We start from the raw sequence: 114,534 nt of genomic DNA on the forward strand, positions 1-114,534 counted from the left end.
GCTTCGGTATCTAGGGAAATTAGCAAGTCTAAGGATCTTTCTTTCCAGTATACATATCGATGGAATGCTATAGCTATAGTAACTGACGGCACTAGGGTATTAGGATTAGGAGATATAGGACCAGAGGCATCAATGCCAGTTATGGAAGGAAAAGCGCTTCTCTTTAAATTTCTAGGTGGTGTAGACGCGATACCAATACCGTTAGGGATTAAAGATGCAGATAAGATAGTCGATACTGTAAAATATATTCAACCGGCGTTCGGCGGAATTAACTTAGAAGATATAGAAAGTCCAAAGTGTTTCTACATTCTAGAAAGATTAAGACAAGAGTTAGAGATTCCAGTTTGGCATGACGATCAGTTAGGTACAGCTGGGGCTACATTAGCAGGACTAATAACGTCTCTTGAATTAACAGGGAAAAATACAAAAAACGTTAAAGTTGTATTATACGGTGCAGGAGCTGCGAATATTGCTACTGCTAATCTTCTCAATAAATATGGAATACCATATAAGAATATGATAATGATTGATTCTAGAGGACCTCTATATATTGGTAGACAAGATGAAGATACTATAAAGAATGAGAATCCGTGGAAGTATCAGATCTTAAAACAAACTAATGGAGACCATATAACCGAATTAGAAAAAGCATTCAATGGCTCTGATGTTTTGATTGCAGCCTCTAAGCCTGGACCAAATGTAATAAAACCAGAATGGATAAAAACTATGAATAAAGATGCCATAGTTTTCGCTTTAGCTAATCCAATTCCAGAAATTTGGCCAGAAGAGGCAAAAAAGGCGGGCGCAAGAGTTGTTGGAACTGGAAGAAGCGATTTCCCAAACCAAATTAATAACTCCCTAATATTCCCTGCTGTGTTTAGAGGTGCCTTAGATATTAGAGCTAAAACTATAACAGACGATATGGTAATAGCTGCGGCTAGAGAACTATCTGCTTTCGTTAGGGAAAAAGGGATATCTGAGAACTATATAATTCCAAATATGACTGAATGGGAGGTTTATCCAAGGGTTGCAGCATCTGTAGGCTCAAAAGCAATACAACAGGGAGTTTCGAGAATAAACCTGAGTTATGATGAAATTTATCATAACGCAAAATCCATGCTAGATAGTACAAGAAAACTCCTTTCAATGTTAAGCTAATCTTTTATATTCGTAAGTAATAAGCCAGTTTATCTACCAGGTGTAGCTTATGCGTTCATCTTCTAAGAAAATAGATCCTAGGGTACACTCTCTAGTTCCTAAGCATGAGGTTTTGTCTATTGAGGAGGCATACAGTGTTTTGAAGACGCTAGGAATAGGGCCAGAACAGCTTCCTTGGATTAAAGCTTCAGATCCAGTAATTAAAGCAATAGGAGGAAAACCGGGAGATATAGTAAGAATAATTAGGAAAAGTCCAGTAATAGGAGAGACAGTTATTTATAGATATGTTGTGAGTGGGTGAATTGAATGCTCTCAATAGATGATAGATGGTCAATAGTCGAATCGTTCTTTAAATCCAGAGGTTTAGTTAGGCAGCACTTAGATTCCTTCAATGACTTCCTTAGAAACAAATTACAAGAGATAATAGATGAGCAAGGAGAGATCGCTACTGAAATACCTGGGCTAAAGATTAAGCTAGGGAAGATTACAGTAGGCAAACCTAGAGTTAGAGAGGCAGATCGTGGAGATAGAGAAATAACTCCAATGGAGGCAAGGCTAAGAAATCTCACATACGCAGCACCAGTTTTTCTTACTATGACACCAATAGAGAACAATATTGAAGGCGAACCAGTAGATGTATACATAGGAGATATACCTATCATGCTTAAATCTATAGCTGATCCGGCTACAGATTATCCTCCAGAAAAGCTAATAGAAATAGGAGAAGATCCGAGAGATCCAGGAGGCTACTTTATAATTAACGGTAGCGAAAAAGTTATCGTAACACAAGAAGATTTAGCAAGTAATAGAGTCTTGGTAGATGAGGGAAAGTCTGGATCCAATATAACTCATACAGCAAAAATAATATCTAGTACATCTGGATATAGAGTTCCAGTTACGATAGAAAGAATGAAAGATTCTACAGTACACATATCTTTTCCTGCAGTTCCAGGTAGAATTCCTTTTGCTATTTTAATGAAGGCACTAGGTTTGGAAAGCGATATGGAAATAACATATGCGGTATCCTTTGACCCATCTATTCAGAACGAGTTATTTCCTTCTCTTGAACAAGCTAGCTCTATCGCTAATCAGGAAGATGCCCTAGACTTTATAGGGAATAGAGTAGCTATAGGTCAGAAAAAGGAAAATAGAGTACAAAAAGCGGAACAAATCATAGATAGATACTTTTTACCTCATTTGGGAACTTCTCCCTTGGACAGAAAAAGAAAGGCTTACTATTTAGGATTTGCCATTGCTAAGATAATTGAACTACAGATGGGAAGAAGAACTCCCGATGATAAAGATCATTATGCTAACAAAAGATTAAAGCTTGCTGGCGATCTTTTCTCTAGCTTATTTAGGGTGGCATTTAAGGCTTTCGTTAAGGATTTAGTCTATCAACTTGAAAAGTCGAAGGTAAGAGGACGTAGACTCACTTTAACAGCATTAGTTAGACCAGACATAATTTCAGAGAGAATAAGGCATGCCATGGCTACTGGAAATTGGGTAGGAGGAAGAACTGGAGTAAGTCAGTTATTGGATAGGACAAATTGGCTCTCAATGTTAAGTCATTTAAGAAGGAATATATCATCTCTAGCTAGAGGACAACCCAACTTTGAGGCTAGAGATCTTCATGGAACTCAATGGGGAAGAATGTGTCCCTTTGAGACACCAGAGGGTCCAAACAGTGGTCTAGTTAAGAACATCGCTCTTTTGGCTCAGATCTCCGTAGGAGTTAATGAGAAAGTCATTGAGAAAGCTCTATATGAGTTAGGGGTCTTAGCTTTAGATGATATAATAAGTAAGGGAAAAGAAGGTGAGGATCTTTCAGATTATAACTCATGGAGTAAAGTTATATTAAACGGCAGGTTGATAGGATATTATCCTAATGGAGACGAACTAGCTGACAAGATAAGGGAAAAGAGAAGATCCGGTGATATCAGCGACGAGGTTAATATAGCTCATATAGCTACTGACTCTTTTGATGAAGTTTACGTTAATACTGATAGTGGAAGAGTTAGAAGACCTCTAATTGTCGTAAGAGACGGTAAGTCTAGCCTAACTGAGGATGATATAATAAAACTCAAGAGAGGAGAATACACATTTGATCAACTTGTAAAGCAGGGTAAGATAGAATTTTTGGATGCAGAAGAAGAGGAAAACGCCTATATCGCTTTAGAGCCATCACAATTAACGATTGAACATACCCATCTAGAGATATGGGCTCCTGCTATGCTTGGGATTACTGCTTCAATTACTCCATATCCCGAGCATAATCAGTCACCTAGGAACACATATCAATCCGCAATGGCCAAGCAAGCACTTGGCTTATATGCAGCTAACTATCAACTAAGAACAGATAGCAGATCACATCTATTACATTATCCACAAAAACCATTAGTTCAGACAAAAGCTTTGGAAGTCATTGGATATAACAGAAGGCCTGCTGGCAATAATGTGATATTTGCATTAATGTCTTTTACTGGGTATAATATGGAAGATGCTATAATAATGAATAAATCGTCAGTAGATAGAGGAATGTTTAGATCAACGTTCTTTAGGCTATATTCTGCTGAGGAAATTAAGTATCCAGGAGGACAAGAAGATACGATACTCTTGCCTGAACCAGGAGTAAGAGGGTATAAAGGCAAGGAATACTATAGATTACTTGACGAAAATGGTATTGTTCCACCTGAGGTTGATGTGAAAGGAGGCGATGTACTAATAGGTAAGGTAAGTCCTCCAAGATTTCTGCAGGAATTTAAGGAACTCTCTCCAGAACAGGCTAAGAGAGATACATCTATAGTTACTAGACATGGAGAAAAAGGTACTGTAGATCTAGTTCTGATAACTGAGACTTCCGAAGGAAATAAACTTGTAAAAATAAGGGTGAGAGATTTAAGAATTCCAGAACTAGGAGATAAGTTTGCCACTAGACATGGGCAAAAGGGAGTTATTGGTATGTTAATTCAGCAAGCCGATATGCCATACACCACAAAGGGTATAGTACCTGATATTATACTTAACCCACATGCATTACCTTCAAGAATGACATTAGGCCAGATAATGGAAGCATTAGCTGGAAAATATGCAGCAATTACTGGACATGAGGTTGACGCTACTCCCTTTTATGGTATATCAATAGACGAGCTAATAAAAGAGTTTCCAAAAAATGGTTACCTGCAAGATGGCTCAGAAGTAGTGTATGATGGTAGAACGGCTCAGAAAATAAAGGGTAGGACTCTATTTGGCATAGTGTATTATCAAAAACTTCATCATATGGTAGCTGATAAAATGCATGGTAGGGCAAGAGGTCCAATACAGATATTGACTAGACAACCAACAGAGGGTAGATCAAGAGAAGGTGGGCTCAGATTTGGAGAAATGGAGAGGGATTGTCTAATAGGGTATGGAGCAGCAATGGTTATAAAAGATAGACTTCTTGATAACTCTGATAAAGCAACAGTATATGTTTGTGATCAATGTGGGTACATTGGTTGGTACGATAGAAATAAGAATAGGCTAATCTGTCCAATACATGGTGATAAGGCTAATTTGTACCCTGTTACAATTTCATACGCATTTAAACTCTTACTACAGGAGCTTATGAGTATGGTTATAGCTCCTAGGCTTGTACTTGGGGATAAAGTCTCATTAAAAGGTGAAAATAATGGATGAGAAAATAATTAAGGGAGTAAAATTTGGCGTTCTTTCACCAGAAGAAATAAGAAAGATGTCAGTAACTGCGATAATAACATCTGATGTCTACGATGAAGATGGAACACCAATAGAAGGCAGTGTTATGGATCCAAGGCTTGGCGTAATAGAACCTGGGCAAAGATGTCCAACTTGTGGAAATGTTATGGGCAGTTGCCCTGGTCATTTTGGGCATATAGAGTTAGTAAGACCAGTTATTCATATCGGTTTTGTTAAGCAGATATATGATCTTCTTAGAGCTACTTGCAGAAGGTGTGGAAGACTAAAACTGACAGATGATGAAATAGATAGATACGTAAGGATTTATTCCGCTATTAAAGGAAGATGGCCTTCAGCGGCAAAAAGGCTTATAGAATATGTCAAAAAAATGTCAATAAAGGCTCAAGAATGTCCTCATTGTGGCGAGAAGCAATTTAAGATAAAGCTTGAGAAGCCATATAATTTCTACGAGGAAAGAAAAGAGGGGCTAGTAAGATTAACTCCAACAGATATTAGAGATAGATTAGAGAAAATACCTGATTCTGATGTAGAATTACTAGGTTATGATCCGAAGAACAGTAGACCTGAATGGGCAATTTTAACAGCTCTACCAGTTCCTCCGATCACGATTAGACCTTCAATTATGATCGAGAGTGGAATAAGAGCTGAAGACGATTTAACTCACAAACTTGTAGATATAGTAAGAATAAATGAGAGATTAAAGGAGAGTATTGATGCTGGAGCACCACAACTAATCGTTGAAGACCTCTGGGATTTGTTACAATATCATGTCGCGACATACTTTGATAACGAAATACCAGGTTTACCCACTTCTAAGCATAGATCTGGGAGGCCGCTTAGAACCTTAGCTCAGAGATTGAAGGGAAAAGAGGGAAGATTTAGAGGAAATCTATCAGGAAAGAGAGTTGACTTTTCTGCAAGAACGGTAATTTCTCCTGATCCTAATATCAGTATAGACGAGGTTGGCGTACCAGAGGATGTTGCTAAAGTTTTGACAGTTCCAGAGAGAGTAACCAAGTGGAATATAGAAAGGCTGAGAGAATATGTAATAAATGGTCCAGAGAAATGGCCTGGAGCAAATTACGTAATTAAAGCTGATGGAAAGAGAATAGATTTACGTTACGTTAAAGATAGAAAGGAATTTGCATCAACCCTAACTCCTGGTTTTGTAGTAGAGAGACACTTAATAGATCAAGATGTTGTAATTTTCAATAGGCAACCATCATTACATAGGATATCTATGATGGCTCATAGAGTAAAGGTTCTTCCTGGAAGGACATTTAGACTTAACCTGTTAGTATGTCCTCCGTACAATGCCGACTTTGATGGAGATGAGATGAACCTTCACATTCCACAGACCGAAGAGGCAATAGCAGAGGCAAAACAGCTTATGATAGTTCATAGAAATATGCTTACTCCAAGATATGGAGGCCCGATTATTGGTTCAGCACAGGACTATATAAGCGGTGCGTATTTACTCACAGTGAAAACGACTCTGGTAACCGAGCAAGAATTACAGACAATGTTGGGCGTATCTGACATACCAGAGGAATCTTTAGCTAAGGTCTTAGAAGAACCTGCAATACTAGCTCCTAAAAGATTATACACTGGTAAGCAGGTAGTTAGCCTATTCTTACCATCTGATTTTAACTTCCATGGTCAAGCAAATATATCAAGTGGAGCTAGAGCATGTAAAGATGAGGACTGCCCTCATGATTCATATATAGTTATAAAGAATGGGAAATTACTTGAGGGAGTATTCGATAAGAAAGCTCTAGGGAACCAGCAGCCAGAAAGTATCTTACACTGGTTAATAAGGGAATATTCTGAGGACTATGGTTTATGGCTTATGGACAATATATTCAAAGCATTTATAAGATATATAGAGATGCATGGGCTAACAATGACGTTGAACGATGTTACAATAAGTTCTGAGGCTTCAGCAAAGATAGCAGAAAGAGTGGAGCAAGCTAGATCACAAGTTTCAGAACTTATTGAAAGATTCAATAAGGGAGAGTTAGAGCAAATACCTGGAAGAACGTTAGAGGAAAGTTTGGAGAATTATATTCTAGATACCCTAGATAAACTAAGAAATGATTCAGGTGAGATAGCTACATCTTCATTAGATCCATTTAATAACGTATATGTAATGGCTAGAACTGGAGCTAGAGGTAGCGTTCTTAACATTACTCAAATGGCTGCTATGTTAGGTCAGCAGTCTGTAAGAGGTGAAAGAATATCCCGTGGTTACTATGAGAGAACATTACCGCACTTTAAGCGCGGAGATATAAGTGCAGAAGCCAGAGGATTTATATACTCTTCGTTCAGAAGTGGGCTCAATCCTATAGAGACTTTCTTCCATGCAGCTGCCGGTAGAGAGGGACTAGTCGATACTGCAGTTAGAACGTCTCAAAGCGGTTATATGCAAAGGCGTCTTATTAATGCGTTATCAGATCTCCGTATAGAATATGACGGTACTGTTAGAACTCTTTATGGTGAGGTTATTCAAACCTTTTATGGGGGAGATGGTGTGAATCCAATGTTAAGTGCACATGGTAAGACAGTTGATGTAGATAGGATTGTTGAAAGAATTGTTGGTAGTAAGAGGTGATAAAAGTGATATTAGATACTGATAAGGAATATTTAGAAAAGAAATTAGAGGAGATATCTAGTATTTTACCAGAAGGTATAATTAATAAATTGAAAAACTCAATATCTAATTATCCCGCTCAGATTTCTAAGGAAGAAATTGATAAGATAATAGAGTTAACATTAAGAGATTATAGTTCCTCTCTTATCCATCCAGGAGAAGCTGCTGGCGTAGTTGCCGCTCAATCAATTGGCGAACCAGGTACTCAAATGACTTTAAGGACATTCCATTATGCGGGTGTTAGAGAGTTAAATGTGACGTTAGGACTTCCTAGGTTGATTGAGATTGTTGATGCTAGGAAGATTCCGTCAACTCCTATGATGACGATTTATTTAACTGATGAGTTTAAAAGTGATAAAGAGAAGGCACTTAGCGTAGCAAGAAAGATAGAATATACAAGAGTTGAAAGCGTTGTAGACTCAACGTCTATAGATATTAATTCAATGGCAGTAGTTATCCATTTAGATCCTAAGATGCTTCAAGATAAGGGAGTCGAGGTAGAAGATGTCACTAAAGCTATCAAGAAATTAAAATTAGGCGAATTTGAGATTCAGCAAGGAGAGGACGAGTTTACTCTTAATATCATATTTCAAAATATGGATAGTGTTACTGGCCTATTTAAGGCTAGAGAGAAAATACTTTCAACTAAAATAAAGGGGTTAAAAGGCATAAGAAGGGCTATAGTTAAGAAAAATGGCGAGGAATATGTAATTATAACCGATGGTTCTAACCTAGACGGTGTATTGGGTATAAAAGGAGTGGACGTTTCAAGAGTTGAAACTAATAACCTCCATGAGGTAGAGGTTACGCTAGGGTTAGAAGCCGGTCGTGAGCTCATAGCTAAAGAAATTAAGAAAGTCCTAGACGAACAAGGTTTAGACGTTGACGCAAGACATATAGAGCTTGTATCAGATATAATGACCAGGACTGGAGACATAAGGCAGATCGGAAGACATGGAGTAACAGGAGAGAAAACTAGTGTCTTTGCCAGAGCAGCATTTGAGGTTACTGTAAAGCATTTACTAGATGCTGCAGCAAGAGGAGACGTGGAAGAGTTTAAGGGAGTAGTAGAAAATATTATTATTGGCCAACCTATTAAACTTGGAACCGGGATGGTTGAGCTTTCAATGAAACCGGCTACAAGGTGATATATGTGTCTCAACAGATAACATTTGAAACAGAATTAAGAACTCTTCTAAAAACTGGAAAGGTAATTTTAGGAAGTAGAAAAACAATAAAAGCGCTTAAGTCAGGAAAACTAAAAGCTATAGTAATTGCATCAACGCTTCGTACAGATATAAGGTCAGATATAATACATTACGCTAAACTTTCTGGAATTCCAGTCTATGAATATCAAGGTAGCGGATGGAATTTAGGTACACTTACGGCAAAACCTTTTATGGTATCGACTATTGGAGTAGAGGAATTAGGGGACTCTAAAATAATGGAAGTAGGTAAATCAATAACGTAGATGAGGTGTATATATTGCCAGAGATCAAATTAACGCAGGAAGAGATAAGGTATATGTCTCTTTTTCAGGAAGTAACTAGAGTAACAGCAAAGGACTGTATTCTTGATGAAGAAAATGGGAGGATTATATTTCTTGTTCCAGCACAAGAGATGGGTTTAGCTATAGGTAAAGCAGGTGCAAATGTTAAGAGACTTAGGAAAGCTATAGGGAAAGATATAGAAATAGTAGCATATAGTGATAATTTAGAGGATATGGCAAAGAACCTCATGGCACCGGCTAGAGTTAGAAGTGTAAAAGTAGTAGACAGTGATACGAAGAAAACAATCTATATTACTGTAGATCCGCAAGATAAAGGATTAGCCATAGGAAAGAGTGGTAAGAACGTGACTAGAGCTAAATTAATTTTAAAAAGATACATGGATATAGACTCAGTAGTCGTTGTGTAAGAGGGTTAGACTTGGCAGGAAAATCACCTAAAGGTTTATATGCGTCAAGAAAGTTAAAAATAAGAAGATTAAAGTTTAGATGGAGTCAGAGATCTTTTAGGACTAGAGTACTTCAGATAAAGAAGAAATTTGATCCACTAGAAGGAGCTCCGATGGCTAGAGGTATTGTTCTTGAAAAGGTTGGCATAGAATCTAGGCAACCTAATTCTGCAGTAAGAAAATGCGTAAGAGTACAGCTAGTGAAAAATGGTAGAGTGGTCACTGCATTTGTCCCTGGTGATGGTGGAGTAAATTTCATCGATGAGCATGACGAGGTAGTTATAGCAGGTATAGGAGGTACTTTAGGTAGATCAATGGGAGATCTTCCAGGTGTTAGATATAAAGTTGTCCTTGTTAACGGAGTTTCTTTGGACGCCTTATATAAAGGTAAGAAACAGAAACCAGTGAGATAACTACTTTTTCTCTTCCTCTCCACCCTTTCTTCTTTCTTTTTCTTGGTCATCAACTAAGTCTCTCTTTACGAAAACAGGTTTATTACTTATTGTAGCAAGGAATATTGCATGGCTAGGTATCATTCGTTTCTGTATTATAACGCCATCAAATTTTAGCTCTATAGTCGCTATATATATAGAACCACTAATATCGTCTATAGTAACTTTATTTATATGACGAGAAATTTCATCAGCTACTTCTGGTATGAATGATAAAATATCATAAATAGTTTCTCTATTATTCGTAAAAATATTCTCTTCTTCTGATGATACTTGTTTTTTTAGTTTATTTATCGCCATTACAATTTCTACTGGAACATAAAACAAGTTAAACTCCCTTCCATCTTCTAAATAACATACCATAACTGGTAGACCATCTATAGGATAGATGAAAGCGTCAACTCTATCTACTTTTACGTATTCGTCTTCTGCCATTATCATGTTATCTATTGGTCATAAAAATATTAAATCCTTCATGAACAGTTAGTTATATTACAGCCTTTTCAATGAGTAAAGGTGAACATAATGAGTGACAATGAACTAAGTAAAATAGATATAAAAATATTTGGAAAATGGGATTCAAAAGTAGAAATAAGAGATCCAAGTCTAAAGAAATATATTTCCCTATCTCCAATCTATTTACCTCATTCAGGGGGGCGTCATGAGCATAGGAGATTCGGAAGATCAAGAGTTTCTATAGTTGAGAGATTGATAAATCAGCTAATGAAGCCTGGAAGAAATCAAGGTAAAAAGTTTCTAGCATATAATATAGTTAAGGCCGCATTCGAGATTATTTATAGTAGAACTGGCCAAAACCCTATTCAAGTTCTAGTTAAAGCTATAGAGAACTCCTCACCTAGAGAGGAGGTTACTAGAATAATGTATGGAGGAATAGTGTACTACGTTGCTGTGGATATTTCTCCTCAGAGGAGAGTAGATTTAGCTATAAGATATCTTGTAGAAGGCGCTAGATCTTCATCATTCAATAATCCTAAGCCAATAGATGAGGCTCTTGCCGACGAGATTCTCGCTGCATCATCGAATGATCCAAAGAGCTTTGCAGTTAAGAAAAGAGAAGAGACAGAAAGAATAGCTCTAAGCTCAAGATAATAGCTAATTTTTTATAATGACGCTCATAGATCAGATTGCGTGAAGAGTGGGTAAGCTATGTCACAGAAGCCACACTTGAACTTAATCGTAATAGGTCATGTAGATCATGGAAAGAGTACTTTAGTGGGAAGGCTGTTAATGGAAAAGGGATTCCTAGATGAGAAGACTGTAAAAGAAGCTGAGGAAGCTGCTAAGAAGTTAGGTAAGGAATCAGAAAAGTACGCGTTTTTGCTAGATAAGCTAAAAGAAGAAAGAGAAAGAGGAGTTACAATAAGCTTAACTTTCATGAAATTCGAGACCAGCAAATACTTCTTTACAATAATTGACTCACCTGGACACAGAGACTTCGTTAAGAATATGATTACAGGAGCTAGTCAAGCCGATGCAGCAATTCTTGCAGTTTCAGCTAAGAAAGGTGAATTTGAGGCTGGGATGAGTGCAGAGGGACAGACAAGAGAACATATTATTCTCGCTAAAACCATGGGTATAAATCAAGTAATAGTAGCAGTAACTAAAATGGACTTGACGGATCCACCGTATGACGAAAAGAGATTCAAGGAAGTATCTGATATCGTAGGTAAATTTATGAAGAGCTTTGGTTTTGATATGAGTAAAGTAGTTTTTGTGCCTGTAGTGTCGCCTACTGGCGAGAATATAACTAAGCGTTCAGAGAATATGAAATGGTATAATGGTCCAACATTAGACGACGCATTAAATAACTTTGAAATTCCGCCTAAACCAGTCGATAAACCCCTTAGAATCCCAATTCAAGAAGTTTATACCAAGTCTGGTGTAGGTACAGTACCCGTAGGCAGAGTAGAAAGCGGTGTCCTAAAGGTTAATGATAGGTTAGTGTTTATGCCAGCGGGCAAGGTGGGAGATGTGAGATCTATAGAGACTCACTATACAAGACTAGAAAAGGCAGAACCTGGTGATAACATAGGATTTAACGTCAGAGGTGTAGATAAGAAAGATATAAAAAGAGGAGATGTTGCTGGTCATCTAGATGTCCCGCCTACGGTTGCAGACGAATTTACAGCTAGAATAATTGTAATATGGCATCCTACAGCTATTGCGGTTGGTTACACTCCGGTTCTACATATACATACAGCTAGCGTTGCATGTAGAGTAACTGAAATAATGTCTAAGCTAGATCCAAAGACTGGAAAAGAATTAGAAAAGAATCCACAGTTCTTAAAGCAAGGGGATATTGCGATAGTCAAGTTTAAGCCAATAAAGAGCCTAAGTGTAGAGAAGTATAATGAGTTTCCACCATTAGGACGTTTCGCTATGAGAGATATGGGTAAAACTGTAGGTGTAGGTATAATAACAGATGTAAAACCTGTGAAAGTTGAGATAAAATAGTTAATTCTTTTTTAGGTGTTATTTATGCCAAGTAAAGCACGAATTAGACTTTGGAGTAATAGTGTTGATGATTTGAATTACGTCGTGAATCAGATAAAGACAATTGTTGATAAGACAGGAATAAGCATGAAAGGACCAATACCTCTTCCCACAAAGAGGATGGAAGTCCCAATAACCAAGTTGCCACATGGCGAAGGAAGAAAGAAGTGGGAAAAATGGGAAATGAATATCCATAAGAGAGTTATAGATATATCGGCTGACGAAAGAGTAATGAGACAGTTAATGAGAGTAAGAGTGCCAGAAAACGTTTATATCGAGATCGAATTAGTGTAAAAAAAAATAGGAGTTTTTTCTATTATTGTGCCGGGGTGCCCGAGCGGACCAAGGGGCCAGCCTGGAGAGCTGGTGTGGGCAACCACACACGGGTTCAAATCCCGTCCCCGGCGTAGAAGTTTAACTTAAGTTGAAGGGATGAAGATGAGTATTATGATAGAGTTTATTCTACTTAAATGATTCTATATTACTAAGGCTCCTCATATGATATCTTTCCTCAAATCTATAAATATTAGCAGCATTCTCGAGATTATATGATACAACGTTTCTACATCGATAACCCTTCTGCTGACATATCTTGCATACTAGAATATATTAGATACTCTCTATCTAAGGTTTATAGTCTGTTTATTGAGCTGATTAATTAAATCCTGGAAAATCCTTGAGTTCTCTTCTTAGAGGATGGAGATTCTTAGCTTATTCTTCTAAATCAAAGACAATATAACAATATACACTAGGAGGTAGTCAAAAGGGATTTTGCTTGAGCTACAATCTTCTGTATATTATAGCTAATTGTTTAAATTATATTTTAATATGATAGGGTTAGTTTTGATTCTTCTTTTATAATAATAGCAAAACAACATATGCGGCCGCCGGGATTTGAACCCGGGATCATCAGCTTGGGAGGCTGACGTCCTATTCCATGCTAGACGACGACCGCAATTAATTAAATCTTAATCTGCCTAAAATTTTTTTCCAAGTTATTTTACGGTCAAATATATAGATCGACACTTAAAACTTGAAGCTAAAAACTGTTAGATGTCTATCTTTCAAAATTCGCTTTATGGAAGCGAACTGTTCGACCTTTCAGATAGCTTTCTATTTTCATAGCTAACTCTTGCTCGAATAACTATAGAATAGACAATCCCACACAATTTGAGAGTTTTGCTCTCAATCAATATATAATTGGATGTTAAACAGGCCTAGAGATCATAGTTAACAATATTATCGTAAGTTTAGCGGATGAAGTCTTCTGAGGAAAATGGTAATTCTCCTTCACGTAGCTAGTCCTAAACGGAAATATTGGAACTACTAATCTAATCTCTTTCCAATGTTTTCCATAAGGGAGAACATGAATTATGATGAAATTAGACTTACATCGGTTCCTTAGCTAACTATGTGGAGATATATCGAGAAGTGAAAGGTAGTATTAGAATTGTGGAGATAACCCTATGCGCCGGGGGCGGGATTTGAACCCGCGCAGGGTTTTCCCTACTAGCTCTCAAGGCTAGCCCCTTGGTCCGCTCGGGCACCCCGGCACAATAATATTACATGTATTTGCTTTAATTATTATCTATACCGCTATTTGTCTGATCTTATAATAGAATACCCCTTTACTCTTTTTTTCACGTAAACGTGGCTAAACCATTTAGAAAGATAATAAATAGCATTTTCCTCTCCTTTATACACAACTATTTCTACATAACCGTTGGATTTGACCTTTTTACTTGCTTGCTCTGCCATTTTCTCTAAGAATAACGTTCCCCCTTTAAGAGGGGGATTAGAGAAAATTGCTTCTACATCTACGTCTAAAGCTGACAAAATATCGCTTCTATATACATGAACTCTTTGTGATAATCCGTATCTTTCGACATTACTCGTAGATGTTCTTATAGCTAAAGGATTGCTGTCTAACATAAATACTTCAAGTCTCGGATTAGCTAGGGCAAGGTAAATACCTATTGGTCCATATCCGCACCCTAAATCCACAACTTTTCCCTCATCTGGGATATCTATATTTTCTAGAAATACTCTTGTTCCTAGATCCAATTTTCTTTTTGAGAATAGACCCGGATGACTTAGAAGTGATAGAGGAACTCCGTTTACCACTTCCGCTACTATAAAGCTCATTTTTTCCACGCTTTAGGATATATATCCTTTGAAATAATCACTCTCTTAGGTCTTATTACCTCTCCTTTTTCCATATTATTAAGGGTTGCTGAATTAATAACCGATTCACCTATTGCTACAGCTTCTCCTTTGAGAGTTATGATCGCTACAGTATCTCCTTTTTTAAACTCTTGATATGCAACTATGCCGGGGACGTTAATTGACGCACCATATGCTACGGAATTAACAGCAAAATCATCGACAATAACTTTTGGCATTCCACATAATGCATACTCCATTGGTATAAGTATATTCCTTAGTTCGCTTTCATCCCTACAGTTTCTCCACATGTATATAGCCTCAGCTAATTCTTGCATCGTAACAATATTTTTCTCACTGAATGCGCCAGATCTTGTCCTTCTAAGCTCTATCATATGGGCTCCACATCCTAATATTATTCCGGCATCATGACATAATTTCCTCATATAAGTGCCTGGAGAGGATGAGATCTTAAGCAGATATAATTTTTCAGAATAATCTAAAATATCTATACTATTCACCTTTCTTGTTCTTAATCTCCTCTTTACTGATGATCTTACTGGAGGTCTCTGATAAATTTCTCCTTCTAATTCCTTTAGTATGGATTTTAATGTGTCCATAGATGTATTGCAATGGACACGCATGAGGCATACGTATTCCTTTCCTGACTTTGTTACGTAAGTGATAAGTTTAGTAGCATTTTCTATACCAATTGGTAGAACACCTGTTACTTTGGGATAACCCCACCCCAAAGGGTTCTAGGGTCCCACCATGACCAACTTTGTTTACTTTTAACATCCTTTTTATCCAATAAGCCACTTCGTGGCTTGTAGGTCCAGGAGGTTTGTCGATATTTATTATTGAGTTCGTAATAAGTGTATTTAAATCTCTTTTATCTGGATATATACCAAAATTTTCAGATGTACTCTCCTCTTTTTTAATTATCCAAGGATTTTGATAATAACAAAAATTATCTATCTTATATATAAAATCATAAAATTTCATTCAAATCACTGGAATCTTTATTTTAACTTTTTCCTTTACAAAATCTAAGAGTCCAGCTTCCTGTAGTTTTTTCTCTACTTCTTCATCTGAGGCTCCCTTACTAATATCTATTTTCTTATCTGTCGGTTCTAAATGAAGCAAATTAGTTCTTCTTCTTTTTATACCTGATACCTTTTTAGGACCTGTTACTAGAACAAAGTTATTATCTATTATGTCGAGAATAACACACTTTTGCCCAGCTTCTCTTCCTTTAGTCTTTACACATATTCTTCCTACTTCTATAATAGCCATAGATAATCAAGAAGACTCTCTGTTTTCTTAATTAAACTTAGTGTTCCCAGTATTTCCTGGTTCTTAAGAATTTTTTCTCTTCCTCCAATATTGCTTCATAAAACTTATCTTCTCCTTGCGTTAGGGATCTAAGTATTCTTCCTAGATTGCCAGGACCCACTCCTCTAGCTGATATACCAATTGCTGCGAATTTTTTGTAATATGAAAAAAGAGATGAAACAGTTTTTAGCTCATTAAGTCTCTTAATTTCATTTCTTTTAAGTTTTTGTCCTTTAATGTTTTTTCTTATAATTTCAACTGCATCTTTATCGTCACTAAAAGTTACTGTAAGAAAAACTGACGAACATGAAGGACAAGCTTCAGGACACGATTTCACTCTAGTTACTTCAGTCCATCCACAAACAGTGCATATCAGTCTAACATCCTTTGACAAAAGTCTAGCCTTAAAGACCTCTAGAACGGCTGATGTATCATCATGTTCCATTATCAGTATTCTATTAAGAAACTCCTTAGCAAGGGGAGAAGGGGAAGGGACTTCCACAATTTTCCATGAATATTTTTTCAGTTCATCGAAGATATATTTATCGTAATTTTTTATCATCATTTCCTTAACCGCCTCTTCGCCAATAATTGTATTGGTATACGCTTTGAGAATTGTACTATTTATTGCGATATCGGCATTTGGATCAATTGCTCCAAATCTCTCTGCTTCTACCAAAAGCTTCCATTTGAACTGTGGGCTTTCTTTTATCGCATCTTTTAATATTTCCTCTGTTTTTGTTGACTTTAATGAAAGAATTGTTTGTATTGCCCTTTCAATATCCTCTTTTGTTATAGGAAGCATAGACGCAATAACTATATTATAAGGATCGTTTCGATAGGAAGTTCTAATACCTTTTTGTGATGATAGTACAAGTGAGAGTACTGCTCCCAATGAATTATTTCCTCTAGTTCCAAATGGAGAGTGAATTACAATCAGGTTAGTATTTACGATCTCAACCAATATAATTTCATTTGATATCTCAGGATATCCTCTTTTTATGTGTTCTTCTAATAGATTTCTCACTTCATTATATTCTTTCATATTAGAGGATAGAGCATTATGTAAATATTTGAAAACTCTTTTAGAAATTTCCTTTTCAACCGGAATAGATTCTCCAAACCAACTAGGTAACGTTCCATTCTTAAGCTCCGTAGAACTTACAAATATTTTATCATTGTCTATAGAAATCACTTTCCATAATTTACCACCTAATATGAATACACTTTCTTCATCAATTAAAGTGACAAACTCTTCGTCAAGTCTTCCTATCTTTGTATCGTTCGCTACATTTATTACGTCGTAACTTCTTACAGAATCAGGAATCATATTTACGTTATAGTAATATTTCCATGATCTATATCCAGGTAGGATTTTGTTCTCTCTAACCTTGATAATTCGTTCCGCTTCTAACAACGATATAACTTGATCAATTTCGTCACTAGAAATTTCAGAGAAGAATATTGACCTACTTATAATTTCTTTTATCTCGTCAAGATTGGAATATCCCTCTAGAACCATTCCAACAATTTCATGAGCTAATACGTCCAGCGGGTTTGACTCATATTCGGATTTTTCTAGATATCCCTCTTCTATTAATTCGCTTATAGCTTTGCATTCAAGAATATCATAGATGTAATTTCCTGGCAAGATAATTCCATTAGATTTTCTTCCTACCGTGTGCCCACTTCTACCTATCCTTTGAATAAGCCTTATCGCTTGTCTCGGTGACATATATTGAATAACTAGTGATATTTTACCTATATCTATTCCTAATTCTAGGCTAGAAGTAGCTACTATAGCATCGATCTTTCCTTCCTTAAATTGTTTCTCGATCTGTACTCTTATTTCACGCGATAATGAGCCATGATGGGTCGCAATATTAACTTTGTACATTGTTCTAAGCTCGCTGGCGAGAAATTCTGCAGTCTCCCTAGTATTTGTAAAAATCAGGACAGGTTTATACTTGGATATTATTTCATTAATATATTCTAACCTCGCTAAGACTCCTGGGTCAAGACCAATATCTAAGGTTTTTTGTAGATTTATCGAATTAATTTGAGGTATAGATAAAGAAATCTCCATTTCCTTCCTACCATCTATTCTTGCGACTTCAACATCTCCAGTACGATTAAGGTACATTTTAGCCAACTCAATATCTCCTATAGTCGCAGAAATTCCTATTAATTGTATTTTTTTCTTTGCAAGATTTTTTATTCTTTCTAAAACAACAGAAAGCTCATATCCTCTCTTTTCGTCTATCATTTCCTGAATTTCATCAACTATAATCCAGTTTAAATTTGAAAATAATTCCCTAAATTTCTCATTCAATATAAGATATTGAAGAGATTCAGGAGTTGTAATAAGCATATCCGGAGGACTATCCCTTATATTTCTTCTTTCTTTTCTTGTAGTATCTCCATGTCTAGTTCCTACTTTTATTCCCAGTCTATCGCCAACTTTAGTAAGCCTAGTTTCAATATCTCTATTTAATGCCCTTAAAGGCGTGATATATAATGAAGAAATCTTGGATGGCTTACTTATGAAAGTCTGATAAAAAACAGGTATTGTAGCAGCCTCGGTTTTTCCATAACCTGTTGGAGCTATTATTAATGTATCCTTACCAGAAAGAACTTTAGGAATAGCGATTTTCTGAATTGGTGTGAGCTCAGTATAACCTAGGTCTTTCAAGGTTCTTAAGAATTCCAGTTGGTATTCCTTCATGAGCGTATATAACTAATAAGGTAATAAAGATTAAATTAAAATATGCAAGAATTAAGACATCTGATCGCATCTTCTATACTTATTAGTGAAGTACTATTCCTTCACTTTTACTTCCCACTTCTTGTTGGACCTCTTTATGGAGTTTATAAGGATTTTTATATTTCAGCTTCGCTTTTTCTTAATTCTTTAGTCTTTGTAGCATTATTCTCTTCCTATGTGATTGCCATTTCGTATTATTTTGAGTATTATATGTTATATTTATTTTTAAATATAAATATAATGAATATTGATAATATATTTTCCTATTTTTCTGGAATTATTATGTTCATGTTAATTTCTATTTTTAGTAGAAGAGGAATAAACGATTCGTTTATATCATCGCTTAGCAAATTTAGGCTTAAATTGTCTTGGAAAATTATAATATTCTCAAGTATTATGACTTTCATCTCTATTTATCTCTATAAAAATTTTATTTTGATATTAGGTATTTTAATTAGCTATATCATAGTTATATTACTCAATTATACATATTTAATCCCATTACAATTACTGAGTTGGATCTCATTACCATATATTTTGTCTCAAGTTGAACTACCTTCATTAGATCTAGAAGGAATATGCTTTGGTAAAATCGAAGCAGTACTGAAGAAGACCCATTTAAGTTTCCATAGAATAAGAACAAATAGTATGTATAAATGGTCTCCATTAAATGGAAAATACTGTATCAACATAAATGATAATAAAAATTTTAACATGATAATCTTGGGAACGAGCGGATCTGGGAAATCTTTCCTAGCAAAGAAAATCCTTGAAGTAGGAAAGTTAAATTATACAATTTTTGATGTTCATGGCGAATATGATATAGAAGGAATCAAAAGATTAGATGCTTCAAAAATATCTATAAATCCCTTATCATTATTGGGTCAGTCTCCTCGTGAAAGATCGCTTGAAGTAGCTTATGTTTTAAAATCTCTCTTTAATCTTGGAAATATTCAAACTATTGATTTGTCTAATTTAATTTTTGAAGCATATCAGGAGAAGGGTATATATGAGGAAGATGATACAACATGGATTCTAGATCCTCCAAATTTCAGAGATATTCTTGTTCTTCTTAATAGAAAGAAAACTCTCGCAACAAATGCTCAGGAGATTAACAAGTATCAGTCTATAGAGCCATATTTAAGTTTTATTACAAATAAAATATTTATGTATAATTCTATTAATATAAGCGAAATAATAAATAATCCGGTAATAATAGATTTCTCAAAAATTCCTACATTAGAGATAAGATACATATTGATAGACACAATACTCCGGTCTATTCTATCATATATGTATGTTTCAGGTCAATCTAAACTAAGGAAAATGATAGTTATAGATGAGGCTCATTTTGTTCTTTCAAAAGAAAGCGGTCTACAGTTGATGGAAAAATTATTTGCAGAAGGGCGTAAGTTTGGATTTGGTTTTATTTTAATTTCTCAAACATCTGAATATGTTAAAAAACTAATTCCAAACTCGGCTTACATCTTTGTGCTTAATATGATAGAGCCTGGAGAGTTAGAATATATAAGTAAACTTTTAGGTGGTAGCGATATGGATATTTATAAGGCAATATACAATAGTTTACTGAGATTACCGAAAGGATTAATTATAACAAGAGATATATTGCAAGACGAAATAGTTTTAGTTCGTTCTAGTTAGGTGGAATTATGTCGGATGAGAGTAGTTATGAAGGAAAAGAAGAGGAAGAGAAAACCGATTCTGAAGTAGAAGAAAGAAGTAGAGGTGGAGATGATGATCTTCCTGCAATGTCTTTGCAAGATATTGAACTTCTAATGAAAAATACGGATGTATGGTATAACCTTATTTCAGGAAAGATTTCAATTGAAGAAGCAAAGAAATTATTTGAGGAAAATTATGAGACTATATTAGCCTCACAAAGGAAAAAAGCTGAGAAAAAGAAGAGCGTAAGGAAATCTAGAAAACCAAAAAAGAAGGAAGGTGACGAGAATGCCATTTAAGGCCATATATAATAGTGTTAATGATTTTTATGCTCTTCTCTCTTCTATTTCTAAGTTAACGGACACTATAACAATTAATTTTACAGAAAATGGTATAAATTCCAAATATCTTACTGAAGACAAAGTAATAATGTGTATAATTAACATACCTAAGGGCGTAATGGATGAATATGAAATAGAAAAAGAAGTGGGAATAAAGCTTAATCTTAAGGACATAAAAAAACTATTGTCTAAGGCTAAATCCAAGAATTCAAGAATAGAAATTGAGGAAACGGATTCTGGTATTAAAGTAGTCATAAGAGATGAGAGAACTAAGACACGAAGCAATATGTATATAAAGGCAGAAAAGACAGATGTAGAAGGAATTAAGGAACCTAATGTTCCACTATCTACTTTAGCCGTCATGCCTGAAAGAATTCTAAAAACTGTTATAGATGATGCATTAGAGATCAGTAGTGAGGAGACTACGTTCTCATCTGAAGAAAACGGATTGTCAATTATTGCGGAGGAATCTGGAAAGTCCTATATCGCTAAACTAGTAAAGGATAGTCCATTATTGGAATTAAATGTTGAAAAACCGGCTAAGGCAGTATATGGTCTTGAGGTATTAAAAACAGTCGCATCAGTTTCGGGAATAACTAAGAATATAAAGATAAGCTTTGGGGAAAACTTACCTATGAGAGTAGAAAATGGAACAGAAGGAGGTCCCTCACTTGTATTTTGGGTCGCTCCTAGGGCTCCTAAATAATACTACCCCTCCTCTCTTTGCGATGGCCTGATAAATATTTCTAGAATTAAGAATGTTATTTCTCTCTCCTTCAATTACAATGAAATTAGCTTTTTTACCTTCAATTAAAGGATTAGCTCCAAATATCTTACCATTTATAGTTGCTCCTTTTATAATTTCTTTTGAATAGTCGGACTGAGGATCTAATAGTCTACTAATCAAGAGGGCAGTTTCCATTTCTCTCCATAAATCAGGATGTATCCAAGCACCATTATCTGTACCTAGGAGAAGATTTACATGATGTCTTAACATTAGATTTAGTCTAGGAATACCAGTAGAGAACCACATATTGCTTCTTGGACATGTAACTATAGAAATTCCCTTTTCCTTTACTATCATAATTTCATCCTCTGTTAGATGAGTCCCATGTATTATTATATCAGGCTTAATATGTTTTATAATATACTCGAAGTCACCAGCTAAATTTTGTTTCATTGTCTCTGATACGTGAACAGCTACTATTTTATTGCCAAATATATCTCTTATACTCTTAAGTTCAACACTGTTATATGTAGTTGCAGTTGGTAACCCGTAACCATCGGATAAATTATATAATTTTCTTAAATTATAATCATTAAACTCATCTTTTTCTAATCTCCCTAAAACTTTATAAGTGATCCAGTTTAATTTCCTTAAATCGTTTACTATTGTAGAACCGTAAATTCCTTCTTCTCTGAAATCAACTACTATTGATATGCCTAACTCATTTTCTAGGTTTAGGAATTTTTCTATAGATTTTACTATCTCTATTTTCCTCTTACTTTTTAGAATTCTATATTTTTCGCTACTTGGATCTCCTACAAGTTCCTTTATACTCTTATCTATTCCAAATTCTGGTTCAATAAAGTCTGCTGAGTGTGTATGAGAGTTTACTAGAGCCGGTAAAGCTATCCCAGTCCTAAAATCTTCGCCTGTTTGATATCCATTCCCTATATGAGTTACTATTCCGTCAGTAATTTCTATATTGACTTCTTTTAGTGGTTCCAATTCTTCGCCTACTAAAGCCATTCCTACATTAATGACTTTACTATCCATCTAAGTTCCCTATTAGAACGTATAGTTTCCAAAGCTGACGTTGCTCCTTTCATTGCCAATCTTGGATTTTTACCTCTTCCTATTCCTAATTTTACATCGGTTATTCTTTTTGTAATGTCTATTAGATCACTTATATTATCAATAGTTGATAGTACTATTATATTATCTCCTCCTAAATATTGCGTTATACCTCCTATTTCTTTTGCCATTTCTGTTATGCTAGTGTATATTCTGTTAACTTTTAGAAAGGCTTCATAGACGGACTGTCTAGATAGATTCGAGAAACCGTTTAAATCAAAATGTCCTACTATTACATCCTCATCTCTAGAAGTAGAGATCTCTATTCTACCTTCTCCTAATTTATCTAGACATTGTGTAGCCTTAGTCTGAGCTTCTAGCGGTGTTTTCCCATATTCCTCGCACGCTCTTATCGGGAGAGGTGATATTGATGATATTCCTTTAAATATTTCCAATTTTTGATATTCTGAAATTCCATCAACTGGAATTAAATAATAATCATACCTTAAAGGTAAAAGAAAACTTCCCTCTTTTGATACAATCTCGTTAGACGATGCAGCTAACCTATGCTGTGTTGTCTGTATTATCCATTCTCTATCAGTTCCAAGAGTTTCTGTCCATTCTCTATAATTTATAAACTCTATAACGAGAATCTTCATTTTATTACCTTTTCTTTATTATATTCCATTTTTCTTAGTCTTCTTATCATCTTTATTGCAGATTCTGCTGCTCTTGTCGAGTACTCTTCTATTCTTTCCATAGCTTGCTCATGCGTTGCTCCAGGACCTATTATCCCTAATGCAACAGGCTTTTCATATTCCAGACTTATATCCGAAATTAGTCTCGCAACCTGGTTACCTATTAGGTCATCATGTTTGGTTTCGCCCTTTATTATTGCACCTAATACTACTATTCCGTCTATATCATCTCTTTTAGCTAATTTCTTGACAGCTAACGGTATTTCAAAAGAACCCGGAACGCTAAATATAATTTGTACTACACCACCTAGAAATTCTATATGAGAAATAGCTCGATCTAGCATGAGCTTAGTTATATCGTAATTAAACTCAGCAACAACTATTCCTAATTTAATCGAGGCTTCCTGCATTTTTGTACCCCTGCCTTAAACCCTTACCAGCAAAAGATGTTAACGCTTCTTTTCCATCTCTTACAAGGTAAACTAGATTTTTAGCATGTTTTTCCGTCCTATCTATAGCTATATCTTTCAATTTGTCTTCATCTTCAGCTTCGTCTTCGTGGACTGTTACATCAATTACATGTTTCATTGTAAGTATCTGTACTGTTATTAAACCAATGCTTGACGCCAGATAGCTATACTTGTCAAGCATTGTCTTTCCTACCCACCCTAAAGTTATAACACCATCACACCCCAATTCTATTAGTTTTCTTGCAGCTACTGGTAAGTCTTTTATTCCAGGGACGGTATATCGCTCTATCTTAGAGCCTGGATCAGTCTCCTTAATAGTCTCTATTGCTACTGATGCCATATTAACTCTAGAAAATGTGGTATCAGCTATACCATATTTTCTCAAGGATAGACTACCTCCAAAATGTCTTTCCCTGTAACTAGTGGAATCCCTTCGTTTCTGCTAAATCTATAAGCCTTTTCTTTGTTCAAGCTTTTACCTTCATCTAGCATTTCAGCAAATACAACGCTTTTTTTAAGCCCTACATATTCAGCTAATGCTACAGACAATTCTGTGTGTCCCCTTCTATTCTTTAGTCCTCTAGAAGCAAGAACTGGAACGTGACCCGGTGCATAAAATTCATTGTAAAATCTATTTATTGCATCCTTATCTTCAAGGTCAATTTCCTCAATTATCGAGTGAAGTTTACTTATTGTTGTTGCCCTATCATAATCTGATATACCCGTAGTTGTACTTATGTGATTTACATAAATCATAAATGCTGGTTCATCCCCATATTTTGGTCTTTTTATAAGTTTAGAATACCCTGCTTTTTCTAGAATTTTTGTTAGAAAGGATAAGCCTAATTTTTCTGTCTCATTATGACCTGTAGCGTAACAAATTAGACCACCAGCTTTATTTCTAAGAGTTAAAATTTTTTTCCAATCTATTACCCCAGCGTAGAATATCATATCCGTTTCTTCCTCTCTTCCATCAAAATCATATACAAGTACTGGAAGCCCAGATTCCCATGTCTTTCTTATCTCTTCTTTTAGGTTCATATATCTATCTTACAGCAATGATATTTAAGTATTTACTTATTGCGTTTTACTAACTTTAGTGTTATAGATACAATAATAACAACAACCATTATAATTATCATAAAGTAATTGAGGTCTAATGGATTATTTCTTACTTGTGGATTCGTAGTGATAGGAGCTGAAATATTACTAAAGAATTCAGTTATATTAGATATGTGTCCTATATAAATGGATTTTATTGATACATTGCCTAAAACTAGTTGTCCCTTATTTATGTAGAGAACATATGTTATGTTTTGGCCATCAAGATAGTTTAAATTCATAGTATATTTATTACTAAAATGATATATATGTGTAAAGTTACCTGTTATGTTAAAATTGGTTGTAATGATAAGAATATCAGTTTCATTATTTATTGTTATATTTACTATGTATTTTGGATAACATTGTATTTCTACTTCAGTCAGGTAAGTAGGAAATCCCTCCATAATAGTTAGTGAGGCAACGCAGGGAACAGCAATCATAATAGTAGTTAATATTATTATGCTAGCTCTCTTTAACATCTGATAATAAATATAAGCATGTAATATATAAAACGGTATAGGAAATGTCTGCTACTCCCTATAATCCTTATAATTGGAAGTTTCTTCTGTTAACGCAAGTATGGCTAGTTGCAATTTCTATTATTTTATCATACTTTCCACAATATTATATAGAAGCTCTTGCTATATATTTTGTTGTATTTCTAGGTATAAGTTTTTCTATACAATATAAGACAAATCCGATGTTTAGAGATAGGAAATTACTTGCCGAAGTAGCTAATTCTAGGGTAATTTATGAAGAGAAAGATGTTACTAAGATTGTTCAAGCCGATGCAGAACTTCAGAGAGAGTATATGGAGGCCGCAAAAAAGAACTTGAGTATGATGGGTATATATGTAGTTTACATAATAGCACTATTCATTGCGTATGGATACTTAGTGAGATTTGCTGATAGTTTTCCTGGTACATATGGAAGACTTTTGGTATACCTTGTATATTTTGAGGCACTATATTTGGTAGGTTACTTCATGTTTAGAAAAATCTTAAGACCTACAATGATGAGCGTTATGGCACCTACATCATATAGCGTTACCGAAAAAGGGATATACAGCAAGAAAGGCTACTCTACATTTCTTCACGCTAAGCATCTAGTTGACTCAAAAATAGATGTAAACAAAGAAAAACATTACGTGGAAATAGACTCCACTAGTACTAAATTACCCTATAAAATTAGACTTTATGCCCCAGACGTTGATAGGTTGATGGAATATATAGAAAGAGTAAAGAGATTAGAGCTTAAAAGACAGAGTTCTTCTCAACAGCAGAAAAGTGAAGGTGCGAATACATAGCTAAGGTTTTATCGTTTTTTACACCGTCATAACCTTCTGATAAACCTTTTCCCATTAAGTTTTTGAATACAAACTTTTTCTCATTAACCTGGAGAGGATAAGAATAATGAAATTCATGGGCTCTTAATACTTTACCTTTATCCGCTACAAATGTTTTTTCTAAAGCTTCTAACTCTGTATAACTTAAAGTAAGCTTACCCTTAGATGCTATTTCAATATCGAAGAGACCAACCATCGAGTATTTACCCTGTTCATTTACTAGTTTTTTCGAGAGATACATTAATCCTCCGCATTCAGCAAGGATGGGTATACCAGAGTATGACGAATTTTTAATCCATTTTATCGTAGTAGTAGATGCTTCAAGTTCCTTCATAAATAGCTCCGGATATCCTCCACCTATATAGATAAATTCTGCCTCATCAATTTTTTCATTATTTATAGGACTAAAGAATTCTATTTTATATTTCTCTGATATTCTGTCCAGATTTTCGGTATAGTAAAAGCTAAATGCCTGATCATAAGCTATTGCAGCTACTTTTTTATTTTCGTTTGCTGTTTCATTTAAATCTTTATGGTTATTATTAAGTTCAATTTGTTCTGTAGAATTAGCTATTTCAATTAATTTATCTAAATCTACATTCTCCTCAATTAGCTTAGCAGCATTATTTATTACTCTTTCAGCTTCTCTATATCCTTCTACAGTATATAGGCCTAGATGCCTTGAGGGTATTTGAATTGATTTATCCCAAGGAATAAATCCTAGGACTGGTATAGTCGTAGCTTCTTTACAATACTCGAAATGTTTAGAAGATCCAACCTTGTTAAATATCACTCCTTCAACTCTCGCGTTTCTATATTTTTTAAGACCTTCAATTATAGCCCCAACCGTTGTGCTAACATTACTGCAATCCATCACAAGCACTATTGGAGTTTTTGTGAGTTCAGATAGTTTGTATGTACTAAATTCTATACCTATACCATCATATAAACCCATTACCCCTTCTATTACAGATATATCATAGCCAGGAGAATATTTCAATAGAGTTTTAATAACGTTATCACTTCCCATCATAAATAGATCTAAGTTAAATGAAGGTGAACCTGTAGCTATCTTATGATAGCCGGGATCTATAAAGTCAGGTCCTACTTTAAATCCTCTCACTTTCATCCTTTTTGAGAGAGCCTTCATTATGCCTGAGGAAATTAAAGTTTTACCAGAATTACTCCTGTCAGATGCTATTACTATCCTAGGAACTTGTGATTCCATGTAGTAAATTCCTGAGAAATAAAGATAAAGCTTTATACTTTAAGAATGTGGCTATGAGGGCAGTTTATGAAGATTCTTCGCACATCAAGTCTATCCTAATAGCGTTAGCTAGACTAGTAGATGAAGCATCAATTAAATTTGGAAAAGAAGGCATTGAATTAGTTGCTATGGATAGAGCTCATATATCACTAATAAAATTAAAAATTCCTAAGGAAGGGTTTAAGGAATATGAAATAGAAGAAGAAATTAATTTCGGATTTAACACCCAATTTCTAATGAAAGTGATTAGCTCAGCAAGAAGAAATGAAACAATAGAATTTTCAGCTGAGGATCCTTCTATAGTATTCATTAGAATCGTGGGATCTATAATGAAGGAATTCAAGATAAATAATATAGATATTTCACAGCCAGATATTCCAGAGCTAAATCTTCAGTTTGATGTTAATGCTCTAGTTAATTCATCGGCTTTTAAGAAAGCAGTTGATCAAATATCCTCTGTTAGTGATGAAATAGATTTCTCTGCAGATGAGAACGGTATTAAACTTTCAACTAAATCTGAAACTAATGTTGAAGTAGAACTAACTAAGGATATGGGTGCTGTATCTGAATTAGAATTAACTAAGCCAACAAGTTCTACATATTCATCAGAGTATCTATCTGATATCCTAGTTCTTACCAATCTTTCAGGCAATACAAGGTTATTCTTTGGGGAACAAAAACCTTTACAACTACAGTTTGATATGGAAAATGGAGGTAATGTAGTATACCTTCTAGCTCCCCAGATGGGATAACAAAATTTGACATAGCTATAACAGGAAGCTATCCAAAGGCTCTACAGCTTGGTAAGATAATTTCGAGATATAGAACCGGTAAGGCAAACGAAGAGATCTTGCAAAAAGCTATAGAAAGGGAAGAAGAAAAGTTTTTCAAACTTGTAAATTCGATAGGTGTAAAGTATAGTAGTGACGGACTATTTAGATGGGATGACGTAGTAGATGTTACTTTTAGTTACATTGAAGGTGCAGAAAAAGGAGATTTGATGAGATTTTTTGATAATAACTTTTATTATAGACGTCCTATAATAAAAAAGAAAATAAAACCAAATTCAAATGAATTTTTGAAATATATAAAAGATGATCAACGGTTATTAGATAAATTAGGAATAAAAGTCGGGTTAAGTGTAGTTATACTAGGCCCATTAAGCTATCATAATCTTTCTGAAAATAAGGTATATGACTCTCTAGAACTCCTTTCTGATTATGCAAATGTAGTAAATTCTGTAGTTAAATCAATAGGTAATCAAGTTAAAATTTTAGAGATTCATGAACCATCGATTTCAGACAAATTAGTTAAGAAAGATATCTTAGAGAGATTGCCATCAATTTACGACGAAATGCTCAAAGGGGTAAATATACCTAGTTTATTATTAACATATTTTGAACTTAACACATCTAGGCTTGAGTATTTGTTTAAGTTACCAGTAACATATTATGGTATAGATGTAGCAGAAAATAAAAATAAGCTTGGAATAATATATAGATATTTTAATGGGAAAAAAGTGTTTTTAGGCGTTATAAATACTAGAAATACTAGGATGGATAGCATATCTTCGATGAGACTTATATTGAGGAAAGCAAAAGATAAAGGGGCTGAAGAGATTCTTGTGGGTAATCCTGGACCTATGGATTTTATTCCAGAAGTTGTGGCAAAGAGAAAACTTTCTCTTCTATCCAAATTGAGGTGAGAGTATGTTAGATCTCCCAATCTTACCAACAACTGTAATAGGAAGTTATCCGAGACCAAAATGGCTTAGAGAATCTATTAGGTTAAGTAAGATAGGAAAAATGTCTAATGATGAATTGATCGAATCCTTTAACGATGCTGCACTTGCAGTCCTTCACGATCATTATTTGGCTAATGTGGATGTACCTACGGATGGTGAAGTTAGACGTGATGAGATGACAGAATTTTTCGCTGAAAAATTAGGTGGGTTTAAATTTTATGGACCAGTTAGAGTTTGGGGTACAGCATATTATAGGAAACCCGCTGTAGTTTCAAAGGTTGAGTATAAAGAACCTATGCTTGTTGACGAATTTAATTATGCAAAATCTATCTCATATACATCCAATCTTAAAATTACTATAACAGGTCCATATACTATTGCATATTGGTCTTATAACGAATATTATAAAGACATGAAAGATCTTACTTTTGATCTTGCAAAAATTATAAACAGGGAAATGCGAAATTTAGTTGAGGCAGGAGCAAAGATAATCCAAATCGATGAACCTGCAATACACTCGACTAAAAAAGATATAGAATGGGCAGTAGATGCTGTAAACGAATCATTAAAGGGAATTAATGCTAAGTTAGTTCTTCATATTTGTTATGGCGATTATAGAATAGTCGCGCCATATTTGAATGAATTCAATGTAGATCAAATAAACTTTGCACTGAAAATATACGACTATAAATATCTTGACCTCTTTAAGAAATATGGGTACGAAAAGGAATTAGGTCTAGGAGTAATTGATGTACATAATAGAAGAGTTGAAACTGCTGAGGAGATTGCTAAGGATATAAAATATTCGATGAAGTATTTTCCTGCCGAAAAGCTATGGATCAATCCTGATTGTGGACTTAAGCTATTACCTAGAAAGATAGCCTTTGAAAAACTTCAAAATATGGTTAAAGGCACAAATCTGGTAAGGGAAGAACTTAAAAGAACAAGTTAAAATAATAGTTAAGGAGGTTTACTTTAATGAATAAAAAAAGGGCAAGAGGCAAATCTCACTCAACTAGACCTGTTAGGGCGGGTTCTCCAAAGTGGGTGAGATTTACCAGAGAAGAAGTGGAGATGTTAATAGAGGAGCTAGCAAAGAGAGGATACGGATCTAGTATGATAGGCGTTATCTTAAGGGACCAATATGGTATACCTTTGGTAAAGCAGATAACAGGAAAGAAAGTGAGTGTAATTCTCCAGGAAAAAGGGTTATCTCCTCAAATTCCAGAAGATCTATTTAATCTAATTAGAAAAGCTGTTAATGTTAGAAGACATTTAGTAGAATATCCTAAAGATAAAGTATCAAAGAAAGGATTAGAGGAAATAGAATCTAAAATAAGAAGATTAGTAAATTACTATAGAGTTACTGGAAAACTTCCCGCTAACTGGCGTTATGATCCAGCAGCAGCAGAACTATTAATAGCCTCCTCATCTTAGAGCTATTCGCACCCAATTTTTTTGATTTTTCCTTTAATTGCTAGTTCATAAGCTTTTCTTGTCAGTTCATCAGCAATGCTGTTTTCTGTTCTTGGAACCCATTGGAATTTGATATAATCCATGCTTTTAACAATATCAATTACTTTTTTATAGATCTGATATATTCTTTGAGACTTTACTCTATATTCCCCATTAATTTGTCTTATAACTAGCTGGCTGTCTCCTCTTATTATAGCACTCTTGATACCTAGCTCTAATAGCTTTGTTAGCAAACAATATATCCCCATATATTCTGCTACATTATTTGTCGAGTCCTTGCTCCAAGGTTCTGCGGCCAAGCCGTATCCTTCTATTTGTTTGTTATCGATGAATATGACATAACCATAAGTAGCTATACCACCAGGGTTTTTAGGCTCACATAATCCGTCAAAATTTGCTATTATCATAACGTTTCTTCTATTCTTTCCCTTAATATATCTGCGATTCTCTTATCTACTCCAATTGGTTTAGTTATTCTTATTTCAATTTGTTTATTAGAAAATATTATTTTATTATTTTCTATTCCTATTAACTTAGGTATATCTCTATAAAAATGCATACCAGCTGCGAAAAGCAAAGGTACTACTACTATTTTATCAACTCCTTTTGATGCTAGAGACTCTGTAGCCTCCCTCAAAGTTGGTTTATTGAATTCTAGAAATCCATATTCAACAAAGTCAAAATAACTAGTAAGAAGATCCTTATATTTTTCAGCTATATCGCTCCATTCATCAATTCTGCTACCATGAAGAGCTAAAAGTACGCCAATCATATACAAGTCTATAACTTCGAGTTTATATACTTGTGTCTTAATACCAAAATGAAAGGTGATACAGTTGGCGGACTTTAAAATTGTCATCTCGGACCCAGCTTCTAAGAAGGTTAAGCAAATGAAAATTAAGGCAAAGGCAGACGAAAGTATTCAGTCTGTAGAAGGCGAAAAAGAAGGAAAAAACGTACCACTTGGCAAGATTAATAGTAAGACTAAACAGGCTTTAGGTGTGGAGAATTTTGTTTCTCTCTCCGTAATAAGGAAGGAAGGAGATAAGATTGTTAATGTAAAGGTTCACCTCTTAGTTCAAGTGGACGAAAATATCCCTGATAATGAGATTCATGTTAATAAAACAGTAGCTGAGAAGCTAGGAGGAGATGAGTTAGTTGTTACTGCGTATAGAACTAAAGCATTTCAGTTATCCTTAGATCAGAGCAAGTTGAATCTCTTCGGCATAAAGATAAACGACGAAATTACGCTAGATATCTCGGGAACTAGTCTGAAACTTAAAGTGACAGGTGGTTCCGATAATACCGGGTTTCCAATGAGGCCAGATGTTTCCGGTCCTGCAAAGAGGAGAATATTACTCTCAGATAAACCAGGTTTCATTCCAGAAGAAGATGGAGAGAGGAGAAGAAAGACAGTTAGAGGAGATACTATAAGCAATGAAATAGTCCAAATAAATGCTGTAATTTTAAGGTGATTTTTTGGCTTGGCCTAAGGTTCAACCAGAAGTCAATATAGGAGTCGTGGGTCATGTAGATCATGGTAAGACTACTTTGGTCCAAGCTCTGACAGGGATTTGGACTTCCAAGCATTCAGAGGAACTAAAACGTGGTATGACAATAAAACTAGGCTATGCCGAAGCTAGTTTTGGATTTTGCAAGTCATGTAGAAAGCCGGATGGATATGTGAATGAGGAATCATGTAGACAATGCGGAAGCGATGAAGAACCAGAGTTTCTTAGACGAGTGTCATTTCTAGATGCGCCAGGACACGAAGTGCTTATGGCAACAATGTTATCAGGTACAGCCATATTAGATGGAGCAATTCTAGTAGTTGCGGCAAATGAACATTTTCCTCAACCACAAACTAGAGAACATTTTGTAGCACTTGGAATAGTTGGTGTAAAAAATCTAATAATTGTCCAGAATAAGGTAGATGTAGTCTCAAAGGAAGAGGCAATTGACCAGTATCGTCAAATCCAAGATTTCCTAAAGGGAAGTTGGGCAGAAGGAACACCAATAGTCCCAGTTAGCGCTCTCCATAAAATTAACATTGATGCATTAATTCAAGCCATTCAAGATAAGATACCCACTCCAGTTAGAGATGAGACTAAAGTCCCAATAATGCTAGCAGTGAGGAGCTTTGATGTGAATAAACCTGGGACAAATGTTAGAGATATGGTTGGTGGAATAATCGGAGGAAGTATTTTACAAGGTGTTTTCAAGATAGGTCAAGACGTAAAAATTGTACCTGGTATTAGACTTGAAAATCGGGGAAAAGTCCTTTATGAACCTATATACACTAAAGTATTCTCGCTAAGATTTGGGGACTTAGAAGTTAAGGAAGCAAGGCCTGGAGGCTTAGTAGCTATGGGAACGTTTCTAGATCCATCGATAACTAAAGGCGATAGTCTTGTAGGTAATGTAATAATTGATGCAAAATCTAGCATTCAAGTTTTGTCAAGGCTTAGGTTTACCTATTCATTACTTGAGAGAGTTGTAGGTAGTAAAGAAATGGTAAAGGTAGAACCAATAAGGTCTAAGGAAAACCTCATGATAACTCTAGGTTCATCTACAACTCTAGGAGTAGTAACATCAGCGAAGTCAGATGAGATAGAAGTAGAGCTTAGAAAGCCTGTTGCTGTATGGGAAAATAAAGTTAGACTAGTTATAAGTAGACAGATAGGTGGGAGGTGGAGGCTTGTAGGATGGGGTCAGGTAATTCTATAGGAATTTTAGTAGACACTAATATATTATTATATGTATACGATGGTTTAGATCCTTTTTGGAAAATTATAGATTATTTCGATTATAAGCCAAATTTTTATGTTCATAAAGTTACTATTATGGAGTTAAATAAATTATTGGAAAAATACAGCGGTTCTATTCTTATGCAGAAAAAAATAAGGCTGGCATTAGGTTATCTAGAAGTTAATAGTCAAAATTGGAAAGAAATATCTCAGCCTGAAGGAAATTATCAAGTCGATGATATATTGCTAGATACTGCATCTTTATACAATTTAGCAATTTTTACTAACGATAAAAATCTAAAAAGGAAGGCTCTGTCTAAAGGCCTAAAGATAATTTTCTTGAAGGGAAAAGGCAAAATTATAAAATCATATTTCCCTATCTAAGCTGATAGACATGTTTAAAGTTATTAAGGCAAAGGGAGTTGTTAGAATACCTCCAGAGTACTTTGGTGAAGACCTTAATCATATTGCACTTAACATTCTTAAAAGTGAATACCAGGAACGGTTATTTAAAGATTTAGGACTAGTTTTAGGCATACTTAATGCGAATGTTAGCGAAGAAGGAATGATAGTTTTCGGAGATGGAGCTACATATCATGAAGTGGAGTTTGAACTCTTGACTTTTGTACCTACAATCCAAGAGATAATAGAAGGCCCTATAGTCCAGGTAGATAATTATGGGATATATGTAAATATGGGGCCAATGGACGGTTTGGTACATGTTTCTCAGATTGGTGATGATAACTTTAAGTTCGATAATGTCAGAGGAATTTTAGTCGGTGAAAAATCCAAGAAAACATATCAGAAAGGTGATATAGTAAGAGCTAGAGTAGTTACAATTTCTTCAGCATCCTCTTCTGGGAAGATGCCTAGAATAGGTCTTACAATGAGGCAATTAGGACTTGGAAAATTAGGGAAGTGATAGTTATGCCAAGCTCAAGTGTGTTTAAGGCTTGTAAAAACTGCAAGGCTCTAGTTCCTTTAGAACAGGATATATGCCCTGTATGTGGGGGAAATTCATTTGCTAAAGATTGGGATGGTATGATAATAATAGTAAGCGAGAAATCAGAATTAGCCAACCTTATTGAGGCTAAGAAACCTTGGAGATATGCAATCAATCTAAAGTAGATATATGTTTTGTAGTTCAAGGCAAGGTTAGAGAAGAATTAAGAAGGCCCTATGGTATTCTTTTTACCAGAAAAGATAACTTAATAAGCTTTATTTTAATGTTTAAAAGAATTATAAGTGTTGGCGACGTAGTTACAAGCTACTTAGTTAAAGAGGGTATAATACCATTTTTGTCGATAATTGATGGTAAAACTAAGAGACAAGTCTATGTTAACAATATAGCTGATTCCAAGACGATACATTTACGTAATGAGCCAGGCGTAATAAGGTTAAGCGTTATGGAAAGAATTAGAAAAATATTGGATGATAATAAGAAAAGCACGTTACTTATAGATGGCGAAGAGGATCTATTAGTTATACCCGCCGTTATGTATGGTCATATAGATGATGTTATAGTATATGGGCAACCTAATGTAGGAGCTGTAGGTTTAGAAGTCTCGGATATAATGAGATGGAGAGTTAAAGATTTACTCTCAAAATTTATTGTTAAAAAATGTAACGAGTAACCTTAATTGATTTGAAATTAATATAATTTTTATGCTTAAAATTTAGTTTTAAATATTGATAAAAATAACTAGTAATACAGCTTTGAACTAAAGCTAGCATTTATATATCAGGCCTGCGCGAGCTCATCACCATTCAGACCTTTCGAGCCTCTTCATCTGTGAAAAATTAAATTATAGTAGATCTTTTTAGTTCTTTTGACAGCCTTTCATATCTTTCTATATCAGCTTTGGATAGGCTTGGAGCTACAGTTTTTAGAGCTTCTTCGAAATGTTTCATACTGACCTTTCCTTCAGTTTTCTCCATACACCTTCTCATTTCTTTGTTATAACATTCATCTACTAATTTTTCATTCGAGGTGCATTCTGATTTAGCTTTTTGATCGCACTTATAAGAAATTTCTCTTAGCATATTCATTGTAGCTTCTCTAACCAATGCTTCTATATCTGCCCCCGTATATCCTTCAGTCTTCTCAGCAACCGTTTCAAGATTTACATCAGTATCCAATGGGACATTTCTAGTATGAACCTTAAGTATATCTAATCTAGCAACTTTATCTGGAGGTGGAACATAAATTAGTCTATCGAATCTTCCAGGCCTCAATAGAGCTGGATCAAGTATATCTGGTCTATTAGTAGCGGCAATAACTACGACTTTATTTAGAGCTGTAACTCCATCCATCTCAGCTAATAGTTGATTTACCATTCTTTCCGTAACTCCGCTGTCATGAGAGAATCCCCTAGTAGGAGCTATAGAATCTATCTCATCAAAGAAAATAACTGTAGGCGATGTTTGTCTAGCTCTCTTGAATATCTCTCTTATCGCTTTTTCACTTTCTCCAACCCACTTTGACAATACCTCAGGTCCTCTTACGGCTATGAAGTTTGCCCCACTCTCTGTAGCTACAGCCTTAGCCAGCATTGTCTTTCCAGTACCAGGAGGACCGTAAAGTAAAACTCCTTTTGGTGCTCTTATTCCAGATTTGCTAAAGACATCTGGGAATTTGATTTGCCATTCTACAGCCTCTTTTAATTGCTGCTTAACGTTATCTAGACCGCCTATATCTATCCATTTTACCTTTGGAACTTCTACATATACTTCTCTAAGTAAAGTAGGTTGTATTGTCTTCATAGCATCTCTAAAATCATCAGCCGTAACTTGAAGTTCCTTAAGTACCTCAGCGGGAATTTGCCCTTGATCCAAATTTATGTTTTTAACGTTTATAAATCTCCTTAACGCGCTTAGAGCAGCTTCCTTAGCTAAAGCTGCTAAATCCGCACCGGTATAACCGTTAGTAGTTTCGGCTATTTCATCTAATACTTTGTCCCTTTGCTGCTCATCTATAGGCATATTTCTTGTATGAACTTGTAAAATTTCTTTTCTTGCCTTTGTATCTGGAGGCCTGATCTCGATTTCTCTATCAAATCTTCCTGGTCTTCTTAATGCTGGATCTACCGCGTCAACTCTATTAGTAGCCCCTATTACAACAATTTTCCCCCTTCCTTTTATACCATCCATTAATGTGAGAAGTTGTGCGACAACTCTCTTTTCTACCTCTCCTGTAACTTCCTCTCTTTTAGGAGCTATGGCATCAATCTCGTCTATAAAGATTATAGAAGGGGCATTTTTTTCAGCTTCATCGAATATTTGTCTTAACCTCTCTTCACTTTCACCGTAGAATTTGCTCATAATTTCTGGACCGTTTATTGAAACAAAATATGCCCCAATTTCGCTAGCTAATGCCTTAGCTAGAAGGGTTTTACCTACACCAGGAGGACCGTAAAGTAAAACTCCTTTTGGTGGCTCTATTCCGAGCCTTTGGAAAAGTTCTGGATGCTTCATGGGAAGTTCAACAATTTCTCTTATCCTTTCTTTGACATCATCCAGATCCCCTATGTCCTCCCAAGTTACTTTAGGATGTCCAGTTTCACCTTTTACTGGTTCTTCTCTAATCTCAAGTTGAGTTGAAGAATCAATGAAAACGTAATTACTTGGCTGGGTATTGACAACTATTAGTTCCAGCTCTCCAGTATATACCGGAACTGGAATCGTTTCTCCCTTTACTAATGGTCTATACATTAACTGGTCTTTTACATAATCGATAAAACTCTCATCAAATCTTATTTGTTGAGTTGGAGCCAACACAATCTTTGTAGCCTTTTCGACCTTTGTCTTTTTTACTGTAACTTCGTCTCCGATTCCTACGCCTATAGTTTTCCTTACATAACCGTCAATGCGTATTTCGTTATTCTGTATATCATATAGTGGCATGGCCTGGACAAGGGATGAACCACTAGGTCCAATAATTTCAATATAATCCCCCGTAGAGATGCCAAGTCTGTTCATTGTATCTTCTGAAAGCCTAGCTATCTTTCTTCCTATATCCCTCTGCCTAGCCTCGGATACTCTAAGCTTAATGTTCTGTGACATAGGTTAGGATTACTCAACCTTTTAAATAAGTCTTATTCACAAACTGTAGTTATGGGAAGAGACGATATTCCATTAGCTACATATCTAAACTCATGCCCAAATTGTGGGGGGGATATTACTACACTTAAACTTTTAGCAGGATCCGCTTGTGATAGATGTGTTCCTGAGGAAAGAACATTCAACTCTATTCAGGATCTAATATTATTTTTAGACTCTACGGATAAACTAGATCGTCTTAACAATGTCAGACAATTATTAGGCGATCTAGAAAAAGTCAGTAATTTATTCGTTAAAATTTTGGGTTCCCCTCCTCTAGGTCCTCAAAGATCTTGGATCATAAGAGCTCTAAGAGGAGAGAGTTTTGCTGTCGTTGCCCCTCCAGGTTTAGGAAAGACAACTTTTGGTACAATAATGTCTCTCTTCTACTATATGAAAGGAAAGAAGAGTCTGATGATTTTTCCAACTAAGACGCTAGTAACTCAGGTAGCTCAGCGACTTACATCTATGAGCAAAAATCTCGGTAGTACCTCGCCTAAATTAGCGTATTATTACTCTGGATTAACATCTTCTCAAAAACAAGAATTTATAACTAGCCTCGAGTCAGAGGACTTTGACGTTCTTATATCTACGTCCAGATATATCATGAAAAATATCGGTAATATAGAAAAATATAATTATAATTATCTTTTTGTTGACGATGTAGATTCGGTATTGAAATCAAGTAAAAGCGCCAATGTAATTTTACGTCTTGTTGGTTTTACTGATAATGATGTAATCTCAGTTAAGGAACTTCTCAAAGAATCTAGAAATAATTATGAGGAAGCTTATGAGAAAATAAGTAAGATAAAAGAGAAGAAAATTAAGGATAAAATAGCAATATTTTCTTCCGCGACTATAACGAAGGGAAATCCTGTTTTCTCATCTCTCATGGGATTTAAACCTGGAAGTGCAGTGATATATCTTAGGAATGTAATAGACTCATACGTTCAAAGCGATCAAGATCAAATATCGCTCATAAATTCTCTAGTTCAAAAATTAGGCTCAGGAGGAATTATCTATGTTCCTGTAGATAAGGGAATTAAGTATGCTAAGGAACTTGCTAGTAATATACATCAAATAAAGTCAGCAGTAATAACATCCAATTCTACTTCAAAGCTCGAAAAATTTGAGTCTGGAGAAATTGATGTACTGATAGGTACTGCAACTCATTATGGAATTCTGGTAAGAGGTATTGATTTACCTTGGAGAGTTAGATATGCCATTTTTGCAGGTATTCCTAAATTTCAATTTAAAATAGGCGAAACGATGCATCCTCTAGCCATGTTAAAGATGCTTACTCTCATTTCTCTAGTTTCAAGGAATCAAGATGTCACTAGAATTCTTAGAATAGTTAGAGGTAGGCTAAGGAATATATCTACAATGTCTTTAGCTTTATTGGCTAAAGACATAAAAGAAGAAAAGATCAACGATAAATATATAGAAGAAGCGTATAAAATTGTAAATAAATATCTTTCAGATAATTCTATGCTAGAAAAGATTTCTGAGATTGGCGAGATGTCTATAAATAACGGATACGTTTCAGTCCCGGACTATCTAACATATATTCAAGCCAGTGGAAGAACTTCTAGAATATTTGGAGGCGAACTCACTACAGGTTTATCAGTAGTACTTGTAGACAACCTTAAGTTGTTTGATTTACTAAAAAGAAGACTTTCCTTAGTCTTGGAAGATGTAAGTTGGAATAATTTGGATTTAAATAGTTGGAAAGTTGGAGATAGAAATTTAGATGATATACTAAATAAAATAGATTCCGAACGTGAAAATATCAGTAAAATCAAGAAGGAAGGATTTCTAGAATCTGCCCCCATGAAAAAGATTAAGACAATTCTATTTGTTGTAGAATCTCCAAATAAGGCAAAAACAATCTCAAATTTCTTTTCTAAACCAAGCGTTAGGGATTTCAATGGTTTGAGAGTTTATGAGACAGTAATTGGAGATAAAGTGTTAATGGTTACGGCTAGTGGAGGTCATATTTACGATCTTACAACAAAAAATCTAGGTATTCATGGTATAGAAATAGAACAGAATAGCGAGCTAACGTTTATACCGTACTACAATACAATTAAGAGATGTGCCAAAGGCCATCAGTTTACTGAAGCTAACGATGGAAAGTGTCCAACGTGCGGTTCTTTAGTAGTAAGGGATAAGAGGGATACCGTGAACTTATTATCGCAATTGGCTATTGAGGCTGATGAAATCCTAGTCGGGACAGATCCTGATGTTGAAGGAGAGAAAATTGCGTGGGACATCTATTTTTCACTTAGACCTTTTAACAAGGAAATTAAGAGAGCCGAGTTTCACGAAGTTACAAGAAAGGCTATTGTTGAAGCAATTAATAACTCGAGATCTTTTTCCGCTCCAATGCTTCGTTCCCAAATTGTTAGAAGGATCGAAGACAGGTGGATCGGATTTAGTCTCTCTATCAAGTTACAAAAGAATTTTTGGCCAGAGTATTGCAGTAATATAGTATTATCACAAACATGTAATGATAATAGGAACCTAAGCGCTGGAAGAGTTCAAACTCCGGTTCTAGGTTGGGTCATAGGTCGTTACATGAATTATGAGAAATCCAAGCGTAAAGTGTACGTAGTTAAGTTTCTAAATAATTTGTCTGTTCTGATTCCTAGACAAGGAAATATCAATAAAAAAACTAAATTCAATGTAAGGGTCGATAGTGTTTCTAAGGTCGAAGATAAGTTTGGTCCTCTTCCCCCATATACTACTGATACACTGTTATCTGACGCATCTAACCTTTATAGCATATCTGCACCGGAAACCATGAGGGTAGCTCAAGATCTCTTCGAATCAGGTCTTATTACTTATCATAGAACTGATAGTACTAGGATATCTAGTATTGGAATATTTATTGCTGAATCTTATCTAAAGCAACAATTAGGAGATAAATATAAGGAAATTTTTAAACCGAGAAGCTGGGGAGAAGGAGGTGCACATGAAGCTATACGACCTACAAAGCCCTTAGACGAGAAACAATTAAGAGCAATGATAGAGGAAGGAGAATTACAACTTCCAAAAAGATTTTCTATCAATCATTATAGAGTTTATGATCTGATATTTTCAAGGTTTATCTCTAGTCAGATTATTCCATTAACACTTATCAAGTTAAACATTAAAGTAAGAGCTTTCTTTAAGGATAATGAGCTTAAGCTAGAGAATAATAACCTCGATATGGTAATGGAAGTTAGGTTAGGATCAGACACAGATCTAAGCAGACTCTCTTTATATTTTCCTAGGATTTATTTTTCAATGAGGGAATCTACACATCAGGATTCTATCAAAAAGATTATGAACTGTAGTAATGGATGCGATTTTCAAGGCCAAGTAACATCATCTTTTCTGAAAAGTGATCATCAACTCTATACTCAAGGTGAACTTATAACTGAAATGAAGAATAAAGGAATCGGTAGACCTAGTACGTATGCAACAATTATCTCTACTCTAATAAAAAGAATGTATATAATAGAATCCAGAAATGCTAAAAGACTTATTCCATCTAAACTAGGGATAAGTGTGTATAACTTTTTAAATACTAATTATCACAATTTGGTTTCAGAAGAAAGAACTAAGATTCTTTTGGATATGATGGATGAAATTGAAGAAGGGAAGATCGATTACAGACAAGTATTAAAGCAATTATATAACGAGATCCAAAGTATTGGGTGAATAAGATGTTAATCTCTTTGACGTACATAAAGCTTAAGGAGATGTATAGAAAACATAACATAGAAAAGGCAAAAAAATTAATAAAGATGGCGAAGGACAAAGGAGCTAAACTGGTAGTTCTTCCATCGTTATTTCCCGTTGGAAATACTTTTGAGGTTTATAATAACGAGAAAAAAATGCGTAGTGTAGTGAAAAATTTAGCTGAAAAGATTCCTGGAAACTCAACTGACGCTCTTGTAAAATTAGCTATGGAAGGGGAGGTATACTTAATAGCAGGTCCTTTACTTGAGCAAGCTGGTCCTAAGATATTTTTAACAACTTTAATTATTTCTCCTGATGGGGAAATTATAGGTAAATATAGAAAAATTTTGATGTCAGAAAAAGATATAAGAATTGGTATAGCAGGAGGAAAAGAACCTCTATATGTCGTTCTTGACAAAAAGTACGGAGTTATATCGGAGGACGATTTACTTTCTCCAGAAATTAGTAGAATATTAGCCTTCGAAGGATCTCAAACGATTATAAGTACAGTAAGACCTACATCAAAAAGGCAAGATATTGTCAAACATATAGCTATTACAAGAGCTATCGAAAATAACATATCGTATTTGGTTAACGGCGAACTTGTCGAGAATGAAGATGGTGAAATAATTGGTTATTCTCCTACTTTTATAGCTACGTCGGAATCCTTGATATATAAAGAAGCTGAAGAAGAAGACTCAATTCTTCTTGTAGAAAGTACTACTATAACACAAAACAAAGAAAATATAATATCGAGACTAGCAGGAGTTGAAGGTATAATAGGAGGCCTATGTAAAAGCATTAAAAAGAATAGAATAATAGGGGAAAAGACAGTAGCTAAGACTGAACGCTAATATATACTGCTGTTCTTTTATTCTTAAAATTCTCCTTAATTATACCTTGGTTATTTAAATCCTTCAATATTCTCTTTGCTACGCTTACTGAGATATTTGCTTTGGTAGCTAAGGTATAAGGAGTAATAATTTTCTCTTTCTTTATTTCCTCTTCAACTCTTTTTATCATATCATTACCTATAACCACGTTCTTAGATATGACTTCACTTCCTGTTTTGCTTGACTTCTTCTTTCCTTTTGTCTGTTGTTGAGCATCAGTTTCTTTTTTCATCTTTTTTTCTATATTACTTATTGGTTTTTTTGAAACTCCGCCCATTGCTTACCCTAATCTTTAATCTTTCTTTTGGCAATATAAGTTATATGGAAAATAGCACTATAGAAGATCTGCTTGCTAGAGTTTCCAAATTCGCATCTATTCTTGGAATATCTAGATCTGAACTAAAAGTATATTCATTTCTTTTACTTGAGGGGCAGATGACAGCTAGAGATGTTTCCAAAAAGCTCAGTATTTCATATACAAAAATTTATACTATACTTTCAAAGCTAGAAGAAAGAGGGTGGATTAAGAAGCTAGGCAAAAAGCCAGCAGTATATGAGGCTATTTCATTAAGAGATTTATGGTCTAGTGTTAAGAGATTAATTGAAATCAAAGTAAATGAGTTTGAGAAGGAATTTATAGAGCCCCTATCATCTATATTACCTACCTCTTCAACCTACAATGTTATACTCATACCTAGCTCAAAATTAAAAGAAACTATTATAAACACTCTAAGTGATGGAAATAAATTCCTTATTGCGATATCTTTTCAAGAGCTATTAGACGAAAACGTTATTGAAACTATTAAAGTCAAAGCATTTCACTCTACAGTTAAATTAATTGTTCCAGATAGCTTTGGTTTAGAATTACCTGGTGTAGAGATTAAAAAATTAAATAATATGTTTGGTAGTGGAATAATAACGAGTTCAAGTGTTCTTCTTATATTAAGAAATGTTGATAAGCTATCTGGCTTACTTTCTAATCACAAGTATATCGTAGATATTGCGTCAGTTTACTTTAACCATATATGGGAGCAGGCATCTAAAGGGGCGAATACTTTGTAATAATTCTTAAAAGTGTTAGAGAGGTATTAGCATATTCGATCTTTAATGAAAATAATAACTGTGAAACTACCAGAGCAGTTTCTGGAATCTATAGACGAGTTAGTAAATACAGGTAGATATGAGTCAAGAAGTGAAGTAATAAGAGCTGCAATAAGTGACTTTATTAGGAAAGAATTATGGATAAAGGAATAATGATGATGGCTGGTATTATTGATTTGGTGATATGAGACACCAATACTGAAATAAGGTAAAGTTTTTAATTGTTCTAACTTTCTAAATTCCGTGCCATTAAAGGAAGGAGATATTGTAACGATTTGGATCGATCCCAAGAGAGTATTTCTTATGAAAATAGAACAAGGTAAAAGATTAGATACAGATAGAGGATATATATTGCATGACGACCTAATAGGAAAAGAATATGGGGAAAAAATTGCAATGAGTAAAGGTAATGCTTATCTTCTTAAACCAATTCCTACTGACATATATAGTAGTCTTCCAAGACCTTCTCAAGTTCTTTACCCAAAGGATATAGGTTATATACTTTACTCATCGGGAGTAGAACCTGATTCGCTAGTAATTGAATCCGGTACTGGATCTGGATTTCTTACCATAGCTCTAGCTTATTTTTTAGGGGATAACGGGAGAATTATAAGCTACGATATTAGAGAAGATATGCAGAAAAGAGCATTATTCAATTTATCAATATTGAACCTCTCAAATAGGGTCACGTTTAAATTAAAGGATATACGGAATGGAATAGAAGAGCAAGAAGTAGACGCAGTATTTTTAGACATGCCTGATCCGTGGAATGCCATATCTCCTATTTATCCTTCTTTAAAGTCCTCTGGTTCACTAGTAGTTTTTGTACCTACAGTAAATCAGGTTGAGAAGACATATTTATCTATGAAAAACAATGGATTCGTTGATCTCCATGCTGAGGAACTTATTCTTAGAGAATATCAGGTAAAAGAAAACGCTGTTAGGCCAAAAAATATAGGGGTTATGCATACAGGCTATCTGATTAGAGGAAGGAAATTTATAAAAGAGAACAGAAATTGACATATACAATGACAAATTCTAACCTTGAAGATTACGCAAAGGTTATAGTTGAATTTGAACAAGAAGTTAAGAAAATAAAATTAAGTACTGCCGAGGACTCAAAGAGACTTATAGAGTTAGCCCAACAAATATCATTACAAATGGAAACAGAGGCTAAGAAAGTTTTTGATGAAATAGTATCTAATATAGAGGAAGAAAAACAAGATATTATAAACGACATGAGAAAAAGAGCATCGGAAGAAAGAGAACTCAAAATTAATAAAATGAGAAAATCTGCAGAAAAAAATCTCGAAAGAGCTGTTGAAGAGGTTTTAAATGAGATAAAAGGTGCATTTAAGTGAGTTTCGTATCCATGGCATATATAACCTCTATTTCTAGGCTGTACAAATCCAAAACTTTATCAAGAAGTTTGATAACCGAGATTCTATCTCAAAGTGACTGGAAAGAAGTTATGGAAATACTAAAAGAAAGAGGATTTATTGACGATATACCTTACGATATTTCTGATGCGGAAGTAATACTTAGAGAAAGAGCCATTAATTCCTTAACAAAATTACTGAATCTATTTAAATCTGTAAAAATTTCATCAGATATTGTTAATTTATATTATTATGTTTTAACACTAGATGAGTTCAAAACTTATGTCTCTTCAGTTTATAATAAGACCAAAATTCCTAAACTATATTTTCTTAAGCTTGATATGTCCGCGTCAAGTATAGATGAGCTTCAGGGAACTACAAGGAATAGTATTTATGGTGACGCACTTAACTATGCTATTTCTAAATCTCCAAAAGATCTGTCTCAATTGACTTCTTTACTAGACTATTTTTTCATTGAGAAATTATCAGCTGTCGTTGAAACTCTAAAAGGAGATTGGAAAGCGTCAGCAGATTCTATAATATGTGCATACAAGGATTACTATTCAATAAGTTTGGCTATCCGACAAAAGCTAACTTCTAATGCCATATGTCAAATAAACCAGGATCTAATAAAGGATCTAGCAAACTCAACTACTACAGATGAGGTTTTAGACGGTCTTAGAAGATCCCCTTATTCTAAGTTTATGAATCTAAGTAACATATACGTAGCGCTTTCGTCATTAAATAAATTGGCAAAATCTTACGCTAGAAGAGGAGCCATAGATTCGTTTATGGGCTCGCCCTTCTCTCCTATAACAGCTCTTGGTATATCAGAAATTATTAGGCTTGATTTAGAAGATTTAATAATTATCTTAAATGGTCTAAAGCTAGGGATAAGTAAAGACGAGATAAAAGATAAGCTATCATTTCAAATGATTTAGAAGCTCATTATCAATTATGTAATCTCTCTCCTCCTTAATGATCGTAACTTCTGGGAGTCTTGGAGGATCAGGAAGGTTGTTTGCAGGCTTTTTTTTACCTAGATAAATCCATTTAATTTTCCCATTAATTTTCTGAAGTTTATACCAATATTTCCCTATATAGATATATTTTTTATCATTTCTATAGACTATATGAAATGGTTTAAGATATATATCAGAACCTTTAATAAATGTATTATATTCATAAACTTCCTGTTTTAATTTAGACAAGATCTCATCAAAACTTTTCTCGTCTATTTTTACTAGCATTCTTATACCTGCGTTTTTATTTTTAAGAATGTTTAGAGATATATCTAGTGGTATGACATGAGATATAGAAACTTTGGTGATACTGGAATAAAAGTTTCAGAATTGGGAATAGGCGTATGGAGTTTAGCAACAGATTGGTGGTCAAGTAATATTAAAGCTGAAGATATATTGAAAAAATCTTATGAATTTGGTATAAATTTTTTTGATACTGCAGACATATACGGTGAGGGAAAAGCAGAAGAAGTAGTTGGAAAGGTTTTAGGGGCTAAGAGAGATAATATTGTAATACTTACTAAAGTTGGATATAATTTTTATAATAAAAAATCTAAGAAAATTGAGCAATCATTTGATGTAGATTACCTTAGATATGCTGTTTTACAATCTATGAAAAGGCTCAATACTGATTACATTGATATCCTTATGCTACATAATCCCAGGATTGATATTATAAGGAATAGTGATATCAAGGACTTTCTATTCTCTCTTAAGAAGGATGGAATTGCAAGATCTGTTGGGATCGCTCTTGGTCCTACTCTTGGTTGGGGAGAGGAAGGAATAGAGGCAATTAAAATGGGCTACGAAGGTTTAGAACATATTTTTAATTTGATAGAACAAAATCCAGGTTTAGAGTTCTTAAAATATAAAATAGGTCAAGTAATTAGAGTTCCACATGCTTCTGATTCCTTAATAGAGGATAAATGGCCCATAGTAGAGGATAAAAAACTTCATAGAAGTCTGAAAGATATAAAGTGGATACAAGAAGCTGTAAATAATTCAAAAGAAATTTTAACTTTTGCTAAAAGGAAAGGAATGAAATTATCTCAATTAGCCTTAAAGTTTGATTTATACTTTTCAAATGTTTCTACAGTAACGCCAAATATAACATCTCTAAATGAGTTGGAGGAGTATGTTAAAGTAGAAGATTTACCAGATTTATCAGCCGATGATATACAATATATTTCTGATTACTATAATCGATTTTATAAATATTTGAATGATGAAAGTATTAGAGAAACAACTCAATATAAATAGAACTTAATGAATTCTTTAAATGCTTTACCTCTATGTGAATATGTGTTCTTTTCCTCTATGGACATTTCAGCAAATGTTTTTTCTGATCCGTTCGGGATAAATATCGGATCAAAACCGAAACCTCTTTCTCCTTTAGGCTCATATGCTATTCTTCCATCGACTGTCCCCTTGAATACTTTGATTTCATTCTCGTCAATATATGCTAAGGCTGTCTCAAAATGAGCTTTCCTGTTACTTTCTCCTGTCATTAGTTTTAGTATTCCATAAATGTCTAATGTCCTTTTAACGAAGTTCGTATATGGGCCTGGAAAGCCCTTAAGGCTTTCTATAAATAGGCCACTATCATCTAGCAGTAGAGGCTCTTTAAATAAAGAAAAGAATAAAGATGCCGAATATCTTACGACGTCTTCTATTTTATCTGCTTGTATCTCGAACTTTGGAACAGCTACTATTTTCAATTTTAATCCATATTTTTCAGCCATTAATGCTAACTCATTAAATTTCCCATTATTACTTGTTACTACCTTTATTTCTTCTTTCTTCAATGTACCTACCTCTCATCCTAATCTCTTTAACTGTACTTAATACCTCGTTGAAATTAGGCAATGCCATATAACCCTTTAGAAACGCTGAGTAAAGTTTTTCCTTCTTTTCCGGGTGGATACTTTCCAATGATCTAAGAAAAACATGTATGTCTGTTGCAATATCTTCTACATCATCTGATCTCTTTGATAAACCAAAATCTATAACGAATAGCCGGTTATTTGAAACCATTACGTTATTTGTTGTTAAATCTCCATGAACTATTTTATTTCTATGAAGCCTGCTCACAATTATGCCAAGCTCTTCCATAAATTTATCCTCCATCTCATTTCTCCTTTTCAGATATTCTAGTAAGCTTTCTCCTTCGATATACTCTATTATCAATTCTTTTTGTTCTAAGTTAATGTAAAGTACTGCTGGTACTGGTACACCAGCTCGCATAGCATCATACATTATTTTTGCCTCATGAATTGTTCTTTCTCTATTTATTCTCTCATCTAGAGTTGATTCTCTATACTGCTTTGATATTCTTTTTTTCAGAATAGCATGGATTCCTAAGAAATATGTTTCATAAATAAACGATTCTGCACCTCTACTAATTAGCTTTAATTCCTCCAAGGTATTTCTACCTCATCTATCCTCCATCTGGGTCTAACACCTGATTCCTCAATGGGAATTGTTATTCCATGTTTCAATGCTAATAGCCCAGTATATGCTATCATTGTACCATTGTCTCCTGCATATTCTGGTGGGACAATCTTTAACTCGACTCCCCAGTCCTCTCCCAGTTTTCTTAGTTTCTCTCTAAGACTTACACTAGCTGCAACTCCTCCTACAACCATAATTTCCTTCTTTTTAGTTAAAGCTAAGGCTCTTTCAGTAGCTTCAAGAAGCATATCAAATGCGTTCTCTCTTAGGGAGTAACATATATCTGGTAGACTATACTTCTTTGTTGCTCTAAGTGATGCGGTTAAAAGGCCAGAAAAGGACATATCTTGGCCTTTTACTACGTATGGTAATTGTATTATTTTTTCTGCTTTCTCTGCACAAATATCTATAACATGTTTTCCGTTTTTTATATATGGTGGAGCTAGTCCCACTTCTCTTACAAACACGTCCATCATATTGCCTAGAGCGATATCTAATGTTTCACCAAAAACTCTGAATTTTCCATTATAGAATGTTGTTATAATTGTATTACCGCCTGATAGGTAAAGAATTAAAGGATCCTTTGCTTTTGTAGTTAAGCTCCCTATTTCTATATGCGCTATTCCATGATTAACCGGAATTAAAGGAATATTCAGATTAAGAGCTAGAGTTCTTGCAACAATTCCTCCAACTCTTAAGGCCGGGCCAATACCCGGGCCTAATGAGACTGCAACACCGTTTAAAGAATCTAGTGAAATATTTGCCTGCTCTAAGGCTTTTATAAACACTTCTTGTGAAACCTCTGCGTGATGTTTCATTAAATCGCTTGGTTTCATTCCACCAGCATTAGGAACAAATGTATCCCTGGCATTAGCCAGTATAAAAGGTTCACTATCTTGGACAATACCCACACCAAAAGTATGGGCTGTAGACTCTATACCCAGAACTAACATATCTTATTTTTTCCCCGATACAAACTCAGTATATCCACATTTACCGCAAGCCCATCTTTCTCTCGGCTTCATATGGTGGGCCATAACGCTTCCGCATCTAGGACACTTTTTATTTTTAAGTTTAACTTTATCACCAGTTATTTCATAATATGTCCTAACTACTGCTTTTACCCCGCTCTCTCCTTTAGCCATTTTGTTCTCCTCCCTCTTTCTTAGCTTTATTTCCGCGTTTCAGTAAATACTTTGGTTCAAATTTCTCTGCTATTTCCTTTTCACTATAAGCTACTACTAAAGCGTCTGATATACCAGAACCATAACTAGTTCTAATCTCTTTGATTACGACTTGTTCTTCTGGATATCTTAGTAGAGAAGCTATAGTTTTTTGTAAATCCTTTCTTGAAGGTGTAGAAACACCTATATGAAACAACTTAAGATGCAACTCTTTTCTGTTGATTACTTTATTATCTACACTTTTTTCTATAATTCCTTGCACTTTTTCTGAAACCTTAATTTGCTGTGCCTGACTCATCTAGTTATAGTAATTGCAATAAATTTTAAGAGTTGCGGATTTGGGAAGATAAATCAAGAATTATATTGAATTAGCTCTATATGATCTTACAGACAATTTCATATATGATTTTTATCTATGTATATCAAAATTTTAAGTAAGTTTTAATTTAAAAAGTAAGTAAATCTTTCATATAGTATTATAAATTTATATTAAATATTAATTATTTTCTACTTTTTAAATTAAATATTATATTAATGAATCTTAATACATTTAACCTGTAATATTAGATCTAGGTAAAGAAGGTTAAAGTAGCCGGGCCCGGATTCGGACCGGGGTCCCAGGGGCCAGAGCCCTGGATCCTTGGCCACTAGACTACCCGGCTAAGTATTATTTAAAGACAACTATTATATAAACTTCGCTTTCAGAGAAATCTTATTTTGGAAAAGCCTTTAAAAACATAGCGGAAAATTTTATAAGCCATGTTATAGAAAAGTTTAAAAGGCTTACTTTGAGCCGAGCTATTTTAAATCTGGTGGTGTATAGATGAGTGAAAAAAACAATTCGAATGAGCAATCATCTTTATGTCCAGAGGATAAAATAATTTTTGACTCTGATCGTGGAGAGTACATTTGTTCTGAGACTGGGGAGGTTATAGAAGAAAGGATAATTGATCAAGGACCGGAATGGAGGGCATTTACACCAGAGGAGAAGGAAAAGAGAAGCAGAGTCGGAGGTCCTCTAAATCAGACTATTCACGATCGTGGTTTATCCACAATAATTGACTGGAAGGATAAGGATTCAATAGGTAGAAGTTTAGATCCTAAAAGGAGACTAGAAGTTCTTAGATGGAGAAAATGGCAAATTAGGGCGAGAATACAGAGCTCTATTGATAGAAATCTTGCCCAAGCCATGAATGAACTTGAGAGAATAGGTAATTTATTAGGTCTTCCGAAATCAGTTAAAGATGAGGCAGCTCTAATCTATAGAAAAGCAGTTGAAAAAGGTCTGGTTAGAGGGAGATCTATAGAAAGCGTTGTTGCTGCGTCAATTTATGCCTCTTGTAGAAGGATAAAAATAGCAAGAACTTTAGACGAAATAGCGCAATTTACTAAGGCTAATAGAAAAGAGGTAGCTAGGTGCTATAGACTTCTTCTTAGGGAATTAAATGTAGAGGTTCCTGTTAGCGATCCGAAGGATTATGTTACTAGGATAGGTTCTCTACTAGGTCTTAGTGGAGCTGTAATGAAATTAGCTGCGGAAACACTAGAAAAAGCTAAAAATACTGGACTTACAGCCGGAAAAGATCCTGCTGGACTTGCTGCAGCAGCTATTTACATTGCAGCTCTTCTAAATGATGAAAGGAGAACTCAAAAAGAGATAGCACAAGTTGCAGGCGTTACAGAAGTTACAGTAAGAAATAGATATAAAGAACTCATTCAGGAGTTAAAGATAGAAATACAAAATCAATAATTTTTTTATAGATTTATTCAATTACCATTATATTACCATCCGGAAAACCTAATTTAATGAGAATTTCTTTAGCTTTATCTCTATGATCGCCCTGAATTTCAATTCTTCCATTTTTTACTGTACCCCCGGCTGCGAGTTTAGATTTTAACTCAGCAGCTATTTTCTTGAGATCTGTATCGTCAGTACTTATCCCCTCAATCACAGTAACTTCTTTCCCGTATCTTCTTCTTTCTAACTTTATCTTAATAAATTGTTCTTCCTTATTTAGTTGTTCACATATATCTGGTGGAAGTCCTCCACACAAGTTATCTGCCATGTTGCCATTTAACATTTGAGCAAACACCTTTTTGAGCTTTTCTGTTCACAATAGTTTTAAAATCTTTGAATTAAAATAGGGCATATGTCAGATCAGTATAGATGTGGAAGATGTTGGAGAACATTTGATGATAGTAAACTCAAAGTTTTACCAGGAGTTAGATGTCCTTACTGCGGATATAATATAATTTATATGATAAGAAAGCCTACTGTAAAGGTAATTAAAGCAATTTAGATCTTATTAATGCGCTTGTTTCTAGGATTAATTTAGAGCCTAGGACAGAGGTTATTCCACTGGGATCATAAGATGGTGAAACTTCTACAACGTCAAAGGCAACGATTCTTCTATCAATGAAAAGTTTTACTGTGTCGAGTATTGTAGTTGGACTTAGACCTTCAGGCTCAGGAGTTGCAACTCCAGGAGCATAAGAAGGATCTATTGAATCCATATCATAAGACAAGTATATTCTTGAACATTCCTTTGTGAAGTTTATTACTCTTTTTGCAACTTCCCTTATACCTATAATATTCACTTCATTAGTAGTTATGAACCTTATTCCGGAAGAATTAGCGTATTGAATTTCCTCTCTACTGATTGCTCTATTACCAATTTCCATTATTTTTATACCTTCTTCACTTAATCTTCTCATTACGCATGCATGATCATACCTGTAACCCATGTATTCTTCTCTTAAATCTAAATGAGCATCAAAACTGATTACGCAATCTGCATTAGTGCCTAAAACTGTACCTATGGAAACTGTATGTTCTCCTCCTATTGATATTAGTATTTTCCCTTTTTCAGCGAAATAGCTAGCGACTGATCTTATTCTCTTAACGTTTTCCTCTACATTTGATGGATGCATAACTACGTCACCTGCGTCATTAAAACCTATCTCTCCCATATCTTCATCAGCTCTAAGAGAGTAGAACTCTATGTATTGTGAAGCTTCTCTAATTGCTGAAGGTGCAAATCTACTACCTGGTCTATAACTACTTGTTATATCCATAGGAAGGCCAAGGATAACAAACGGTGAATTCTCTTTATTGAAGCCTGCAAACTTCCTACTATTTTCGTTTAAGTAGAGCAATCTTGAATCGCTCATGATTTTTAGGCATGTCAAGAAGTTTATAAGCTTAACATAACATTACCTCATGTGAGTGAAACAGAAAAGGTAATTGAGCTAGCAAAGAGGAGGGGAATTTTTTGGCCATCATATGAGATCTATGGTGGTATTGGAGGACTTTATGATATAGGTCCTATAGGGACAAGGATAAAAAATAAGATAGTAAACCTATGGAGACAAATTTTCGTAGAGGATAATAATGAATTTGTAGTGGAGATAGAAACACCAATAATAACCCCAGAAAAAGTATTTAAAGCGAGTGGACACATAGATAGATTTACAGATCCAATAGTCGAGTGCAATAAGTGTCATAAGGTGTATAGAGCAGATCATCTAGTAGAAGAATTTGCTCATATTAGTGCAGAAGGTCTGAATACCACAGAAATTACATCGTTAATTAGAGATAAAGGAATTAGATGTCCGTCCTGTGGGGGAGATTTTGGAGATGTAAGGGAATTTAACCTCCTGTTTGGCACTACTATAGGACCTTATAGTGACTCTAAAGGCTATTTAAGACCTGAGACAGCTCAAGGAATGTTTACATCATTTAAGAGAGTTTATGATAGTTCTAGGCAAAAACTTCCACTTGGAATAGCTCAAATTGGTAGAGTGGCTAGGAACGAAATATCTCCAAGGCAAGGACTTCTAAGAATGAGAGAATTTACCATAATGGAAGTAGAATTCTTTATGGATCCAGAGGACAAAGACGTACCATTATGGAAATACGGAGAAGATATAATAAGAGTCTTGACAGCTGAGCTAAAACAGAAAAAAGAGGAGAAGCCGATATCGTATAAAGTAAGTGAACTAGTCAGTGAAAAAGCAGTTATAAATCCATGGATGGCCTATTGGATGGCTACTGCTAATAAATTTGTAAAGGAACTGGGAATATCTGAGAACAACATATATTTTGAAGAAAAGTTACCTCATGAGAGAGCTCATTATTCAAGTCAAACATTCGATCAAATGATCGTTCTGGGTAATGATAAAATTGAGATCTCTGGACATGCGTATAGAGGTGACTACGATTTGTCAAACCATGCTAAATCGAGTGGTCAGGATCTTACAGTTTTTAAGAAGTATTCTACTCCTATTACTGTAAAAAAGAAAAGTGTGATAATTAATAAGGATAAGCTAAATAATGAGGATAAAAATCTAATTAAAGATTTTATGAAGAGAATTTCCAATCTTTCTCCAGAACAGATTGAAACATTAATAAAAATGGATGAAAAAATTAATGGAAAAAGTTTATCTGAGTTTGTAAGTGTTGTTGAAAGGGAGGAAAAGGAGAGCGGTAAAAAGTTTTATCCACATGTTGTGGAACCTTCTTTTGGTGTCGAAAGGTGCCTTTATATATCGGTAGCGAATGCATACCGGGAAAAGAAAGATAGAATAGTATTATCTCTTCCACCAAAAATAGCTCCATACGAGGTTGCTGTATTTCCACTTCTTGAAAGGGGAGAGTTAGTAGAGAGAGCAAGGAAAATTTACTTAATGCTTAAGACAGGATTTGATGTAATGTTTGACGATTCCGGAAGTATAGGTAAAAGATACGCTAGATCGGACGAGATAGGCGTTCCCTTTGCTATAACTATAGATCCTCAAACCCTTCAAGACGATACTATAACTATAAGAGATAGAGATACGTGGGATCAGATTAGAGTGAAAGAAGGAGAATTAATTAATACTCTAAAGGAACTAGTTATAAACAAGAAAAGATGAGAGGTAAGAGATATGAGTAGCGATGAGGATAAGGAGAAAAAGATCGATATTAAATCCTTGGTAAATATAATTCCTCCAGCTTCTTCCCTTAAGAATAAGGGCAAGAATCCTCCTAAAGAGAAGAGAGTAAAAATGAGAGAAAGAAATGATATAGATGAAGGTATTGTTATAATATCGAACAAGTTACTATCACAGTTACAAATTTTCAATGAAGCTGAAATATCGGTTAAGGGAAAAAAGATAAAGGTAAAAGTTATTTCCCAAGAGACTGTACCAGAAATTGAAGTATGGGCAAACAAATCAGATTTGCTAAAGTTAGGTATAACTGATAATAGTACAGTTACTTTGAGGGCATTGTAATGAATGAGAGTGATATCGTTGTTGGGACTACATTAACAAGATTTGAGGAAGTCATAGAGGATCATTCGACTTATCTGAAAGAACTTGAGAATCTAATAGCTATACAGCGAATGGATTATGAAAGAGTTATAAGAGTTTTAAAGAGGATGAGAAAAGTAAGAAGAGATCTAGGGCAAGGTCTTTTTACAATAACTACACGTTTCAATGAGATAAAAGATGACAAAATAAAGGAGGAAGCATTAGGTATTGTTAGCTATCTTAATATAGTTGGATTAAAAGATGAAAAGGAAATTCTAATTAATTTAAAAGAACTTGCTAGGAAATCGGGTTATAATTTAGATATAGAAGATGATATAAAGCAAATTGAATCTATAATATCTATAATATCTAAAATAAGTCTATAAGTGAATATGAATGAGTATTGCTAGAATGACATTAGAGGAAAGAACACAAGAGATAACCTTACAAGTTATCGACGAGATTAGAGCACTATATGAATACCTTGAATCAGATGACAAGTCAATGAAAGTTTATGGAAAGATTAACGGGTTGAAAAATGAAATAGAGAATAACAAGTACTTGCTTGGTCAATATATCATAAAGATTAAAGAGGGTCTAGAGGATAGAGATCTGTATATAGATGTAATAAATAACTTAGAAAGGATCTCGCAGAACATTGATGCAGCTGCATATAGGATAAGTATTCTGATTGCTAAGAACATTAAGGTAAATGGTATTTTATATAATTTAATAAAAACTATATGTGAGAAAATTATAGCTTCTCTCACACACATGATGGAAGCTCTTAGGATGTTATCGGTAGAGGCTAAGAAGTCTATAGATTTTGCCCGTTATATAATTAAACTAGAGGAAGAAGTAGATGATCTCTATAGAAACTTTGAGCTTAAATTACTTGAAGAAAAATATCAAGATTAGTTTATGTTATGCTTATGAAGGATATAGCAGATAGACTAGAGGATAGTGAAGATTTGATAAGAAATTCTGCAAATGATATAACTTATATAGCGTTTGGAAGAGTAACATGACTAAAAGCCCAGCATATTTATTTGGAGACAGATTAGTAATATTTTCTATTGATGATGCGAAAAGAATATACTCTAAAAGCTTCTTTGGTAAACCTTTAGGAAATCCAAAACCTAAAGGGGCTGAAGACATAAATAGGGCTTTAGAGTTATCTCTTATTGAAGGGTTATATCTTCTAAGGAAAGGAGAAATTGAAGTAATACACGAAGAGAAACTTCTTTCTGAGGAAGAATTCATGAAATATGCTAAATTAGCTATACCGAGATTTGATATACTTTTTACAGTTTATAATGACCTGAGAGAGAAAGGATTTGTAGTTAGATCAGGAATAAAGTTTGGAGCAGATTTTGCAATATATACTCTAGGTCCTGGCATGGAACATGCACCTTACGTAGTAATATGTTTAGATGCTAATTCATCGATTACAGCAAATCAACTGATGAGTTTTGGAAGGGTTTCTCATAGTACTAGGAAGAAGCTCATATTAGCTATGACCAATGCAAAGATTGGTAGTGTGAAGTACATAATGTTTAAATGGGTGAAATTATAATACTTATATCACAGAACCGAAAAGCTTGGGGGTTTACATAGCTTGAGAAGTAATTATAACAGGCAATACAATAGAGGAAGAGAAGAAACAACTAATGAAGAACCAAAACCTCTTCCCCTAGGAGACAAATGCAATTATTTATGCCCATATTTTAGATGCAATAAAAGAGCTCTAATGATACAAACAAAATACGAAAAAGGAATACCACATAAGACAGGTTATTGTAGATGGGTGGGTGATAATTGTATTACTGGGGAATGTCAGTATGCTTATTGCGAGAAGAGAGCTTTATTGCCAGGTAATAAGTGTGCTTTTGTTGTAAATAAAAAGAATGGGAACGATAATCTGGAAAAAGATTTAGACTCTAGTGATGATTACTATGAAGGGAAAGTGAAGGACATTATATCTAAGAAGCTTGGGAAGAAAGATCTTGATCTGATTTAGACCATCTCTTGTAGATTCTATGATCTATTCCTACCATATCAAGAGCTTTTCCTACAATGAAATCAATCATGTCTTGAATAGTTTTTGGCTTTGAGTAAAATCCAGGAGAAGCTGGAAGTATAATTCCGCCAGATCTTGATATAGTTAAAGCATTTTTTAGTTCTATAGAACCTAATGGAGTTTCTCTGATAACTAGAACTAATTTACCTTTAGTTCTCAGGAAGTTTATTGCTGTCCTAGAAATTAAAGTGGATGTGACTCCAGATGCTATCAGAGCCATGGTCTTAATACTACATGGAATTATTATCATCCCTTTTGTTAAGACTGTAAAACTAGAGCTAGAAGTTGACGCATCAAGATCTTTGTCAGAATATATGAAAGACGTATATTTAACTATCTCTTCATTAATATCAAATTCATTTTCAATTTTGCATACTTTCTTAGCTGAGGACGAGACTATAGCGTAAACCGGATACCCTAACTCATGAAGAACCTGTATTGTCCTTATACCATAAATTACACCACTTGCACCAGAAATTCCTATAACAATTGGCCTTTTCCCTTTATTTGCTCTTGTCTTTTTAGCCATTCTCTCATCCAGTTATTATAACATCTGCTGCTACAGAAGATAAATGGCTTATTATTACAGCACGTTTTAACTACGATGGGTTTTCCTCTAATCACTTGTTTACACCAACTACAATGAATTTCTCTTGTTTCAGTGTCTAGCTTGAAAGGCATGATAAACGAATATCAATCAGACTAATACTATTTATATGTTTATTCTAAAAAGCTAATATAACTTCATTTATAAGCTGGTTATTTCGATAAGTTATTGTTGAAACATGAAAGTTAAACAAGTAGATGAAGGAAAAATAAGCAAATATATTCTAAAATTCACTTTTGAAGATTGGGAAAATATAATAGATAGTGATGTAATAATAGTTGGAGCAGGACCTTCAGGTATGACAGCGGCATACTATCTTGCTAAAGCAGGTTTAAAGACTGTACTTTTCGAAAGAAGATTAAGCTTTGGGGGAGGAATAGGTGGAGGGGCAATGTTATTTCATAAAATTATCATAGAATCTCCAGCAGATGAAATCTTAAAAGAACTTGGAATAAGATTAGTTAAGGCTGAAGAAGATGTCTATGCTGTTGATACCGCCGAGTTTATGGCCAAACTAGCCTCGTCGGCTATAGATGCTGGGGCAAAGTTTATTCATGGAATAACAGTTGACGATGTCATATTTAGAGAAGAACCTTTGAAGGTAGCGGGAGTTGCTGTTGAATGGACAGCTACTCAAATGTCTAGCCTACACGTAGATCCCATATTTATATCAGCAAAGGCTGTAGTAGATGCCACGGGCCATGATGCCGAAGTTATATCTGTCGCATCTAGGAAATTACCAGAACTAGAAATTTCTATCCCAGGAGAAAAATCTGCTTATAGTGAGGTAGCAGAACAACAGGTAGTAGACGGTACTGGAAAAGTTGCTCCTGGGTTATATGCCGCTGGTATGGCAGTATGTGAGATTAAGGGATTGCCCAGAATGGGTCCAATATTCGGAGCCATGGTACTTTCTGGAAAGAAGGTAGCAGATGAAATAATTAACGACATAAGAAAATCTTAGGATTTTTCTTTTAAATTATATACTTTGGTTAATATGCTCATAGAACTTAATGAAAGTTTCAGATATTTAAACTATAGTTTATGTTATCTAACTCTCGAATTAAGTCTATATAAGCTTCGGATTTTCCAAGAAGCCTGCAACCCTAGGTTTACCTTGCTTCGCGTTAACGTTCAGGATTATCATTCGATCGGCCAGAGGAATTTCGTAAGGTGTTTTTACCTTTACTTTATCTCCTTCAATTACAAGTTCGGACATTATAGAAATACCGTTAAATATTAAGTGATATTTCCCATTTTCATGAACTTCTGACCAAGGGTATAGAGTTACTTTAGCCTCAAATTCCTTTGTAATTGGTATCTTGTCTGTTGAAAGTATTTTTACATCTTTCATTTCTTCTTCTTTCGCATTCCTTAGTGCAAAACCTATTCTTACTCCACTATCAACGCTTTGCTGATCCTCATCTAGTACTTGAATGCTTTTAATCTCAATAATCTTATTTCCGGGAATTGTTTTAAATTTATCATGAATATTGACTTTAGTGTAGGAGAATCCAGTTATAACTACGCCAACGCCTTTAACTACAAAGGCTCTATCGACGTAAATTATTCCTTTATCTTTCTCTTTTCCTTCATATTCCTCAATATCTCTAATTATTGGATAATTCTGAATTGTTAGCCCTTTTAGTAATTTTCTTACTTTATCCTCACTTAGATTTGTAACTATATATCCTGGTATTCCCATTGACGATGCTAATAGAGCCAATTCACCATCTATCCAACTAGGATTTTCTGGTAAATAGAGGAAAAAAATTGAAGACAACGAAAGACTCTCAGCTGTTTCCAGGATTTTCTCCGGATATTCTGGTGTAAAAAGGACTGATCTTATATAATTTCCTTTCTTTCTGTAGTATATCTGAATCTTTCCATTTTCATGAAGTTTTCCCAAGGTTTCAGCTATTTGAATACCTCTTTCTTTACTTGATGATAGTATTGAGATGATGTTTCCATAATACACGTTTGCGACACCGTTATAAACTACATCGGCTAATTTAAACTTATGAGATTAACCCTTGTATATCTAGGGATATTGATAATATTGCTCGGTATTATCTTAATATTTATAGGAGGGATCTCATCTACACCAAGTTCTATATCTCAACCAACGTCAGTAGCATATGGAGGTGTAGTACTATTAGGTCCTTTTCCAATCTTTTTTGGCGTAGGTCCAAAGAGTGAACTATTCCCATTATTAATATTTGGTATAATTTTCACTATAATTGCCGTCATCTTTTATTTATATTCGTTTTATATATTTAGAAGATCTACTCAAGGCAAACTGTAAAATTTCTTTAAGTAACAATTCTTCATATCATCTTTTAGCTTCATATTCTAGGTTTAGATTAGACTCAAGATGGATATAATTAATAAAGCAAAAAGAATGAGAGATATAGGTAATGAATATGAAAATCTCTTAAATGAGTTATTAAATTTCCTTTTTAAAATAATCCCTGAGTGCATAGCTTTGGAAATGGAGGATTCTCTAATTCCTGTATATTCTACTTCTGTGCTAAAAACAAAGGGTATATTAGCATTTCCTTATAAATGTAAAGGTGAGATAGGATATATAGTACTTACACAGGAAGGTATATTTTTTGAAATACCAAATGGTGAATCTAGAAAAATTTACTCCTTTTAGACTTTAATTCCTAAATAAATAATTGATGCTAATAATGTAAATATTCCCATAATAATCCAGAGATCCGAATAGCCTAAGTTCGTGATTACTATTGCCGTAAAGTACGATGCGAAAATTCCGCTACTTTGCCATATTAGATTAGCCGTTCCACTTACTGAACCTGTATTTTCCTTACCCATTGTTGCGAGAATTGCAGAATTTGCAGGAGTTATAATAAATCTAACAAAACCCATTAAAGATGATAAAACACCTAAAAGAGCAGGATTATACGAGAGTGGGAGGAGCAGAATTAGGAAACCATATATTGCAACAAACGATGAAAGTGTATTTCTAACTCCTAGCTTTGAGATAAACCAACCTGCTATTATTGTGGAAAATATTCCTACTAGTGCTGTTAAGGAATAAAGAACGCCAGAGATGTAAGGATTTGCTGTTATAAGGACAAAATACTTGTAAATATAAAGAGCTATAGACCAATACGAAGTAAAAAAAAGAAAGCCAGCAAGGGAAACTAATAAAACATTTTTGCTTATTATAATGGAAAAACTATTAGATTTGGATATTGAATTCATATTAATTTTTAATGATAGAAATGCAAGAATAATTGAAATAATAAAAATCAGAAAATAACCTGAGTACCATCCTATAATTATTGAGATTACCGGCAATATTGCTCCAACTAAGACTATGGACAATGGCCATGCAATACTATAAATTCCCATTGCCCATCCTAAGTTATTGCCAGAGAAACTAGAGGAAATCATTTTGACTGTTATTGGGTAAACCCATCCAGCAGATAAGCCCATAAGAAAACTAAAGAGGTATTCATATTCAATATTCGGCGCTAGACCAGTAGCAAGTGATGATAAGCCTATTCCTGTTAATGAAAAGAAAAGTAAAGTTCTAGTCCCAATTTTATCTGCTAGTATTCCAGCTGGTAATTGAACAATTATATAACCAACAAAAAATAGGGAAAACACTGTACCGTCTTCCTGGACTGTAGGATGAAATGGAGAAAATGTTGAGACAACACTCCAAGTCAGTCTAGAAAAATATGATAAGAAGAATGAAGCTGAAGATATTGCAACTATAAACCATTTATTCATAATAAACCAGTAACCTCGTCTCATAAAATTCTGTATGTTAACACTAATAGACTAAGTGAATGCCCTCTAGTAAAGATAGAAAATATATCATCTATATATCATTCTCTACAGCCAATCAGAACCACGTGGTTTGGATTTTACGGATAGCTATTGTCATATCCATAAAACCCTTGGGCTTTAAGATGTTCTGGGTAAACAGTCCTCATAACGATCCATTAGCGGGATAAACCTATATCTTGAAAGTCTTATCAAAGACCTCAGTTATGTGGGAAAACCTGTCCGTCTTTAAGAGGATATTAAACTAGTGTTAACTTATCTATCAATTTTTAACCCATATATTTACATTCAAGAATTTTCTTTGACCTTAATCCCGGAACTATAAATCAGCATGTGGGACTTAAATTATTTAAAAATACATAAGCGTTTAAGAACGGGAAATCGTGATGTACATAAAAATGTCATTGTTTAAGCGAAACTAGCTATCAACGGCTAGCGTTTTCTTAAATGACTTGTCACTCAATATTTTTGTTAAAATAGTTAAATCCTAAATACTGGAGATTTTTGTGTCCATAATTACTGATCTTAACTCGTCAAATGTTATAGCTAAAATGTTATATACTCACTTGTTCCCGTTATTGTGTGGAATGGGACGATCTAAGGATAAAAATAGTGGATGAATTACGTTCAAAGGGAATAAATCCATACCCTCAAAAATACGATATAACTCATAGTATTCAGCAGATAAAAGAGATAGCCTTAAAGAATTCAGACAAATCACATGAGCCGTTTTTATTTAATATCTCTACAGCAGGAAGAGTAGCAAATATAAGAAGGCATGGAAAGGCATCTTTTGTAGATATATTTGATGAAGGAGAAAGACTTCAACTTTATTTAAGAGTAAATGAGCTAGGCGATAAATATAAGGAATTTTTCGACTATATAGGCAGGGGAGATATAATAGGTGTAAAGGGCGATCTATTTTATACAGGGAAAGGTGAACTCTCCCTATTGGTTAAGTCGTATACGCTTTTGGCTAAAGCCCTTATAGAGCCTCCAGATTGGTCTAAGCTCAGTACAGAGTTCAGATATGCTCATCGATACGTAGATTTTCTTTATAATGATAATGCGAGGAAAGCTATGGAAATAAGATTCTTTACAATTAAGAAAATTAGAGATTATTTAAATTCTAAAGGATTTATTGAAGTAGAAACACCGATTTTGCAGCCAGTTTATGGAGGAGCGTTAGCTAGACCGTTTATATCTAAGATAAACTACTTAGATGAAGATTGGTATCTAAGAATTTCTTTAGAGTTATATTTAAAGAGATTTATTGTTGGCGGTTTCGATAAAGTGTTTGAGATTGGAAAAGTCTTTAGAAATGAAGATATTGATGTTACACATAACCCAGAATTTACTTTATTGGAACTCTATTGGGCATATGCTGACTATAACGATATCATGTCACTCACGGAAGATATGATTAGAACAATTTTCAAAGAAGTTACGCAAACTACTACTTTAAAATACCGATCTGGGGATAACGAATATCAAATAGATTTGCAAAACTTCAAGAAAATTTCAATAATCGATTCTCTTACAGAAGCTCTTGGAAAAAACGTTGACTCTATGGGAGATAATGATCTAAAGGAATTAATGAAAAAATATCAGTTAGTTCCAAGAGGAAATAGCTACGTTAGAGGTCTTATGATTGAAAAACTATTTGACAAGTTAGTTACTCCTAACTTAATTCAACCTACATTTATAATTGATTATCCAATAGAGACTACTCCACTCTGTAAACCTCATAGAAGTAAGAAAGGATTTGTTGAGAGATTTGAGCTATATGTAGCTGGAATGGAATTAGCAAATGCCTATACAGAGCTTAATGATCCTATTTTGCAAGACAAGTTATTTAGAGATGAGCAAGAGATGGTGAAGAAAGGAGATCAAGAAGCCCATCCGTATGATAAGGATTTCATAAGAGCATTATCTTACGGTATGCCACCCACTGGAGGCTTAGGAATAGGTATAGATAGGCTAATCATGTTACTATCTAACAATCAAAGCATTAAGGAAGTCATACCATTCCCAATAATTAGCAAAAAACTCATTGAGGGAGAGTAACTGACAATATTATAGCATATATAAGGGATAGTAAAATTATTGATTGTATTGTAAAAGAAATTCTGTCCCCACTTTTCGGACTAACTTTTCTTAATAATTCAGTAAATATTTTTCCTCCATCTGTTATAACTAATGGTGCTGCATTAAATAACGCCAAGCTAAAGTTTACTATAAACATCCAAGTAAAGAATTCAAGAAAAGGTAACCAAAAAGGCTGAAAGTAATAGGTGACGTAAACTCCTAAGAAGTGACTTTGTGACGTTGCATTAACGTACACGATTGAGTGGTTTGCCGTCATAATTTTAATAATGTAGTGAGTCGAGGAATTAAGGGCATATTGCAACTGAGAAAATGTATGTGTAGCAATTCCATTTATATAAAGTATTATATCTCCAGGAAGTATTGATGCATTATACGCTGAACTATTTGGTATTACTTTCTCAACTAATATACCTTGGCTTAGATATTGTGGAAGGTATGAAGCTAAGGGAAAGAAAATGGCTGCAAGTATTATATTTACTGCTATTCCTGCAGCGATTATTTTTAGTTTAACGCTTGTCGAAGAAGAGTTGAAAGAATCATCTTCTGGCTCTACAAAGGCGCCTGGAAATATACCAATCAATATGAATCCACCACTTTTTACATCAATCTTATTTGAAGTAGCTGAAACTGCGTGGGCTAATTCGTGCAACGTTACCGAGATGCCTATAGCCAAAAGAAGATAAGGAACCTCGTTCAAACCAATCGTAATGCCAGGTATTATTGGCTCTAGCCTAGCGGATGTTGTCGATGGATGGAAGAGAAGTCCTTCTATTACGTAATATATTAATGCTATTCCAGCAATCATGGAAATTATTCCAAGAACAACAGATAATTTTTCAAAATTTTTAAAAATCTTTGAATTTGCAAGCTGTGGAAACCATTTTGTCCTAGTAGATTTCCTCCACATTAAAAGTAAGGGATATACGGAGAAACCTCTATCCGATAACTTATGTCTTAAAGCAAATATTATTATCCAGAATATTAGAAGCCCTATTCCAAATATCTCGAGACCAAGATTAACCATAAGAGCTTAAGTTAGACTTGCTAATAAAATTCTTTGTGGAAATATTGTATTCAGTGGAGCATTGGAGTATCTTCGAAGAAAAACGAAGGCGAACCAGAGATATACTTATGAAACTTAGCTCCCTTGGAATGGAGGGCTACGTTTATGGTTCCGTGGCTAGGGGAGACGTTAGAAAGGATAGTGATATTGATATTATTGTATTCTCTCCAGTTTTTGTAAAACTTGAAATGATAGACAGTAGCCATAAATTTATAATTCAAGCTACTCCTGCGTCTACACCTAAAGCCTATATATCCCTAGATCCTTTGGAAAGTGAAGTTATTTCATTTCCACTTAGTAAAATGAGAAAAAATGAAGAAGAATTTTACGGTTTTGGCGGGCTTATCAATATGGAAGGAGTAGAGAAAAAAATTAGAGTCCCGGGAGTAAATAAAATGTTGAACTTAGTTTTACCAAATGATAAAGGTCATTTTGAGATTCCTGTTGACGAGAATGAAGAAATGGTTGCAAAACTTCTACACATCTCTCTCGAAACAGTTAAGGAAAGAAAATCCCTTCTTACAAGGAGAAAAGAAAAGGGAAAGACGGGCGTATTTCTTAAGTATAAGCTTGGAGTAGATGAGACGTTTGAGGATGCAATTAGAAAGCTTTCGAAAAACAATAAGTTCTTTAGGAGGGTTATTAATGAACAATTTTAAAATAGACGAATTTGAACTTCACGCCAAAGATATTAGGCAGACTCATATAAAGGAATTGAAGTCTTTTGTACTCTATTTAGGAAATAGGTCTATAGGGAGATGCAATTACTTTTCAGGACGAGACTATTATCCAGTCTGGATTGAATTGGATTACGATCCGTGGCCAAGAGAAGCTGGACTAGAGGTTAAATTAATGAAAGCGTTTTATGATTTTTTGCCCCCTAAAGGTAGATTTTTCATAACCTATGAGAAAGATTATGAAACATATAGAATGTTATTTAGTGGTTATAGTGTAGTAGAAACTCCTTTAGGAAAATCACTATTTCTCGCAGGATTTAGATGGTTCAAAAACTGGTATTTTCCAGAAGGTGGAAATGAGGGAGGACCTAAAATTCAAACTAATAAGCCATCTAGTGATAATATTGCTGAAGAAGAAATAAAGGAGCTTCTAGAAGAAGTTAAAAATCCAGAAATAAAAGACTGGATAGTAAACAATGTTAAAAGGAAATCCTGAGATCGGCGTTTATAACAGGGAATTACCTAAGGGTTGTGAGCTATGCAGGGTAGGGGGAAAGCTAGTAGTTTTTGTTACTGGAGAATGTGGGGATTCTTGTTACTACTGTCCAGTTAGTGAAAATAGGTTTGGAAAAGATATCTTATATGCCAATGAAAAACAGACTAATGATGTTTTAGATCTGATCTATGAGGCTTACAGAATGGGAGCTAACGGTGCTGGAATAACTGGAGGAGATCCTATAGTAAGGTTAGATAGAGTAATCGAAATTATAACCAAGCTCAAAGCAGAATTTGGTGATGATTTTCATATTCACCTTTACACCTCAGGAAGGTATATTAATCAAGATTCTTTAGAGGAACTACAGAGATCTGGATTAGACGAAATAAGATTTCATCCAATAAACAAAGAGTATTTAGTTTATGTAGAGAAAGCGTTGAAGTATTCAATGGATGTAGGAATAGAAGTTCCAGCAATTCCAGGAGAGGAAAGGTACCTTGATTTTATTGTAAAATGGGCCGAAAATCATGGAATTAAATTCGTCAATATAAATGAGCTTGAAATTACAGAAAGAAATGCATCAAGGCTAAATTCTATGGGATTAAGGGTTTCTCATGGTCTTGCTGGATCCAATAAAAGCTCCGATATGGCTCTATCTCTTCTAAAGAATAATAAGGATTGCAGAATTAATCTCCACTACTGTAGTTCTGTGTATAAGGATGTTGTGGAAACTAGAACCAGGTTCCTTAGGACTATAAAGTATAGCTCCAAACCATATGAAGAATTCACAGGAGAAGGAACAATAATTAAAGCTATTGTGAAGTCAAACATGGATCTTTCACAATTCGGTGAGCTCGAAAATGAGAAATATACTATTTCATATTCCGTAGCTAAAGAACTTCTAAAGCAAGGTAAAGTAGATGAGGTAAAAGTGATAGAAGAACTACCTTACGGTCTAAGAATTTCAGAGTCAGTCGAGTCTAAATCTAAGTAATGCTACGAGGCCGCCAAAATTTCTTAATTGAAAATATATAGGTGAGTCCTTAGGGACTATAATAACTTCACCTCTTTTGTTTTCCACAGATTCCATGATTTTCTGAACTTCATCAGAGGGTATATCATCTTCTATTACGAGAAGAGTTTCTACTGCTCCCAACTCTGCAGCCTTCTCGATTTCTTCTAGCCCATATGTAACAAGCCCAGTATCTTTAGACATGTTTGCAAGAGCATCCTCCAGTTTTCTTATACCCTTTGATATTTCATAGTCTCGCATTACTTGGTCTATTATGTCTCTTCTTAAGATTTCATTCAGTCCAGATCTCGTTGCAGATGAAACTGAATCAGTATAAACTCTCATTCCTTGAAGTTTACTCTTAACTATATCCTTAAAAGGACCTGGACCTGCAACGATAACAGCGTCCGGTTTATATTCGTTAAAATAACTTTCAATTTCTTTTGAGATTTTATTTGCATTATCCTCTATTACCCCCTCAGAATTTTTTGATAGACTTTCTAGCGTGGACTCTGATAGTATCCTAATCCCTTGGTTCATAGGTATTGCGATAATATATTCATCAAAGTCGACTAATGCTACTAATATTTTAGTCCGTTTTTCAGCCTGCTTGTAAATTCTTTGAAGGGCTTGTTTAGTCCACTTTTCTTTAATAACCAGTATCTCATTTCCTACATCAAGATTTATTGTATGATGCGATCCTTTCAGACTATACTTTTCTGGGGCATCCGTTACAACACCATGAATTCGTAGTCTAGTCGTAAAGCTCTGAAATTCTGTATATTCTACTATAAGTTCAATTACCATCGAAATTCTTCGTGATTCGTTACCTAGTCCCACATCTCTAGAAGTTCTCGCTATTACTTTATCCCCTTTTTTTAGGATTGTCTGTAAAGTCCATAAATCATCCTCGTCTTCTAAGTAGAGTCTAAGTATCCCCTTTTTTTCGTCAAACTCCAAAACTTTCATTACTATATGTGTATATCAATCGTAATGTGGTAATTATAACTAATGCGACGGAACAGGATCTAACTCAAATATATGAGATTGAAAATGAGAGTTTTGAGCAACCATATCCATACTCTCTCCTTAAAGCCTATCTTTATCTTTCAGGAGATCTATACCTAGTTGCTAAGGAGAACGATTATGTATTAGGATACATAATAGGTATAGTACAATTTAAAATTCGAGGACATCTAGTTTCGATCGCTACAAGAGAAAACAGTAGAAGAAATGGAATAGGAAGCATACTGTTAAGCGAATTAGAAAGAAGGTTTAAGATCGCGTATAACTGCTTTTATTCGGTCTTAGAAGTAATGACTACTAATAAAGAAGCGATATCCTTTTATTCTAATAGATCTTATTATATTGTGAATACGAAGAAAAATTATTATGGTAGAGGTAAACATGCTTACCTTATGTTAAAGGATCTTCTGGAGAGACGAGGATTAGAGTAAGAATTAATTAGCTAAGTATAAATCTTTTTATATGATTAAGAGCTTCTTTGTCTTAGATTTTTCCTACGACGTTATAGATAATATTCCTGTTATATTTATATGGTCTATTGATAAAGAGGGAAATAGGGTTGTAGTTTTAGAGAAAGATTTTAGGCCATATTTCTACGCGATTCCAAAAGATGGAAGTAATCTAGAATCACTAAAGAACGAAATAATGAAACTTGGGAACTTGAAGTCTCCAATTCTTGAGGTAAAAGATGTTGACATGAAGTACTATGGAAATCCATTAAAAGCGTTGAAAATAACTACTCAAATTCCAGCTTATGTTAGAGCATACAGAGAGGAAGTATCTAAGTTATCCGGTATTAAGGACGTAATGGAAGCCGACATAAGGTTTTACATGAGATACTCGATAGACTCTGGAATAAGGCCTTTTTACTGGTTTGATGCTGAAGTTGAAGACATATCATTAGAAAAGTTAAGGGTAAGTAAAGCCTATCTGCTTAAAGATGTTAAAAAGGTATACGAAGATGCATTTCCTGAGCTAAAAATAATGGCGTTCGATATAGAGGTTTATAGTAAATATGGTTTTCCAAATCCAAGGAAAGACCCAGTCATTTTAATAGGTGTATGGACTGATAAAGGTCAGGAACAGTTCAGTGCTGAGGATGATGATTTAAAGGTCTTAAGAAACTTCAGTAAATTTGTTGTTGACTACGATCCTGATATAATTCTAGGTTATAATAGTAATGGATTTGATTGGCCATATCTTCTGGAAAGGGCAAAGATGCGGAATATAAAGCTTGATCTTGGTAGGAGGGAAAATTCAGAACCTTCACAAGGTACATATGGACATTATTCCGTTGTGGGAAGGTTAAACGTAGATCTTATGGGATTTGCTAGTACGGTAGAAGAAGTTAAAGTTAAGAGTCTAGATAATATCGCCGATTATTTAGGCGTACTTCCAAAAAATGAAAGAGTAAACCTTGAATGGTATGAGATTTCATCTTATTGGGAGGATCTTAAGAAAAGAGACCTTGTCAAGAAGTACAATTTAGACGATGCGAAATCAACATACTTATTGAAAAACGTTTTTATTCCATTCGGAGAGCAATTAACTGTCATATCAGGTTTACCTTTAGATCAGCTTTCAATGGCAAGTGTAGGCTATAGAGTAGAATGGTTACTAATGAGAGAGGCGTTCAAATACAAGGAGTTAATTCCAAATAGAGTAGAAAGAGAGTATGCTACATATAAGGGCGGGCTCGTTATTCCTCCCAAACCTGGAATACATGAGAACGTGTATGTATTAGACTTCTCTTCAATGTATCCATCTATAATGATAAAATATAACATAGGCCCGGATACTCTACTGAAAGATAATTGTGAAGATTGTTGGGTTGCACCTGAGGTTGGACACAAGTTTAGGAAATCTCCTGAAGGCTTTTACAAGAGGCTTTTACAAGAGTTATTGAATGAAAGAAGAGAAGTTAAGGAAAAGGTGAAGGATATAAGAGACGAATATCAGAGAAGGATGTTAGATGAAAGGCAAAGGGCATTAAAGGTAATGGCAAATGCTTTTTATGGTTATATGGGGTGGTTAGGCGCTAGGTGGTATAGTAAAGAAGGGGCAGAAGCGGTAACTGCGTGGGGTAGGGAAACTATTTCCTCAGCATCTAAGATAGCGATAGATGAAGGATTTGACGTGATCTATGGTGATACCGATTCTATCTTCGTGAAAGGTTCAGGAGACGCTGTAGCTTTAGCAAAAAAGATAAGTGATTTACTTGCTTTAGAGATAAAAATAGATAAACACTATAAAAAGGTCTTCTTTACTGAGAACAAGAAAAGATATGCTGGAATTACAGAAGAAGGTAAAATAGACATAGTTGGATTTGAAGCTATTAGAGGTGATTGGTGCGATCTGGCTAAAGATATACAAAAAAGAGTTATAGAACAAATACTTACATCAGGAGTTAAGGACGCTGTAAGATTAGCTAGAGACGTTGTAATGAGGCTAAGAAGGAAGGAATTCAAGATAGAGGAATTAGTTATATGGAAATCTCTGGATAAGGATATAAACGACTATGAGGTTGATGCACCACATGTAGCTGCAGCTAAAAAAGCAATAAAAGCAGGATACGCTGTTTTCAGTGGAGGCAAGATAGGTTATGTAGTTGTTAAAGGTTCAGGTAAAATTTCAGATAAAGCAGAACCATATTTTATGGTAAAGGATAAGAATAGAATAGATATAGAGTATTACATAGATAAACAAATAGTTCCATCTGTTATGAGAATACTTGATTCTTTTGGAGTAAAAGAAGATGAAATAAAAGGTGGAGGAGTTGACATTACAAGTTTCTTTAGGAAGTAATTATATCAGGGATTGTTAATATTTTTACGTTATTTAAACTTTTATTAATTCTGCCTATTCTCACGCCTACTAGTAGCTTTACTTTCTTTGCTAACGCTAATTCCATTAACCTTTGAGTTATCACGCCATCGAAAATTATATAGGCCACTTTCCCCTCTTCGGCCTTCTCTAATTTAGGTATTATATCTCTAACCTGAACTTTCTCAATAGAATTCCAGTTCTCATCGAACATTATGCCCTCTAGAGTTCCAGGAAGCTTCTTAATTTCTTCAAGTGCTACAGAAGGCACAGTTATCTCAGCTTGAACTTTTTCAACTTTTTCAGGTTGTTGGATTACTGTTACTGAACTTACTGATTCCTTTACTGCATGAGTTTCTTCTTGTTGCCTTCTTAAATATTGAGCTACTGGAACCATGTTGGATAAGGATTTCGCTATCTCTTTACCTGTTAGTTCTTCTACTTCTCTTCCTTGAGGCGCTCTCGCAATAAAATCGATCTTTGCGTTAGTGTTCAGTAATTCCTTTAGTATTAACTCTCCTCCATGATCCCCATCAGTAAAAGCTATAACCATTTTCTTCTGTTTTGTCAGTTCTATTAGACTTTGAGGTATCTTTCCGCTAGCTCCTTCTACTGCTACGGTATTTCTATAGCCATACTTGAGTAGGTTTATTATATCGGCTCTACCCTCAACTATTATCAAATTAGGGTCTGTTGCCACATCTGGACCAGCAGGTAATCTTTCTGGTCCAAACTCAGTGATTTCTCCTGTCTTTACCGAGCTACTAATCTCATTAAGTACTTCTTTAATATCAAGGGTTTTCTCTTTATTCCAATTTGTTAAGATATCTTTTGCTCTATCTATTATCTTCTTCAGTTTCTCAGCTCTTATATCTTGGATCTCCTTGAGCTCAAACTTTGCTGTATATGGTCCTATTTTATCTACACTTTCTATCATTGAAGCTATTAGTGCTGTTTCCACTCTGTCTAGATTAGATGGTATCTCAATTGTTCCTTCAGATTTACCATTCTTAGTTCTTATTTCCACTACTATTCTGCCAAGTCTTCCCTTATCTTGTAATTCTCTCAGATCAAACTCCTCTCCAAATAGATTTTCAGTTTGACCGAAAATTGCTCCTATTACATCCGGTTTATCTACTATACCATCTGTTTCGAAACGTAAATTTACTACATATTTCGTATTAATCACCTTGTGATATTTTTATTCACAGACGAAATTATTTCCTTATACATATCTGTATTTACCTTCTTTCTTATAGGATCTAGTATTTGATTAAGCATTTTTGCCGTCGCAGTTTTTAAGTCCATTGGATGAACTTTTCCTTCAGCAAATGCCTTTTCTAGTTCTCCATAAGTATTGAATGTTATATTTCCTCCATACTTAGATTCTCTCTCGATTGTAAATGAATTAAAGTTACTAAATACTATTAGTTTGTCTATTTGTAGTACTGGATTAAACTCTATTACCCCTTTAGGGCAGTACGCAGCTTTAATTTTTGACTCTACTTCTTCCTCCGTGTCTGTTACGAAGATAGCTGTTTCAGGCTTTGATTTACTCATCTTTGCTTCTGCCATAACTTCATCTATCTCGACATTTTCCATTCTTTGTCCTCCCTTTAGACCTATTAGCAGAGGCGTGTGAATAGCAATGACTTTCTTTCTGGAAAATTTCTCTGCAATCTCTCTAGCTAACATGTGGGCCTTTCTTTGATCTGTTCCGCCTAAAGCTATATCAACATCAAGATAAAATATATCACTTACTTGCATTGCTGGATAAAATAATTTCGATGTATCTAATTCAGCTTCATCGGATTTTCTACCCATTATTGTTAGAGATCTTTTCATTCTAGCTAACGTGGTACTTTTAGCTACTCTAATTACATTTTCCCAATAATTCTTATCACTTACTAATTCCTCTGCATCGATAACTTGAAACTTCGATGTGTTTATTCCATAAGCGTTTAATACGTCGATAGCGTACTTTCCAGCAGATCTTATAAGTTCTATGTCCCCTCCAAGTTTATCATTTATCCATGCGTGCCATGTTGCGACTAAGACTTTCATCTGAACTCCTGCTTCAATTAAATCTCTTAGTTTTTGCGCCCATATTAGCCAGCCTATATGAAATATTCCGCTTGGCTCAAAGCCAATATATCCTGTGAGCCTATTTCCTGACTCTAATTTTTTCTTTAATTCATCTAGAGTAACAATTTCTTCTGTATTCCTTGATATTAATGATAATCTATCTTCCAATAATCATCCCCAAAAGTAAAGAAGAGGGGAAAATAAAAAGTCCTAATCATCTTTGAATTGTTTGAGAAAAACTAGGACAGGATGGTCGCTTCCTAGTTTATCTTCAAGATCTCTTATAATAAGTTCTATATCAATATCTGAGAATATCACTTTCCTTAGTAAGATCTCTGAAAAAATATAGGAGTTTGCTATTGTTTTCTCATCGAGTTCTTTTTCATCATAGAATAACTTGAACTTTAGATTGCTCTGCCTTTTTCTAAAAAGAAGAGAATTCAAGTAATCCTCAACTACTTGACCTACACACTCCCTTGAATCGCAGTAACTTAATCTCTCAAGGGTAAAACCTTCTGGAGGCATAACTCTCGATATTATTTTCGTAAATGAGGTAAAAAAGCAATCATTCTCCCATAACTTTTACGTAAATTGACCTATTTCTAGGGCCATCAAATTCCAATAGAATTATTCTCTGCCATGTTCCAAGATCTAGTTTTTTATTCTTTATAGGAACAATTCTTGAAGTTCCTATTATAGCAGAAATTATATGTGCATGTCCATTATTGTCTATTAAGTTATGGTTAAATTCTCCATCTGGAGGAACTAGCTTTTTTGCCCAAATTAAGTAATCCTTCATTAACCCTTGTTCAGCTTCATTTATTATTATTGAGCATGTGGTATGTTTAACTCCAACTACTACTATTCCATCTGTAGTTCCCATTTCTATGATAGCTTTTTCTACTGTATCTGTAATGTCTATACTTTCAAATCTACTGTTAGTCTTTATGCTAAATTCCTTTTCAAACGATTTCATCTTAGCTCTACTAAACTTATTTTGAATCGATAAAAGCTTTAGATATGGATTTAGAAGGATTAGCTAGGAGGTTAGATAAGCAAAGAGCCAAGCAAGAGATATTAGAACTCCTTGAAATATATAAGGGTAAAAATGATTTCAATGAAAAACTGGCAAATACTATAATTGAAGAAGTAGACCTTTCTAAGATATATTCATATTGGGAACCAATTAGAGTAGGAATAACTTCAGGTAATGCAGGTCTAGGTTCTAGAGGTATTGGAGATCATCTAATCCATGAAAAGCTTTTTGAATTGTCTGGAAAAAGTGTTGATACATTTGACGACGCCGGAATACAGGAAGACATAGCAATATCCATTGATGGTATTCACTCAAGGTTATCATATTATCCATTCCTAGCTGGATTTCATGCGACTAAGGCAACACTGAGAGATATAATGGTAAAGGGAGCTAACCCTTTAGGGCTAATAGTTGACATACATGTTTCTGATGATACGGATATATCATATCTTCTAGATTTTGAAGCAGGAGTTTCAACTGTAGCTGATGCTATAGGTGTAAAAATACTTTCAGGTAGTACGCTTAGGATAGGTGGAGATGTTGTCATAGGGGAAAGAATTAGTGGAGGAGTTGGTGCTATAGGTAAGATAAGCAACAAAAAATATCTAAGAAGTAACGTGAAAAAGGGAATGAAGATAATAATGACAGAAGGCAATGGTGGTGGTACGATAGCAAGTACTGCGATTTTTCATGGTTATCATGGAATTGTAGACGAGACGCTAAAAGTAGATGAGTTGATGGCATGCTCTGCTATTTTAAGTTCAGAGAATTCTGCCGAGGCTATGACAGATGTAACTAATGGAGGTCTTAGAATGGACGCAATTGAGATATCAGAAATTTCTCATGTTACTTTTAGGATAAATGTAGATAAATTCTTTTCTATGATAAATCCAAATGTACTCAAGATGCTTCATGATCTGGATATTGATCCTTTGGGTGTATCAATAGATTCTATCTTAATCTTTTCTAAAGACGAAGATATACTAAGAATATTATCCAAGGCTGGTATACGATCTGAAATAATAGGAGAAGTTGAGGACTTTTCCGGTTCATCAATTATAGACGAAACAGGAAAACCTATACAGCCTAAATTTAGAGAGAGTCCATATACTCCAGTTAAGAAGGTTATCGGAAATATATCGCCATATACACTAGACGAATTAAAGATAAAACTGGATATTGCTCTGAATGAGGCAAAAATGAGGAAAGATAAGGTATTGAAAAACTTAAAAGGTACATTTGTATAGTCCATACAGTCGATATTAATGTCAGATCAGTCATTCAGGTATATTGTAAGGATATTTGGTCAAGACGTAGACGGGACTGTAAAAGTCCCCTATGCTCTGGCCATGGTAAAGGGGATAGGGTATAACACTGCAAGGGCTATAGTAATGAAATTAGGTATAGACAAAGATAAGAGATTTGGAGAGTTAACTGAATCAGAAGTTAAAAAGATAGAGGATGTATTATCAGGGCATTCTATTAGGGATTTACCTTCATGGACTTTCAACAGAAGGATGGATTATGAAAGTGGAAGGGATATGCATTTAGTCACATCAGACTTAATTTATTACGTTAGGAATGACATTGAAAGAGAGAAGAAGATGAGAAGCTGGAGAGGAGTAAGACACTCTTTGGGTCTTAAGGTAAGAGGCCAAAGAACTAGAACTACAGGAAGGAGTGGAGGTACTGTAGGTGTAAAGAGAGGAAGAGCTGGACAACCTGCAGCCTCTACGCAAACACAACCGCAAAAGAAGTGAGAGGTGATTTAGTTGGGTGATCCAAGAAAAAGTACTAAAAAATGGAAAGGACCAGGTTCTCCTTGGATAAGAGAAAATTTAGTGCATGAACAGGAACTTATTGGAAGATATGGATTAAGAAACAAAAAGGAAATATGGTTAGCAAGAACTCTAGTCAGAGAGTTTAGGCATATGGCTAGATCATTGTTAGCATTACCACCTGCTGAAAGATTAGTTAGGGAAAAGCAGTTAATTGGTAGGCTATATAGAATGGGCTTGCTCAAGACAGAAAACGCTACTGTAGATGATATCTTAGGACTGAGAGAAGAGGATCTATTAGAAAGAAGATTACAAACCATAGTGTTCAAGAAAGGGTTAGCAAGAACTATATATCAGGCTAGGCAACTAATATCACATGGGCATATTTCATTAGGTGGAAAGAGAATAACTTCTCCAGGATATATTGTCTTGAAGGATGAGGAAAGTTTAATAGACTTCTATCCAATTTCACCCTTCAAATCTAATCCTCCTACATTAAACCAAGGTCAGGAGGAGCAAACTACTCAATAATCTTAAAAGGTGATCTTGTATGTCAAGCAGGCGTGAAATTAAGTGGGGAATAGCTCACATATATTCGTCTCAAAATAATACTATAATATCAATAACCGATATTACTGGTGCTGAGACAATATCTAGAGCGTCAGGTGGTATGGTAGTTAAAGCAGATAGGGAAAAATCTTCACCATATGCTGCAATGCTAGTTGCAAATAAGGTATCTTCTGAAGCATTAGATAAAGGAATTATGGCTGTTCATATTAAGGTTAGAGCACCTGGAGGTTCAGGACCTAAGACCCCAGGTCCTGGGGCTCAACCAGCAATAAGATCTTTAGCTAGATCTGGATTTATTATAGGAAGAATTGAAGACGTTACACCTATACCTCATGATAGCATAAGGAGGCCAGGAGGAAGGAGAGGAAGGAGAGTCTGAATGCCAATTTCCATTTTATCAAAAGATACTTACTCTATTTCTTTAGTTTTAGATGGTTATCCACTTGAGTTAGCAAGCGCTATTCGTAGGGCATCAATGCTATATACTCCTGTTATGGCAGTAGACGAAGTGTATATTGTGGAAAATAATAGCTTGCTGTACGATGAAGTATTAGCTCATAGATTAGCTATGATCCCTTTTTCGTCAGAAGAAGCAATATCTCACTATAGATCGCCTGATGAATGCGCTGAATGTAAGGAAAATTGTGATGGATGTTTCTCTAACATCTATCTAGAAGTTGAGGCTAAGGATAAAGAGACCATGGTATATTCTAGGGATATTAAATCTGATGACCCAACCATTACACCAATTAGCGATAGTATTCCAATAGTTCTTCTTGGAAAGAATCAAAAGATATCACTTCAAGCTAAGCTTAGGTTAGGTTATGGGGCAGAACACTCCAAATTTAATCCTGTTGCTGCTGCAGTAGTGAGGTATTATCCGAAAGTTATAGTAGAAGAGGATTGTCAGATTGCTATTGAGGTATGCCCAGAAAATGTGTTCGAGAGTAAGGACGGCAAACTTGTAGTTAAGAACGAAGCATCTTGTACTTTATGTCAAGAATGTACAAGAGTATGTAAAGGTATAAAGGTTGAACAAGTAGAAGGTAAATATATTCTTTACGTAGAAAGTGTAGGTAGTCTTAAGCCAGAGAGAGTTTTAATAGAGGCTAGTAAGAGTATACTTCGTAAGTTAAACGAACTTAAGAAGGTGATTGGATGAGAAGGACAGGTAGTACCGACATATTAGCTAGAAAGTTAATTAGGAGTCTTCAAAAGCAAGATAAACCTCTGTGGAAAGTCACTGCGGATATGTTGCAGTCCCCATCTAGAAAGAGAACCTATGTTAATTTATATAAAATTGAAAAATATGCGAAGGAAGGAGAAGTGGTAGTAATACCTGGTAAAGTACTAGGAATAGGTTCTATTTCTAAACCTGTTACAGTTGTAGCTTTAGACTTTTCGAAGTCAGCAATAGAGAAGATCAATAAGGTCGGGGGAAAAGTAGTAGGTCTTTACAATTTTGATAAGCTAGATTTAAAGGGTAAGCATGTGAGGTTGATGAGAAAATGACTGATGAAGTAATAATAAATGCGGAAAATCAGATACTTGGCAGGTTATGTTCTAATACTGTAAGGCTTCTTAAAGAAGGAAAGAAAGTTAAGATAGTTAACATAGAGAAAGCGGTAATAAGTGGTCCTAAGTCAAGAGTTGTGAGCGGATACAAGCTTCTATTTACAGTAAGGACTATGTTTAACCCTGAAAGACAGGGCATAAGAAGGCCAAAAAATCCTATCAACATTGCTAAAAGAACAATTAGAGGTATGTTACCAAAAACTCCTAAAGGAAAAGAAATGTTTAAGTCTTTGATAATATATGTTGGTGTGCCAGCTGAACTTCAAGGGAAAGAAACGATTTCCTTTTCTAATTCTTCTGTATCGAGGTTGAAAGGAAAATATATTACTGTAGGTGAATTAGCTAGTGAATTAGGGTGGAACAATGGAAGAAAGTAAAGTTATAATAACTACCGCAAGAAGAAAAATGGCGAGGGCAAAATGCTATTTATATCAAGGTAAAGGTAGGGTAATGATTAATGATATACCTGTTGAAGTAATTCCAGTAGAGGTAATGAGGTTAAAAATAATGGAGCCTTTGCTTTTGGCAGGGGATTCTATTTTGTCGCAGATCGATGCTAAGGTTTACACTAGTGGAGGAGGGATAATGGGGCAAGCTGATGCAGCTAGAATGGCTCTAGCTAGGGCTTTGGTCTCATTTAGTGGTAGTCAAGAGCTTAAAGATATGTATAAGCAATATGATAGAACCATGTTAGCTGGAGATCCTAGGCAGACCGAGTCAGAAAAGTGGATGAGATATAGTGCAAGAAGATGGAGACAGAAATCATATAGGTGAAACGAAATGATTATACCAGTTAGATGTTTTACATGCGGTTCCTTAATAGCAGATAAATGGGAGTCATTTATAACTAGAGTGAGTTCTGGAGAAGATCCTGGGAAGGTTTTGGATAGTTTAGGAGTAAAGAGGTATTGTTGCAGGAGAATGCTCTTAAGTAACGTTGACATTATTAAGGAAGTCGTTAATTACACTAGACCAATTTAAAGGTGAGTTAGATGAGTGAAGAGGAAAGAGGTTCAAATTTATCCGAGGATGAAAAAGCTGAATTGCAGAAATCAGAAAAAGGCGCAGTAATTGAACTCCTGGTTCCACTTGAGAATTATCTTTCAGCTGGAGTTCATATAGGAACCCATAGTTGTACTAAGTATATGCAAAACTTTATCTATAGAGTGAGGCCTGAAGGTCTTTATGTTCTTGATGTGAGAAAAATAGATGAGAGACTTAGGATTGCTGCGAGATTTCTTGCTAGGTTCTCTCCCGCTTCGATGCTAGCTGTAGCAACTAGACCATACGCATTCATGCCTGTACAAAAATTCGCGGAAGTTGTGGGAGGTAAATACATAACTGGTAGATTAGTTCCAGGTACTCTAACTAACGCTTATCTAAATAATTATATAGAACCAGAAGTGCTACTTGTATCAGATCCAAGAACTGACACGCAAGCGATAAAAGAAGCATCAAAGATGGGAATCCCAGTGGTAGCTTTTGCAGATACTGATGCAAAAATTGACTTTGTTGACCTAGTTATACCAGCTAATAATAAGGGAAGAAAATCGTTGGCATTGCTCTATTGGGCTTTAGCTAGGCAAGTACTGAGAGAAAGGAAAGATATCGCGGCTGATTCTGACATACCTGTAAAAGTAGAAGAATTTGAGGTGAAGTTAGTACAATGAATAGAAAGCCGGCTGTTGCCGGCTCCTTTTATGATTCGGATCCCATTGAACTAAGGAAATTAATCGAGTGGTCGTTTCTTCATCAAGTTGGACCCGGTTCCTTGCCCAAGATTTCTGCAGTTAAGAAGCCTAGAGACAACTTATTTTTTGTAGTTCCGCATGCAGGCTATATATATAGTGGACCTGTGGCTGCACATTCCTTTTACTATTTAGCGGAAGAAGGAAAACCTGATGTAGTCATAGTTATTGGGCCAAATCACACTGGTTTAGGTTCTTACGTGTCTATTTGGCCTAAAGGAGAATGGGAGACTCCTTTAGGTAATGCTAAAATCGATGAAGGATTAGCAATGGAGCTAGTTAAAGACGGAGAAGTTATAGATATAGATGAAAAAGCTCATATGTACGAACATTCAATTGAAGTTCAAATACCTTTTTTGCAGTATCTTTTTCAAGACGTTAAAATAATTCCAATAGTTGTTATGCTTCAAACTCCGGATATTGCAGAATTTTTAGCTGAAGCTATCTATAGATTGATGAAAAGACATCAAGACCTGGATATAGTAGTTCTATCGAGTAGCGATATGAACCATTACGACCCATATGATATAACTTACAAGAAAGACGAAATGGCAATCCAGAAAATTCAGCAGTTAGATTATAAGGGATTATATGATGTAGTTGAGAATAAAGATGTTACTATGTGTGGTTATGTTCCAGTGATGGTATCTATGATTTTAGCCAGAAAGCTCTCAAAGAAAGCTTATATTTTAAAGCATGCAACATCTGGTGATACTTCAGGAGATAAGAGTTCAGTCGTGGGATATCTTGCAGCAAGGTTTGGAAGCTGAATTTCCTATATGTTTTTCCGGAATTCCATTAAAAGTAAATAATCCTATCTTTATTGTAATGACTAAAGGTATTATAAGCTTTTCTGAGATAAATCAAGATATTTGGGGTATTTCACAATATTTTAAGGATGCTACTGGATTTTCCCCAACAACGTTCTACACTATAAATGGAGAGATTCCTTTGTCATCAAAGTATATTTTATCAACTGAAATGACGTTAAAGGAAATGATGCGAAAATTAGGAATAAATATCTCTAAAGAGGAATTTTTTCAAATCCTTAACCTTATAGATGAGGTAGCTTTTGATTCTGAAGTTATAAGAGGTATGAGAAAGTCCATGGAGGCGAATTCTTCACTATTGTATAGAGATCTGGAAGATCCTGTTTTAGTAAATTTTCCAGTCTTAAACATTAAAGCATTAATGAGTTATCCACTTGGAGATCCTGTGTATAAAGATAATGCACTAATTCATCTAACTGGTTATTTACCCTCAGCGATAGCAGAAGGGAAAACTTTTCTTATAAGTGTAGAAAATGGTTTGTGGGGCTCTTTATATTCTCTTCCAATATTGAATGTAAAAAACTGGAAATGGATATGGGATTTAAATTATTCAACTCTAATAAGTTTTAATTTAGACGAATCAGACAATTTATAACTTTAAGCATTGCACATATATTAATGGCTATTCAAATGGTTATTCTGTTTAAACGAGAAAAAGAATTTAGTCTCCTTATGTTATAAGGACTTATGGATATAATAAGCCGTAAACTTGAGCATGTCGAGATTTGTTTATTTGAAGATGTGGAGTCTGGTAACACTTTGCTTGATAACGTTACTTTAATTCATCAGGCAATGCCAGGTATTTCATTAGGCGATGTGAAAACTAAGATACGTTTTCTAGGAAAAGAAATATCCTACCCGATAATGGTAACAGGCATGACTGGCGGAAATCCAGAGCTAGGTAGAATTAACGGCATTATAGCAGAGGTTATTGAGGATATGGGCCTAGCTATGGGCGTAGGTAGTCAAAGAGTAGCTTTAGAAAAGGCAGAGGCTATGAGCAGTTTTAAAATAGTAAGAAAGTATGCCCCTACTGCTCCGATAATTTCAAACATAGGAGCTGCCCAACTTCTTAAAGGCTACGGCCTCAAAGAACTACGAGATCTTGTTAGCATGATAGAGGCTGACGGTATTGCTGTTCATCTTAACCCAGCACAAGAGGTTTTCCAACCAGAAGGTGAACCATTCTACTCTGTGGAAATCTTAGCTAAGCTTAGAGATATTTCTAAGGAATTAGGAGTCCCTATAATAATAAAGGAGACAGGAACAGGAATATCTATCGAAACTGCAAAAGCATTTTCTGACATAGGAATTAATTATTTTGATATATCTGGAAGCGGAGGGACAAGTTGGGTATCTGTAGAAATGTTTAGAGATGAGAGAAAGGGAAGCTGGAAAAAGGAAAGTGCTAAACTATTTTCTAATTGGGGAATTCCAACTGCTGCATCAATAATTGAGACTAGATTTGCTTCACCTAATGCAACAATAATAGGCAGTGGCGGAATTAGAAACGGTCTGCATGTAGCTAAGGCAATAGCCTTAGGTTCTAATTTAGCAGGAATGGCTCATCCAGTGCTAAAGGAAGCAGTGGCCGGAAAAGACGCATTAATTAATTTCTTTAATAGGGTAGAGTTTGAGTTAAAAGCGGCTATGATGCTTACTGGATCTAAGGATATTGAGTCATTAATGAAATCGCCTATAGTCATTACAGGAGAATTAAAGGATTGGATGGAAAGTAGGGAGATAAGCTTATCTTTGTTTAATAAGGTTAGAAAAAGAGAATATGGAACTTCAAGAGTATTTCAATGAAATAGTAAGAAATGTTGATATGGAAATACAAAATAGACTAAAAGGAGATGTTAAGGGGCTATACGAAGCATCATACCATCTTTTTACTGCTGGAGGAAAAAGGCTTAGGCCTCTTGTTGTTGTTTCCGTTGCTAACGTTTTAGGAGGTGATATTAATAGAGCATATTTAGCAGCGACAGCAGTAGAAATCCTTCATAACTTTACTTTAATACATGACGACATAATGGATCAGGATACGATCAGAAGAGGAGTTCCCACTGTTCATGTAAAGTGGGGAGTTCCAATGGCTATTCTCGCAGGAGATCTTCTTCACGCTAAGGCCTTTGAGGTATTAAGTGACGCGCTTAAAGGATTAGAAAATGACAGGATATTTTTAGGTTTCTCAGAATTTGCGAAGTCTACTGAAATAATAGCTGAAGGTCAAACTATGGACATGGAATTTGAGAATAGAAATGATGTAACCGAAGTTGAATATATAAAAATGATAGAAAAGAAAACAGCTCAACTCTTTTCTTGTTCCGCATTTTTAGGTGCTTTAATATCCAAGGCTAATGATTACTTCCTGGATAAAGCTAAAATTCTAGGCTTGAAAATGGGAACAGCTTTTCAGATAGTAGATGATATTCTTGGTTTGACTGCTGAAGAGAAAGATCTAGGTAAACCAGTATATAGCGATATTAGAGAGAGTAAAAAAACTATATTACTAATAAGAGCATTAAATGAGGCAAGCGAGTCGGAAAAGAAAACGATCATGGAAGGTTTAGGTTCAAAGGATCCTGAAAAAATAAGAAAGGCTGCAGAAATAGTCAAGAACTTATCCTTAGATTATGCATATTCACTTGCTGAAAAGTTAGCTGAAGAGGCAAACAGAATAATAGAAGAATGGGATTCAAACACCTCAATAGGTGGAAAGGCTTTAAAATATCTTGTTGAGCTTACAGTCAAAAGGCGAAAATAGTGTTTCCTGTTATTCCGATAATCACAAGCTTTCTAGTTACTTTTATGGCAACTTCCTGGTTAATTAAAGTAGTAAAAGAGAGAAGAATTGTCGGAATAGATATTAATAAGAGAGAAAAGCAAGAAATCCCCTCCTTAGGAGGTATAGGAGTAGTAGCCGGTTTTGTAGCTGGCTCGTTTGCACTCTTAGTTGAAAATCCAACACATATTAAAGTAATTTCGGCAATCCTCATCTCTTCTTTGCTTATCGCCTTTTTAGGTCTAATTGATGATTTCTTAAACCTTAAGCAGTCTATAAGGGCTTTCATGCCTATTTTTGCTTCTGTACCTCTAGCAGTTTTTAGTGTAGGACATTCAATAATATCTATTCCATTCATAGGTCCTGTCAATTTTGGCTTAATTTACTATATTCTTATAATTCCTGGTGCATTAACGATAACATCTAACGCATTTAATATGCTTGAAGGCTTAAATGGACTAGGAACAGGTTTAGGTATAATTATGGCGTCAGCTTTAGCTTACATTGGCCTAATACATACTGGAAATATAAGAGTTGCTGGATACTTGTCGCTAGTTTTGGTGGCTTCTCTGCTAGCATTTTTATATTATAACAAATACCCTGCAAAAATTTTTATAGGGAATATAGGGACTTACTTTATAGGTTCAGTTATAGGTTCAATTGGCATTTCTGGATTTATGTTCACAGCTTTAGCGGTGCTCTATTTACCTTATGTAATTGAGTTCATCCTTAAGGCAAGGACTAGATTTAAGGGTGTTTCTTTTGGAAAGATTGATAGCGACGGAAAACTCTACTGGGATGAAAAACCAAACTCTTTGACTCATATAATAATGAAGATCGGTAAGATGAAGGAGTATCAGATAGTTATGATTATTTGGGTTATAGAAATATTATTTGCTATACTAGCTATAATATTACAGACAACAATAATACTGATATAATAAGTGTGTGCTATGGGATCTGTGTTTATATTGAATCAAAATATATATTAATCCAAAAATTAGTTAAAATTCATTTATGATAATTTTTTATTGTAATAAGCAAGATGATTTTCCCTTTTTTATATATTTAGTTAGATATTACGGTTTAGTATTTCTTCTCTGGTTTATAGCTTTCTCAAATGATATCTTAAAATTTAGATTAGCAAAAAGTAGATTTTATCATATTCTCTCATTCGCAACACTTCTAACACTTCTGTAGAAGAGAAAACACTAAATTTTTTCATAATATTTTATTATTACTTTGACTTTTCTTAGTTTCATATAATTGAGGAACGATATTTGTGTAAATATCTCAAGGTAAAGAGCTCTTAGATCTCCTAAAAGTACTGTATATTATCTACTCCATTAGTTTGGATATTATCACCAGTCTTTCTCCATTAGAAAGACTTTACTACTCTTAAGTAGTGAAATCCTTATTGAGATCATTTTTAAACATGTTAAAGATGTTATGAGTTCTAAGGTGTTTACATTAAGTTCTCAACTTTCCAGTAATACACTCTCATTTCATTAAAGCGTTAATTATGGCTAATCTTTTACTATTATAATCAGGATATACAAAATGGTTTTATATGGACTGTAGGTCACTTTTTTTATCTTCTTGAATGGAGACTTCCACTCTCTTAACTTTCCAACAAGATGAATATCTTAAACTTTCAAGTTATAGCGACTAAAAAATCTTATATTTTACTATTTGCCATTTCTTTATGTGGGGCCGTAGTCTAGCCTGGACTAGGAACCTCTGGCTGGAATGCCAGGCTTGGGCCCTGGTGATCGCGGGTTCAAATCCCGCCGGCCCCATAGTTGGATATAGAGAATTGTTTTGATTTCAGCTAGGATAAAGAACTTTACAGCAAACGTGAAATCGTGTTTTAATTACTATAACTGGTATTGAATTACCTCAACCTCTCAGTTGTGGCTTCTGCTTCAGAATAAACTCGGAAAAGAGTATAAGGGTCAACTTCATAGATGAAGGGATCCGTTTCCTATTCCATAATAGACAGGATATTAACTACACCTACGATTACGATCTGTAGTTATTCATCTATTATAGGAACTACATTAGAAATCTCATCCACAGAAGAGGATTATATGGCGCCGCGGGGTGGACTCGAACCACCGACCGCCCGGTTACTGTTACATTGGCATTAACAGCCGGGCGCTCTTCCAACTGAGCTACTGCGGCAAGATTACTAAAATACTCTAGTGGTTATAACGTTTTTGCTCCATATTTTACATATCAGAAGAAAATTTTGCTTATCCAATATATAAAAATTTACTAATATTAAATATCAATTTTACCTGAAAATATGTGTCATTATAAGAACATGTTATTGAAAAATCTCATATGCTAACTATGTTTTTTATCTTAATATATCTCTTTACTTTTCTTTTAAAAAGAGTAAAGTATAAAATTTATATTAAAAAATTTTTCTTAATTATGCATATCAGGATTTTCCAGTTATTTCAGAAAGTCTCTTTAATATCTCTCCAAGGTCATCTTTTGCCTGTCCAGGATCAAGTATTGCAGCAGCAGAAGCTCCTACTTGTAGACCACATGCCTCTCCTAAAGCCTTTTTAGTCTGTACATAGATGTATGGAATCTTCTTCTCTTCACAAAGCCCTGGCAAGTGTGCTACTATTTCCTCTGGTTGGACATCTTCAGCTATAAGAACAAGTTTAGCTTGACCTCTCTCTATAACTTTTGTTGTTTCATTTGTACCTTTCTTTACTTTTCCTGTTTCTTTAGCTTTTTTAAGTATTTCTAGTGCCTTATCTGATAGTTCTTGTGGAACGTCGAACTTTACATATGAAGCTTTTGACATAGCGTTCATCCTCCTTTGTCACGCGATTTATACTGAAGTGAGCTACGCTTAAAAAATTACTGTTTATTCATGCGAGTATATAACGACGGTCTCTTTCTCGTTCTGTGAATCTACTCTAACGAATCCATATCTGACAAATTGTACTACCTCTCCTTCTTTTAGGTTCGCAACAGCCTTCTCTCCAAAACCTTCTTTTTTCTCTAAATTGTCGCCTGAAGCTTTTATTACTCTCACTCTTACGGCTTCTGAAGCCTTTACCCATTGCACAATGCTTGCTTTTTCTTTTTTAGCACTTTCTATATCAGTGCTGGTGAATATTGCCTTATTTCCTTGGACTCTTACATTACATAGCTCAACTAATCTTATTACTTTACCATCTTTCGCATCTTGTTCGTTAACGTATATTCTATCTCCTGGATAAACTTTGATCTGTCTAAATTCTTTTGAACCAGGATAAAGAGGAATCTGTGCAGTCATCTGATCATCTATGTCTAGCTCAAGCTCTTTAAAGGATTCCACATACATTAGTCTTTTAGCTGTCGGATCTAGATTTTTCCTATTAATAGAGGCCAAATTATCGAAACTAATTGTGGCATCAGAGTTTTTTAGTCCTACTTCAATAATTAACTCCCTAATAGTTTCAGGTAAAATTCCTCTCCTTCTTAATCCAGCAATTGTGGGTAATCTAGGATCGTCTTTTCCTAACCCTTTTTCTAGCATAACTTTGATTTTGGACTTGCTCATCATGAAACCCTCTAACTTTAGTCTTCCGAATTCCATGATTTCTGGGATTTTCCAATTCATGTAATCATAGATCCACTTCTGTTTTTCAGCGTTGATTGTGTGCTCTTTTGCTCTAAAGATATGAGTAACATTAAAGTCATGATCATCAACTACTGTAGCGAAGTTGTAGGTAGGCCAGACAATATATTTACTTCCAACTATAGGGTGAGGATTAGCCTCAGTATCTATTATTCTTGCTATAACCCAATCGATTTTTGATGGGTCAGGATCGTTTAGATCAGTTTTTATTCTAACTACTGCTTCTCCTTCTTTGAATCCTCCAGAAAGCATTTTATCCCATAGTTCTTCATTACGACTAGGTTCTTTCTCTCTATTAAAACACTGTAGAGAAAAGTTTCTTGTCTCCTTCATCTTCTTAAATTCTTCCTCAGTGCAACAATCTATGTAAGCGTGACCATTTCGTATAAGTTCTCTAATAACTTCATAATACCTTTCTATTCTGGAAGATTCCTTAAACTCTTCTTGCCAAGAAAGACCAAGCCATCTTAAGTCCTCTCTTATCCATTCATATGCCTCTTTAATTGGTTTCTTGACTTTCGGGTCTGTATCGTCAAATCTAAGTATAAATTTCCCGTTATACATTTTAGCGTATTCAGATGAAATAATTGCTGCTCTCACATTTCCTAGATGAATTGGTCCATCAGGATTAGGTGCAAATCTGGTTACAAATATGTTATTTACGTGGAGAGGAGGTAGCGATTTTTTCTCCTCTTTCTCTTTCCTTTCCTCAAGCATTTCTGGGAACTTAGCCTTTAGCTCACTTAGTTGTTCATTTAAAGTAAGAGAATTTACTCTGTCAACTATTTGTTTTACTTGTTCAGTAATTTCCTTAGCTTTGTTCCTTAATTCTGGATATTCCCCGATTACTTTACTCATTACAGGACCGACTGACGCTTTTCCATTGTGTTTTATGGCATTAGCTAACGCATGTTTATAAATTAGTTCATCTATATTCAAACTCACCACCTATAACTTTCTTCATAAAAGCGGAGAGATCTCTCTCATCTTTTGTGTTAATAATAAGATTAGCGGATCTCTTTAATTCTTCTTCCGCATCGCTTACAGCGATTTTGAGACCAACTTCTTCAAACATCTCTAGATCAGTAAGAGAATCTCCTATTGCAGCAACCTCATTTTTATTTAGACCATGCATTTCTATCAACTTTCTTACCCCAATATTTTTCCCCGCTGGATTAAACGCTATGTGTATTGCATATCCTGACGAATTTATGTACATACCATTAATGTTAGCCCATTCTCTCATATCTGCTTTTAGTTCGGGTGGAGTGAAACTGAAGTCACATTCCTTATACAGATTTTGCCAACTATCCTTTACTTTATATCTTTCCTTGAATTCCTCAACTTTTCTTTTATCCATATCTTTACATACCTTTACTTTACTCTTGAAAAAAACTACACATCCGTTTTCAGCTACAACTCCACCTGAAAAGCCTAGGTAGTTATGCAATCCTCTTAATACTGGGAAGGAATTCCCACTTACTATTGCTACTTTAATTCCATTTTCTTCAAATATTCTTAATTTCTCTATGATTGTTAAGTTCAACTTATACGTATTTCTTTCTTCAGTTAGAGTGCCATCCAGATCAGAAAGAACAAGTTTTATCATTCTAAAATTTCCCTCGCTCTTTTAGAGTACTCATAATCAACATAAACTCTCCTTATAATTATGTTGTCTGGCATCTCATTAAGAAGCGTCGATGAAAACTCCTTAAGCCTTTTTTCCTTCCCTTTGCTTAAGATTCTTATCTTACCTTTATCTATAACAGCGATCTTCTCTTCGAAAGGATAGATAGAATTTTCTGGAATTCCTAATCTAACAAGTTTATTTCTTATATCTCCAAGAAATTCTTGTTCATCCCTATAAGAGATTTCCTCATACACTACTTTAGGTCCCCTTCTATCCATAAAATTTCTTATTTGTTCTATAACGTCACTAGATGCACTGTCTGATAATAAACAATTATACATAGAAGATATAATCCAGTTATCGTCCCAATAGGCCAATAGTTCTTCATTAACCATATCTTTCACAGCTTGAGGAGACGAGAGTATTCCTTGACACGATTCAGACATTTTAGAGTAGATTTTTCTTAAAAAAAGTTCAAATCCAAGTATTGTTTTATGATAGTAAACGGCCTGATACATATGAAGCCTGGAAATGTAAAAATTTTCTAAGCTTATAATTCCTTTATCCTCAGCTAATACTCCATCTTCTCTATAATGTATAGTGTCTATAAGTCTATCTAGGTCCAGTTTACCTAACTGAACGCCAGTATGTCTTGAATCCCGGATTAAGTAATCAATTCTGTCTACATCAACTTCGCCATCGATAACAGAGGATAGTAAATTTTTACCACGATAGAGGTCTTGAATCTTACTTATATTTACTCCATATTTGTTTAATATATCCTTTATTATAGAATTTTCAAGAATATAATCCCTTAACTCCTTATTTCCTATTCCCATGCTTAAATAGTATCCTTCAAGGGCGTGACTAAAAGGAAATTGACCTATATCGTGAAGTAAACCAGCTATCTTAAGACTTGAAAACTCGTCATCAGATATTTCTCCTTCATTTCTCATTTTTTCTCCAAGTTTCGAAGCTAAGAAAAAGGTTCCTAAAGAGTGGCTAAATCTGGAATGAGTTGCTCCAGGATAAACAATGTAGGCTAGGCTAGTCTGTTTTATTCTTCTAAGTCTCTGGAACTCCGCTGTATCTACTATTTCCGTCTCTAAATCTCCTAAAGTTATGTACCCATGAACTTCATCAAAAATCTTCTTCATCAAGATGAATAAAAACAAGAAAATAATAAGCCCACCTCAGCTTAGAAGGGCTACGGATCCTTTCGGACTCCACGGCCCTCCTAACGTAGGAGGCTTAACTTCCGGGTTCGAGATGAGTCCGGGTGTTGCCCCCCTACTATGACCGAGTGGACAATATAACTTATCTGTCGTTAGTATAAAAAATTATCTTTTGGCCTGTTGAGGCTGTAACTTTATAGCATAAATCCCAGCGATGTAAAGCTTTCCTCCATCTTTTGGACATGTTCCAACAAGTTTTGGAACAAAATCTCCTTCTTGAAAGTCCCTCTCGATTGAGTAATCGCAAGACATACACTTAATTAATGTTTTAGTGATTAGAGGTTGTTTTGAAGAATCAGATGAAATAGCCATCTATTATCACTGTGCTATTCCTGCTGTATTTCCAACTCCTACTAATACGACAGAATCTCCAGGCTTTGTTCTTTCTCTTATGAGATCCTTCACATAGTTTACTACTTTGTCAGCTGAATCGTAGACTTCTTTTCTCATTTCTGTTATTGCTTCTTCCATACTCATTTTGACAATTACTGCATCTATGGGTATATTATACTTAGTTGCTACTCTTTCTATAGCTATTTTTTCAGGTCCTGGATCTCCCATAGCTACTCCCATTCCTTCAGCTATACTTCCAGTATCTTCTCCTTCTAACTTGAGTGCAGCATCTACAGTTATAATTCTAGATACTTTACTTCCTTCTTTTTCTATAATATTTTGAACTGCTTCGCCAGGTGTTCCAACAGTAGCCATTGGACCCTCTGCCTTAACTACTATTAATCTTCTCCCTTCGAATTCCATTGTACCAGCTATAATGTCCTTGCTTGGGACCCATTTATCATTTATATTCATGAGGAATCTTGATGCTACTAGTGGACCTAAACCATCGCCTACAGGTATTCCTTGAAGGAAGACCTTCTGAGCCCTAGCATATGCCTCAGCCAATTTTACATATATTGGGGCTACCATTTGTAATTGATACATTATCATTATACTATTTAATTTTTTCGCCATTAGTAAATAATGTCTAATTATTTTAAATATCATATTTAATGCATTTACTACCTCTGCAGAAATCTCTATTTGACTCCTAGTCATTGGATCAATGTTTGGTGAATATTTTGTTATCATCTCTCTAACAGTATCCTCGTTAGCTCTGAGTAAAAGTTTCATTCTACTTATTATATCTGTTGGTTCTATATTAACAGGGTCTATAACGAATCTTTCCATTACCTTATTTATAAACTGTTGAGGCTCTGGAAAGTTCTTATCTTTCAATAGTTTCTCAGCCATACTCTTTGAATCTTTTAGATAGCCTTCTATCATATAAAGGTTCTTTTCTACATCCCTACTTAGAAATCCAATTTGCATCTTCTGCTGAAATCCTGGAAAGAAACTAGCTACTATAAATCCCATAAACACTATGTAAAGTATTGTGGTCAGTAAGAACTCTGAACTAGAACTGCCTCCTAATCCTTGCGCCATTGCTACTATATTAAATATGTCAAACAACATGTTTCTCTATAGATTAGCTGTTTTCATACAAATTAAGCTTTTAGCAAATATCCTTATATATTCATTCCTTCTCACAAGCCTATATTAAATATAATTTAAAAAGAAAAGTAAAAAGGTAAGATTCTAGTATTATGTTATCACGATAGTTTCCTCTTTCCCTACATAAACAGTATGCTCAAATTGAGCTACAATTCCTTTCCTTACTTCTAAAAGTACTGGATAAGAATAGAGACATTTTTTCCTTGTTAATGCCTTTAGGGAATTCTCAACTACTTCTTTGTCTCCAAGGTCAGAAAGCCATCTTTCTGAAAATGGAAGTGCTTTAAATCTAGAATTAATCGTATCAAGGAATTTTTTTTCTGTTTCGTTTAGTCCTTTGGCCGATGGAGATCTAAGAGAATAGATCGTCTCTTCTTTACCTTCTACAACTTCTCCATAGCCATCAGTTGCAAATGGCTCAATGGCAAACGTATTATCTAGAAGGATTTTTCCAGCATTATGCTGATAAACGTTCGGAACAAATATCCCTGCATGAAGTTCATACTTCCGTATAAGATGTCCTCCTAAGTTTCTTATTGGAGTATATCCATTAATTTTTATTGCTCTTTCAATAAGTTTTCCGATTTCACCTAAACTATTGCCTGGTTTAAAGTTAGAGATAGCTGCACGTAAGGCATCTCTAGTTGCGTCCAATAGCTTATTGTATTTATCATCAAGCGAAACAGTTACTGCGGTATCAGTTATAATACCACCAATATGTGCACCTATATCTAGTTTGACTACTGCGCCTTCTGGTATAACTTTATCATCGTTAATTTTAGGGCTGTAATGCGCTGCCTCATAATTTATTGATAGATTACAGGGAAATGCTGGAAAGGCCCCTCTGTCAATTATAATTTTTTCTACCGCTTCACAGACATCTAGAACCTTAACACCCGGTTTTATTAATTTAGATCCATAATCTCTCGCTTCAGCAGCAATTTTCCCTGCATTAATAAGAACCTTTAGCTCATCCTCTGACATTGCATATCCTAATGAAACTTTTAACCTTCATAATATTATTATTTCCTATGCCAGAGTTAAGGTGGATAGGTCACGCAGCTGTAGAACTAGATCTTAAAGACAAGAAGATTATTATAGATCCGTTTATCACTGATAATCCAAAGTCGGCAGTTAGACTAGAGTACTTTGATAGTTTTGATATAATTGTAGTGACCCACGATCACTATGATCATCTAGGTAATACCGTTGATATAGTAAAGCGAAACTCAAAGGTAAAGATCTTAGCTACTTATGACCTAGAAGTTTATTTGAATAAGGAATTTAAAATTCCATTTGAGAGAATGATACCAGCAAACGTCGGTGGCTATATTAATGAGGGGGAGATCAGATTTGCACTTACTCAAGCTATACACTCAAGTGAGCATAGTGATCCTACAGGAGTAATTGTTAGCGATGGCTCAGTAACAATATATCATGCAGGCGATACAGGTTTATTTGAGGGAATGAAACTTATTGGGGAAGTATTTTCTCCAGACTATGCTTTGCTTCCAATAGGCGGGAGGTTTACTATGGATCCTCATCAAGCCGCAATAGCTGTTTCTATGATAAAACCGAAGAAAGCGTCAATCCCAATACACTATAATACATGGGACGCAATAAAAGTAGACCCTTCTGATTTCGAGAAAGAAGTAAAGGAGAGAGGATACAGATCTATAATACTTAATCCAGGGGATAAATTAGAGCTGTGAAGTAAATGATAAGCGAAAATGAGGCAAAAATTTTAGGTCTTCTGTCTTCGAAGAAAGTATTGAAAGCTTCTGAGATTTCAGAGTATCTTGGAATTCCTCTGAGTTCAGTGTTTAGCCTGGCTAATCTATTGAAAGAAAAAGGTTACGTATCAATTAAAGAAGAAGAAAATAAGCTTCTAGAGCTAACAGATGAGGGAAAACTTAGGCTAAAAAACGGTTTACCAGAAGATGTATTGATTTCTAAACTTAATGGAAGTAGCGTAAAGATATCTGAAGCTAAAGAGATATTAGGTAAAGACTTTAATATAGCCCTAAGTTGGGCAAAGAGAAAGAATCTAGTTCAAATTTCTAACGATATGATAATTCCTAAATATACATCTTATACATCTCCAGAGTTCGAGTATCTGAGAAAGGTAAGCTTAGGAGAAAAAATTGATACAGTAATAACTAAGGAACTTGAAAGGAGAGGGTTAGTAAGAGAAATTAGGAGCAAGGATATGGAGATCTCACTTATTAAGGATGTAGATGTACGTCAGTCAATAACATTTCTAACTCCTGAATTAATAGCTTCAGGAGACTGGAAAAACTATACTCTTAAGGAATATAACGTCGCAGCATTTCCACCATTTATTCAGTTGGGTAAACTTCACTTCTTTAGAGAGTTCTTAGAAAGAGTAAAGGATGCAATGGTTAGTTTAGGATTTGAAGAAGTTAGAGGGAACTTTGTTGAGATGGAATTCTATAATTTTGATATGCTTTTTCAAGCTCAAGATCATCCTGCTAGGGAGATCCATGACAGCTTTCAAGTTGAAGGTAAGGGAAAATTACCTAAAGATGAACTAGTAAAAAATGTCAGAGAAGTTCACGAGAAGTGGTGGAGATATGAATGGAATCAAGACATCTCTAAGAGGTTAGTCTTGAGGAGTCAAACTACAGCAGTTACAGCAAGGCAGTTGACTATAAGGCGAGGGGAAACAAAAGTGTTTACAATTGGTAAAGTCTTTAGACCTGATGCAATAGACGCAACTCACCTTATAGAATTTCATCAGTTAGATGGATTAATAATAGAGAAAGATTTTAGCTTTGTTGATTTACTCTCTATTTTGAAAGAAATATTCTTTAGGATAGGTATAAAGGAAGTCAAGTTTAAACCAGGTTATTTTCCATTTACCGAGCCAAGCGTAGAGATTTATGGCTATATAAATGGTTTAGGTTGGGTAGAAATGGCAGGATCTGGTCTCTTAAGACCAGAAGTAACTGAACCAGCCGGTGTGAACATGCCAGCCGGTGCCTGGGGATTAGGACTAGATAGATTAGCGATGTTAATGATGAGTGTAAACGACATAAGAAACTTGTATTCTGACGATATAGAGTACTTAAGGGAGAGGAGGATAGACCTATGGTAACTATAGTAGTTAAAGAATCCAAAATCTTAGAAAAGGTTAAACTAACAGAAAAGGAGCTAGAGGAGGTTTTATTTAACCTTAAGTCAGAAACAGAAAAAATAGGAGAAGATGAACTATCAATAGAGATCAATGCAGATAGATTAGATATGCTAAGTTCAGATGGCATCTCGAGGGCTGTTAAGGGGTTCTTAGGTGTAGAGTTGGGAGAACCTAACTATCAAGTAATTGATACCGACTATAAATTAGTTGTCGAGAAAGTCTCTCAAAGACCTTATGCATTAGCCGCTGTAGTTTATGATGTAAATCTAGACGATGACTTCATAAAGGAACTCATTCAGTTTCAAGAGAAATTACATGATACTATAGGTAGAAAAAGGAAAAAAGTCGCAATAGGTATTCATGATTTAGGAAAAATTAGAGAAAAAGAGATACACTATAGGTTAGCTTCCCTTAACGAAAGTTTTGTTCCATTAAATCAAAGAGTTTTAATGGAAATAAGTGATGTTCTAACGCATACAGATCAAGGTAAACTTTATGCTAATATCTCGTTATTTAATGGTACAGTACCAGCAATAGCCGAGGCTAGCGGAGATATATTAAGTCTTCCACCTATAATAAATTCAGATAGGACTAAAATAGATAATAATACATCTAAATTATTTATTGATGTAACTGGAACAAACTTTGACGCAGTAGCAGAGACATTAGATATAATAGTAAGTAATCTGGCTGAGGGAGGGAGCAAAATAGGTAGAGTTAATGTAGTTTCAGATTACTCTAACTTTTCACCCATAATGAGGCACAACAGACTAGAGTTCAATTCTATGGACATAAATAGAAGATTAGGTTTTTCCCTAACTTCTGAGGATATTGTACACTACTTGCGCAAATCTAGAATGGAAGCTGAAGCAATAGTAGATAAGGTAGCAGTAATAGTACCTCAGTATCGCGTGGACATAATGACATATACAGACGTCGCAGAGGATGTAGGAATGATGTACGGGTATCAGAAGATTTCCCTAAAGAAACCTGGGTTATCTGAGATGGGAAAGTTAAATCCTATGACAAAACTAGAAAGGAATTTTAGGGAGTTGGTTATAGGAGCGGGTTTCCAGGAGATTTTCTCTCTTGTGCTTATTCGAGGTTCTCTATTACAAGGAAATTATGTTAGTATAGTTAACTCGATCTCTGAAGAGTATAACGCTGTTAGAAATTCTTTAATCTGGACTTCTCTAAAGTTTTTGGAGAAAAATCAATTTGCTAGATTTCCAATAAAAATTTTTGAAGTAGGAGAAGTCGTAGTTAGAGATGAGAGCACAGACACAGGTTATAGAAATGAAAACAGATCTTCTCTAGCTATAATGGACAGTAAAGTTAAGTACGAGGACTTACAGTCAGTTCTACATCAAGTTATTAAAGGTCTCACAGGAAAATATCCTATATATTCCCCAATAACGATGGAGTTTCTGATTGGTGGAAGAGCTTCTAGGCTACTTCTGAATAATCAGTGCCTAGGAATAATAGGAGAAGTTCATCCAAACACTTTGGTAAAATATGGAATAAAATATCCTGTAGTAATTGCTGAAATTTACCTTGAAAAAATAACAGAAGTGATGTAGATTGCCATACATTTATTTAGAGGATGTAAGACTTTACTACGAAATTCATGGAAGTGGTAAACCCATAGTTTTAATTCACCACTTAGGTGGTTCATCTAAAAGTTGGAGAGACGTTGTTTTACCTCTTTCTGAAGAGTTCATGGTAATAGTCTATGACCTTAGAGGTCATGGTAGATCCTCAGTACCTCCACTTGAGTATACAATTTCAGATCACGCTAGGGATTTAAGGAATTTAATAGATTATCTTCGTTTAGATAATCCTATACTTGTCGGACACTCTATTGGTAGTTTAATCGCATTAGAATATTCTTTACAATATCATCTGGATAAAATGTTACTTATAGGTGCACTTTATAAATCTCCTAACCCAGAACCTTATTGGATATATGTAAATATAGCATCACAATTTGGTATGCGTGCTCTAGCGGAATATAGAAGAATAAAGGGCGACTTTCCTGATTCTCTAACTAAGAATTCAAAGGCCTGGTTATCTTTGAACGAGGTATATTCAGAAAATAGTCCTCTAGGTTATAGGAATACTGTGGAGGGTCTCCTTCATGCTAAAGATTATTCACAGTTTTTATCGAGACTTAATACATCCCTAAGACTGATATATGGTAGTCTAGATAATCTTTCAAAAAACCTTGAGACTTTTAAGTTAGTGCCAAAAATAAAGTATAAGATAATAGATGGATATGGTCATTTACTTAACTTTGAGTGTCCTGATATCTTAGCGAAGTCAATCCTTGAATTACTCAACGATTAGACCTCCTAATTCCTTTACTTTTTCCTTTATTTCTTCTTTACAGTAACTGATTCTCTTATCTAGGTTTATCTCGTCTTTATCACTTCCAGCGATTTGTATTTCAAGCATAGGATTTGATAGTTCATATCCTTTTGGATGAGTTTTTATATATAAATCATATTTTTTTACTAATTGTGTTATAAAAGGTGCTAGAGCCGATTCCATTATACCTTTTACCTCGAAGTTTGCTTCGATATACTTGACGGATGGCTTTTTCTTCAAGAATTTCGATATGAATACCTCTAATACTGCTTCCATTTCTTTTGGAACTCCAGGTGTGGATAGAATTTCTATCATTCCCCGTTCCATGTATATCCCTGGGGCAATACCAACATAATTTTCTACTGGTTCAGCTCCTAGCGGTAGCATGGCCATTTTCATTCTTTCTTGGGTTATTTCTATTCCTTTTTGTAGGTATTTTGTTTTTACTTGGTTTAATGCGTTTTCATTAAGTGTTAGTGGAACACCTAAGGCTTTTGCTAATCCTTCAGATGTTTTGTCATCATAAGTTGGACCTAAACCCCCTGTTGATACTATTATGGCTGGTTCTCTACTAATAGCTTCAGTAAAGGCTTCAGCAATATCGTTTATTTCATCCATTACAACTGTAATTCTTCTTACCTTAAATCCTAAAGAAGTTAGTCTCCTTGCTATATGTGAGGCGTTAGTGTTAACTGTTCTACCTGATAGTATCTCGTTTCCTATAGTGATTATCTCGGCATGAAAAGTCTCCATAAATTAATAAATCCGGTGAATCTAATAATGGTTATGTCTAAATGGGAAAGATTTTTATCTAGGGAGACTTCTCTCCTAAAGACTTCAGAAATTAGAGACCTTCTGAAGTTAACAGAGGGGAAAAACGTAATAAGCCTAGCCGGAGGACTTCCTGATCCATCGACTTTTCCTTCAGAGGATATAAAGAATATAACCGATTATGTACTACAAAATTTCTCTTCAAGAGCTCTCCAGTACTCAGCTACTGCAGGAATTCCAGAACTTAGAGAGTCACTAGTAAATTTATCAAATAAAAGAGGAATTATGAATATAAATAATGAAAATATTTTCGTGACAGTTGGTAGTCAAGAAGCCTTATTTATTCTATTCAATATTCTAGTGGATCCAAAGGATCACGTATTTGTAGAAATGCCAAGCTATTTAGCAGCGCTTAACATCTTAAGGTCTAGAACTCCAACCTTTCATGGAATTCCTGTAACAGATAGTGGAACAGATCTTGACTCCTTAGAACAGCAATTGAAAAGAATGAAAGAAGAAAATCAGAAGCCAAAACTCCTTTATATAATACCTACAGCACAGAACCCTGGAGGCACAACCCTTACGTTAGATGATAGAAAAAGAGTCCTTGAGTTAGCCTCAGAATATGACTTCCTAATAATTGAAGACGATGCTTATGGATTTCTCGTATTTGATGGTGAGGCACCACCTGCTATAAAGGCATTAGATAAAGAAGGAAGAGTTATCTATACTGGGACTTTTAGCAAGATCTTAGCTCCTGGTATGAGATTAGGTTGGATCGTTGCCGATCAAGAGATAATTAATGAAGTTGAATTGTTCAAGCAGAATGTGGATCTTCATACACCTTCATTTACACAATTTATAGCAGCTGAGGCTATAAAAAGAAATGTCATACAGAATAACCTTCCTAAAATAAGGAGCCTTTATAAGGAAAAGAGGGATGTTATGTTAAAGGCAATGGAGGACTACTTCCCTAAGACTGCTAAATGGTCCAAACCCGTGGGAGGAATGTTTGTGTTTGCATGGGCTTCAGAGAAAATTGACACTCTTCAGCTTCTTTCTAAAGCTCTTAATTCCGGTGTGGCATACGTACCCGGCTCAAGTTTCTTCTATGATTACAGCGGAAGGAATACTATGAGACTTAACTTTAGCTTTCCCAACAGGGAACAGCTGGAGAGAGGAATAAAAATACTCGGCCAATTAATTAAAGAGTAACAGGAATCGCCTTGTTTACCTCTACGATAACTCCATTTTTTGAAGTAGGGATTGACGACATTATATCATCAGAATAGCCTATTAATATATTAAATATTTTCTCTGGTATTTTATCTAATAATTGTAACGCGCCTTGAACTTTTTCTGGATATATTTTTACCGAATTCTTAGGACAAGCTGGAGGCCAGGAAGACATAAATGTTGGAATAACTACTGTCCCGTTATCTGTTATTAGCTTTTCTGCCGCATATCTTGCCCAACTACGCATGGTAGCTACAACTACTACATCCCATTTCTTCTCTGGATTTTTAATCGGCGTTATTCCAAGTTCTTTAGGTATTTGTATGTCTGTAAATATATTTACTTCAGAATATGGCGTTAATGCTAAGTGAGTTAGAATAGAGGTTATTCCTGATCCAATTATGAGAACACGCTCTCCTTTATATCTTTCAGCTATTTGTGTAGCTATTGAGGCAAACGGATATAGTAGGATTTTATCCTCGTAGTCGGAGGGTATCTCAAATATAGAGTCATCTGGGATTACAGCAGTCTCGCTTAATAAACCGTCTATTTCAGTTCCTATACCTCCATACTTTTTGGAAAAAGGCATAATGAGCACTTTTTTCCCATTTAATGACGAATCTACATCAAGTCCAACTGCCTCTATTTTTCCCGTACCTATACTTCCAATTATTCTCCATGGTTTTACCCATAAAACTCCAAGATATATTGAATTTTCTATAAAACTAATTAATACTTTCTCTGGTCTTACCATTACAAAGTCCCTATCAATTGGCTTCTCCACGATGTCTTGAATCATAATACCTTGATTAAATATAACTGATATCACGTATGTGAATTAATTGGTTTTGTTTTTAAGTTTTGGGTAGGACGTAAGCTAATGAAAGCTATACATAATCTTGGAAAGGAGGCTAGGCATGATATTATAGAGATTATGTTAGAGAATAGAAGTAGAAAAGCGTTGGCTGATGAATTGGGCTTAACCCCTACTGCAGTAATAAAATTTTCTAGAGGCATGACACATCCTAGTGATGATACAATACTCAAGATCATGGAAATAGCTAACGGTAAGGAAAGACAAAAGATCTTGAAAATCATGTTGAACGAACTCGTTTCGTCTCTTATTGAGATAATCAATGAGTATCCTGATATTAAGGATGAGAAATTAGATGAGTTAAGAAAGATTCTGGATGAGCTAGAGAATAGGAAGGTCATGAAGTCCATTACTAGTATTATGTAACTACCTATAAAATAATAAATATATTTTTATTTAAATTTATGTCTGATTTATTCTATTTGCTTCATATAAAGGGCAAGTAATGCATATACTATAAAACTTGTTTATTGATACTCTTTTGCTGCCATCCTGATTTGTATTAACAGCATCTTCTGGAATTCCTAGTTTTATAGGATCGCTAACATTCCATGCATCGCATGATCCGCTTATTCCATGTCTACACGTTTTGGATTTCCACATTCCTTGAGATTCTGCAATCTTTAACCATGAAATCGATTTCTTAACTCTTTCAAGTTCTTCTAAAACTTTTTTCTGGGAATCTATATCAAATTGCTCATGTGTTTTTATTTCTTCTTCAATTTTTTTAATTTCAGACTCTAACTCTGATGTAGAAGTTAAGATAATTGTGGAGCTTAATTCCTCGTCAGCCATAAATGATAGGTTGTATAATATTCCTTTTTAAGCAAGACTACACATTATCTTAAGGAAATATTATGGTTAAGGAGCTTTACAAGGCTAGAGTGAAAGTACTTACAGATCTTTGGGGAAGAATACTTGACGAGTGGGAAAGCTTAAATAGAGACCAAGTGATTTCCCTGCTTCAAAGCGTATATGAGCAAAATGATCTGAAACCATTTAGAGGTTTCAAATCAAATAACCTCTATGAGAAGGAATTGATCAGCGTTTATGTTATAGGAAAAGAAGGTCTTGGACTATATGACGATTACAAACGGCTTTTTGATATTCTTTTTGATAAGGAAGAACTTTACGATGAGGTAGCTAATCTAATCTGTAATTCGCCTGAGCTAGCGTTTGAGAAAGCTAATAAGGACAAGGATATCCTTGCAAGAGCTTTAAGATTTATTTTCGTTAATGTTGTATTTTCATTTTATGATGATAGAAAATTGATTGATGCTCTAAGAAAACTTTATACCTCTGGAGATGATGCAATTATTCATACAGCGAAGAGTTTTTCTAGGTTCTATACGGCATTCAAGCTTGCTGAAAGTATAGCCGAGGGAGCAATTAGAGATAAAATGAATTACATTGCCATGAAGAAGGCTATTTCCATTAATATAGGTATAGATTATCCTTTACCTAAAGCTAATTATGTTGCTTTGATTTCACAAGAAGTATTTAACGTTAAACCTAAGCTAATTAAGAGAATTCTAGAGATATCTACTAAAACATAGAACTTTTTAAGCGTAGTTATAAATTATAATTAGTTATGCAGAATTTATCATCTACACAAAGGGAGATACTTTTAGCTTTGATAGAACTGTATAATAAAGGAAAAAAGATGATAAAGAGTAAAGACGTTGCAGATATGATAGGAAAGAATGAAGGTACTGTTAGAAACATAATATTGAGTCTTAAGGTTCTTGGTCTAGTAGAGTCAAAACCTGGTCCAAATGGCGGATATTTACCGACGCTCAAGGCTTATGAATTTATAAAGAATCCTACAATATCGCCTATCCTAGATAAACTAAGTCTATACAGAGGAAATATCGAGACAGATATAAAGGTAGATAATATTGAACTCCTTGATGTTACTAATCCCTCTGGAAATAGGGTAATTCTTAAAGTTTCAGGCGATCTTAGGAAAATTAGGCCCGGCGATCCGGTTAGATTAGGCCCTACACCTTATAGTAGACTAGTGGTAGAAGGAGTAGTTATAAGCGCTGACGATAGTAGGAAGGAGGTTCTAATAGACGTTAAAAGGATGATAAGTGTCCCTAAGGAAAAGATTAAGAACATTATAGGTAAGAAGTTAGTCTCTCTAAAATCAGACATGAGTTTAAAGGAGGCCTCTATGATTCTGTACAAGGAAGGTATTAGAGGAGCTCCAGTTCTTGCAGAGGGAGAAAAAGTTCAAGGTATTATTACAACTGCAGATATAATAAAAGCCTTTTTTGAAGGAAATATAGAAGCTAAGGTGTCAGACTATATGAAGAAGAATGTTATATCGATTAGAGATGAAGAAGACGTTCTTGAAGCAATAAGGAAAATGGTTATATATAATGTCGGTAGACTACTCGTGTTGGATTCTGCTCAGAGAGTTATAGGAATAGTAACTAGAACAGATATTCTGAAGTCCATTGCAGGGCTTGAAGGACTTTGGGGAGTCTAAAAGAAAGATGTGGCGTAATAGTTAATGGAAGATTTTATGAAATTCCTAACATATCCACGTCAGATAATGAGTTTGAAATGGATCCAGTCTATCTTAGAAAAGTCCTTTTATTAGGAGAAATTACTGCTATAGTTCACACGCATCTTATTACATGCTTTCCGAGTAATAAGGACATTGAGTGGATGAAAGCCTGGAAAGTTCCATGGGTAATACTTACAAAAAAATGCATAAAAGCGTTTACTTTTTCAGACTTCGGTATAGTTGAGGTCGATATTGATACCCTTCTTTCTAAGGAACTCTATAACCTCGTTATGAAGCTTCTTGATTAGTTCTCTCTTTTCTTCTGCTAGAACTATATCAGAGTGTTCTTTTGCTATTATCTCATAAGCAAAAGGACTAGGGACCGTATTAGGTCCTATAACTTCTACATTTATTTCTCCGTTTCTTACTCTTCTTATAACTTCTATTGCGTTGTTTATATCCATATGATCCTCTAGAATTTCTCTTATAGTTTCTTTTAGTATTGGAAAGTTAGGAATTTCTTTTACAACACTAAGTAAAACCTCAGAATTTATTTGTCTTCTATCTAAGTTAGTCTCTCTTCCTTTGTATCTCTTTAACAGCATAAATGAACGTTCAGCAACATGTCTAAATCTTCTCTTAATTATCTCCGTTCTCATTATGACCTCTGTTAAAATGGTATAAACTTCATTGGGAGAAATCTTATTGAAAATATTTCCTATATCATAATCTCTTCTTTCTGATATCGTGAGTATGAATCCATTATCTGTCATTGAGATTCTGATATCACTATTCAAGTCTTTACTAAGGACATAAGCTAGGGCTCTAGATAGAGAATCAACTACCCTCCTACCATATAGCGTATGAAATATGAAGTTTCTCCTACCTTCTTCGTCGTCGTAAATTTCAATTAGTATAAATTTATCATTAGGAACTTTACCATTGGTAAAAAGATATTCTTCTAATATGTATTCATAGATCGAGAATGCAGCAGTTTTTGATATACAGAAGTCTTTAGAAATTTTCTCTATTGCTTCACTTCTATTAACGTTATTTCTAATCATATTTGTTATATACTCTCTGAACTTACCGACTTCTAATGCAGAATCGTACGCAAGTGGTAATACTTCGGAGAACCAGCTAGGGACTGTAGGTTTTTGTCCCTCTGCTTTTTTTGCTATAATTTTATTTCCTTTACTTGTAATAAACTCATATGTAGAACCGCCTAACACAAATATATCTCCAGGGGATAGAATCTCTACAAATTCTTCCTCTAAGTTACCCACATACTTATTGTTCTCTGTAAATACGGATATGAGCGATTCTTCTGGAATTGTTCCGCTATTCGTATAGAAGATCATTCTGGCTCCTTTCTTCACTCTTATCTTTCCATCATTTTCCCTTACTTTAGCATAGACATTTTTGCTATCTAATTCGTGTCTACCAGTCAAATAATCTATGACCGATTTTAGATCTTCCTCTTTAAGAGTCTCAAAAGTATAGCTTTTCTTGAGAGTGTTATAAAGTAATTCCTTGTCTGTCTCTCCCATAAGAGAGGATGCTACTATTAACTGTGATAAAACATCTAAAGGGTTTCTTGGAATGTAGACCCTATCTATTTTTCTCTCTTTAGCTAACTTAGCTAGGACCGTGCACTCTACTAAATCATCTCTATCAACCACGAGAATAATGCCTTTACTTGTACTTCTTATATGATGTCCAGCTCTGCCTAATCTTTGTAATAATCTGCTTACACTTTTCGGACTGCTTAACAGCAACACAAGGTCTATATAACCTATATCTATTCCAAGTTCTAAGCTAGTAGAAGATACAACAACCTTAAGTTCTCCTTTCTTTAGTTTTTCTTCCACCTCTAGTCTAACGTCCCTACTTAGGCTACTATGATGTGCTCCAATTAGATCTGCGTCAAATAGCTTTTCAGCCTCTACGAGTTTCTTAAGTTTATAAGATACTCTTTCTGCTGCATGTCTAGTGTTAGTAAATACTAAAGTTGTTCTATGTTTCATTATTTCATTAACCATTGTCTTGTAGATTCCCCCATTGATTTCGGTTTCTGTTGCGTTGACTAAATCTCTGACGGGAGAAATCACACGGAGATCTATTCTCTTTAAAAATCTCGCGTCGACTATATTGCAATCTCTATCGATTCCGACTAGAAACTTTGCGATTTCCTCTAATGGCGAGATAGTAGCACTTAATCCTATTCTAGTTACCTTATCTTTCTTTATGTATTCTTCAAATAGTTCAAGGAAACCAGCAAGGTATGATCCTCTTTTACTTCCGGCTAATTCATGAATTTCATCTACAATTATCCATTTTACATCCTTTAGTTTTTGGCTAAATTTAGGCGATACCAAAGATATAGAAAATGATTCTGGAGTTGTGATTAGAATATGTGGAGGAACTTTTAGCATTTTCTGTTTTTGATAAGGCGAAGTGTCACTAGTTCTAATGCCAACTCTAATATCAAAGTCTAGTTTATTTTTACTCTTAATTTCGTTCAATGGTTCTACAAGATTCTTGTACATATCGTTGTTCAGAGCTCTTAAGGGAGATATATAAATAGCGTATATCTTGTCCTCAAGTTTTTTGTTTTCAGCTAACTCCAACAAAGTGTCTAGAATACCAAGGAAAGCTGCTAAAGTTTTCCCACTTCCAGTTGGACTAGACACTAGCACGTTTCTATTTTCCTTAATTAGAGGTATTGCAGATCGCTGTGGAAGAGTAAAGCCCCCATATTTTTCTTTAAACCATGAGGCTACATAAGGTCTTAATAATGAGTAGACCTCCTCATCAGACTGCATTGTAGCGTATTTCAACATTTTATTAAGTTAGAATTGTTTCACTTAAAAACTCGATTTAATCTATTGAATCTCTGATCTATAAGCCCAAGATGTGAAAATATACGCTGCAGAATAGTATAACAACCATATCCCTGAGAGTAAAATACCGTGGAATAGATAAATCAAACTTGATATAAAGAAGAGAATTCCAAAAATTAAGATAATATATTGAATTGTAGTCTTTTGTACTTTACCCTTTGGAGTAACTATGTACTTCCTATCCTTTTTTATAGCGTTAAACATCGAAACTAACATAAATGGTGAAATAGCTACAGTATATGCAGATACTTTGCCTAACGACCTAAGCGCTGTTATAAAATCTAATCCGTTTTTTCTGGCTATCTGTATAAAGTTAACTGCGTATATTCCAAGAATCGAGGCCCATATAAAGAAGAGAATAGGAGAGTTTAGAGGATCGCTACGTGCTATTATGGAATAGAGGGATAATACTAAAGCTGCAATAAAAGTTAAAGCAACAGGAAAGTATTGCATGAGGAATAGTATCATATCTACTTTTTGAATAAAGTTAGCTTTACCATAAATTATCTCCTTTATCCTTCTTGTTAGAACTTCTACAGTTCCCATAGCCCATCTCGTTTGTTGTACAAAAAAAGCGTACAAATTATCAGGGACTTCTACAAATACTGGAGAATCAGAAGAACATATTCTCTTTCCATGTTTAATTAATCTTGTGCCTATTTCTAGATCGTCCTGAATCATCCTATAGTCCCAAGGTCCAATTTCTTGTATTGCAGATCTTTTATACAAAGTTCCACATCCTACAGGGAAGACCTTTAGATTGATCTTATATCTCCCAGTTAATATTGAATTATCACCAATTATTGTAGATACCATTAATCCTTTAGCTAAAAGGGAGAAATTATTTCTTGTATATCCTATCCAGTTCATAGTAACTGCGTCGCATCCAAACTTTAACATGTGAGCGTACGCCCTTTTAAGAGAATCGTTTCTTAGTCTTGCATCAACATCCAGTGTGACAATTAAATCTCCACTAGCTTTTTCATATCCGTAGGCTAGAGCCCCACTTTTAAATCCAAGCTTCCTTTCTCGCCTAAATAATCTAACATGAAGTTCAGCAGGTATACGTAAGCTGTCCTTTATTACTTCAAAATATTTTTCATCATCATCTGATACGATTATTATTTCCATTTTTTCCTTTTCCCAGTAGATTTTATCTAGATTATCTATTAAACCTTGTATTATTTCAACTTTTTCACCTTTAGTTGGAACTATAATAGAAAGGCTTGGATATTTCGATATATCGTCTTCTGGCTCTCTAATCTTACTACCCACTCTAAAGAGGAATAATTGATAACCTAAAGTTAGTGACGGTATTATAAAAATCAAGAGCTGCAGTAATATATCAATAATAGGCATTTATGGAAACTCTTTCCCGTGGGATAATAAAATTATAGGTATGTCTAGTAGTTTTTGGAGGAAATCTTAGTCCCCTAAGAGCAATATTTACAATATAATTCTTCTGTAGTTGAGGCGGAATAATACCACTTTCAGAGTTCTTAATTACATTGATCCCAATGCTCTTTAAATGACTTTCAAATTGCTGTAATTTCCAATATAGAGAATAAGGAGAATTAGCGCAAAGTTTTTTGGAACCTATTCTAACGCATATATTTCCTAGACTTTTGGGAAGAAGAAGTTCTGCTATACCTAAATCACCTATTTTTCGTAACCATCTGTCAACATGGATACTCGGGCTAGAGTAATCTAGGAGTATTACAGGTACTTTAGTTAAACCAAGCTTTATTGATGCGAAAGTTCTATGGTGTCCATCCAAGATTACTCTTGAAGCGGAATCTGCTATAACCGGAGAAATAGACTTTCCCCTTTTTATGCATCTGATAACTGTCTCTACATTTGAAAGTATAACATCTTCATGTGGAATGAGATCTCTTGGATTTAACCACTCTACTGTAATACTCACAGCAGTTGTTTATTGTGCATTTCTCGCATAAAGGGTTTTTCGCCTTACAGGTTAGTCTACCATGTGCTATTAGTAAATGATGCGCCTTCAGATAGGAATCCTTTGGAAATATTTTCATTAAATTCCTAGAAATGGACTCATAATTTTTCCCATCTATACCTAAACGTAATGAAACACGTTTAATATGTGTGTCAACTGGAAATACAGGATATCCTTTACAGGTTAGAAGTACTACATCTGCTGTTTTTTCTCCTACTCCTGGTAAACTCATTAGAATATTCCTAGCTTTATCCTCTTGGTTTAATATATTGTTAAGATCTCCGTATTTATCAAGAATAATATTTGATAATTCAATTATCCTTTTAGCTTTAGAGTTATAGAGCCCAATATTCCTAATTGCCTTGGCGACATTAAGCATATCAGCCTTAGCTAATTTATCTAAGGATATACCGATATTACCCTCAAGGTTATAGTATGCCTTATAAGCTCCACGATCAGTGGAGTTCTGAGATAATATAGTTGCAATAAGAACCTTAAATGGGTCTTTGGTCTTGAGCCAAACATCGTACGCTATGTAATCGGAAGGATTAGTAGTGTAGACACGCTCTAGTTCTTTAAGGATATATCTTCCCTCACATTTCACAGAATGAGTAAAACATCTTTTAAATAAAAAAGAACCACTTTTCAACTGATGTACGAAATTAAGATAGTGTTAGAGGCAATTAAGGATGGTGCCTTAAATCCAGGAGAAGTAGTAGTCAAGACAGGGTTGCCTAGATATGAGATTCTAGCACTGTTTCATGTTCTAGAGGGGCTGAATCTTATAGAGGCAATATACTCAAAGGGTTCGCATAAGGTATATAAGCTCACAAAAAAAGGAAAAGAGATTCTTGAAGGTCTAGAGAAGGGATTAGAACTTGAAATAGCTGTGAAAGGATTTACAGAATCAGTATCATAGATTTCTTTTGACTTACTCTGACCTCCTCCCCGCTCTAAAGAGCGAGGCTTTCAGTTGTAAATATAATTATATGTAAATATAATTATATATTATTATAACCAGATATTTTACTCATTTTCAATTAAGTCAGTTTATATGTCTATTTGCATAAGCTTCCCTAATGCATCCTTAAGAATTTTCTCGGCTTTACTTTGGTTTATGCCTAAGATGATCGATAAATGATACCAGCTTTTTCCTTGAAGACATCTAGCTATAAGTACTCCTAGCTCTATATCGTCAAGATGGATTGGTAAAAGGTAAAAGTACTTTACCAATATGGAATGTACTGCCTCAGCAACAGAATTATATGGGAGTATCCCGTTAACATAAGCCAATATTTTATCTCGATACGATTCTGGAATCTCAAATTTCTTTTCAATTTTACAGCAACTGAGAATCTTTAACAGTATTATCGGATTAATATTAAAATATACCTGATGAGATGTTCTAAGTATCTTGTCCTTTAATAAAGAGTAGAGGTTTTTTGCTAGTTGTTCTATTTGCTTATTTAATGGCTTTATAACTATAATAGAGTATCCTCCCAATCCTTCGTTTTTCTTAGATGCCATATAAACTGGGATAAATCCATTCTTCAGCCAGAAGCTAAGTACCTTAACATCACCTAAAAAAGAGGAACCTATCCAATCGTAACCTTCGCTTAATGCTACTTCCTCTATATGTTGAAGTAGTTTGCTTCCATATCCTCTGCCTTGAAGCGAAGGAGATACAGCTATTCTCATAACTCTAAGTCCCTTAAACAGTCCAAATTCTTTCAATCGAGCATACTTCACTATTCTCTCAGGAATTAGATTGCCTTCTAGTTCTTTCCCCTCATATATTTCATGAATTTTCTCATAGGCAAGATTACCTTCTTCGAGTACTTGTGCTACCGCGGACGAACCGTAGGCAAAAATTCTTTGATTTGGCATATCTCCTAAAAACATAAGGTCATCGGGCGAGTTTCTATAATGTGCAGTTACGAGGACTCCATATACTTCCTTTAATAATTTTTCGTTAGAAAATAGATCCTCTTGTCTAATCTCAGATACAGAGTCTTGAACTGAATAGGAAGGTTCAACTTCAAATAACATGACATCATTTATGAATTTTTCAACGGGGTCTCCTTTAGCGTATCTTATAGGATATGTTAATTTGAGTCTTTGGAGATTAGACTGGTTTAAGGAGTCTAAGAACTTAATGAAAGCCTTATTAGAACCTTCATATCCATAAACTGTTGTTATTAGCGCAACTTTTTCCCATTTACTTACATAGTTTTCAAGATATTCGACACCAAGACTTCCAGCCTCATCCACTATTAACATATCTGCATTGGCATCTTTAGCTAGATCTGGAGAAGTCCATCTTACTATAGCTTCTCCAGCAGTAACTTTCATTATTTTTCCTTCCTTAGATATAACTCTTCTATATCTTATCCCTAGAGCATCTAGTCCTTTTAGTAGAAAGTCTAAAATAGAGTATGAGGAAAAATATGATGGGGACGTAATATATACTGTAATTGGATCTCTTCTTTTCTTAATAAATTCCGCTAATGCTAGACCTACTCCTGCACTTTTCCCCCTTCCTCTAGGTGCAGTAACAGAAAATATTCTTTTTCCTCTTAAGTTAAAAAAATTCGAAAATTCTTCAATTAGTTTAACTTGATCGTTTGAGACACATAGGGAATAAATTGCCTTTGAAATTTTAGCGCTATTTTTTCCTTTTAAGGGCTTATTTGACTCAGATGAGTTAAATGGTTTAAAAAAGACCTCTTGATTCTCAATTACTGCGATGCCTCTGTGTTGTTTAGCTAAGCTTAAGAATCTTTCCTCAAATAGATCTTTGACCTTTCCATCTCTAGTTATGGACTCTTTATATAGCTTTCCCCTACTTATATCATTGCTATACAAAACAATTAACCCTCCTCCGGAGGCTAGGTCTGTAAGCCTTGAAATATAATTTGGTCTAAAATCATCTATTGCATCTAAAATGACTACGTTAAATGTTTCTCCTAAGTATTTTTCTGAAGATGAGTAATCTATATCCACAATCTTACCTATCTTTTCTTTGAATTGATTAAGCCTATTTTTACTTCCATTAATCCACGGATGGAAAGCATAAGCTATTTTAGATTCCTTATTTTTTTCCAAATATTGCTGAACTAGTTGTATTGTATTATCTAATGCATTATCTCCTTGAATAATAACCATTATCCTGTAATATCCTAATTTAGCATCTTCAAAGTACTTTTCAAAATCTAACTTCATAAATTGGTTTCTCCCCTTTTAGCGCTAATAATAAGTTTTTAGTTGCAATTTCGGCCATCCTTTCCCTGGTCTCAACCGTTGCGCTTCCCAAATGAGGAGTTAGAACTACGTTTTCAAGGTTTACCAGTTTGCTATCTCTAGGCAAAGGTTCATTCTCAAAAACGTCAAGTCCGGCTCCTGCAATCCACCCTTCAGTTAGAGCTTTTATCAATGCTTTTTCATCTACTATTTTTCCCCTAGAGGCATTTATTAAGAAAGAATCCTTTTTCATTAATCTTAGTTTATCTTCATTTATCATGTGATATGTTAATTCATTAAGTTCAGCAGATACAATAACAAAGTCTGATGTCTTTAGTAGTTCATCTAAATTTAGGTATTCTGCATCAACGTTATGTCTCTCTCTTGAGTAATACACCACTCTCATACTGAATCCCTTTGCTCTTCTGAGCACAGCTTTCCCTATTCTGCCCATACCTATGATTCCTATAGTTTTTCCAAAGACCTCTCTTCCTAGCATAAACGTAGGATACCAAGGTGTATTCCACTGACCTTTACGTATGACCCTGTCTCCTTCAGCAATTCTTCTTGCTGATGCTAAAATGAGACCAAAAATAAGATCAGCCGTAGCCTCGGTAAGTACTTCTGGTGTGTAAGTAATTATAATTCCCTTTGAAATTGCGTATCTCACATCTATATGATCGTAACCTACGCTGTAAGTACTTATTACTTTTAATTTTGAAGCTACGTCTATTATTTCCTTATCTATTTTCTCAGTGAGTGTGACTAAAGCTCCATCTTTATCCTTAATGTGTTGCATGAGGCATTGTTTAGGTGGTGGATAAACATCTTTCCAAAGGTCTATCTTACACTCCTTTCCTAGTAAACCCAACCAGTCACCTGGCAATTCTTTTGTAACTAGAATGTTGAACATAGATAATTTATTGACTTACTGAATTAAGAGTTTATTTAGACTGACTATGAGGAAAAAATACAAAAAAATAAGATTATCTGAAACTAATACATTGTAGGATCTATATTCAATAGTTCACGTCTTGAAACAGTACAAGTAAGCTTTGTGTATTATACGATATTTTAAGTTTTATTTTTATAAATTAATTACAGGACTTTGATTTATGGTCTTTTTATTATATAAAAATCATAAACTTAACTCAAAAGATCTTATCCCAATAACTTAGCAAATTACTCCAATAATTGATCTTCTGCTTTATAACTATTCCTTGCTCTTGCTAGTATGGGCGTGACAACTTTATAGGATCTGATGCGGGTCCTTTAAGAGATGCGACGTTAGGTAAACAAATGAAGTCATACAAGTAGTATGTCTCTGTATCTTTCTAGCTGAAAGTTGCTCTATAAAGCATTTGTGAAACTTAAATACAAGAGTTAGAAAACTGTTATGAAGAATATATGTTTAATCATATTTTGGTAGCGTATGATGGTTCGGAACACGCAAAAAAAGCATTAGAGGTAGGAATAGATTTAGCTAAAAAGTATAATGCAAAATTAGAAGTTGTAGAAGTTGTAGATACTGCAGTTTTCGCTGGCGCTGGAATAGCTCCTGTTCCTGCTGATGTTATAGATTCTGTGTATAACAGAGCGAAAGCCGATATAGAGGAGGCAAAAAAGATTTCTAAGGAGAAGGGAATAGACGCTGAAGGCGTAACTCTTGAAGGAGAACCTGCTTCTGCAATTCTCGAATATTCTAGCAAAAATAACATAGACCTAATAGTCACTGGTAGTAGAGGGTTGTCAGCTATAAAAAGAATATTCTTAGGTAGTGTCTCCTCAAGGATAGTTCAAGAGGCTAAAGTTCCAGTCTTAGTAATAAAGAAATAGTAATCAAATAACTTCTACTCTTAATACGTCCTCAGCTTCAAATATACCGCAGTCAGTTACTAGCCTTCCATATCTATCCACAAAGAGAGCAACACATTTTTTCTCAGAATCTTTCTCAATTAATCTAATTTTTCTCTCCTTCATAGAAAGGAATTCATTAACCTCACTTATTATTTTCTCAGTGTTATCTATCTCTCTATAATACTCCTCTATAGATTTGATTACGCGATCTAAAATTTCATCGTTATTTACATTTTTACCAGTTTCTAAGAGCAATGAAGTAGCGTAGAGTTCTTGAGGAAATTCCTTCACATTAGAATTTATACCTATTCCTATAAATACGGTAGAGATATTGCCTAATGCTTCGGCTTCAATAAGGATTCCTGAGATTTTTCTGTCTGATACTGTGATATCATTAGGCCATCTTATTCTTGAATCTACATAGTTTGAAAGAACTTTTCTAACTGCAAGTGATGTAATTATACTTAAGGATGGTACTTTTTCCGTAGGAATTCCCTTCTTAGCATATGTGAACCATAATCCACCGATAGGTGAATACCATTCCCTCCTATATCTTCCTCTTGCTTTTGTCTGTTCATCTGCTATTACTATAAAATCTGAAAATAACATATTGTGAACAGCTTCTGCAAAATCTTGAGTTGAGGTAATTTTAGGAGCTCTAAATGTCAACATATTTGCTTACATCTCCTTTTTCTTTTACTACTGAAAATCCGGACGCTTTTCTAGATCTATTCATTATCGCTAATCCTATTCCTTTTTCTTCAACTCCTTCAAGGACTCCTAGATCCGCGTCCATTTTATCTAATCTTCTAAATGCATCAAACAAGTTTTTTGCGACTTCATAAAGATTCTCCTTACTCCCTAGCTGTATTCTTGGTTCGTCGATTTTCCCGCAATCTTCGCTTAGGCATATTGCTACAGTTGTGTATTTTTTGCGTAAAATTTTCACTACATCCACGAATATATTCTGATCTTCTACTAATATCATCTTCTTTGAAGGAGCATAGTGTTTATACTTCATTCCCGGCGCTAGAGCTACCTTGAATCCTCCCTTAAAAAGTTCTTGTGGAATTTCTAGGTCAGGAAAGATTTTTTTCAGTTCTTCAACGGTGAAAGGACCTGGTCTCAGTAGAGTAGGTGGATTTACTGTGACATTAACTATTGTTGACTCAACACCAAAGAACGTTTCTCCTCCGTCTATGATTACGTCAACTCTTTCATTCATGTCTTCAATTACATGTTCAGCTTTAGTCGGACTAGGTTTTGTAGCTAAGTTTGCACTAGGTGCTGCTATTGGCACTCCGCTTTCCCTTATTAGTTGAAGAGCAATGGGATGAGCAGGTGATCTTACTGCCACTGTATCTAATCCTGCCGTAGTTTCCTTAGGGACCTTATCTGTTTTCGGCAATATGAAGGTGATTGGACCTGGCCAAACTTTTTGGACTAGGTCTAAGACATAGTCTGGAATATTCTTCGCAACATCAAATAATTGATTCAAATCAGCAATGTGAACTATCAGCGGGTTATCCATGGGTCTATTCTTAGCTTCATATACTTTTCTTGCAGCTTGTGGGTTAAAAGCGTCAGCTCCTAGTCCATATACTGTCTCTGTAGGGAAAGCAACTGTTGCTCCTTTCTTTATATAGTCGGCTGCAATCCTAATCTTTTCAATTTCTGGATTCAAAGGGTCTACTTTAAGTACTATAGTCATTTTAACTTTTATGAGAATCTGTAGAATTAATAAGTAATGATGAGGAAACCACCGAATGCTACAGATGGCATAACAAGGATGACTGAAAATTAATGATTGATGATTTGTGAGGTGATCTCTGAAGTTGTGATGAAATCGGAAAGATTTAAACTCTCTAGGATGGGAATATTAAATTTTATCTAGCAAACCTATTTAAGTAAAGCTTCGAATATAATTGCAGATAATTATGAGTGATCAAATCTTACTATCGGGAAATTTACAAGAAGTTACCAAAAAGGCTTTGGTTTGGTTATTAAACAAAAAACCAATAAAGGAATTAAGAGACTGGGGTACTGCATTCTCTTTATGGCCTCCACACTTTACTACAAGTTGTTGTGGAGCTGAGTTTGGAGCTTTTTCTGCTGCAAGATTTGATGGTGAACGATATGGAATGTTACCATTCTCTTCCTCTAGGCAATCAAATATCCTTGTAATAGAAGGGACAATGACCAGAAAGATGGCTAGAGCGGCTAGAATAGTATATGAACAGATGCCAGAACCAAAATATGTAATGGCTATAGGTGCATGTAGTTTAGAAGGAGGTATATTTTGGAATTCGTACAATACTGTATTACCTTCAGAGGTTGGAATACCAGTAGACATATATGTTCCTGGGTGTCCTATAAGGCCTGAAGCAATAGCCAGAGGTCTTCTTACTTTGCAAAAGAGAATCATGGGTCACGATTCAATTAAGATGTAAATATTATTTACATTCGTGTATGTTGGACCTGTATTTACTGTTAGTGAGTATTTTTCAAGTAATTCGTAGCTTGAATGCTGCTTTAGATGAGCATTTATCTCCTCTTCTGGTATATCTATGTCTTTTAGAATACAACCTGCATACTCGCTATTACCATCTATTCCATCAGTAGCTATAGCATATAAGGTAAAATCTTTTTTCTTCCTTATATTTTTAAGAAAAGATAACGCTACTTCTCCATTCCTTCCGCCTTTTCCCGATTTTCCGCTTATTGTAACTTCTGGTTCTCCTCCTATAAGTATAGTACCTGCCTCGAACGGTAATTTATAATCATTGATTGAGTTATGGATTGACGCTAGAAATTTACCTAAATCTTTAGCTTCTCCTGAAACTTCTGAAGTAAGTAAAAGAGGATTAGGTAAAAAGTCTCTAAGACCTTTTAAGACATCCATATTATCCAAGACGATAAAATTAAATGAATTAACCTGCTTTGGACTTTCAATAAGAAAATTTGAGTATTGTGATAAGTCC

At 34.8% G+C, this 114,534-nt stretch carries 130 protein-coding genes, 6 tRNA genes, 1 rRNA gene and 1 pseudogene (2 of these 138 cut by a window edge); 79 read left to right on the plus strand and 59 right to left on the minus strand.

Annotated elements, in window-relative coordinates; translation table 11 throughout:
* The 8 genes in view from CM19_RS09075 to CM19_RS09110 are tightly spaced (at most 49 nt apart) and all read left to right on the plus strand, a layout consistent with a single transcriptional unit that may run on beyond the window.
* On the plus strand, positions 1–1,158 hold the 3' portion of the coding sequence (locus tag CM19_RS09075; protein ID WP_048100132.1) for an NAD(P)-dependent malic enzyme. It extends 120 nt beyond the left edge of the window; the window shows 1,158 of its 1,278 coding nt (coding positions 121–1,278); its start codon lies beyond the left edge, outside the window; its stop codon occupies positions 1,156–1,158.
* A 49-nt stretch (positions 1,159–1,207) separates the two neighbouring features.
* On the plus strand, positions 1,208–1,459 hold the full coding sequence (locus CM19_RS09080) for a DNA-directed RNA polymerase subunit H (RefSeq protein ID WP_048100133.1): 252 nt from the start codon (positions 1,208–1,210) through the stop codon (positions 1,457–1,459).
* Between the two features lie 5 nt (positions 1,460–1,464).
* Positions 1,465–4,836, plus strand: coding sequence for a DNA-directed RNA polymerase subunit B (locus CM19_RS09085; RefSeq protein WP_048100134.1), 3,372 nt, complete (start codon positions 1,465–1,467; stop codon positions 4,834–4,836).
* Complete coding sequence (gene rpoA1 / locus CM19_RS09090) at positions 4,829–7,486, plus strand: DNA-directed RNA polymerase subunit A' (RefSeq protein WP_048100272.1); 2,658 nt, start codon at positions 4,829–4,831, stop codon at positions 7,484–7,486. Before CM19_RS09085 ends, rpoA1 begins: the two co-directional genes overlap by 8 nt.
* Positions 7,487–7,491: 5 nt before the next feature.
* On the plus strand, positions 7,492–8,673 hold the full coding sequence (gene rpoA2, locus CM19_RS09095) for a DNA-directed RNA polymerase subunit A'' (RefSeq protein WP_048100273.1): 1,182 nt from the start codon (positions 7,492–7,494) through the stop codon (positions 8,671–8,673).
* A gap of 5 nt (positions 8,674–8,678) precedes the next feature.
* The gene (locus CM19_RS09100; protein ID WP_048100135.1) at positions 8,679–8,996 is read left to right on the plus strand and encodes a 50S ribosomal protein L30e; all 318 of its coding nucleotides are present in this window, start codon (positions 8,679–8,681) and stop codon (positions 8,994–8,996) included.
* A 14-nt stretch (positions 8,997–9,010) separates the two neighbouring features.
* A complete protein-coding gene (locus CM19_RS09105) occupies positions 9,011–9,442 on the plus strand; it encodes a NusA-like transcription termination signal-binding factor (RefSeq protein WP_048100136.1) in 432 nt (143 codons plus the stop codon).
* A gap of 11 nt (positions 9,443–9,453) precedes the next feature.
* Entirely contained in the window at positions 9,454–9,894 is a 441-nt protein-coding gene (locus CM19_RS09110) for a 30S ribosomal protein S12 (protein WP_048100137.1), read from the plus strand.
* Here CM19_RS09110 and CM19_RS09115 read toward each other — a convergent pair whose 3' ends face one another.
* The gene (locus CM19_RS09115; RefSeq protein WP_048100138.1) at positions 9,895–10,374 is read right to left on the minus strand and encodes a bifunctional nuclease family protein; all 480 of its coding nucleotides are present in this window, start codon (positions 10,372–10,374) and stop codon (positions 9,895–9,897) included.
* Positions 10,375–10,458: 84 nt separating this feature from the next.
* Between CM19_RS09115 and CM19_RS09120 the strand changes: the two genes are divergently transcribed.
* From CM19_RS09120 to CM19_RS09135, 4 genes are all read left to right on the plus strand, one after another.
* On the plus strand, positions 10,459–11,043 hold the full coding sequence (locus tag CM19_RS09120) for a 30S ribosomal protein S7 (protein WP_048100139.1): 585 nt from the start codon (positions 10,459–10,461) through the stop codon (positions 11,041–11,043).
* Positions 11,044–11,100: 57 nt separating this feature from the next.
* On the plus strand, positions 11,101–12,408 hold the full coding sequence (gene tuf / locus CM19_RS09125) for a translation elongation factor EF-1 subunit alpha (protein WP_048100140.1): 1,308 nt from the start codon (positions 11,101–11,103) through the stop codon (positions 12,406–12,408).
* Between the two features lie 24 nt (positions 12,409–12,432).
* A complete protein-coding gene (gene rpsJ / locus CM19_RS09130; RefSeq protein WP_048100141.1) occupies positions 12,433–12,741 on the plus strand; it encodes a 30S ribosomal protein S10 in 309 nt (102 codons plus the stop codon).
* Positions 12,742–12,770: 29 nt separating this feature from the next.
* Positions 12,771–12,854 (plus strand) — tRNA-Ser (locus CM19_RS09135).
* Positions 12,855–13,326: 472 nt separating this feature from the next.
* Here the strand turns inward: CM19_RS09135 and CM19_RS09140 are convergent.
* The 8 genes from CM19_RS09140 to CM19_RS13115 form a co-directional block, all read right to left on the minus strand.
* A tRNA-Gly gene (locus CM19_RS09140) sits at positions 13,327–13,402 on the minus strand.
* Positions 13,403–13,916: 514 nt separating this feature from the next.
* Positions 13,917–14,000 (minus strand) — tRNA-Ser (locus tag CM19_RS09145).
* A gap of 43 nt (positions 14,001–14,043) precedes the next feature.
* Positions 14,044–14,592 carry a class I SAM-dependent methyltransferase gene (locus CM19_RS09150; protein WP_048100142.1) on the minus strand — a complete coding sequence of 183 codons (549 nt, stop codon included), beginning with the start codon at positions 14,590–14,592 and terminating at the stop codon, positions 14,044–14,046.
* A complete protein-coding gene (locus CM19_RS09155) occupies positions 14,589–15,362 on the minus strand; it encodes an RNA-guided pseudouridylation complex pseudouridine synthase subunit Cbf5 (protein ID WP_048100143.1) in 774 nt (257 codons plus the stop codon). Before CM19_RS09155 ends, CM19_RS09150 begins: the two co-directional genes overlap by 4 nt.
* Positions 15,301–15,615: a tRNA pseudouridine synthase A gene (locus CM19_RS12795; RefSeq protein ID WP_081801257.1), complete on the minus strand. Its 315-nt coding sequence runs from the start codon at positions 15,613–15,615 to the stop codon at positions 15,301–15,303. Before CM19_RS12795 ends, CM19_RS09155 begins: the two co-directional genes overlap by 62 nt.
* Positions 15,616–15,906 (minus strand): 50S ribosomal protein L14e, encoded by a 291-nt coding sequence (locus CM19_RS09160; RefSeq protein ID WP_048100144.1) that lies wholly within the window; start codon positions 15,904–15,906, stop codon positions 15,616–15,618.
* A 37-nt stretch (positions 15,907–15,943) separates the two neighbouring features.
* The gene (locus CM19_RS09165) at positions 15,944–18,670 is read right to left on the minus strand and encodes a DEAD/DEAH box helicase (RefSeq protein ID WP_048100145.1); all 2,727 of its coding nucleotides are present in this window, start codon (positions 18,668–18,670) and stop codon (positions 15,944–15,946) included.
* A gap of 302 nt (positions 18,671–18,972) precedes the next feature.
* Positions 18,973–19,116 (minus strand): hypothetical protein, encoded by a 144-nt coding sequence (locus tag CM19_RS13115; protein WP_160164880.1) that lies wholly within the window; start codon positions 19,114–19,116, stop codon positions 18,973–18,975.
* A gap of 241 nt (positions 19,117–19,357) precedes the next feature.
* On the opposite strand from CM19_RS13115, the gene CM19_RS13120 reads away from it, so the two are divergent.
* From CM19_RS13120 to CM19_RS09180, 3 genes are read left to right on the plus strand one after another with little or no spacing between them, the layout of a single operon-like run.
* The gene (locus CM19_RS13120) at positions 19,358–20,371 is read left to right on the plus strand and encodes an ATP-binding protein (protein WP_160164881.1); all 1,014 of its coding nucleotides are present in this window, start codon (positions 19,358–19,360) and stop codon (positions 20,369–20,371) included.
* Between the two features lie 8 nt (positions 20,372–20,379).
* Positions 20,380–20,691 (plus strand): RNA polymerase subunit Rpo13, encoded by a 312-nt coding sequence (locus CM19_RS09175; RefSeq protein ID WP_048100146.1) that lies wholly within the window; start codon positions 20,380–20,382, stop codon positions 20,689–20,691.
* Positions 20,681–21,439 (plus strand): beta clamp domain-containing protein, encoded by a 759-nt coding sequence (locus tag CM19_RS09180; protein WP_048100147.1) that lies wholly within the window; start codon positions 20,681–20,683, stop codon positions 21,437–21,439. The genes CM19_RS09175 and CM19_RS09180 overlap by 11 nt, the downstream gene beginning before the upstream one ends.
* Here the strand turns inward: CM19_RS09180 and CM19_RS09185 are convergent.
* From CM19_RS09185 to CM19_RS09210, 6 genes are read right to left on the minus strand one after another with little or no spacing between them, the layout of a single operon-like run.
* Positions 21,401–22,513 (minus strand): amidohydrolase family protein, encoded by a 1,113-nt coding sequence (locus CM19_RS09185; RefSeq protein WP_048100148.1) that lies wholly within the window; start codon positions 22,511–22,513, stop codon positions 21,401–21,403. The genes CM19_RS09180 and CM19_RS09185 overlap by 39 nt on opposite strands.
* Positions 22,489–23,190 (minus strand): GTP cyclohydrolase IIa, encoded by a 702-nt coding sequence (locus CM19_RS09190; protein ID WP_048100149.1) that lies wholly within the window; start codon positions 23,188–23,190, stop codon positions 22,489–22,491. Before CM19_RS09190 ends, CM19_RS09185 begins: the two co-directional genes overlap by 25 nt.
* On the minus strand, positions 23,187–23,639 hold the full coding sequence (ribH, locus tag CM19_RS09195) for a 6,7-dimethyl-8-ribityllumazine synthase (RefSeq protein WP_048100150.1): 453 nt from the start codon (positions 23,637–23,639) through the stop codon (positions 23,187–23,189). The genes CM19_RS09190 and ribH overlap by 4 nt, the downstream gene beginning before the upstream one ends.
* The gene (gene ribC, locus CM19_RS09200; protein ID WP_081801258.1) at positions 23,620–24,084 is read right to left on the minus strand and encodes a riboflavin synthase; all 465 of its coding nucleotides are present in this window, start codon (positions 24,082–24,084) and stop codon (positions 23,620–23,622) included. Before ribC ends, ribH begins: the two co-directional genes overlap by 20 nt.
* Positions 24,081–24,740 (minus strand): 3,4-dihydroxy-2-butanone-4-phosphate synthase, encoded by a 660-nt coding sequence (locus CM19_RS09205; RefSeq protein WP_048100151.1) that lies wholly within the window; start codon positions 24,738–24,740, stop codon positions 24,081–24,083. Before CM19_RS09205 ends, ribC begins: the two co-directional genes overlap by 4 nt.
* 32 nt (positions 24,741–24,772) lie before the next feature.
* Positions 24,773–25,282, minus strand: a complete 510-nt coding sequence (locus tag CM19_RS09210) for a hypothetical protein (protein ID WP_150111418.1) — start codon at positions 25,280–25,282, stop codon at positions 24,773–24,775.
* A gap of 44 nt (positions 25,283–25,326) precedes the next feature.
* Here CM19_RS09210 and CM19_RS09215 point away from each other — a divergent pair, with 44 nt between their 5' ends.
* Positions 25,327–26,109 (plus strand): DUF2208 domain-containing protein, encoded by a 783-nt coding sequence (locus tag CM19_RS09215; protein WP_048100153.1) that lies wholly within the window; start codon positions 25,327–25,329, stop codon positions 26,107–26,109.
* Here CM19_RS09215 and CM19_RS09220 read toward each other — a convergent pair.
* Positions 26,057–27,376 carry a cobyrinic acid a,c-diamide synthase CobB gene (locus CM19_RS09220; RefSeq protein ID WP_048100154.1) on the minus strand — a complete coding sequence of 440 codons (1,320 nt, stop codon included), beginning with the start codon at positions 27,374–27,376 and terminating at the stop codon, positions 26,057–26,059. The genes CM19_RS09215 and CM19_RS09220 overlap by 53 nt on opposite strands.
* Before the next feature lie 53 nt (positions 27,377–27,429).
* On the opposite strand from CM19_RS09220, the gene pcn reads away from it, so the two are divergent.
* From pcn to CM19_RS09240, 4 genes are read left to right on the plus strand one after another with little or no spacing between them, the layout of a single operon-like run.
* The gene (pcn, locus tag CM19_RS09225; protein ID WP_048100155.1) at positions 27,430–28,167 is read left to right on the plus strand and encodes a proliferating cell nuclear antigen (pcna); all 738 of its coding nucleotides are present in this window, start codon (positions 27,430–27,432) and stop codon (positions 28,165–28,167) included.
* An 11-nt stretch (positions 28,168–28,178) separates the two neighbouring features.
* The gene (locus CM19_RS09230) at positions 28,179–29,120 is read left to right on the plus strand and encodes a uroporphyrinogen decarboxylase/cobalamine-independent methonine synthase family protein (RefSeq protein WP_268744941.1); all 942 of its coding nucleotides are present in this window, start codon (positions 28,179–28,181) and stop codon (positions 29,118–29,120) included.
* Between the two features lie 4 nt (positions 29,121–29,124).
* Entirely contained in the window at positions 29,125–30,111 is a 987-nt protein-coding gene (locus tag CM19_RS09235; RefSeq protein WP_048100157.1) for a methionine synthase, read from the plus strand.
* 26 nt (positions 30,112–30,137) lie between these two features.
* Positions 30,138–30,596: a 30S ribosomal protein S15 gene (locus CM19_RS09240; RefSeq protein ID WP_048100158.1), complete on the plus strand. Its 459-nt coding sequence runs from the start codon at positions 30,138–30,140 to the stop codon at positions 30,594–30,596.
* Positions 30,597–30,598: 2 nt separating this feature from the next.
* Here the strand turns inward: CM19_RS09240 and rnhA are convergent, their stop codons facing one another.
* Entirely contained in the window at positions 30,599–31,042 is a 444-nt protein-coding gene (gene rnhA / locus CM19_RS09245) for a ribonuclease HI (RefSeq protein WP_048100159.1), read from the minus strand.
* Positions 31,039–31,407 carry a CbiX/SirB N-terminal domain-containing protein gene (locus CM19_RS09250; protein WP_048100160.1) on the minus strand — a complete coding sequence of 123 codons (369 nt, stop codon included), beginning with the start codon at positions 31,405–31,407 and terminating at the stop codon, positions 31,039–31,041. The genes rnhA and CM19_RS09250 overlap by 4 nt, the downstream gene beginning before the upstream one ends.
* Positions 31,408–31,471: 64 nt before the next feature.
* Between CM19_RS09250 and CM19_RS09255 the strand changes: the two genes are divergently transcribed.
* The 6 genes from CM19_RS09255 to CM19_RS09280 all read left to right on the plus strand — a co-directional run bounded on the left by CM19_RS09255 (position 31,472) and on the right by CM19_RS09280 (position 35,016).
* On the plus strand, positions 31,472–32,110 hold the full coding sequence (locus CM19_RS09255) for a 30S ribosomal protein S6e (RefSeq protein WP_048100161.1): 639 nt from the start codon (positions 31,472–31,474) through the stop codon (positions 32,108–32,110).
* A gap of 4 nt (positions 32,111–32,114) precedes the next feature.
* Positions 32,115–33,362, plus strand: coding sequence for a translation initiation factor IF-2 subunit gamma (locus tag CM19_RS09260; protein ID WP_048100162.1), 1,248 nt, complete (start codon positions 32,115–32,117; stop codon positions 33,360–33,362).
* On the plus strand, positions 33,326–33,766 hold the full coding sequence (locus CM19_RS09265; RefSeq protein WP_235185661.1) for a type II toxin-antitoxin system VapC family toxin: 441 nt from the start codon (positions 33,326–33,328) through the stop codon (positions 33,764–33,766). Before CM19_RS09260 ends, CM19_RS09265 begins: the two co-directional genes overlap by 37 nt.
* A gap of 10 nt (positions 33,767–33,776) precedes the next feature.
* Complete coding sequence (locus tag CM19_RS09270) at positions 33,777–34,304, plus strand: DNA-directed RNA polymerase (protein ID WP_048100164.1); 528 nt, start codon at positions 33,777–33,779, stop codon at positions 34,302–34,304.
* A 5-nt stretch (positions 34,305–34,309) separates the two neighbouring features.
* Positions 34,310–34,510, plus strand: a complete 201-nt coding sequence (gene spt4, locus CM19_RS09275) for a transcription elongation factor subunit Spt4 (RefSeq protein ID WP_048100276.1) — start codon at positions 34,310–34,312, stop codon at positions 34,508–34,510.
* A gap of 98 nt (positions 34,511–34,608) precedes the next feature.
* Complete coding sequence (locus CM19_RS09280) at positions 34,609–35,016, plus strand: GTP-dependent dephospho-CoA kinase family protein (protein WP_235185662.1); 408 nt, start codon at positions 34,609–34,611, stop codon at positions 35,014–35,016.
* A 166-nt stretch (positions 35,017–35,182) separates the two neighbouring features.
* Here the strand turns inward: CM19_RS09280 and CM19_RS09285 are convergent, their stop codons facing one another.
* Positions 35,183–37,444 (minus strand): CDC48 family AAA ATPase, encoded by a 2,262-nt coding sequence (locus CM19_RS09285; protein ID WP_048100166.1) that lies wholly within the window; start codon positions 37,442–37,444, stop codon positions 35,183–35,185.
* A gap of 51 nt (positions 37,445–37,495) precedes the next feature.
* On the opposite strand from CM19_RS09285, the gene rgy reads away from it, so the two are divergent.
* Together rgy and CM19_RS09295 are read left to right on the plus strand one after the other, a co-directional pair.
* The gene (gene rgy / locus CM19_RS09290; protein WP_048100167.1) at positions 37,496–41,185 is read left to right on the plus strand and encodes a reverse gyrase; all 3,690 of its coding nucleotides are present in this window, start codon (positions 37,496–37,498) and stop codon (positions 41,183–41,185) included.
* Between the two features lie 5 nt (positions 41,186–41,190).
* Positions 41,191–42,060, plus strand: coding sequence for a carbon-nitrogen hydrolase family protein (locus CM19_RS09295; RefSeq protein ID WP_048100277.1), 870 nt, complete (start codon positions 41,191–41,193; stop codon positions 42,058–42,060).
* Here CM19_RS09295 and CM19_RS09300 read toward each other — a convergent pair.
* Positions 42,044–42,376, minus strand: a complete 333-nt coding sequence (locus tag CM19_RS09300) for a 30S ribosomal protein S25e (protein ID WP_048100168.1) — start codon at positions 42,374–42,376, stop codon at positions 42,044–42,046. The two genes, CM19_RS09295 and CM19_RS09300, sit on opposite strands and share 17 nt — an antisense overlap.
* A gap of 44 nt (positions 42,377–42,420) precedes the next feature.
* Here CM19_RS09300 and CM19_RS09305 point away from each other — a divergent pair, with 44 nt between their 5' ends.
* From CM19_RS09305 to CM19_RS09325, 5 genes are all read left to right on the plus strand, one after another.
* Positions 42,421–43,161 carry a TrmB family transcriptional regulator gene (locus tag CM19_RS09305; protein ID WP_048100169.1) on the plus strand — a complete coding sequence of 247 codons (741 nt, stop codon included), beginning with the start codon at positions 42,421–42,423 and terminating at the stop codon, positions 43,159–43,161.
* A 45-nt stretch (positions 43,162–43,206) separates the two neighbouring features.
* Entirely contained in the window at positions 43,207–43,353 is a 147-nt protein-coding gene (locus CM19_RS09310; protein WP_048100170.1) for a ribbon-helix-helix domain-containing protein, read from the plus strand.
* Between the two features lie 90 nt (positions 43,354–43,443).
* Positions 43,444–44,220: a tRNA (adenine-N1)-methyltransferase gene (locus CM19_RS09315; RefSeq protein WP_048100171.1), complete on the plus strand. Its 777-nt coding sequence runs from the start codon at positions 43,444–43,446 to the stop codon at positions 44,218–44,220.
* 8 nt (positions 44,221–44,228) lie between these two features.
* The gene (locus tag CM19_RS09320; RefSeq protein ID WP_048100172.1) at positions 44,229–44,561 is read left to right on the plus strand and encodes a hypothetical protein; all 333 of its coding nucleotides are present in this window, start codon (positions 44,229–44,231) and stop codon (positions 44,559–44,561) included.
* Positions 44,558–45,520, plus strand: a complete 963-nt coding sequence (locus CM19_RS09325; protein ID WP_048100173.1) for a V0D/AC39 family V-type ATPase subunit — start codon at positions 44,558–44,560, stop codon at positions 45,518–45,520. The genes CM19_RS09320 and CM19_RS09325 overlap by 4 nt, the downstream gene beginning before the upstream one ends.
* Here the strand turns inward: CM19_RS09325 and ubp are convergent.
* On the minus strand, positions 45,503–45,829 hold the full coding sequence (gene ubp, locus CM19_RS09330; protein ID WP_048100174.1) for a UBP family nucleoid-associated protein: 327 nt from the start codon (positions 45,827–45,829) through the stop codon (positions 45,503–45,505). The genes CM19_RS09325 and ubp overlap by 18 nt on opposite strands.
* 57 nt (positions 45,830–45,886) lie before the next feature.
* On the opposite strand from ubp, the gene CM19_RS09335 reads away from it, so the two are divergent.
* A complete protein-coding gene (locus tag CM19_RS09335; RefSeq protein WP_048100175.1) occupies positions 45,887–46,861 on the plus strand; it encodes an aldo/keto reductase in 975 nt (324 codons plus the stop codon).
* On the opposite strand, the gene CM19_RS09340 is transcribed toward CM19_RS09335, so the two are convergent.
* The 6 genes from CM19_RS09340 to CM19_RS09365 form a co-directional block, all read right to left on the minus strand.
* A complete protein-coding gene (locus CM19_RS09340; protein ID WP_371810371.1) occupies positions 46,849–47,343 on the minus strand; it encodes an XTP/dITP diphosphatase in 495 nt (164 codons plus the stop codon). The two genes, CM19_RS09335 and CM19_RS09340, sit on opposite strands and share 13 nt — an antisense overlap.
* 28 nt (positions 47,344–47,371) lie before the next feature.
* Entirely contained in the window at positions 47,372–48,022 is a 651-nt protein-coding gene (locus tag CM19_RS09345) for a Kae1-associated kinase Bud32 (RefSeq protein WP_048100177.1), read from the minus strand.
* Positions 48,010–49,005: a KEOPS complex N(6)-L-threonylcarbamoyladenine synthase Kae1 gene (kae1, locus tag CM19_RS09350; RefSeq protein WP_048100178.1), complete on the minus strand. Its 996-nt coding sequence runs from the start codon at positions 49,003–49,005 to the stop codon at positions 48,010–48,012. Before kae1 ends, CM19_RS09345 begins: the two co-directional genes overlap by 13 nt.
* A 3-nt stretch (positions 49,006–49,008) precedes the next feature.
* Positions 49,009–49,197: a 30S ribosomal protein S27ae gene (locus CM19_RS09355; protein WP_048100179.1), complete on the minus strand. Its 189-nt coding sequence runs from the start codon at positions 49,195–49,197 to the stop codon at positions 49,009–49,011.
* Positions 49,190–49,534: a 30S ribosomal protein S24e gene (locus CM19_RS09360; RefSeq protein WP_048100180.1), complete on the minus strand. Its 345-nt coding sequence runs from the start codon at positions 49,532–49,534 to the stop codon at positions 49,190–49,192. The genes CM19_RS09355 and CM19_RS09360 overlap by 8 nt, the downstream gene beginning before the upstream one ends.
* 291 nt (positions 49,535–49,825) lie before the next feature.
* Positions 49,826–49,898 (minus strand) — tRNA-Gln (locus CM19_RS09365).
* A gap of 161 nt (positions 49,899–50,059) precedes the next feature.
* On the opposite strand from CM19_RS09365, the gene CM19_RS09370 reads away from it, so the two are divergent.
* Positions 50,060–50,986, plus strand: a complete 927-nt coding sequence (locus tag CM19_RS09370; RefSeq protein ID WP_048100181.1) for a transcription initiation factor IIB — start codon at positions 50,060–50,062, stop codon at positions 50,984–50,986.
* Positions 50,987–50,999: 13 nt separating this feature from the next.
* On the opposite strand, the gene yciH is transcribed toward CM19_RS09370, so the two are convergent.
* Positions 51,000–51,302 (minus strand): stress response translation initiation inhibitor YciH, encoded by a 303-nt coding sequence (gene yciH, locus CM19_RS09375; protein WP_048100182.1) that lies wholly within the window; start codon positions 51,300–51,302, stop codon positions 51,000–51,002.
* 84 nt (positions 51,303–51,386) lie between these two features.
* Between yciH and CM19_RS09380 the strand changes: the two genes are divergently transcribed.
* Entirely contained in the window at positions 51,387–51,536 is a 150-nt protein-coding gene (locus CM19_RS09380; protein WP_048100183.1) for a DNA-directed RNA polymerase subunit P, read from the plus strand.
* Here the strand turns inward: CM19_RS09380 and speB are convergent.
* Positions 51,523–52,407: an agmatinase gene (gene speB / locus CM19_RS09385; protein WP_048100184.1), complete on the minus strand. Its 885-nt coding sequence runs from the start codon at positions 52,405–52,407 to the stop codon at positions 51,523–51,525. The two genes, CM19_RS09380 and speB, sit on opposite strands and share 14 nt — an antisense overlap.
* A gap of 51 nt (positions 52,408–52,458) precedes the next feature.
* Here speB and glyS point away from each other — a divergent pair, with 51 nt between their 5' ends.
* The 6 genes from glyS (at position 52,459) to CM19_RS09415 (ending at position 56,548) form a co-directional block, all read left to right on the plus strand.
* The gene (glyS, locus tag CM19_RS09390) at positions 52,459–54,150 is read left to right on the plus strand and encodes a glycine--tRNA ligase (protein ID WP_048100185.1); all 1,692 of its coding nucleotides are present in this window, start codon (positions 52,459–52,461) and stop codon (positions 54,148–54,150) included.
* Between the two features lie 12 nt (positions 54,151–54,162).
* Entirely contained in the window at positions 54,163–54,510 is a 348-nt protein-coding gene (locus CM19_RS09395) for a hypothetical protein (protein ID WP_048100186.1), read from the plus strand.
* A complete protein-coding gene (locus CM19_RS09400; protein WP_048100187.1) occupies positions 54,510–54,914 on the plus strand; it encodes a hypothetical protein in 405 nt (134 codons plus the stop codon). Before CM19_RS09395 ends, CM19_RS09400 begins: the two co-directional genes overlap by 1 nt.
* Before the next feature lie 10 nt (positions 54,915–54,924).
* The gene (locus tag CM19_RS09405; RefSeq protein ID WP_235185663.1) at positions 54,925–55,446 is read left to right on the plus strand and encodes a phosphate transport regulator; all 522 of its coding nucleotides are present in this window, start codon (positions 54,925–54,927) and stop codon (positions 55,444–55,446) included.
* 106 nt (positions 55,447–55,552) lie between these two features.
* Positions 55,553–56,104: a tRNA-intron lyase gene (endA, locus tag CM19_RS09410; RefSeq protein WP_048100188.1), complete on the plus strand. Its 552-nt coding sequence runs from the start codon at positions 55,553–55,555 to the stop codon at positions 56,102–56,104.
* A gap of 42 nt (positions 56,105–56,146) precedes the next feature.
* Positions 56,147–56,548 (plus strand): hypothetical protein, encoded by a 402-nt coding sequence (locus CM19_RS09415; protein ID WP_048100189.1) that lies wholly within the window; start codon positions 56,147–56,149, stop codon positions 56,546–56,548.
* On the opposite strand, the gene CM19_RS09420 is transcribed toward CM19_RS09415, so the two are convergent.
* Positions 56,511–57,137 (minus strand): UbiX family flavin prenyltransferase, encoded by a 627-nt coding sequence (locus CM19_RS09420; protein ID WP_048100190.1) that lies wholly within the window; start codon positions 57,135–57,137, stop codon positions 56,511–56,513. The two genes, CM19_RS09415 and CM19_RS09420, sit on opposite strands and share 38 nt — an antisense overlap.
* A 256-nt stretch (positions 57,138–57,393) precedes the next feature.
* Between CM19_RS09420 and CM19_RS09425 the strand changes: the two genes are divergently transcribed.
* Complete coding sequence (locus CM19_RS09425; protein WP_048100191.1) at positions 57,394–58,179, plus strand: sulfide-dependent adenosine diphosphate thiazole synthase; 786 nt, start codon at positions 57,394–57,396, stop codon at positions 58,177–58,179.
* Between the two features lie 105 nt (positions 58,180–58,284).
* Here the strand turns inward: CM19_RS09425 and CM19_RS09430 are convergent, their stop codons facing one another.
* A complete protein-coding gene (locus tag CM19_RS09430; RefSeq protein ID WP_048100192.1) occupies positions 58,285–59,193 on the minus strand; it encodes a translation elongation factor in 909 nt (302 codons plus the stop codon).
* A gap of 42 nt (positions 59,194–59,235) precedes the next feature.
* On the opposite strand from CM19_RS09430, the gene CM19_RS09435 reads away from it, so the two are divergent.
* Complete coding sequence (locus tag CM19_RS09435) at positions 59,236–59,520, plus strand: TIGR00304 family membrane protein (protein ID WP_048100193.1); 285 nt, start codon at positions 59,236–59,238, stop codon at positions 59,518–59,520.
* 69 nt (positions 59,521–59,589) lie between these two features.
* Positions 59,590–59,874: a hypothetical protein gene (locus CM19_RS09440; protein ID WP_048100194.1), complete on the plus strand. Its 285-nt coding sequence runs from the start codon at positions 59,590–59,592 to the stop codon at positions 59,872–59,874.
* Here CM19_RS09440 and CM19_RS09445 read toward each other — a convergent pair.
* The gene (locus tag CM19_RS09445; RefSeq protein WP_048100195.1) at positions 59,871–60,980 is read right to left on the minus strand and encodes an MFS transporter; all 1,110 of its coding nucleotides are present in this window, start codon (positions 60,978–60,980) and stop codon (positions 59,871–59,873) included. The genes CM19_RS09440 and CM19_RS09445 overlap by 4 nt on opposite strands.
* A gap of 639 nt (positions 60,981–61,619) precedes the next feature.
* On the opposite strand from CM19_RS09445, the gene lysS reads away from it, so the two are divergent.
* Positions 61,620–63,104, plus strand: a complete 1,485-nt coding sequence (gene lysS, locus CM19_RS09450) for a lysine--tRNA ligase (RefSeq protein WP_048100196.1) — start codon at positions 61,620–61,622, stop codon at positions 63,102–63,104.
* Here the strand turns inward: lysS and CM19_RS09455 are convergent.
* Positions 63,088–64,170, minus strand: coding sequence for a site-2 protease family protein (locus CM19_RS09455; RefSeq protein ID WP_048100197.1), 1,083 nt, complete (start codon positions 64,168–64,170; stop codon positions 63,088–63,090). The two genes, lysS and CM19_RS09455, sit on opposite strands and share 17 nt — an antisense overlap.
* A 35-nt stretch (positions 64,171–64,205) precedes the next feature.
* On the opposite strand from CM19_RS09455, the gene CM19_RS09460 reads away from it, so the two are divergent.
* From CM19_RS09460 to CM19_RS09470, 3 genes are read left to right on the plus strand one after another with little or no spacing between them, the layout of a single operon-like run.
* Positions 64,206–64,868 carry a nucleotidyltransferase domain-containing protein gene (locus CM19_RS09460; protein WP_048100198.1) on the plus strand — a complete coding sequence of 221 codons (663 nt, stop codon included), beginning with the start codon at positions 64,206–64,208 and terminating at the stop codon, positions 64,866–64,868.
* A complete protein-coding gene (locus tag CM19_RS09465; RefSeq protein ID WP_081801261.1) occupies positions 64,855–65,382 on the plus strand; it encodes a DUF1122 family protein in 528 nt (175 codons plus the stop codon). The genes CM19_RS09460 and CM19_RS09465 overlap by 14 nt, the downstream gene beginning before the upstream one ends.
* Positions 65,363–66,376, plus strand: coding sequence for a radical SAM protein (locus tag CM19_RS09470; RefSeq protein ID WP_048100199.1), 1,014 nt, complete (start codon positions 65,363–65,365; stop codon positions 66,374–66,376). The genes CM19_RS09465 and CM19_RS09470 overlap by 20 nt, the downstream gene beginning before the upstream one ends.
* Here the strand turns inward: CM19_RS09470 and CM19_RS09475 are convergent.
* Entirely contained in the window at positions 66,353–67,363 is a 1,011-nt protein-coding gene (locus CM19_RS09475; protein ID WP_048100200.1) for an mRNA surveillance protein pelota, read from the minus strand. The two genes, CM19_RS09470 and CM19_RS09475, sit on opposite strands and share 24 nt — an antisense overlap.
* A gap of 26 nt (positions 67,364–67,389) precedes the next feature.
* On the opposite strand from CM19_RS09475, the gene CM19_RS09480 reads away from it, so the two are divergent.
* Both CM19_RS09480 and CM19_RS09485 read left to right on the plus strand, forming a co-directional pair.
* On the plus strand, positions 67,390–67,851 hold the full coding sequence (locus CM19_RS09480) for a GNAT family N-acetyltransferase (protein WP_048100201.1): 462 nt from the start codon (positions 67,390–67,392) through the stop codon (positions 67,849–67,851).
* A 31-nt stretch (positions 67,852–67,882) separates the two neighbouring features.
* Positions 67,883–70,225: a DNA-directed DNA polymerase gene (locus CM19_RS09485; protein ID WP_048100202.1), complete on the plus strand. Its 2,343-nt coding sequence runs from the start codon at positions 67,883–67,885 to the stop codon at positions 70,223–70,225.
* Here the strand turns inward: CM19_RS09485 and dnaG are convergent.
* Genes dnaG through CM19_RS09505 form a run of 4 tightly spaced genes read right to left on the minus strand, consistent with a single transcriptional unit; the run spans position 70,215 to position 73,304 of the window.
* Positions 70,215–71,432 (minus strand): DNA primase DnaG, encoded by a 1,218-nt coding sequence (gene dnaG / locus CM19_RS09490; protein WP_048100203.1) that lies wholly within the window; start codon positions 71,430–71,432, stop codon positions 70,215–70,217. The two genes, CM19_RS09485 and dnaG, sit on opposite strands and share 11 nt — an antisense overlap.
* The gene (locus CM19_RS09495) at positions 71,429–72,496 is read right to left on the minus strand and encodes a tyrosine--tRNA ligase (protein WP_048100204.1); all 1,068 of its coding nucleotides are present in this window, start codon (positions 72,494–72,496) and stop codon (positions 71,429–71,431) included. The genes dnaG and CM19_RS09495 overlap by 4 nt, the downstream gene beginning before the upstream one ends.
* A gap of 42 nt (positions 72,497–72,538) precedes the next feature.
* Entirely contained in the window at positions 72,539–72,853 is a 315-nt protein-coding gene (locus CM19_RS09500; RefSeq protein ID WP_048100205.1) for a hypothetical protein, read from the minus strand.
* A gap of 40 nt (positions 72,854–72,893) precedes the next feature.
* Positions 72,894–73,304, minus strand: a complete 411-nt coding sequence (locus tag CM19_RS09505) for a secondary thiamine-phosphate synthase enzyme YjbQ (protein ID WP_048100206.1) — start codon at positions 73,302–73,304, stop codon at positions 72,894–72,896.
* Positions 73,305–73,348: 44 nt separating this feature from the next.
* On the opposite strand from CM19_RS09505, the gene CM19_RS09510 reads away from it, so the two are divergent.
* The 16 genes from CM19_RS09510 to CM19_RS09585 all read left to right on the plus strand — a co-directional run bounded on the left by CM19_RS09510 (position 73,349) and on the right by CM19_RS09585 (position 84,449).
* A complete protein-coding gene (locus tag CM19_RS09510; protein ID WP_048100207.1) occupies positions 73,349–74,611 on the plus strand; it encodes an AIR synthase-related protein in 1,263 nt (420 codons plus the stop codon).
* Positions 74,612–74,629: 18 nt separating this feature from the next.
* The gene (locus CM19_RS09515) at positions 74,630–75,124 is read left to right on the plus strand and encodes a 30S ribosomal protein S13 (protein ID WP_048100208.1); all 495 of its coding nucleotides are present in this window, start codon (positions 74,630–74,632) and stop codon (positions 75,122–75,124) included.
* Between the two features lie 12 nt (positions 75,125–75,136).
* Positions 75,137–75,673 (plus strand): 30S ribosomal protein S4, encoded by a 537-nt coding sequence (locus CM19_RS09520; RefSeq protein WP_048100209.1) that lies wholly within the window; start codon positions 75,137–75,139, stop codon positions 75,671–75,673.
* Positions 75,674–75,692: 19 nt separating this feature from the next.
* Positions 75,693–76,091 carry a 30S ribosomal protein S11 gene (locus CM19_RS09525; RefSeq protein WP_048100210.1) on the plus strand — a complete coding sequence of 133 codons (399 nt, stop codon included), beginning with the start codon at positions 75,693–75,695 and terminating at the stop codon, positions 76,089–76,091.
* The gene (locus CM19_RS09530; RefSeq protein WP_048100211.1) at positions 76,092–76,874 is read left to right on the plus strand and encodes a DNA-directed RNA polymerase subunit D; all 783 of its coding nucleotides are present in this window, start codon (positions 76,092–76,094) and stop codon (positions 76,872–76,874) included.
* Entirely contained in the window at positions 76,871–77,224 is a 354-nt protein-coding gene (locus tag CM19_RS09535; RefSeq protein WP_048100212.1) for a 50S ribosomal protein L18e, read from the plus strand. Before CM19_RS09530 ends, CM19_RS09535 begins: the two co-directional genes overlap by 4 nt.
* Positions 77,221–77,664, plus strand: coding sequence for a 50S ribosomal protein L13 (locus tag CM19_RS09540; protein ID WP_048100213.1), 444 nt, complete (start codon positions 77,221–77,223; stop codon positions 77,662–77,664). Before CM19_RS09535 ends, CM19_RS09540 begins: the two co-directional genes overlap by 4 nt.
* On the plus strand, positions 77,651–78,061 hold the full coding sequence (locus CM19_RS09545; RefSeq protein ID WP_048100214.1) for a 30S ribosomal protein S9: 411 nt from the start codon (positions 77,651–77,653) through the stop codon (positions 78,059–78,061). The genes CM19_RS09540 and CM19_RS09545 overlap by 14 nt, the downstream gene beginning before the upstream one ends.
* A gap of 6 nt (positions 78,062–78,067) precedes the next feature.
* Complete coding sequence (locus CM19_RS09550) at positions 78,068–78,268, plus strand: DNA-directed RNA polymerase subunit N (protein ID WP_048100215.1); 201 nt, start codon at positions 78,068–78,070, stop codon at positions 78,266–78,268.
* 11 nt (positions 78,269–78,279) lie between these two features.
* Positions 78,280–78,957 (plus strand): 30S ribosomal protein S2, encoded by a 678-nt coding sequence (gene rpsB, locus CM19_RS09555; RefSeq protein ID WP_081801262.1) that lies wholly within the window; start codon positions 78,280–78,282, stop codon positions 78,955–78,957.
* A complete protein-coding gene (gene amrB / locus CM19_RS09560) occupies positions 78,954–79,805 on the plus strand; it encodes an AmmeMemoRadiSam system protein B (protein ID WP_048100216.1) in 852 nt (283 codons plus the stop codon). Before rpsB ends, amrB begins: the two co-directional genes overlap by 4 nt.
* Positions 79,783–80,460, plus strand: coding sequence for a hypothetical protein (locus CM19_RS09565; RefSeq protein ID WP_150111419.1), 678 nt, complete (start codon positions 79,783–79,785; stop codon positions 80,458–80,460). The genes amrB and CM19_RS09565 overlap by 23 nt, the downstream gene beginning before the upstream one ends.
* A 92-nt stretch (positions 80,461–80,552) precedes the next feature.
* Positions 80,553–81,674 carry a type 2 isopentenyl-diphosphate Delta-isomerase gene (gene fni, locus CM19_RS09570; RefSeq protein ID WP_048100217.1) on the plus strand — a complete coding sequence of 374 codons (1,122 nt, stop codon included), beginning with the start codon at positions 80,553–80,555 and terminating at the stop codon, positions 81,672–81,674.
* Complete coding sequence (gene gds, locus CM19_RS09575) at positions 81,649–82,632, plus strand: geranylgeranyl diphosphate synthase (protein WP_048100218.1); 984 nt, start codon at positions 81,649–81,651, stop codon at positions 82,630–82,632. Before fni ends, gds begins: the two co-directional genes overlap by 26 nt.
* Before the next feature lie 44 nt (positions 82,633–82,676).
* Positions 82,677–83,591, plus strand: coding sequence for an MraY family glycosyltransferase (locus CM19_RS09580; protein WP_048100281.1), 915 nt, complete (start codon positions 82,677–82,679; stop codon positions 83,589–83,591).
* A gap of 768 nt (positions 83,592–84,359) precedes the next feature.
* Positions 84,360–84,449: transfer RNA gene (locus CM19_RS09585), tRNA-Pro, on the plus strand.
* Positions 84,450–84,741: 292 nt separating this feature from the next.
* Here the strand turns inward: CM19_RS09585 and CM19_RS09590 are convergent.
* The 9 genes from CM19_RS09590 to map form a co-directional block, all read right to left on the minus strand.
* Positions 84,742–84,834: transfer RNA gene (locus CM19_RS09590), tRNA-Asn, on the minus strand.
* Between the two features lie 262 nt (positions 84,835–85,096).
* A complete protein-coding gene (gene rpl7ae, locus CM19_RS09595) occupies positions 85,097–85,474 on the minus strand; it encodes a 50S ribosomal protein L7Ae (protein WP_048100282.1) in 378 nt (125 codons plus the stop codon).
* A gap of 63 nt (positions 85,475–85,537) precedes the next feature.
* The gene (locus tag CM19_RS09600; protein ID WP_048100219.1) at positions 85,538–87,241 is read right to left on the minus strand and encodes a glutamate--tRNA ligase; all 1,704 of its coding nucleotides are present in this window, start codon (positions 87,239–87,241) and stop codon (positions 85,538–85,540) included.
* The gene (locus CM19_RS09605) at positions 87,222–87,905 is read right to left on the minus strand and encodes a phosphoglycolate phosphatase (RefSeq protein WP_048100220.1); all 684 of its coding nucleotides are present in this window, start codon (positions 87,903–87,905) and stop codon (positions 87,222–87,224) included. The genes CM19_RS09600 and CM19_RS09605 overlap by 20 nt, the downstream gene beginning before the upstream one ends.
* Positions 87,902–89,083, minus strand: coding sequence for an HD domain-containing protein (locus CM19_RS09610; protein WP_048100221.1), 1,182 nt, complete (start codon positions 89,081–89,083; stop codon positions 87,902–87,904). Before CM19_RS09610 ends, CM19_RS09605 begins: the two co-directional genes overlap by 4 nt.
* 31 nt (positions 89,084–89,114) lie before the next feature.
* Positions 89,115–89,233 (minus strand): 5S ribosomal RNA (gene rrf / locus CM19_RS09615).
* Positions 89,234–89,266: 33 nt separating this feature from the next.
* On the minus strand, positions 89,267–89,473 hold the full coding sequence (locus tag CM19_RS09620; RefSeq protein WP_048100222.1) for a hypothetical protein: 207 nt from the start codon (positions 89,471–89,473) through the stop codon (positions 89,267–89,269).
* A gap of 6 nt (positions 89,474–89,479) precedes the next feature.
* Positions 89,480–90,631: a DUF1512 domain-containing protein gene (locus CM19_RS09625; RefSeq protein ID WP_048100223.1), complete on the minus strand. Its 1,152-nt coding sequence runs from the start codon at positions 90,629–90,631 to the stop codon at positions 89,480–89,482.
* A gap of 129 nt (positions 90,632–90,760) precedes the next feature.
* On the minus strand, positions 90,761–91,654 hold the full coding sequence (map, locus tag CM19_RS09630) for a type II methionyl aminopeptidase (protein ID WP_048100224.1): 894 nt from the start codon (positions 91,652–91,654) through the stop codon (positions 90,761–90,763).
* Between the two features lie 47 nt (positions 91,655–91,701).
* Here map and CM19_RS09635 point away from each other — a divergent pair, with 47 nt between their 5' ends.
* The 4 genes from CM19_RS09635 to CM19_RS09650 are packed head-to-tail and all read left to right on the plus strand — an operon-like array spanning position 91,702 to position 96,173.
* Entirely contained in the window at positions 91,702–92,382 is a 681-nt protein-coding gene (locus tag CM19_RS09635; protein ID WP_048100283.1) for a metal-dependent hydrolase, read from the plus strand.
* Between the two features lie 5 nt (positions 92,383–92,387).
* Positions 92,388–93,788 (plus strand): phenylalanine--tRNA ligase subunit alpha, encoded by a 1,401-nt coding sequence (gene pheS, locus CM19_RS09640; protein WP_048100225.1) that lies wholly within the window; start codon positions 92,388–92,390, stop codon positions 93,786–93,788.
* A complete protein-coding gene (pheT, locus tag CM19_RS09645; protein WP_048100226.1) occupies positions 93,782–95,407 on the plus strand; it encodes a phenylalanine--tRNA ligase subunit beta in 1,626 nt (541 codons plus the stop codon). Before pheS ends, pheT begins: the two co-directional genes overlap by 7 nt.
* A gap of 1 nt (position 95,408) precedes the next feature.
* The gene (locus tag CM19_RS09650; protein WP_081801263.1) at positions 95,409–96,173 is read left to right on the plus strand and encodes an alpha/beta fold hydrolase; all 765 of its coding nucleotides are present in this window, start codon (positions 95,409–95,411) and stop codon (positions 96,171–96,173) included.
* Here the strand turns inward: CM19_RS09650 and CM19_RS09655 are convergent.
* On the minus strand, positions 96,159–96,947 hold the full coding sequence (locus CM19_RS09655; protein ID WP_048100227.1) for a nicotinamide mononucleotide deamidase-related protein: 789 nt from the start codon (positions 96,945–96,947) through the stop codon (positions 96,159–96,161). The genes CM19_RS09650 and CM19_RS09655 overlap by 15 nt on opposite strands.
* A 33-nt stretch (positions 96,948–96,980) precedes the next feature.
* On the opposite strand from CM19_RS09655, the gene CM19_RS09660 reads away from it, so the two are divergent.
* Entirely contained in the window at positions 96,981–98,180 is a 1,200-nt protein-coding gene (locus tag CM19_RS09660) for an aminotransferase-like domain-containing protein (RefSeq protein ID WP_048100285.1), read from the plus strand.
* On the opposite strand, the gene CM19_RS09665 is transcribed toward CM19_RS09660, so the two are convergent.
* On the minus strand, positions 98,170–99,030 hold the full coding sequence (locus CM19_RS09665) for an MDR/zinc-dependent alcohol dehydrogenase-like family protein (RefSeq protein WP_048100228.1): 861 nt from the start codon (positions 99,028–99,030) through the stop codon (positions 98,170–98,172). The two genes, CM19_RS09660 and CM19_RS09665, sit on opposite strands and share 11 nt — an antisense overlap.
* A 51-nt stretch (positions 99,031–99,081) precedes the next feature.
* Between CM19_RS09665 and CM19_RS09670 the strand changes: the two genes are divergently transcribed.
* Positions 99,082–99,441 carry a helix-turn-helix domain-containing protein gene (locus tag CM19_RS09670; protein ID WP_048100229.1) on the plus strand — a complete coding sequence of 120 codons (360 nt, stop codon included), beginning with the start codon at positions 99,082–99,084 and terminating at the stop codon, positions 99,439–99,441.
* Positions 99,442–99,477: 36 nt separating this feature from the next.
* Here the strand turns inward: CM19_RS09670 and CM19_RS09675 are convergent, their stop codons facing one another.
* Positions 99,478–99,870, minus strand: a complete 393-nt coding sequence (locus tag CM19_RS09675) for a hypothetical protein (protein ID WP_048100230.1) — start codon at positions 99,868–99,870, stop codon at positions 99,478–99,480.
* Between the two features lie 62 nt (positions 99,871–99,932).
* On the opposite strand from CM19_RS09675, the gene CM19_RS09680 reads away from it, so the two are divergent.
* From CM19_RS09680 to CM19_RS09690, 3 genes are read left to right on the plus strand one after another with little or no spacing between them, the layout of a single operon-like run.
* Positions 99,933–100,631, plus strand: a complete 699-nt coding sequence (locus tag CM19_RS09680; protein WP_048100231.1) for a DUF2192 domain-containing protein — start codon at positions 99,933–99,935, stop codon at positions 100,629–100,631.
* 35 nt (positions 100,632–100,666) lie between these two features.
* The gene (locus CM19_RS09685; protein WP_048100232.1) at positions 100,667–101,569 is read left to right on the plus strand and encodes a CBS domain-containing protein; all 903 of its coding nucleotides are present in this window, start codon (positions 100,667–100,669) and stop codon (positions 101,567–101,569) included.
* Positions 101,557–101,898: a M67 family metallopeptidase gene (locus tag CM19_RS09690; RefSeq protein WP_048100233.1), complete on the plus strand. Its 342-nt coding sequence runs from the start codon at positions 101,557–101,559 to the stop codon at positions 101,896–101,898. The genes CM19_RS09685 and CM19_RS09690 overlap by 13 nt, the downstream gene beginning before the upstream one ends.
* On the opposite strand, the gene CM19_RS09695 is transcribed toward CM19_RS09690, so the two are convergent.
* The 4 genes from CM19_RS09695 to CM19_RS09710 are packed head-to-tail and all read right to left on the minus strand — an operon-like array spanning position 101,815 to position 107,060.
* Positions 101,815–104,430, minus strand: coding sequence for an ATP-dependent helicase (locus CM19_RS09695; protein ID WP_420804726.1), 2,616 nt, complete (start codon positions 104,428–104,430; stop codon positions 101,815–101,817). The genes CM19_RS09690 and CM19_RS09695 overlap by 84 nt on opposite strands.
* A gap of 45 nt (positions 104,431–104,475) precedes the next feature.
* Positions 104,476–105,846 carry a glycosyltransferase family 2 protein gene (locus tag CM19_RS09700; RefSeq protein ID WP_200869407.1) on the minus strand — a complete coding sequence of 457 codons (1,371 nt, stop codon included), beginning with the start codon at positions 105,844–105,846 and terminating at the stop codon, positions 104,476–104,478.
* Positions 105,839–106,417 carry a ParB N-terminal domain-containing protein gene (locus CM19_RS09705; protein ID WP_048100236.1) on the minus strand — a complete coding sequence of 193 codons (579 nt, stop codon included), beginning with the start codon at positions 106,415–106,417 and terminating at the stop codon, positions 105,839–105,841. The genes CM19_RS09700 and CM19_RS09705 overlap by 8 nt, the downstream gene beginning before the upstream one ends.
* On the minus strand, positions 106,368–107,060 hold the full coding sequence (locus tag CM19_RS09710; RefSeq protein ID WP_048100237.1) for an endonuclease III domain-containing protein: 693 nt from the start codon (positions 107,058–107,060) through the stop codon (positions 106,368–106,370). Before CM19_RS09710 ends, CM19_RS09705 begins: the two co-directional genes overlap by 50 nt.
* 39 nt (positions 107,061–107,099) lie before the next feature.
* Between CM19_RS09710 and CM19_RS09715 the strand changes: the two are divergent.
* Positions 107,100–107,375, plus strand: a pseudogene (locus CM19_RS09715) (hypothetical protein); the annotation flags it as partial.
* A 131-nt stretch (positions 107,376–107,506) separates the two neighbouring features.
* On the opposite strand, the gene CM19_RS09720 reads toward CM19_RS09715, so the two are convergent.
* Positions 107,507–109,678 carry a tRNA(Met) cytidine acetyltransferase TmcA gene (locus CM19_RS09720; RefSeq protein WP_048100239.1) on the minus strand — a complete coding sequence of 724 codons (2,172 nt, stop codon included), beginning with the start codon at positions 109,676–109,678 and terminating at the stop codon, positions 107,507–107,509.
* The gene (locus CM19_RS09725; protein WP_048100240.1) at positions 109,662–110,609 is read right to left on the minus strand and encodes a 2-hydroxyacid dehydrogenase; all 948 of its coding nucleotides are present in this window, start codon (positions 110,607–110,609) and stop codon (positions 109,662–109,664) included. The genes CM19_RS09720 and CM19_RS09725 overlap by 17 nt, the downstream gene beginning before the upstream one ends.
* Positions 110,610–111,103: 494 nt before the next feature.
* Between CM19_RS09725 and CM19_RS09730 the strand changes: the two genes are divergently transcribed.
* Positions 111,104–111,532 (plus strand): universal stress protein, encoded by a 429-nt coding sequence (locus CM19_RS09730; protein ID WP_048100241.1) that lies wholly within the window; start codon positions 111,104–111,106, stop codon positions 111,530–111,532.
* Positions 111,533–111,535: 3 nt separating this feature from the next.
* Here CM19_RS09730 and CM19_RS09735 read toward each other — a convergent pair whose 3' ends face one another.
* Positions 111,536–112,225 carry a biotin--[acetyl-CoA-carboxylase] ligase gene (locus CM19_RS09735; protein ID WP_048100242.1) on the minus strand — a complete coding sequence of 230 codons (690 nt, stop codon included), beginning with the start codon at positions 112,223–112,225 and terminating at the stop codon, positions 111,536–111,538.
* Complete coding sequence (locus tag CM19_RS09740) at positions 112,212–113,264, minus strand: L-threonylcarbamoyladenylate synthase (protein ID WP_048100243.1); 1,053 nt, start codon at positions 113,262–113,264, stop codon at positions 112,212–112,214. The genes CM19_RS09735 and CM19_RS09740 overlap by 14 nt, the downstream gene beginning before the upstream one ends.
* Positions 113,265–113,490: 226 nt before the next feature.
* Between CM19_RS09740 and CM19_RS09745 the strand changes: the two genes are divergently transcribed.
* The gene (locus CM19_RS09745) at positions 113,491–114,003 is read left to right on the plus strand and encodes an NADH-quinone oxidoreductase subunit B (protein ID WP_048100244.1); all 513 of its coding nucleotides are present in this window, start codon (positions 113,491–113,493) and stop codon (positions 114,001–114,003) included.
* On the opposite strand, the gene CM19_RS09750 is transcribed toward CM19_RS09745, so the two are convergent.
* Positions 113,982–114,534 carry the 3' portion of a glycerate 2-kinase gene (locus tag CM19_RS09750; RefSeq protein ID WP_048100286.1) on the minus strand. Its footprint extends 644 nt past the window's final position, so the window shows 553 of its 1,197 coding nt (coding positions 645–1,197); its start codon lies beyond the right edge, outside the window; it ends in the stop codon at positions 113,982–113,984. The two genes, CM19_RS09745 and CM19_RS09750, sit on opposite strands and share 22 nt — an antisense overlap.

It is taken from the genome of Candidatus Acidianus copahuensis (genome assembly GCF_000632495.1).
Classification (GTDB): domain Archaea; phylum Thermoproteota; class Thermoprotei_A; order Sulfolobales; family Sulfolobaceae; genus Acidianus; species Acidianus copahuensis.

Bases quoted from the DNA above. Each gene is read 5' to 3' on its own strand.
- CM19_RS09180 (WP_048100147.1), top strand. From the start codon at position 20,681: ATGCCATTTAAGGCCATATATAATAGTGTTAATGATTTTTATGCTCTT.
- CM19_RS09165 (WP_048100145.1), bottom strand. From the start codon at position 18,670: ATGAAGGAATACCAACTGGAATTCTTAAGAACCTTGAAAGACCTAGGT.
- CM19_RS09190 (WP_048100149.1), bottom strand. From the start codon at position 23,190: ATGAAGATTCTCGTTATAGAGTTTATAAATTATAGAGAATGGACAGAA.
- endA (WP_048100188.1), top strand. From the start codon at position 55,553: ATGACTAAAAGCCCAGCATATTTATTTGGAGACAGATTAGTAATATTT.
- CM19_RS09340 (WP_371810371.1), bottom strand. From the start codon at position 47,343: ATGGCTGAAAAATATGGATTAAAATTGAAAATAGTAGCTGTTCCAAAG.
- CM19_RS09525 (WP_048100210.1), top strand. From the start codon at position 75,693: ATGTCAAGCAGGCGTGAAATTAAGTGGGGAATAGCTCACATATATTCG.
- CM19_RS09320 (WP_048100172.1), top strand. From the start codon at position 44,229: ATGACAAATTCTAACCTTGAAGATTACGCAAAGGTTATAGTTGAATTT.
- CM19_RS09240 (WP_048100158.1), top strand. From the start codon at position 30,138: ATGAATAAAAAAAGGGCAAGAGGCAAATCTCACTCAACTAGACCTGTT.
- CM19_RS09675 (WP_048100230.1), bottom strand. From the start codon at position 99,870: ATGGCTGACGAGGAATTAAGCTCCACAATTATCTTAACTTCTACATCA.
- CM19_RS09655 (WP_048100227.1), bottom strand. From the start codon at position 96,947: ATGGAGACTTTTCATGCCGAGATAATCACTATAGGAAACGAGATACTA.
- CM19_RS09210 (WP_150111418.1), bottom strand. From the start codon at position 25,282: ATGTTAAAGAGAGCTAGCATAATAATATTAACTACTATTATGATTGCT.
- CM19_RS09420 (WP_048100190.1), bottom strand. From the start codon at position 57,137: ATGGCTAAAAAGACAAGAGCAAATAAAGGGAAAAGGCCAATTGTTATA.
- CM19_RS09220 (WP_048100154.1), bottom strand. From the start codon at position 27,376: ATGGAATCACAAGTTCCTAGGATAGTAATAGCATCTGACAGGAGTAAT.
- CM19_RS09310 (WP_048100170.1), top strand. From the start codon at position 43,207: ATGAAAATAATAACTGTGAAACTACCAGAGCAGTTTCTGGAATCTATA.
- gds (WP_048100218.1), top strand. From the start codon at position 81,649: ATGGAACTTCAAGAGTATTTCAATGAAATAGTAAGAAATGTTGATATG.
- map (WP_048100224.1), bottom strand. From the start codon at position 91,654: ATGTCAGAGGATGAGCTAAAGGTTCTTATTAATGCAGGGAAAATTGCT.
- CM19_RS09535 (WP_048100212.1), top strand. From the start codon at position 76,871: ATGAGAAGGACAGGTAGTACCGACATATTAGCTAGAAAGTTAATTAGG.
- CM19_RS09305 (WP_048100169.1), top strand. From the start codon at position 42,421: ATGGAAAATAGCACTATAGAAGATCTGCTTGCTAGAGTTTCCAAATTC.
- CM19_RS09455 (WP_048100197.1), bottom strand. From the start codon at position 64,170: ATGGTTAATCTTGGTCTCGAGATATTTGGAATAGGGCTTCTAATATTC.
- fni (WP_048100217.1), top strand. From the start codon at position 80,553: ATGGATATAATAAGCCGTAAACTTGAGCATGTCGAGATTTGTTTATTT.
- CM19_RS09720 (WP_048100239.1), bottom strand. From the start codon at position 109,678: ATGAAGTTAGATTTTGAAAAGTACTTTGAAGATGCTAAATTAGGATAT.
- CM19_RS09370 (WP_048100181.1), top strand. From the start codon at position 50,060: ATGAGTGAAAAAAACAATTCGAATGAGCAATCATCTTTATGTCCAGAG.
- CM19_RS09725 (WP_048100240.1), bottom strand. From the start codon at position 110,609: ATGTTCAACATTCTAGTTACAAAAGAATTGCCAGGTGACTGGTTGGGT.
- pcn (WP_048100155.1), top strand. From the start codon at position 27,430: ATGAGGGCAGTTTATGAAGATTCTTCGCACATCAAGTCTATCCTAATA.
- CM19_RS09465 (WP_081801261.1), top strand. From the start codon at position 64,855: ATGAACAATTTTAAAATAGACGAATTTGAACTTCACGCCAAAGATATT.
- CM19_RS09625 (WP_048100223.1), bottom strand. From the start codon at position 90,631: ATGTTGTTTGACATATTTAATATAGTAGCAATGGCGCAAGGATTAGGA.
- CM19_RS09745 (WP_048100244.1), top strand. From the start codon at position 113,491: ATGAGTGATCAAATCTTACTATCGGGAAATTTACAAGAAGTTACCAAA.
- spt4 (WP_048100276.1), top strand. From the start codon at position 34,310: ATGCCAAGCTCAAGTGTGTTTAAGGCTTGTAAAAACTGCAAGGCTCTA.
- CM19_RS09505 (WP_048100206.1), bottom strand. From the start codon at position 73,304: ATGAAATCGTTTGAAAAGGAATTTAGCATAAAGACTAACAGTAGATTT.
- CM19_RS09085 (WP_048100134.1), top strand. From the start codon at position 1,465: ATGCTCTCAATAGATGATAGATGGTCAATAGTCGAATCGTTCTTTAAA.
- rpsB (WP_081801262.1), top strand. From the start codon at position 78,280: ATGAGTGAAGAGGAAAGAGGTTCAAATTTATCCGAGGATGAAAAAGCT.
- CM19_RS09550 (WP_048100215.1), top strand. From the start codon at position 78,068: ATGATTATACCAGTTAGATGTTTTACATGCGGTTCCTTAATAGCAGAT.
- CM19_RS09285 (WP_048100166.1), bottom strand. From the start codon at position 37,444: ATGTCACAGAACATTAAGCTTAGAGTATCCGAGGCTAGGCAGAGGGAT.
- CM19_RS09380 (WP_048100183.1), top strand. From the start codon at position 51,387: ATGTCAGATCAGTATAGATGTGGAAGATGTTGGAGAACATTTGATGAT.
- CM19_RS09295 (WP_048100277.1), top strand. From the start codon at position 41,191: ATGTTAATCTCTTTGACGTACATAAAGCTTAAGGAGATGTATAGAAAA.
- CM19_RS09355 (WP_048100179.1), bottom strand. From the start codon at position 49,197: ATGGCTAAAGGAGAGAGCGGGGTAAAAGCAGTAGTTAGGACATATTAT.
- CM19_RS09685 (WP_048100232.1), top strand. From the start codon at position 100,667: ATGCAGAATTTATCATCTACACAAAGGGAGATACTTTTAGCTTTGATA.
- CM19_RS09610 (WP_048100221.1), bottom strand. From the start codon at position 89,083: ATGAAGAAGATTTTTGATGAAGTTCATGGGTACATAACTTTAGGAGAT.
- CM19_RS09270 (WP_048100164.1), top strand. From the start codon at position 33,777: ATGTTTAAAGTTATTAAGGCAAAGGGAGTTGTTAGAATACCTCCAGAG.
- tuf (WP_048100140.1), top strand. From the start codon at position 11,101: ATGTCACAGAAGCCACACTTGAACTTAATCGTAATAGGTCATGTAGAT.
- CM19_RS09080 (WP_048100133.1), top strand. From the start codon at position 1,208: ATGCGTTCATCTTCTAAGAAAATAGATCCTAGGGTACACTCTCTAGTT.
- CM19_RS09405 (WP_235185663.1), top strand. From the start codon at position 54,925: ATGAGTATTGCTAGAATGACATTAGAGGAAAGAACACAAGAGATAACC.
- CM19_RS09120 (WP_048100139.1), top strand. From the start codon at position 10,459: ATGAGTGACAATGAACTAAGTAAAATAGATATAAAAATATTTGGAAAA.
- CM19_RS09735 (WP_048100242.1), bottom strand. From the start codon at position 112,225: ATGTTGACATTTAGAGCTCCTAAAATTACCTCAACTCAAGATTTTGCA.
- kae1 (WP_048100178.1), bottom strand. From the start codon at position 49,005: ATGTTAGTTCTGGGTATAGAGTCTACAGCCCATACTTTTGGTGTGGGT.
- CM19_RS09730 (WP_048100241.1), top strand. From the start codon at position 111,104: ATGTTTAATCATATTTTGGTAGCGTATGATGGTTCGGAACACGCAAAA.
- CM19_RS09485 (WP_048100202.1), top strand. From the start codon at position 67,883: ATGATTAAGAGCTTCTTTGTCTTAGATTTTTCCTACGACGTTATAGAT.
- CM19_RS09235 (WP_048100157.1), top strand. From the start codon at position 29,125: ATGTTAGATCTCCCAATCTTACCAACAACTGTAATAGGAAGTTATCCG.
- CM19_RS09620 (WP_048100222.1), bottom strand. From the start codon at position 89,473: ATGGCTATTTCATCTGATTCTTCAAAACAACCTCTAATCACTAAAACA.
- CM19_RS13120 (WP_160164881.1), top strand. From the start codon at position 19,358: ATGTATAAATGGTCTCCATTAAATGGAAAATACTGTATCAACATAAAT.
- CM19_RS09540 (WP_048100213.1), top strand. From the start codon at position 77,221: ATGACTGATGAAGTAATAATAAATGCGGAAAATCAGATACTTGGCAGG.
- rpoA1 (WP_048100272.1), top strand. From the start codon at position 4,829: ATGGATGAGAAAATAATTAAGGGAGTAAAATTTGGCGTTCTTTCACCA.
- CM19_RS09435 (WP_048100193.1), top strand. From the start codon at position 59,236: ATGAGATTAACCCTTGTATATCTAGGGATATTGATAATATTGCTCGGT.
- CM19_RS12795 (WP_081801257.1), bottom strand. From the start codon at position 15,615: ATGAAATTTTATGATTTTATATATAAGATAGATAATTTTTGTTATTAT.
- CM19_RS09335 (WP_048100175.1), top strand. From the start codon at position 45,887: ATGAGATATAGAAACTTTGGTGATACTGGAATAAAAGTTTCAGAATTG.
- CM19_RS09300 (WP_048100168.1), bottom strand. From the start codon at position 42,376: ATGGGCGGAGTTTCAAAAAAACCAATAAGTAATATAGAAAAAAAGATG.
- CM19_RS09670 (WP_048100229.1), top strand. From the start codon at position 99,082: ATGAAAGCTATACATAATCTTGGAAAGGAGGCTAGGCATGATATTATA.
- CM19_RS09425 (WP_048100191.1), top strand. From the start codon at position 57,394: ATGAAAGTTAAACAAGTAGATGAAGGAAAAATAAGCAAATATATTCTA.
- CM19_RS09280 (WP_235185662.1), top strand. From the start codon at position 34,609: ATGTTTAAAAGAATTATAAGTGTTGGCGACGTAGTTACAAGCTACTTA.
- CM19_RS09510 (WP_048100207.1), top strand. From the start codon at position 73,349: ATGGATTTAGAAGGATTAGCTAGGAGGTTAGATAAGCAAAGAGCCAAG.
- rgy (WP_048100167.1), top strand. From the start codon at position 37,496: ATGGGAAGAGACGATATTCCATTAGCTACATATCTAAACTCATGCCCA.
- CM19_RS09545 (WP_048100214.1), top strand. From the start codon at position 77,651: ATGGAAGAAAGTAAAGTTATAATAACTACCGCAAGAAGAAAAATGGCG.
- CM19_RS09250 (WP_048100160.1), bottom strand. From the start codon at position 31,407: ATGATTGGCGTACTTTTAGCTCTTCATGGTAGCAGAATTGATGAATGG.
- CM19_RS09740 (WP_048100243.1), bottom strand. From the start codon at position 113,264: ATGACTATAGTACTTAAAGTAGACCCTTTGAATCCAGAAATTGAAAAG.
- CM19_RS09635 (WP_048100283.1), top strand. From the start codon at position 91,702: ATGCCAGAGTTAAGGTGGATAGGTCACGCAGCTGTAGAACTAGATCTT.
- CM19_RS09440 (WP_048100194.1), top strand. From the start codon at position 59,590: ATGGATATAATTAATAAAGCAAAAAGAATGAGAGATATAGGTAATGAA.
- CM19_RS09150 (WP_048100142.1), bottom strand. From the start codon at position 14,592: ATGAGCTTTATAGTAGCGGAAGTGGTAAACGGAGTTCCTCTATCACTT.
- CM19_RS09175 (WP_048100146.1), top strand. From the start codon at position 20,380: ATGTCGGATGAGAGTAGTTATGAAGGAAAAGAAGAGGAAGAGAAAACC.
- CM19_RS09115 (WP_048100138.1), bottom strand. From the start codon at position 10,374: ATGATAATGGCAGAAGACGAATACGTAAAAGTAGATAGAGTTGACGCT.
- CM19_RS09660 (WP_048100285.1), top strand. From the start codon at position 96,981: ATGTCTAAATGGGAAAGATTTTTATCTAGGGAGACTTCTCTCCTAAAG.
- CM19_RS09360 (WP_048100180.1), bottom strand. From the start codon at position 49,534: ATGAGTCAGGCACAGCAAATTAAGGTTTCAGAAAAAGTGCAAGGAATT.
- CM19_RS09160 (WP_048100144.1), bottom strand. From the start codon at position 15,906: ATGGCTATTATAGAAGTAGGAAGAATATGTGTAAAGACTAAAGGAAGA.
- CM19_RS09580 (WP_048100281.1), top strand. From the start codon at position 82,677: ATGGCAACTTCCTGGTTAATTAAAGTAGTAAAAGAGAGAAGAATTGTC.
- CM19_RS09475 (WP_048100200.1), bottom strand. From the start codon at position 67,363: ATGAAAGTTTTGGAGTTTGACGAAAAAAAGGGGATACTTAGACTCTAC.
- ribH (WP_048100150.1), bottom strand. From the start codon at position 23,639: ATGCAGGAAGCCTCGATTAAATTAGGAATAGTTGTTGCTGAGTTTAAT.
- CM19_RS09500 (WP_048100205.1), bottom strand. From the start codon at position 72,853: ATGCCTCCAGAAGGTTTTACCCTTGAGAGATTAAGTTACTGCGATTCA.
- ubp (WP_048100174.1), bottom strand. From the start codon at position 45,829: ATGCTAGTAAAAATAGACGAGAAAAGTTTTGATGAGATCTTGTCTAAA.
- CM19_RS09530 (WP_048100211.1), top strand. From the start codon at position 76,092: ATGCCAATTTCCATTTTATCAAAAGATACTTACTCTATTTCTTTAGTT.
- CM19_RS09205 (WP_048100151.1), bottom strand. From the start codon at position 24,740: ATGAACCTAAAAGAAGAGATAAGAAAGACATGGGAATCTGGGCTTCCA.
- CM19_RS09395 (WP_048100186.1), top strand. From the start codon at position 54,163: ATGAGTAGCGATGAGGATAAGGAGAAAAAGATCGATATTAAATCCTTG.
- CM19_RS09185 (WP_048100148.1), bottom strand. From the start codon at position 22,513: ATGGATAGTAAAGTCATTAATGTAGGAATGGCTTTAGTAGGCGAAGAA.
- rpsJ (WP_048100141.1), top strand. From the start codon at position 12,433: ATGCCAAGTAAAGCACGAATTAGACTTTGGAGTAATAGTGTTGATGAT.
- CM19_RS09215 (WP_048100153.1), top strand. From the start codon at position 25,327: ATGTCTGCTACTCCCTATAATCCTTATAATTGGAAGTTTCTTCTGTTA.
- CM19_RS13115 (WP_160164880.1), bottom strand. From the start codon at position 19,116: ATGAAAGTCATAATACTTGAGAATATTATAATTTTCCAAGACAATTTA.
- CM19_RS09605 (WP_048100220.1), bottom strand. From the start codon at position 87,905: ATGATAAAACTTGTTCTTTCTGATCTGGATGGCACTCTAACTGAAGAA.
- CM19_RS09680 (WP_048100231.1), top strand. From the start codon at position 99,933: ATGGTTAAGGAGCTTTACAAGGCTAGAGTGAAAGTACTTACAGATCTT.
- CM19_RS09400 (WP_048100187.1), top strand. From the start codon at position 54,510: ATGAATGAGAGTGATATCGTTGTTGGGACTACATTAACAAGATTTGAG.
- CM19_RS09515 (WP_048100208.1), top strand. From the start codon at position 74,630: ATGTCAGATCAGTCATTCAGGTATATTGTAAGGATATTTGGTCAAGAC.
- pheT (WP_048100226.1), top strand. From the start codon at position 93,782: ATGGTAACTATAGTAGTTAAAGAATCCAAAATCTTAGAAAAGGTTAAA.
- pheS (WP_048100225.1), top strand. From the start codon at position 92,388: ATGATAAGCGAAAATGAGGCAAAAATTTTAGGTCTTCTGTCTTCGAAG.
- speB (WP_048100184.1), bottom strand. From the start codon at position 52,407: ATGAGCGATTCAAGATTGCTCTACTTAAACGAAAATAGTAGGAAGTTT.
- amrB (WP_048100216.1), top strand. From the start codon at position 78,954: ATGAATAGAAAGCCGGCTGTTGCCGGCTCCTTTTATGATTCGGATCCC.
- yciH (WP_048100182.1), bottom strand. From the start codon at position 51,302: ATGGCAGATAACTTGTGTGGAGGACTTCCACCAGATATATGTGAACAA.
- CM19_RS09445 (WP_048100195.1), bottom strand. From the start codon at position 60,980: ATGAATAAATGGTTTATAGTTGCAATATCTTCAGCTTCATTCTTCTTA.
- CM19_RS09470 (WP_048100199.1), top strand. From the start codon at position 65,363: ATGTTAAAAGGAAATCCTGAGATCGGCGTTTATAACAGGGAATTACCT.
- rnhA (WP_048100159.1), bottom strand. From the start codon at position 31,042: ATGATAATAGCAAATTTTGACGGATTATGTGAGCCTAAAAACCCTGGT.
- rpl7ae (WP_048100282.1), bottom strand. From the start codon at position 85,474: ATGTCAAAAGCTTCATATGTAAAGTTCGACGTTCCACAAGAACTATCA.